The organism is Nonomuraea sp. NPDC003201 (genome assembly GCF_053590415.1).
The window spans coordinates 1-88,123 of the sequence record NZ_JBSFTC010000011.1; the positions used below are offsets into that span (position 1 = coordinate 1).

83 protein-coding genes and 2 pseudogenes are annotated in these 88,123 nt (G+C 71.3%); 41 read left to right on the top strand and 44 right to left on the bottom strand.

What is annotated here, in order from left to right; all coding sequences use genetic code 11:
- From ACWDX9_RS07290 to recO, 3 genes and pseudogenes are all read right to left on the bottom strand, one after another.
- Positions 1-561 (bottom strand): annotated as a pseudogene (locus ACWDX9_RS07290) (ABC transporter permease); the annotation flags it as partial.
- Between the two features lie 111 nt (positions 562-672).
- Positions 673-1,446 carry an isoprenyl transferase gene (locus ACWDX9_RS07295; protein WP_350725046.1) on the bottom strand — a complete coding sequence of 258 codons (774 nt, stop codon included), beginning with the start codon at positions 1,444-1,446 and terminating at the stop codon, positions 673-675.
- Positions 1,443-2,177 (bottom strand): DNA repair protein RecO, encoded by a 735-nt coding sequence (gene recO / locus ACWDX9_RS07300; RefSeq protein WP_364239917.1) that lies wholly within the window; start codon positions 2,175-2,177, stop codon positions 1,443-1,445. Before recO ends, ACWDX9_RS07295 begins: the two co-directional genes overlap by 4 nt.
- 140 nt (positions 2,178-2,317) lie before the next feature.
- Here recO and ACWDX9_RS07305 point away from each other — a divergent pair, with 140 nt between their 5' ends.
- Together ACWDX9_RS07305 and ACWDX9_RS07310 are read left to right on the top strand one after the other, a co-directional pair.
- A complete protein-coding gene (locus tag ACWDX9_RS07305) occupies positions 2,318-3,829 on the top strand; it encodes a CDP-alcohol phosphatidyltransferase family protein (protein ID WP_363967364.1) in 1,512 nt (503 codons plus the stop codon).
- Entirely contained in the window at positions 3,826-4,548 is a 723-nt protein-coding gene (locus ACWDX9_RS07310; protein ID WP_449950064.1) for a DUF5941 domain-containing protein, read from the top strand. The genes ACWDX9_RS07305 and ACWDX9_RS07310 overlap by 4 nt, the downstream gene beginning before the upstream one ends.
- A 500-nt stretch (positions 4,549-5,048) precedes the next feature.
- Here the strand turns inward: ACWDX9_RS07310 and ACWDX9_RS07315 are convergent, their stop codons facing one another.
- Positions 5,049-6,212: a methyltransferase domain-containing protein gene (locus ACWDX9_RS07315; RefSeq protein WP_449950067.1), complete on the bottom strand. Its 1,164-nt coding sequence runs from the start codon at positions 6,210-6,212 to the stop codon at positions 5,049-5,051.
- Between the two features lie 338 nt (positions 6,213-6,550).
- Between ACWDX9_RS07315 and ACWDX9_RS07320 the strand changes: the two genes are divergently transcribed.
- From ACWDX9_RS07320 to ACWDX9_RS07330, 3 genes are all read left to right on the top strand, one after another.
- Entirely contained in the window at positions 6,551-7,387 is an 837-nt protein-coding gene (locus ACWDX9_RS07320) for a hypothetical protein (protein ID WP_449950069.1), read from the top strand.
- Positions 7,384-8,244, top strand: a complete 861-nt coding sequence (locus ACWDX9_RS07325; protein WP_449950071.1) for a vWA domain-containing protein — start codon at positions 7,384-7,386, stop codon at positions 8,242-8,244. Before ACWDX9_RS07320 ends, ACWDX9_RS07325 begins: the two co-directional genes overlap by 4 nt.
- A gap of 110 nt (positions 8,245-8,354) precedes the next feature.
- The gene (locus tag ACWDX9_RS07330; protein WP_449950074.1) at positions 8,355-9,740 is read left to right on the top strand and encodes a glycoside hydrolase family 16 protein; all 1,386 of its coding nucleotides are present in this window, start codon (positions 8,355-8,357) and stop codon (positions 9,738-9,740) included.
- 5 nt (positions 9,741-9,745) lie between these two features.
- On the opposite strand, the gene ACWDX9_RS07335 is transcribed toward ACWDX9_RS07330, so the two are convergent.
- Positions 9,746-10,747 (bottom strand): isopenicillin N synthase family dioxygenase, encoded by a 1,002-nt coding sequence (locus tag ACWDX9_RS07335; protein WP_449950077.1) that lies wholly within the window; start codon positions 10,745-10,747, stop codon positions 9,746-9,748.
- A 78-nt stretch (positions 10,748-10,825) separates the two neighbouring features.
- Here ACWDX9_RS07335 and ACWDX9_RS07340 point away from each other — a divergent pair, with 78 nt between their 5' ends.
- Entirely contained in the window at positions 10,826-11,998 is a 1,173-nt protein-coding gene (locus tag ACWDX9_RS07340; RefSeq protein ID WP_449950079.1) for a hypothetical protein, read from the top strand.
- Between the two features lie 21 nt (positions 11,999-12,019).
- On the opposite strand, the gene ACWDX9_RS07345 is transcribed toward ACWDX9_RS07340, so the two are convergent.
- Positions 12,020-14,365, bottom strand: coding sequence for a GH1 family beta-glucosidase (locus ACWDX9_RS07345; protein ID WP_449950082.1), 2,346 nt, complete (start codon positions 14,363-14,365; stop codon positions 12,020-12,022).
- Between the two features lie 91 nt (positions 14,366-14,456).
- Here ACWDX9_RS07345 and ACWDX9_RS07350 point away from each other — a divergent pair, with 91 nt between their 5' ends.
- The 3 genes from ACWDX9_RS07350 to rocD all read left to right on the top strand — a co-directional run bounded on the left by ACWDX9_RS07350 (position 14,457) and on the right by rocD (position 17,080).
- Positions 14,457-14,942, top strand: a complete 486-nt coding sequence (locus ACWDX9_RS07350; RefSeq protein WP_355201945.1) for an Lrp/AsnC family transcriptional regulator — start codon at positions 14,457-14,459, stop codon at positions 14,940-14,942.
- 123 nt (positions 14,943-15,065) lie between these two features.
- The gene (ddaH, locus tag ACWDX9_RS07355; protein ID WP_449950086.1) at positions 15,066-15,863 is read left to right on the top strand and encodes a dimethylargininase; all 798 of its coding nucleotides are present in this window, start codon (positions 15,066-15,068) and stop codon (positions 15,861-15,863) included.
- Between the two features lie 2 nt (positions 15,864-15,865).
- Positions 15,866-17,080, top strand: a complete 1,215-nt coding sequence (gene rocD, locus ACWDX9_RS07360; protein WP_449950088.1) for an ornithine--oxo-acid transaminase — start codon at positions 15,866-15,868, stop codon at positions 17,078-17,080.
- Between the two features lie 188 nt (positions 17,081-17,268).
- On the opposite strand, the gene ACWDX9_RS07365 is transcribed toward rocD, so the two are convergent.
- The 4 genes from ACWDX9_RS07365 to ACWDX9_RS07380 all read right to left on the bottom strand — a co-directional run bounded on the left by ACWDX9_RS07365 (position 17,269) and on the right by ACWDX9_RS07380 (position 21,472).
- The gene (locus ACWDX9_RS07365; protein ID WP_449950091.1) at positions 17,269-18,543 is read right to left on the bottom strand and encodes a CU044_5270 family protein; all 1,275 of its coding nucleotides are present in this window, start codon (positions 18,541-18,543) and stop codon (positions 17,269-17,271) included.
- The gene (locus ACWDX9_RS07370) at positions 18,536-19,114 is read right to left on the bottom strand and encodes an RNA polymerase sigma factor (RefSeq protein WP_449950094.1); all 579 of its coding nucleotides are present in this window, start codon (positions 19,112-19,114) and stop codon (positions 18,536-18,538) included. Before ACWDX9_RS07370 ends, ACWDX9_RS07365 begins: the two co-directional genes overlap by 8 nt.
- Before the next feature lie 91 nt (positions 19,115-19,205).
- Positions 19,206-19,919, bottom strand: coding sequence for a class I SAM-dependent methyltransferase (locus ACWDX9_RS07375; protein ID WP_449950097.1), 714 nt, complete (start codon positions 19,917-19,919; stop codon positions 19,206-19,208).
- 5 nt (positions 19,920-19,924) lie between these two features.
- The gene (locus tag ACWDX9_RS07380) at positions 19,925-21,472 is read right to left on the bottom strand and encodes an alkaline phosphatase D family protein (RefSeq protein ID WP_449950100.1); all 1,548 of its coding nucleotides are present in this window, start codon (positions 21,470-21,472) and stop codon (positions 19,925-19,927) included.
- Between the two features lie 206 nt (positions 21,473-21,678).
- Here ACWDX9_RS07380 and ACWDX9_RS07385 point away from each other — a divergent pair, with 206 nt between their 5' ends.
- Positions 21,679-22,956, top strand: coding sequence for a Glu/Leu/Phe/Val family dehydrogenase (locus ACWDX9_RS07385; protein WP_449950103.1), 1,278 nt, complete (start codon positions 21,679-21,681; stop codon positions 22,954-22,956).
- A 119-nt stretch (positions 22,957-23,075) separates the two neighbouring features.
- Here the strand turns inward: ACWDX9_RS07385 and ACWDX9_RS07390 are convergent, their stop codons facing one another.
- Entirely contained in the window at positions 23,076-24,071 is a 996-nt protein-coding gene (locus ACWDX9_RS07390; protein ID WP_449950106.1) for an MBL fold metallo-hydrolase, read from the bottom strand.
- 75 nt (positions 24,072-24,146) lie between these two features.
- On the opposite strand from ACWDX9_RS07390, the gene ACWDX9_RS07395 reads away from it, so the two are divergent.
- Positions 24,147-24,773, top strand: a complete 627-nt coding sequence (locus tag ACWDX9_RS07395) for a TetR/AcrR family transcriptional regulator (protein ID WP_449950109.1) — start codon at positions 24,147-24,149, stop codon at positions 24,771-24,773.
- Positions 24,774-24,944: 171 nt separating this feature from the next.
- Here the strand turns inward: ACWDX9_RS07395 and ACWDX9_RS07400 are convergent, their stop codons facing one another.
- Complete coding sequence (locus ACWDX9_RS07400) at positions 24,945-25,391, bottom strand: MarR family winged helix-turn-helix transcriptional regulator (RefSeq protein WP_350725011.1); 447 nt, start codon at positions 25,389-25,391, stop codon at positions 24,945-24,947.
- Positions 25,392-25,440: 49 nt separating this feature from the next.
- Between ACWDX9_RS07400 and ACWDX9_RS07405 the strand changes: the two genes are divergently transcribed.
- Both ACWDX9_RS07405 and ACWDX9_RS07410 read left to right on the top strand, forming a co-directional pair.
- Positions 25,441-26,520, top strand: a complete 1,080-nt coding sequence (locus ACWDX9_RS07405; RefSeq protein WP_449950112.1) for a substrate-binding domain-containing protein — start codon at positions 25,441-25,443, stop codon at positions 26,518-26,520.
- Between the two features lie 52 nt (positions 26,521-26,572).
- Positions 26,573-27,940, top strand: a complete 1,368-nt coding sequence (locus ACWDX9_RS07410) for an APC family permease (RefSeq protein WP_449950114.1) — start codon at positions 26,573-26,575, stop codon at positions 27,938-27,940.
- Positions 27,941-27,982: 42 nt separating this feature from the next.
- Here ACWDX9_RS07410 and ACWDX9_RS07415 read toward each other — a convergent pair.
- Positions 27,983-28,138 (bottom strand): annotated as a pseudogene (locus tag ACWDX9_RS07415) (helix-turn-helix domain-containing protein); the annotation flags it as partial.
- Between the two features lie 68 nt (positions 28,139-28,206).
- On the opposite strand from ACWDX9_RS07415, the gene ACWDX9_RS07420 reads away from it, so the two are divergent.
- A complete protein-coding gene (locus ACWDX9_RS07420; protein ID WP_364239961.1) occupies positions 28,207-29,211 on the top strand; it encodes an acetamidase/formamidase family protein in 1,005 nt (334 codons plus the stop codon).
- Positions 29,212-29,268: 57 nt separating this feature from the next.
- Entirely contained in the window at positions 29,269-30,090 is an 822-nt protein-coding gene (locus ACWDX9_RS07425; protein ID WP_449950117.1) for a trypsin-like serine peptidase, read from the top strand.
- Here the strand turns inward: ACWDX9_RS07425 and ACWDX9_RS07430 are convergent.
- The 3 genes from ACWDX9_RS07430 to ACWDX9_RS07440 are packed head-to-tail and all read right to left on the bottom strand — an operon-like array spanning position 30,074 to position 32,225.
- Positions 30,074-30,961 (bottom strand): Gfo/Idh/MocA family protein, encoded by an 888-nt coding sequence (locus ACWDX9_RS07430; RefSeq protein WP_449950120.1) that lies wholly within the window; start codon positions 30,959-30,961, stop codon positions 30,074-30,076. The genes ACWDX9_RS07425 and ACWDX9_RS07430 overlap by 17 nt on opposite strands.
- The gene (locus tag ACWDX9_RS07435; RefSeq protein ID WP_449950123.1) at positions 30,958-31,869 is read right to left on the bottom strand and encodes an NAD-dependent epimerase/dehydratase family protein; all 912 of its coding nucleotides are present in this window, start codon (positions 31,867-31,869) and stop codon (positions 30,958-30,960) included. The genes ACWDX9_RS07430 and ACWDX9_RS07435 overlap by 4 nt, the downstream gene beginning before the upstream one ends.
- A gap of 2 nt (positions 31,870-31,871) precedes the next feature.
- Positions 31,872-32,225, bottom strand: a complete 354-nt coding sequence (locus ACWDX9_RS07440; protein WP_449950126.1) for a YrdB family protein — start codon at positions 32,223-32,225, stop codon at positions 31,872-31,874.
- Positions 32,226-32,338: 113 nt separating this feature from the next.
- On the opposite strand from ACWDX9_RS07440, the gene ACWDX9_RS07445 reads away from it, so the two are divergent.
- From ACWDX9_RS07445 to ACWDX9_RS07455, 3 genes are read left to right on the top strand one after another with little or no spacing between them, the layout of a single operon-like run.
- Positions 32,339-33,031 (top strand): TetR/AcrR family transcriptional regulator, encoded by a 693-nt coding sequence (locus ACWDX9_RS07445; protein WP_449950129.1) that lies wholly within the window; start codon positions 32,339-32,341, stop codon positions 33,029-33,031.
- Positions 33,032-33,055: 24 nt separating this feature from the next.
- Positions 33,056-33,385 carry a PadR family transcriptional regulator gene (locus ACWDX9_RS07450; RefSeq protein ID WP_397367058.1) on the top strand — a complete coding sequence of 110 codons (330 nt, stop codon included), beginning with the start codon at positions 33,056-33,058 and terminating at the stop codon, positions 33,383-33,385.
- A gap of 8 nt (positions 33,386-33,393) precedes the next feature.
- On the top strand, positions 33,394-34,263 hold the full coding sequence (locus tag ACWDX9_RS07455; protein WP_449950132.1) for a hypothetical protein: 870 nt from the start codon (positions 33,394-33,396) through the stop codon (positions 34,261-34,263).
- On the opposite strand, the gene ACWDX9_RS07460 is transcribed toward ACWDX9_RS07455, so the two are convergent.
- The 5 genes from ACWDX9_RS07460 to ACWDX9_RS07480 form a co-directional block, all read right to left on the bottom strand.
- Positions 34,250-34,840 (bottom strand): TetR/AcrR family transcriptional regulator, encoded by a 591-nt coding sequence (locus tag ACWDX9_RS07460; protein WP_449950135.1) that lies wholly within the window; start codon positions 34,838-34,840, stop codon positions 34,250-34,252. The two genes, ACWDX9_RS07455 and ACWDX9_RS07460, sit on opposite strands and share 14 nt — an antisense overlap.
- Before the next feature lie 6 nt (positions 34,841-34,846).
- Complete coding sequence (locus ACWDX9_RS07465) at positions 34,847-37,201, bottom strand: PEP/pyruvate-binding domain-containing protein (RefSeq protein ID WP_449950138.1); 2,355 nt, start codon at positions 37,199-37,201, stop codon at positions 34,847-34,849.
- Positions 37,198-38,583 (bottom strand): MDR family MFS transporter, encoded by a 1,386-nt coding sequence (locus ACWDX9_RS07470; RefSeq protein WP_449950141.1) that lies wholly within the window; start codon positions 38,581-38,583, stop codon positions 37,198-37,200. Before ACWDX9_RS07470 ends, ACWDX9_RS07465 begins: the two co-directional genes overlap by 4 nt.
- 82 nt (positions 38,584-38,665) lie before the next feature.
- Positions 38,666-39,952 (bottom strand): MFS transporter, encoded by a 1,287-nt coding sequence (locus ACWDX9_RS07475; protein WP_449950143.1) that lies wholly within the window; start codon positions 39,950-39,952, stop codon positions 38,666-38,668.
- Positions 39,953-39,983: 31 nt separating this feature from the next.
- Positions 39,984-41,390, bottom strand: coding sequence for a M20 family metallopeptidase (locus tag ACWDX9_RS07480; protein WP_449950146.1), 1,407 nt, complete (start codon positions 41,388-41,390; stop codon positions 39,984-39,986).
- 143 nt (positions 41,391-41,533) lie between these two features.
- Between ACWDX9_RS07480 and ACWDX9_RS07485 the strand changes: the two genes are divergently transcribed.
- Positions 41,534-42,442, top strand: a complete 909-nt coding sequence (locus ACWDX9_RS07485) for a LysR family transcriptional regulator (protein WP_449950149.1) — start codon at positions 41,534-41,536, stop codon at positions 42,440-42,442.
- 47 nt (positions 42,443-42,489) lie between these two features.
- Here the strand turns inward: ACWDX9_RS07485 and leuA are convergent, their stop codons facing one another.
- Together leuA and ddaH (ACWDX9_RS07495) are read right to left on the bottom strand one after the other, a co-directional pair.
- Entirely contained in the window at positions 42,490-44,196 is a 1,707-nt protein-coding gene (gene leuA, locus ACWDX9_RS07490) for a 2-isopropylmalate synthase (protein ID WP_364239987.1), read from the bottom strand.
- Between the two features lie 191 nt (positions 44,197-44,387).
- A complete protein-coding gene (gene ddaH / locus ACWDX9_RS07495; RefSeq protein ID WP_449950152.1) occupies positions 44,388-45,134 on the bottom strand; it encodes a dimethylargininase in 747 nt (248 codons plus the stop codon).
- A gap of 218 nt (positions 45,135-45,352) precedes the next feature.
- Between ddaH (ACWDX9_RS07495) and ACWDX9_RS07500 the strand changes: the two genes are divergently transcribed.
- A complete protein-coding gene (locus ACWDX9_RS07500) occupies positions 45,353-45,598 on the top strand; it encodes a DUF2630 family protein (RefSeq protein WP_357733942.1) in 246 nt (81 codons plus the stop codon).
- 38 nt (positions 45,599-45,636) lie between these two features.
- Here ACWDX9_RS07500 and ACWDX9_RS07505 read toward each other — a convergent pair whose 3' ends face one another.
- Both ACWDX9_RS07505 and ACWDX9_RS07510 read right to left on the bottom strand, forming a co-directional pair.
- The gene (locus ACWDX9_RS07505; protein ID WP_449950155.1) at positions 45,637-46,401 is read right to left on the bottom strand and encodes an RNA-guided endonuclease InsQ/TnpB family protein; all 765 of its coding nucleotides are present in this window, start codon (positions 46,399-46,401) and stop codon (positions 45,637-45,639) included.
- Positions 46,402-46,538: 137 nt separating this feature from the next.
- Positions 46,539-46,889 (bottom strand): helix-turn-helix domain-containing protein, encoded by a 351-nt coding sequence (locus ACWDX9_RS07510; protein WP_449950158.1) that lies wholly within the window; start codon positions 46,887-46,889, stop codon positions 46,539-46,541.
- Between ACWDX9_RS07510 and ACWDX9_RS07515 the strand changes: the two genes are divergently transcribed.
- The 5 genes from ACWDX9_RS07515 (at position 46,873) to ACWDX9_RS07535 (ending at position 53,496) form a co-directional block, all read left to right on the top strand.
- Positions 46,873-47,847 carry a GNAT family N-acetyltransferase gene (locus tag ACWDX9_RS07515; protein WP_449950161.1) on the top strand — a complete coding sequence of 325 codons (975 nt, stop codon included), beginning with the start codon at positions 46,873-46,875 and terminating at the stop codon, positions 47,845-47,847. The two genes, ACWDX9_RS07510 and ACWDX9_RS07515, sit on opposite strands and share 17 nt — an antisense overlap.
- 33 nt (positions 47,848-47,880) lie before the next feature.
- The gene (locus ACWDX9_RS07520) at positions 47,881-50,055 is read left to right on the top strand and encodes a glycoside hydrolase family 6 protein (protein ID WP_449950163.1); all 2,175 of its coding nucleotides are present in this window, start codon (positions 47,881-47,883) and stop codon (positions 50,053-50,055) included.
- A gap of 127 nt (positions 50,056-50,182) precedes the next feature.
- Positions 50,183-51,496, top strand: a complete 1,314-nt coding sequence (locus ACWDX9_RS07525) for an MFS transporter (RefSeq protein WP_363967429.1) — start codon at positions 50,183-50,185, stop codon at positions 51,494-51,496.
- A 9-nt stretch (positions 51,497-51,505) separates the two neighbouring features.
- Positions 51,506-52,171, top strand: coding sequence for a response regulator transcription factor (locus tag ACWDX9_RS07530; protein ID WP_449950166.1), 666 nt, complete (start codon positions 51,506-51,508; stop codon positions 52,169-52,171).
- A complete protein-coding gene (locus ACWDX9_RS07535) occupies positions 52,168-53,496 on the top strand; it encodes an ATP-binding protein (RefSeq protein ID WP_449950169.1) in 1,329 nt (442 codons plus the stop codon). The genes ACWDX9_RS07530 and ACWDX9_RS07535 overlap by 4 nt, the downstream gene beginning before the upstream one ends.
- On the opposite strand, the gene ACWDX9_RS07540 is transcribed toward ACWDX9_RS07535, so the two are convergent.
- The gene (locus ACWDX9_RS07540; protein ID WP_449950171.1) at positions 53,487-54,392 is read right to left on the bottom strand and encodes a TAXI family TRAP transporter solute-binding subunit; all 906 of its coding nucleotides are present in this window, start codon (positions 54,390-54,392) and stop codon (positions 53,487-53,489) included. The two genes, ACWDX9_RS07535 and ACWDX9_RS07540, sit on opposite strands and share 10 nt — an antisense overlap.
- Between ACWDX9_RS07540 and ACWDX9_RS07545 the strand changes: the two genes are divergently transcribed.
- Positions 54,391-55,143: a Mut7-C RNAse domain-containing protein gene (locus ACWDX9_RS07545; RefSeq protein WP_435054226.1), complete on the top strand. Its 753-nt coding sequence runs from the start codon at positions 54,391-54,393 to the stop codon at positions 55,141-55,143. The two genes, ACWDX9_RS07540 and ACWDX9_RS07545, sit on opposite strands and share 2 nt — an antisense overlap.
- Here the strand turns inward: ACWDX9_RS07545 and ACWDX9_RS07550 are convergent.
- Positions 55,140-58,580, bottom strand: coding sequence for a serine/threonine-protein kinase (locus tag ACWDX9_RS07550; RefSeq protein WP_449950174.1), 3,441 nt, complete (start codon positions 58,578-58,580; stop codon positions 55,140-55,142). The two genes, ACWDX9_RS07545 and ACWDX9_RS07550, sit on opposite strands and share 4 nt — an antisense overlap.
- A gap of 46 nt (positions 58,581-58,626) precedes the next feature.
- Between ACWDX9_RS07550 and ACWDX9_RS07555 the strand changes: the two genes are divergently transcribed.
- On the top strand, positions 58,627-61,197 hold the full coding sequence (locus ACWDX9_RS07555; RefSeq protein WP_449950177.1) for a BTAD domain-containing putative transcriptional regulator: 2,571 nt from the start codon (positions 58,627-58,629) through the stop codon (positions 61,195-61,197).
- Here the strand turns inward: ACWDX9_RS07555 and urtE are convergent.
- From urtE to urtA, 5 genes are read right to left on the bottom strand one after another with little or no spacing between them, the layout of a single operon-like run.
- Positions 61,194-61,883, bottom strand: coding sequence for an urea ABC transporter ATP-binding subunit UrtE (gene urtE / locus ACWDX9_RS07560; protein WP_449950180.1), 690 nt, complete (start codon positions 61,881-61,883; stop codon positions 61,194-61,196). The two genes, ACWDX9_RS07555 and urtE, sit on opposite strands and share 4 nt — an antisense overlap.
- A complete protein-coding gene (urtD, locus tag ACWDX9_RS07565) occupies positions 61,861-62,610 on the bottom strand; it encodes an urea ABC transporter ATP-binding protein UrtD (protein WP_449950182.1) in 750 nt (249 codons plus the stop codon). Before urtD ends, urtE begins: the two co-directional genes overlap by 23 nt.
- Positions 62,594-63,613, bottom strand: coding sequence for an urea ABC transporter permease subunit UrtC (gene urtC, locus ACWDX9_RS07570; RefSeq protein WP_449950184.1), 1,020 nt, complete (start codon positions 63,611-63,613; stop codon positions 62,594-62,596). Before urtC ends, urtD begins: the two co-directional genes overlap by 17 nt.
- Positions 63,610-64,458 carry an urea ABC transporter permease subunit UrtB gene (gene urtB / locus ACWDX9_RS07575; protein WP_364240017.1) on the bottom strand — a complete coding sequence of 283 codons (849 nt, stop codon included), beginning with the start codon at positions 64,456-64,458 and terminating at the stop codon, positions 63,610-63,612. The genes urtC and urtB overlap by 4 nt, the downstream gene beginning before the upstream one ends.
- A complete protein-coding gene (urtA, locus tag ACWDX9_RS07580) occupies positions 64,458-65,663 on the bottom strand; it encodes an urea ABC transporter substrate-binding protein (protein ID WP_449950188.1) in 1,206 nt (401 codons plus the stop codon). The genes urtB and urtA overlap by 1 nt, the downstream gene beginning before the upstream one ends.
- A gap of 199 nt (positions 65,664-65,862) precedes the next feature.
- Here urtA and ACWDX9_RS07585 point away from each other — a divergent pair, with 199 nt between their 5' ends.
- From ACWDX9_RS07585 to ACWDX9_RS07615, 7 genes are all read left to right on the top strand, one after another.
- Positions 65,863-66,165 (top strand): urease subunit gamma, encoded by a 303-nt coding sequence (locus ACWDX9_RS07585; protein WP_080041930.1) that lies wholly within the window; start codon positions 65,863-65,865, stop codon positions 66,163-66,165.
- The gene (locus ACWDX9_RS07590; RefSeq protein ID WP_357733976.1) at positions 66,162-66,473 is read left to right on the top strand and encodes an urease subunit beta; all 312 of its coding nucleotides are present in this window, start codon (positions 66,162-66,164) and stop codon (positions 66,471-66,473) included. The genes ACWDX9_RS07585 and ACWDX9_RS07590 overlap by 4 nt, the downstream gene beginning before the upstream one ends.
- Positions 66,466-68,172 carry an urease subunit alpha gene (locus tag ACWDX9_RS07595; protein ID WP_449950193.1) on the top strand — a complete coding sequence of 569 codons (1,707 nt, stop codon included), beginning with the start codon at positions 66,466-66,468 and terminating at the stop codon, positions 68,170-68,172. Before ACWDX9_RS07590 ends, ACWDX9_RS07595 begins: the two co-directional genes overlap by 8 nt.
- A 4-nt stretch (positions 68,173-68,176) precedes the next feature.
- Positions 68,177-69,034, top strand: coding sequence for an urease accessory protein UreF (locus tag ACWDX9_RS07600; protein ID WP_449950196.1), 858 nt, complete (start codon positions 68,177-68,179; stop codon positions 69,032-69,034).
- Positions 69,035-69,050: 16 nt separating this feature from the next.
- Positions 69,051-69,725: an urease accessory protein UreG gene (gene ureG, locus ACWDX9_RS07605; protein ID WP_449950198.1), complete on the top strand. Its 675-nt coding sequence runs from the start codon at positions 69,051-69,053 to the stop codon at positions 69,723-69,725.
- A complete protein-coding gene (locus tag ACWDX9_RS07610) occupies positions 69,725-70,471 on the top strand; it encodes an urease accessory protein UreD (protein ID WP_449950201.1) in 747 nt (248 codons plus the stop codon). The genes ureG and ACWDX9_RS07610 overlap by 1 nt, the downstream gene beginning before the upstream one ends.
- Positions 70,472-70,706: 235 nt before the next feature.
- Positions 70,707-71,177, top strand: coding sequence for a hypothetical protein (locus tag ACWDX9_RS07615; RefSeq protein WP_449950204.1), 471 nt, complete (start codon positions 70,707-70,709; stop codon positions 71,175-71,177).
- 87 nt (positions 71,178-71,264) lie between these two features.
- On the opposite strand, the gene era is transcribed toward ACWDX9_RS07615, so the two are convergent.
- From era to ACWDX9_RS07655, 8 genes are all read right to left on the bottom strand, one after another.
- Positions 71,265-72,173: a GTPase Era gene (gene era / locus ACWDX9_RS07620; protein WP_397367033.1), complete on the bottom strand. Its 909-nt coding sequence runs from the start codon at positions 72,171-72,173 to the stop codon at positions 71,265-71,267.
- Positions 72,174-72,191: 18 nt separating this feature from the next.
- Positions 72,192-72,617 carry an NUDIX domain-containing protein gene (locus tag ACWDX9_RS07625; protein WP_449950207.1) on the bottom strand — a complete coding sequence of 142 codons (426 nt, stop codon included), beginning with the start codon at positions 72,615-72,617 and terminating at the stop codon, positions 72,192-72,194.
- A 59-nt stretch (positions 72,618-72,676) separates the two neighbouring features.
- On the bottom strand, positions 72,677-72,994 hold the full coding sequence (locus ACWDX9_RS07630; protein WP_357734000.1) for a cytidine/deoxycytidylate deaminase family protein: 318 nt from the start codon (positions 72,992-72,994) through the stop codon (positions 72,677-72,679).
- Positions 72,995-73,069: 75 nt separating this feature from the next.
- On the bottom strand, positions 73,070-73,699 hold the full coding sequence (locus ACWDX9_RS07635; RefSeq protein WP_449950210.1) for a hypothetical protein: 630 nt from the start codon (positions 73,697-73,699) through the stop codon (positions 73,070-73,072).
- Between the two features lie 336 nt (positions 73,700-74,035).
- A complete protein-coding gene (locus tag ACWDX9_RS07640; RefSeq protein WP_449950213.1) occupies positions 74,036-75,328 on the bottom strand; it encodes a hemolysin family protein in 1,293 nt (430 codons plus the stop codon).
- A complete protein-coding gene (gene ybeY / locus ACWDX9_RS07645; RefSeq protein ID WP_397367031.1) occupies positions 75,325-75,801 on the bottom strand; it encodes an rRNA maturation RNase YbeY in 477 nt (158 codons plus the stop codon). Before ybeY ends, ACWDX9_RS07640 begins: the two co-directional genes overlap by 4 nt.
- Entirely contained in the window at positions 75,798-76,838 is a 1,041-nt protein-coding gene (locus ACWDX9_RS07650) for a PhoH family protein (protein ID WP_185071921.1), read from the bottom strand. Before ACWDX9_RS07650 ends, ybeY begins: the two co-directional genes overlap by 4 nt.
- 91 nt (positions 76,839-76,929) lie before the next feature.
- The gene (locus tag ACWDX9_RS07655) at positions 76,930-77,274 is read right to left on the bottom strand and encodes a histidine triad nucleotide-binding protein (protein ID WP_350724934.1); all 345 of its coding nucleotides are present in this window, start codon (positions 77,272-77,274) and stop codon (positions 76,930-76,932) included.
- A 280-nt stretch (positions 77,275-77,554) separates the two neighbouring features.
- Between ACWDX9_RS07655 and ACWDX9_RS07660 the strand changes: the two genes are divergently transcribed.
- Both ACWDX9_RS07660 and ACWDX9_RS07665 read left to right on the top strand, forming a co-directional pair.
- Positions 77,555-78,067, top strand: a complete 513-nt coding sequence (locus ACWDX9_RS07660; RefSeq protein WP_080047132.1) for a SigE family RNA polymerase sigma factor — start codon at positions 77,555-77,557, stop codon at positions 78,065-78,067.
- Positions 78,064-78,714 carry a hypothetical protein gene (locus ACWDX9_RS07665; RefSeq protein ID WP_449950219.1) on the top strand — a complete coding sequence of 217 codons (651 nt, stop codon included), beginning with the start codon at positions 78,064-78,066 and terminating at the stop codon, positions 78,712-78,714. The genes ACWDX9_RS07660 and ACWDX9_RS07665 overlap by 4 nt, the downstream gene beginning before the upstream one ends.
- A 6-nt stretch (positions 78,715-78,720) precedes the next feature.
- On the opposite strand, the gene ACWDX9_RS07670 is transcribed toward ACWDX9_RS07665, so the two are convergent.
- From ACWDX9_RS07670 to hrcA, 3 genes are read right to left on the bottom strand one after another with little or no spacing between them, the layout of a single operon-like run.
- A complete protein-coding gene (locus ACWDX9_RS07670; protein ID WP_355201842.1) occupies positions 78,721-79,446 on the bottom strand; it encodes a 16S rRNA (uracil(1498)-N(3))-methyltransferase in 726 nt (241 codons plus the stop codon).
- Between the two features lies 1 nt (position 79,447).
- Complete coding sequence (gene dnaJ, locus ACWDX9_RS07675) at positions 79,448-80,593, bottom strand: molecular chaperone DnaJ (RefSeq protein WP_449950221.1); 1,146 nt, start codon at positions 80,591-80,593, stop codon at positions 79,448-79,450.
- An 11-nt stretch (positions 80,594-80,604) separates the two neighbouring features.
- Positions 80,605-81,618 carry a heat-inducible transcriptional repressor HrcA gene (gene hrcA / locus ACWDX9_RS07680; protein WP_350724927.1) on the bottom strand — a complete coding sequence of 338 codons (1,014 nt, stop codon included), beginning with the start codon at positions 81,616-81,618 and terminating at the stop codon, positions 80,605-80,607.
- A 158-nt stretch (positions 81,619-81,776) separates the two neighbouring features.
- On the opposite strand from hrcA, the gene ACWDX9_RS07685 reads away from it, so the two are divergent.
- The 3 genes from ACWDX9_RS07685 to ACWDX9_RS07695 are packed head-to-tail and all read left to right on the top strand — an operon-like array spanning position 81,777 to position 84,165.
- On the top strand, positions 81,777-82,607 hold the full coding sequence (locus ACWDX9_RS07685; RefSeq protein WP_449950224.1) for a hypothetical protein: 831 nt from the start codon (positions 81,777-81,779) through the stop codon (positions 82,605-82,607).
- A gap of 17 nt (positions 82,608-82,624) precedes the next feature.
- On the top strand, positions 82,625-83,431 hold the full coding sequence (locus ACWDX9_RS07690) for a DUF3097 domain-containing protein (RefSeq protein ID WP_364240040.1): 807 nt from the start codon (positions 82,625-82,627) through the stop codon (positions 83,429-83,431).
- A complete protein-coding gene (locus tag ACWDX9_RS07695) occupies positions 83,428-84,165 on the top strand; it encodes a DUF4870 domain-containing protein (protein ID WP_449950228.1) in 738 nt (245 codons plus the stop codon). Before ACWDX9_RS07690 ends, ACWDX9_RS07695 begins: the two co-directional genes overlap by 4 nt.
- Here the strand turns inward: ACWDX9_RS07695 and hemW are convergent.
- The gene (gene hemW, locus ACWDX9_RS07700; protein WP_449950231.1) at positions 84,162-85,382 is read right to left on the bottom strand and encodes a radical SAM family heme chaperone HemW; all 1,221 of its coding nucleotides are present in this window, start codon (positions 85,380-85,382) and stop codon (positions 84,162-84,164) included. The two genes, ACWDX9_RS07695 and hemW, sit on opposite strands and share 4 nt — an antisense overlap.
- A gap of 67 nt (positions 85,383-85,449) precedes the next feature.
- On the opposite strand from hemW, the gene ACWDX9_RS07705 reads away from it, so the two are divergent.
- Together ACWDX9_RS07705 and ACWDX9_RS07710 are read left to right on the top strand one after the other, a co-directional pair.
- The gene (locus ACWDX9_RS07705) at positions 85,450-86,667 is read left to right on the top strand and encodes a styrene monooxygenase/indole monooxygenase family protein (protein WP_449950233.1); all 1,218 of its coding nucleotides are present in this window, start codon (positions 85,450-85,452) and stop codon (positions 86,665-86,667) included.
- A gap of 38 nt (positions 86,668-86,705) precedes the next feature.
- A complete protein-coding gene (locus ACWDX9_RS07710) occupies positions 86,706-87,953 on the top strand; it encodes a glycoside hydrolase family 18 protein (protein ID WP_449950236.1) in 1,248 nt (415 codons plus the stop codon).
- Positions 87,954-88,123 lie beyond the last annotated feature (170 nt).

The window sequence follows — 88,123 nt, forward strand, 5'->3', positions numbered from 1 at the left end:
GGCCACCGCGGCGACGGCGCCGAACACCCAGCCCGCGACCGTGATCGCGGCCCCGTAGGCGACGGTCCCGACGGGCTCGAACCCGAGCCCGGCGAGCACGGCTCCGGTCAGCACCCCGCCGGCCAGGCTGATCCCGCCGGCGACCAGCAGGGCGGCGGTCAGCGGCGCGTGGCGGCTCACCATGCCGGAGCGGACCAGCTCGGCCCTCCCCTCGTCCTCCTCCCTGCGCGTGTGGCGGACGACCGACATGAGGGCCGCGAGCGCGCTCGCCACGTACAGGAACCCGCCGCTGCGCCACGTCGCGATCACCTCCAGCCGGGGCTCGATGAGGCCGCCGCCGAGGGCCCGCAGGAAGACGTTCCTGGTGGCGAGTTCGACATAGGTGAGCTTCAGCTCGTACGTGCCCATGGCCCGGTTGACGTAGGACACCAGCGCCAGGGCCAGGGCCACGATCAGGAGGATCCACCAGGGCGCGATGCCCCGCTCGCGGCGCAGCGCCAGGCGGACGAGGTGGCCGGTGCCTGCCAGGGCGCCGGCCCGGCCTTGTCGTGCGTCAGCCATTCGGCATCAGCTCCTACTCACGAGTACAGCAAACTGTTCCGATGAACAGCAGGCTATACCCGCGTATAGGCGACAGCCAGTCCTGGGCCCCGATCCAGAGGTTGGGGCCGGTCAGACCGGGTTGGGGAGCGCCCCGCCGTAGCGCCTGTCGCGCTTGGCGAAGACCTCGCAGGCCTCCCACAGATCCCTGCGGTCGAAGTCGGGCCACAGCCGGTCGAGGAAGACCATCTCGGCGTAGGCCGACTGCCACAGCAGGAAGTTCGAGAAGCGCTGCTCCCCCGACGACCGCACGAACAGATCCACCGCGGGGATCTCCGGCTCGTCCAGGTAACGCGCGAACACCTTCTCGTTGACCTTGGACGGCTTGACCCGCCCGGCCGCGATGTCCTCGGCCAGCCTGACCGCCGCCTCGACGATCTCGGCCTGCCCGCCGTAGTTGACGCAGAACTGCAACGTCAGCTTGCTGTTGCCGACCGTCATCTCCTCGGCCGCCTGCAGCTCCGAGATGACGCTCTTCCACAGCCGCCCCGGCTTGCCCGCCCACCGGACGCGCACGCCCATCGCGTTGAGCTCGTCGCGCCGCCGCCGGATCACGTCACGGTTGAACCCCATGAGGAAGCGGACCTCGTCGGGCGAGCGCCGCCAGTTCTCCGTGGAGAACGCGAACGCGCTCAGATAGGGGATGCCCAGCTCGAGCGCCCCCTCGATGACGTCGAACAGCGAGGACTCCCCCGCTTTGTGCCCCTCGATGCGGGGCAGGCCACGAGACTTGGCCCAGCGGCCGTTGCCGTCCATGATGATCGCGACGTGCTTGGGCACCAGGTCGCGCGGGATCGGCGGGGGCGTCGCGCCCGACGGATGCGGGGTCGGAGGTCGTACGTTCACACAGGCTCCCTTTCGACGTGTCGGAGAGAGCGTATTCCGTGTTCGAGGTGCCATTGCAGATATGCGGCAACGAGCCCGCTGCACTCACTCCGGTGGCGCGACTCCGAGGCGTCGGCGGTGGCCCAGTCGCCACGCAGCAGCGCCGTCATGAGCCCGATCGTCTCCCCGGCGGGCACGGCCGAGCCCGCCGGCCGGCACGCCCCGCACACCACGCCCCCCGCGACGATGGCGAACGCCCTGATCGCCGGTGCCTGGCACTTGGCGCACGCGTCGAGCGCGGGAGCGTAGCCGGCCACGGCCAGCGAGCGCAGGAAGTACGCGTCCAGGACCAGCCGGGCCTCGTGGGCGCGTTCGGCCAGCGTGCGCAGCCCGCCCACCAGCAGCAGGAACTGCCGCAGCGCCGGCTCCTTCTCCCCGTGCGTCAGCCGGTCGGCGGTCTCCAGCATCGCGCTGCCCGCGGTGTAGCGGGGGTAGTCGGCCGCCAGCGCCTCGCCGTAGGGTCTGATCGTCTCCGCCTGCGTGACGACGTCGAGCGTACGGCCGACGTGGAGCTGCAGGTCGACATGCGTGAACGGCTCCAGCCTGGCGCCGAAGCGGGACTTCGTGCGGCGCACGCCCCTCGCCACGGCCCTGATCTTGCCGGTGCGCTTCGCCAGGATGGTGACGATGCGGTCGGCCTCACCGAGCTTCTGTGTGCGTAGAACTACGCCTTCGTCACGGTAGAGACTCACTCGGACATCTTACGGCCGCGCCGAAGCGACGTTACGGGCATGCTCTGGTGACGCGACTTTACGTCACCCTCACTAGACTTTGACGTCTGTCCCCGGATTACCCGTTGTTCAACCCCCCGCTACCGCCTCGAAAGGGAGTCATGACCCGCGTGGTCCTGCTGGGCGCTTCGCCCGGCCCCGACACCTCTCCGACCGGCCTGAGGCTGGCCGCGCTGCCCGGCACGCCCACCGTGGCCGAGCGCCTGCGCAGCCAGCTCACTTCCCTGGATCCGCGGCTCGCCACGATCGAGTCAGGCGACGTGGCCGCCGCCCTGCGCGCGCTGGCCGACGTCGCGGAGACCGCGACGGAGAACCTCTTCATCATCCCGGAAAACTCTGTCATCCACGACGAGCTGATCTACCAGATCACCAAGGCCAAGCGCGGCGCGCTGGCGCTCGTCGCCAAAGAGCCCCGGCCGGAGGTGACAGAGGAGGAGCCGCAGGAGGACATCGTCCCGATCGACGAGGCAGAGCCCGAGATCGGCCTCGGCCGCCTCGAAGGGCTGCCCATCCGCTCGCGCGTCGGCAAGTCGCGCGTGGTCTCGGTGGGCACCGCGCGCCACGCCGTGACCAGGCCCAACGCCATCCTGCTCGGCCCGCTGCACCTGAGCGCGCGCAACGCGCCCATGCTGGCGCAGACCTGCCGCGAGCTGGCCGCGATGGCCGACACGTTCGGCGAGGACGACGACCTGCTGCAGCTGATCGTGTTCGGCCTGGTGCGCAACGGCGTGTCGGTCGGCATCAGGGGCCGGCGCGACCTGTTCTACCGCCGGGTCACGACCCAGGAAGAGGTCAACGAGGCCGGCACCGAGATGGCCGGCATGAACGAGGACCGGGCCAGGCTCAACAACGCGGTCAAGGGCGCCGACGGCTTCTTCACCACGTACTTCGTCTCCACCTACTCCCGCTTCATCGCCCGCTGGGCGGCCCGGCGGGGGCTGACGCCCAACCAGGTGACGCTGATCTCGATCACGCTCGGCGTGGCCGCCGCAGCCTGCTTCGCCACCGGCGACCGGCCGTGGATGGTGCTGGGCGGTGTGCTGATCTACTTCGCGTTCGTGTTCGACTGCGTGGACGGGCAGGTCGCCCGCTACGCGCGTAAGTTCGGCGTGCTGGGGGCCTGGCTGGACGCCACGTTCGACCGGTTCAAGGAGTACGTGGTCTTCGCCGGGCTCGCCGTCGGCTGGGTCGTCTCGGGCAACAGTGACGACATCTGGATCCTGGCGCTGGCCGCGATCGGCCTGCAGTCCGTACGCCACCTGCTCGACTTCTCCTTCGGCGTCTCCAACCGCCGCAAAGCCCCGTCCCCGCTGCCCACGCTGGCACTGGACGCGCCCGACGACCGCGACCTGCGTCAGGCCCTCACGCGCCGCAAGGTCGAGCGCAGCCAGGGTCTGCGAGGCGTGCTCAAGATGTGGACCAAGGCCGGCAAGTTCCGCGCCGTCCACTGGGCCCGCAAGATGATCGTCTTCCCCATCGGCGAGCGGTTCGCGGCCATCGCGATCACCGCCGCCCTCTTCGACGCCCGGATCACCTTCATCACCCTGGTGATCTGGGGCTCCGTCGCCGCCGCCTACACGCTCACCGGACGCCTCATGAGGTCGCTCGTATGATCACCCAACCGCAGGCCATGGCCACCCCCACGCCGGACCCCGACGAGGAACGCCGTCGCATCCAGACCGCCCGCCTGCTCGCCTACCGTGACGACGGCCCGCTCGCCCACGTCCTCGCCGGCAAGCTCGGCAAGGGCCTGCCGCCCGTGCCCGCCACGCTCGTGGCCCTCCTGGCCGTGCTGGCCTTCCTGGTCACCGGCCTGCTCGACCGGGGCGGCCCGATCCTGCTCCTGCCCGTCGCGACGACGCTGCTGCTCGTGCTGCCGACCACGCCGCGCGACCACCTGGGCCGCTTCGACTGGCTCACCCCGCCGCTGCTGCGCGGCGCCGAGTTCCTCGCCGTGATCTCGATCGGCCTGGCCGCCGAAGCGCCCAAGTGGCTACTGTTCGTGCTCGTCTACGTCGTGGGTTACCACACGTACGACACCGTCTACCGGACCCGGCAGAGCATCTGGCCGCCCGCCTGGGTGTTCCACGCGGGGCTGGGCTGGGAGCTGCGCCTGCTGGTCATCGGCCTGGGCGCCGCGCTCGGCATCCTGACGCCGGTGCTGGCGGTGCTGACGGCGTACCTCTTCGTGCTGTTCGCGGTGGAGAGCGTGACGAGCTGGGTCCGCCTCGACAAGGCCTCCGCCCAGGCGGGCGCCGACGCCGAGCAGGACCTCGAGGCCTCCCCCGAGGACCAGCTCGAACAGGCCACCGGCGAGGCCGACAAGGGCTGACCCCACACGCGGCCCGGCTTGCCGACGCCCGCCCCGAGCACAAAGGGCCTCCCGAGGGAGCGCTTCGCGCTCGGGGCTCAGGCGTTCTTATGGAGGCGCCTTCCGGCGCAACCCCCGCGCCTACGGCGCCATCGCGCAGCCCACCCCTTGACCGACGAGGCGGTGGGCCGACTGACGCCCACCCAGACCAACCCGCCTCCGGCCAGGACGCAACACCGCTGAACGGCAACCCGACGACCTGCCGTAGGCTGCCGCCGCCCCATGCCGCGATCGGTCCAGAACTGCTGGTCGGATCCGGGACGCTTTGACGAGACCCACCTGTTCCTCGCGCTGCCCACGACGACGAAAGACCGCTGACGGTCGATCTGCTGGATCACGCCTTTGGCATCTCGATGATCTGGACGACCGACAGCGGCTGGGCCGGCGACCAGGTCAACGTCGCGCTTGGCAGGGCGAGCACGACGGATTGGATCTCAACCTCAGCGCCCGATTCGGGCAACCTAGCTTCCGTGTGGCAACGGGCGCTGAATCGCGCGTTCTGGGGCGTCGAGCCAGATCCGCTGCCCACCGGGGGTGACGGTCATGCCGAATCTGTCACGACCTGGCTCTCCCCAGCTCACCCAACGGAAGTAGGCGTCTGTGACCTCCTCCCACAGAGGACGGTCACCGAGCTGGTACACCTCATAGTCCTGATGACCGGGTGCGTAGGTGATCAGCGTCCACACGCCAGGATCGCTCTGGTCCATCACCCATAGAAAGAGCTGGTCGCCATCTTCTTTGAAGGTGACCTGCAAGCCCGTGACGGCGGCCATCACCAGCAACGCGCCTGCGGGAGCGTAAGCGATCGTGCGCGGGTCGATCCGCGTGATGAGGTCCTGGCCGCTGCCGTCGTCCGGGATGGCATCGGGCGGGCGCTGGGAGCGCATCATCATATACGCCGCGAAACCAGGGAATCGGCCATGGGCGATGCCGTCCGGCATCACGGTGAGCCGCAGCCCGTGTCCGTTTCCCAGCCCTGGACAGTACGGCAGCACGATCACGCCGCCCGGCCTGGTCTGCTCGACCCAGGCATGGGGCACGGTGCGGACGCCACATGTGACGTGAACTCGGTCGAACGGCGCACGGTCTGAGCAGCCCTTCGCGCCGTCACCAATGATCATGTGTGGCTGGGCACCGGCTGCGGCCACGTTCTTGGCCGCCTGCTCGGCGACCGCCTCGTCCACCTCGATCGACGTCACTGACCCGTGCTCACCGACGAGGTGCGACAGCAAGGTGGCGGTCCAGCCGGTGCCTGTGCCGATCTCCAGCACTCGCTGCCCTGGCACCGGATCCAGCCACCCCAGCAGGTCCGCGACCGTGCTGGGCGCGGATGACGAGGAGGTGGGGTCGTTCGAGCCTGGCATGATCTCGCCTGCCCCGTCGCCGACCTGGGTGACGATGACGGAGTCGCTGTAGACGGCGTTCCACCATGCTTCCGGGTCGGCGTCACGGTCGATGATCTGCTCGACCTCTGCGGCGCCGAGAAGGGCTTGCGCATACACGGGAATGAAGGGGTGGCGGGGCACAGCCCGCATCGCATCGAAGATGCGTTCAGTACGTTGAGCGGCCGGCGGAATTTCCGCGATCATCTGCTCGATCCGCTGCCCAACGTTCAGCGGTGTCACTTCTTATTACCGCCGTGCTGGCCGCCACTTGGGTTTTTGTCGCCTTGCTGGGGCTTGACCGGCTCCGGCTTGAAGGGCTTGTCCTTCTTCTTGTCACCTTCGTGCTTGCCCACGCCGGGCCTCCCACTCGCCGAGATGGCTGCTCACCGTGAGCGTAAGACTACGTATCGGCATGGACAAGTGTCTGTTCCGACGATGCTCACTAACTGATTGGCCGCCTGTCCACGCTCGCCGCGGGCCATGAGGCGATGCGCGGACGGTGACATTGCCGCCATTCCGGAAAGTGGCCGTTTAGTCTGGGGGCAGGACACGGATCCGGCCGGAGCCTGGAGACGCGGATGGCGTTCTTGTCGCGGCTGTTCAAGCGGGGCGATCCGCCGGCCGAGCGGGAGGAAGCGCGTCGGCGGGGGATGCGGGACGCACGGGAGCATCCTTTGGGCGAGTTCACCGATCCGGAGTTCCAGCCCGCCTACGTCACCGAGGTCCGGGCCCTGGCCCGTGAGCAGGTCACCGAGGTCGATCGGCGGCTGGCGGCCACCCGTACCGCGATCCTGGAGCGGGCGCTGGGGGCGCGCGAGGTGATTCTGCAGGAGCTGGCCAGGAGTGACACGCGTCCGGAGCCGGCCCCCGCCAACGGTCACGTCCCTGATGAGGTCGACGAGCAGCCGGACGCGTTCATCTCGATCGCGGAGGCGAGAGCGCGGCGGACGGAGGCGCGGCGGCGGGCCGTGGTGGCGGAGGCGAACGTCGGCATGCAGCGGGCCAGGGCCCGCATCGAGCACCTCACCCAGGAGTGGGAGAGCGCGCTGATCGAGCGCGACCACGAGGTGGAGGCGGTGTACGCCAGGGCCGAGCAGCTCATCGCCGCGTACAAGGGCGGGGTGTTGCGGGCCCATCCGCGCAGGGAGGAGATCCCGTCCTTATGGAAGGGCGAGGTCATCGCGATGGGCGCCACGGGTGAGACCGCCACGGCGGTCTCCGGGCGGGAGGAGATCGCGCGGATCCTGCGGGAGGTCGAGGACCGCATCGAGGTGTGGCACGCCGAGGTGATGCCCCGCGAGCTGCCGGGAGGGGCGCGCCGCCAGCTCTCCCCGCCGCCGCCCGCCGATCCCGCCGATCCCGCCGATCTCGGTGTCCCGGAGGACCGCGATGTGACCGGCCAGGAGGGCGTGTGAGGGCTGAGGAGCGTGACGGCGACGACGGGACCCGGGCGCGTGGGTCGCACCCCGGCAGTACCGGCAGCAGTACCAGCAGCACCGATCGCATCGACCGCACCGGCAGCACCGGCAGCGGTGGCGCGCAGGCTACGCCCGGGCCGGTCTTCCGTCGGGCCGGCGGGGCGGTGCTGGCGGTGCTTGTCCTGGTCGCCGCCACCGTGGCGGCGTGCGGGACGGAGGCCAAGGCGGTCTGCGGCGTGATCGTGGACTCGACCAGCTACGCCGACCCCGCCACCTCCAGGAACGACGTCACCTCCAAGCTGCCCGCCTTCGCCCAGGGCTGCGACTGGATCGGGTTCGCGGCCGTCACGGGCAGCTCGGAGAGCAGCACCTGCCGCCAGGACCCGGTCTCCATCGCCGCCACCCAGGCCGAGAACCCCAACGACAACCCCGTGGTCGAGGACCGCGTCAGGGCGCACCGGATCACGGAGGTGGTGCCAAGGGCGGTGAAGTTGTTCGGCTGCCCGGCGGAGGGCGAGGGCTCCGACGTGCTGGGAGCCCTTCGGTACGTGGCCAAGCAGCTCGGCGCGCAGCGGCAGCCGGACAGGCCGCACCGGCTCATCGTGTTCAGCGACCTGATCAACAACCGGGGGGACCTGAACATCAACAAGCTGGACCTGAGCGAGAGCGCGCGCAAGCAGAAGATCAAGGAACTGCGGGACGCGCGGCTGCTGCCCGACCTGACCGGGTACTCGGTGGTCGTGCACGGCTTCCTGCGGGAGAAGACGTCGAGCCCTGACCGGTTCCCGCTGCTCGAAGGCTTCTGGAGGGAGGCCTTCGAGGCGTCCGGCGCGAGCACGGTGGATCTGCTCTAGGAGAGCGCGCTCCCTCCGGGTACGCAACGTTGACAGCAGGTAAATGCTGTGTTGACATCGGCCAAGAGAGCGCTCTCTCTCACAAGGCCCCCACCCCCCATGGAGCAACGATGACAACAGCCCTCCGGCACCGGCGCCGACTGGCGGCGGTGGCCGTGGCGATCGCGGCGCTCAGCGGCCTGCTCGTCAACGTGGCCGTCAGCGCCTCGGCCGCCGTCCCGCCCACCCCGTCCGGCTGGTCGCTCGTCTGGTCGGACGACTTCGACGGCGCCGCCAACACGCTGCCCTCGTCTACCAACTGGATCGTCGACACGGGACACGCCTACCCCGGCGGCCCGGCCAACTGGGGCACCGGAGAGATCCAGAACTACACGTCCAGCGCCTCCAACCTCAGCCTCGACGGCGGGGGCAACCTCCGCATCACGCCGCAGCGCAGCAGCTCGGGCGAGTGGACCTCGGCGCGCATCGAGACCAGGCGGGCCGACTTCAAGCCCGCCGACGGCCGGATCCTGCGCATCGAGGGCCGCATCCAGATGCCGAACGTGACCGGCGACGCCGCGCTGGGCTACTGGCCGGCGTTCTGGGCGCTCGGGGCGCCGTACCGGGGCAATTACTGGAACTGGCCGGGCATCGGCGAGTTCGACATCATGGAGAACGTCAACGGCATCAACGCCGTCTGGGGCGTGCTCCACTGCGGCGTCAACCCGGGCGGGCCGTGCCAGGAGACGACCGGCCTCGGCGCCAACCGCGCCTGCCCCGGCTCGACGTGCCAGGCGGCCTTCCACAGCTACCGCTTCGAGTGGGACCGCAGCGTGAGCCCCAACCAGCTGCGGTGGTACGTGGACGGGCAGCAGTTCCACAGCGTGAGCCAGTCGCAGTTCGACGCGGCGACCTGGTCCAACATGACGGGGCACGCGGGCTACTTCCTGCTGCTCAACGTGGCCATGGGCGGGGCGTTCCCCAACGCGCTCGGCGGCCAGACGCCCACGGCGGCGACCGTGCCGGGACGGCCGATGCTGGTCGACTACGTGGCGGTGTGGCAGAGCGGCAGCGGCACCCCGCCGACGAACCCGCCCGGGGGCGTGGACGCCCGTTCGACGATCCAGGCCGAGCAGTACCAGGCGCAGTCGGGCACCATCGTCGAGACCACCACGGACACCGGCGGCGGCCAGAACGTCGGAGCGATCGCCAACGGCGACTGGCTCCGCTTCGACGGCGTGAACTTCGGGACGGAGGCCGCCCGCCAGTTCAGGGCCAGGGTGGCGTCCGGGGCCGCGGCCGGGGTGAGCGGGCTGGTGCAGGTCCGGCTGGACAGCCCCACCGCCGCTCCCATCGGGGACTTCGCCCTCGCCAACACGGGCGGATGGCAGAGCTGGCGTACGGTGCCGGCCAACATCTCGGGCGTGACCGGCACGCACACCGTCTACCTGACCTTCAGCAGCGGTCAGCCCGCGGACTTCGTCAACGTCAACTGGTTCACGTTCTCGACCAGCTGAGGCCCTCAGAGCTTCTCGAAGAGGCGCGGGAAGACCTTGGAGACCTTGGACAGCAGGTACTCGCCGTAGGTGCCGGTGAAGTCGACCTGGCCGTCCCAGCGATGGCCGGGGGCGTACGGCAGCGGCGGTACCTCGCTGTCCCAGCCTGGGTCGAAGAAGAACGGGAAGCTCAGGCGCTCGTTCCCGCTGCGGTTGCGCACCCGGTGCGGGGTCGAGCGGTAGTGGCCGGCGGTGAGCTTGTCGAGCATGTCGCCGATGTTGCAGACGAAGGTGTTCTCCAGGGGCGGGGCCTCGATCCAGCCGCGCCGGGTGCGTACCTGGAGGCCGCCGTTGGCGTCCTGGAGGAGGAGGGTCAGCAGGCCGTAATCGGTGTGCTCGCCGACGCCCCAGGTGTCGGGGTCATCCGGTGGGGCGGGCGGATAATGAAATATCCGGAAAAGCACGGTCGGCTGGGCGGTGTAGCCGGAACGGAAGTAGTCCTCGTCCAGGCCGAGGCTCAGGGCGATCCCCGACATGACGGCCTGGGCGAGCGCGGTCATCGAGCCGAGATGGTCGAGCACGGCGTCGCGGAGCTCGGGCACCTGGGCGGGGAACAGGTTCGGGCCGTGCAGCGGCAGCGGGCCCGGCGGCTCCTCGGCGCCGAAGTAGATGCCCTCCTTCAGGTCGGGCCGCCCCGAGGTCAGCTCGCCGCCGACCGGGAAGAAGCCGCGCCAGGCCTTGCCTCCCCGTTCCATGGAGATCTCGGCCTTCACCTCTTCGGGCAGGGCGAAGAAGCGCCTGCTCGCGGCGTCGAGCCGGCGCGGGAGGTCCGGCGGCACGCCGTGGCCGGAGACGTAGAAGAAGCCGCTGTCCCGGCACGCCTCGCCGATCGCCTCCGCCACCGCACGCTTGGCGGGGCCAGCGGCGACGGCATCGGCAGGATCAGCGGCGGCGGGGCCGGTGGAGTCGGCGGCGGCGGGGTCGGTGGCGAGCAGGGGCGAGACGTCGATCACCGGCAATTCGCTCACACCGTCATTTTGACATCCGCCCGCTTCCGGGACCCGGTGGCGCACAATCGAAAGCAGGACCCCGCGGTAGGAGGCCTGATGCGCTTCATTCGCCGGAAACAGGACGACGACGTCGAGCCTGGCCAGGTCACCCGCATCACGCCCGCCGTGGCGTACGACGGCGACCTCTACCACCTGCCCGACTGGGCGCGGCGCCGCCATGAGGAGCGCGAGCTCGGCCGCGGGCACGCGGGCGACGGGCAGATCGACACGCTCACGCTCCAGACCGGCAGCGTGCCGCGCTTCCACGAGCTGGAGGACGAGCGGCTGGCCGAGCTGGCCGAGATCGAGGACCGTACCGAGCAGGAGATCCAGCGGGCCCGCGCCGAGTTCGAGTCGCAGAAGATCGGTCTCGCCGAGTCGCAGCGGGCGTTCGGGGAGGCGCGCAAGGCGCTGGACGACAGTCAGCGCCAGGTCACCGAGCTGGAGCAGCCGAGCCGGCGGCCGGGCGACGGGCGGCCCAGCTCCATCGCGATCTCGGGCAGCCGCTGGCCGGTCGTCCGCCGCTGGCTGCCCGCCGCGCTCCTCCTGCTGCTCCTGCTGATCGTCGAGGTGCCCATCCTCTACCAGGTCATCCTCAACTGGGGCGACAGCGTGGCGATGACCGCGCTGCTCGCCGCCGGCGCCGCTCTGATCATGCTGGTGGCGCCGCACATGTACGGTCGCGCGTTCCGGTCGTGGCAGGAGCACGGCAGCCCGGCGAAGGGGCGGTGGCTGCTGGCCGGGGTGGCGCTCGTCTGGCTCGGCCTCATCGTCGCCGTGGCCGTCCTGCGCCGGGACGCCCTGGTCAAGCCGCTGGTCGTGGACGGCCAGGACATCGGGCCGACCTCGGAGGGGGTCAGCCGGTTGCCCACCATGATCCTGCTCCTGGCCCTCCTGATCGCCACCGCCCTGATCGCCGCCGACCTGGGGCGGCGCATGCACAACCCCAACGACCAGCGGTTACGGGAGCTGCGGGCCAAGCGTGACGCCGAGGCCCGCGCCTGCGCCGCCGCCCAGGCCGCCTACCAGCGGGACGCCGGGTACGCCGAGAGCATCGCCCAATACCTTCAGGCGGTGGACCGGCGCAGGGCCGGCCGGCTGCGCCAGCTGGACAGCGGCTTCGACAGCCTGGCCACGGCGTACCTGGGAGGCGTGGTGGAAGGCCTCAAGGACCCGGAGGCGGCCAGCTGGGCCGAACGCATCGTCCTCCACCGCCGCACCCGCTCCTGACTCCCGTACCGGTACGAGGGCTCAGCTCGACTCCCTGACCACGAGCCGGGTCGGCAGCACGACGGAGGTGGTGTGGCGGCCCTCCAGCCGCGACAGCAGCAGCCGCGCGACGGCCAGCGCCTGCTCCGCCAGCGGAACCCGCACGGTGGTCAGCCCCGGTGTGGTGGCCGAGGCGGCGTCGATGTCGTCGAAGCCCACGATCGCCAGGTCCTCGGGCACCCGGCGGCCCAGCTCCCGCGCGGCCTGCAGCGCCCCGATGGCGAGCTGGTCGGTGGCGGCGAACACGGCGTCCAGCGCCGGCTCGTCGCCGAGGAGCTGCCGGGCCGCCGCCGCGCCCGAGGCGCGGGTGAGGTCGGCGAGGGCCAGTAACGGCTGCGCGCCCGCCCGCTGCAGCGCCGCCCGGTGCCCGGCCAGGCGGTCCTGGACGGCGACCAGGTCCATCGGGCCGCAGATCATGCCGATGCGGCGGCGCCCGCTCACGAGGAGGTGCTCGGTGGCGGCGGCCGCGCCGCCGGCGTTGTCCACGTCCACGTACGGCACCAGCGAGGCGACGGCCGGCTTGCCGAGGAGCACGATCGGCACGTCCGTACGCGAGAGCCGCTCGGCCAGCGTGTCGCCCCGGTCGGGCGGCAGCAGCACGACGCCGTCCACCAACCGGGCCTCCGCCTGCTGGACGATGCGCCGGTGGCTCTCGGCCGTGTCGGCCAGCATGAGCGTGATCTGCTTGCCGGCGCCCTCCAGCATGCTGGTGACGTACTGCACGACGGCGGCCGTCAGCGCGTCCCCCTGCCTGGGGACGGACAGGACGAGGGCGATGGCGTTGGTCCGCCGGGTGACCAGGCTGCGGGCGGCGGCATTGGGCACGTAGCCGAGCTCCTTGACGGCCCGCATCACCGCCGTACGGACCTCGGGGCTCACCGACGCCTCGCCGTTGACCACGCGCGAGACGGTGGCGCGGGAGACGCCGGAGCGGGCGGCCACGGTCTCCAGGGTGGGCCGCTTGGGCCGGGTCTCGGTGAGGCCGTTGCGCCGGACGACGTCGCGGTACCACAGCGCGCTGTCCTTCGGCCGCCGTTTCTGGGTGGCGAAATCGACGTGCACGAGGCCGAACTTCCGCTGGTAGCCCTCGGTCCATTCGAAGTTGTCGAGCAGGGTCCAGACGAGATATCCGCGAACGCGGGCGCCGTCCTCGACGGCCGACAGCAGGGCCCGCAGATGCTCCTCGACGAAACTGATGCGTTCGACGTCGTGAATGCCGTCGCCGGTCACCACGTCGACGAAGTCGGCGCCGTTCTCGGTGACCATCAGGTCGAGCTCCGGATATTCCGCGGAAAGGCGCCGCAGCACCAGCGAAAGGCAATTGGGCACGATCGGCCAGCCCATCGCGGTGACCGCCGTCGGAATGGTGCAGAACAGCACGCCCTCGCTTCCCGGATAGGCGGAGGCGGCGGGCTCGCTGGGCTGGGCCTGCACCACGGAAGGCGAGTAGTAATTGATGCCGAGCAGGTCGAGGGGCTGGGCGATGGTGTCGAGGTCGCCGTCGCGAATGTGGTCGAGGCCGCCGTTGCGCTCGATGATGGGCAGGATCTCGGCGGGGTACGAGCCGCGCAGCATCGGCTCCAGGAACTGCCGGTTGGCCAGGGCGTCGATCCTGGCCACGGCCTCGGCGTCCTCCTCCGACAGCTGCCTGCCGAAGTCGCTGACCTGGGCGGGCGTCAGGACGGGCGAGAGGTTGAGCACCGTCCCGACCCGGGCTGCCCCGCCGGAGCGCAGGGCCTGCGCGGCCAGCCCGTGCGCGAGCATCATGTGGTGGGCGCTCCTGAACGCCTCGGCGGCCGATTTCCGGCCCGGCGCGTGGCTTCCGTCGCCGTATCCCAGGAAGGCCGCCACCCACGGCTCGTTCAGCGTGAACCAGGTGTCGACCCGGTCACCGAGCCGGCCGTGCACGGCGGCGGCGTAATCCGCGAAACGGCGGGCGGTGTCGCGGGACGGCCAGCCGCCGAGCTCCTCCACCGCCTGCGGCAGATCCCAGTGATAAAGGGTCGCATAAGGCGTGATGCCGGCCGCGAGAAGCGCGTCGAGCAGCCGGTCGTAAAAGTCGAGGCCGGCCTCGTTCACCTTGCCCGAGGCGTCGGGGAAAACCCGCGGCCAGCTCACCGAGAACCGGTAGGCGGCCATTCCCAGGTCTTTCATCAACCGCACGTCTTCGGGATAACGGTGGTAATGGTCGCAGGCCTCGGCGCGGTCGGCGGAAAAGATGTCCCAGATGGACGGCCCCCGGCCGCCGGCGGACGTCGCGCCCTCGATTTGAAAGGCCGAGGTAGAGACTCCCCACACGAAACCCTCGGGGAAGCTTGCGGTGCTCATTTTGGCGGAACCCTCCGATGACTGTTTGCCCGCTCAGTCTCCCGCGTGCCGCTCGTCGCGCGCCAGCCTGGCCAGGCGGTATACAGAGCGCGTGGAACTGGATCGGCTCGATCGTGACATCATCGCGGCGCTCGTCGAGGACGCCCGTGCGACCTTCGCGGACATCGGACACCAGGTGGGGTTGAGCGCGTCGGCGGTCAAGCGCCGGGTGGACCGGCTGCGCGAGACCGGGGCGATCACCGGGTTCAGCGCGAGGGTGGCGCCGCAGGCGCTCGGCTGGACGACCGAGGCGTACGTGGAGCTGTTCTGCCAGGGCAAGACCAAGCCGTCGGACATCGCGCTGGCCGTGGCGAAGTTCCCCGAGGTGGTGGGGGCGGCCACGATCACGGGCGAGGCGGACGCGCTGCTGCACATCAGGGCCACGGACGTGCGCCACGTGGAGCGGGTGATCGAGCGCATCGCGGCGCAGTCGTTCGTGGTGCGGACCAAGAGCTCCATCGTGCTCTCGCGGCTCGTGGACGCACCTCCCGGCACCTCCGTTCCGGAGCCGCGCAACGGATCGCCTGCTCAGCTCTGAAAGACGCAACAGACCCGCGCGAACACGCAATGCCAAACACTTGGCCTGCATAAACATGCATTCTTAGGCTGTCTCCGTCCCTTCGAAAAGGACATCCACCCATAAACCTCGACGGAGACCTGCATGCCCAAACACTTCCTGATGTGCCGTCCGGACTACTTCACGGTCGAGTACGCGATCAACCCGTGGATGGACCCCGAGGCCGGTGCGGACCGCGACCTGGCGGTCCGGCAGTGGGAGGGCCTGAAGGCGGCGTACGAGGAGCTCGGACACCGGGTCAGCCTGATCGACCCGATCGACGGGCTGCCCGACATGGTCTTCGCCGCCAACGGCGCGCTGGTCGTGGACGGCCTCGTCTACGGCGCCCGGTTCGCCCACGCCGAGCGCGGCCCCGAGGGCCCCGCCTACCTGCGGTGGTTCACCGAGCGCGGCTACCCGGCGCGCGAGCCGCTGCACGTCAACGAGGGCGAGGGCGACTTCCTCACGCTCGACGACGTCATCCTGGCCGGCACCGGCTTCCGCACGGACGTGGTGGCGCACCAGGAGGCGCAGGAGTTCCTGGGCCGCCCGGTGATCTCCCTGACGCTGGTGGACCCGCGCTTCTACCACCTGGACACGGCGCTGTTCCCGCTCGACGGGCGCAATGTCGCGTACTACCCGGAGGCGTTCTCCGAGGGCAGCAGGAAGGTGCTGCGCAAGCTGTTCCCGGACGCGGTGATCGCGACCGCCGAGGACGCCGAGGTGCTCGGTTTGAACGCCGTCAGCGACGGCAGGAACGTCGTCATCAACGCCGAGGCGTCGAACCTGCAGCTGGAGCTCAAGCGACGCGGCTACGAGGTCATCCCCGTCGACCTGTCGGAGCTGCGTAAAGCAGGTGGCGGACCCAAGTGCTGCACACTGGAGATCAGGGGGGAGAACTGACCATGACCACCAGCGCAGAGCTCATCGAGATGAGCGAGCGCCGTAGCGCGCACAACTATCATCCGCTTCCCGTCGTGATCCACGAGGCGCACGGCGCCTGGGTCACCGACGTGGAGGGCAAACGATATCTGGACTGCCTGTCCGGCTATTCCTCGCTCAACTTCGGCCACGGCCACCCGAAGATCATCGAGGCCGCCCGCGACCAGCTCGACAACCTGACCCTGACCAGCCGCGCGTTCTATCACGACCAGTTCGCGCAGTTCTGCGCCGGGCTCGGCGACCTCACGGGCAAGGACCTGATCCTGCCCATGAACACCGGCGCCGAGGCCGTCGAGACCGCCATCAAGGTGGCCCGCAAATGGGGCTACGAGGTCAAGGGCGTCGAGCCCGACCAGGCGAACATCATCGTGATGGAAGGCAACTTCCACGGCCGCACCACCACGATCGTGAGCTTCTCCACCGATCCGGAGGCACACGACAACTTCGGGCCCTACACGCCGGGCTTCCGGCTCGTGCCGTACGGCTCCACCGAGGCGATCAGGCAGGCCGTCGACCCGAACACGGTCGCGGTGCTGGTCGAGCCGATCCAGGGCGAGGCCGGGGTGCTCGTGCCGCCGGACGGGTACCTGAGCGAGATCCGGGAGCTCTGCACCGCGCAGGGGATCCTGATGATCGCCGACGAGGTGCAGTCGGGGCTGGGGCGCACCGGGCAGACGTTCGCGTGCGACTACGAAGGGGTCGTGCCCGACGTCTACGTCCTGGGCAAGGCGCTCGGCGGCGGCGTCGTACCGGTCTCGGCCATCGCCGCGAACCGCGACGTGCTCGGGGTCATCCAGCCCGGCCAGCACGGGTCCACGTTCGGCGGCAACCCGCTGGCCTGCGCCGTGGGCATCGCGGTCATCGAGCTGCTGAACACCGGCGAGTTCCAGGCCAGGGCCGCCAAGCTCGGCGAGGTGCTGCACGCCCGGCTGCGCGAGCTGATCGGCAAGGGGGTCGTGGAGGTGCGCGGGCGCGGGCTGTGGGCCGGCGTGGACATCGACCCGGAGCTCGCGACCGGGCGCGAGGTGTCGAAGGCGCTGATGGCGCGGAGCGTCCTCGCCAAGGACACCCACGGCTCCACGATCCGCCTCGCCCCGCCCATCGTGGTCTCCGAGGAGGACCTGATCTGGGCCGTCAACCAGCTCGCCGACGCGCTCTACGAGCTCAACACCGCCTGACCCGGTTTCAGAAAGCCGACCCGGTTTCAGAAAGCCGACCCGCCGTTCGGGGCTGAGCTTCGCAGGGTCTTTACGGCGGAGCACGGGAGGGCCCAGCCACCGCACGTGGCCGGGCCCTGTCCAGGGAGACGCTTCTCCGGTTCACGGGGCCGGGCGCCGTAACGGCGCCCGGTTGCCTGTCTGGGTGGTCATTTGCCGGCCGGGGACGCCTTCGCGGTCGGCTGTGTCGGCGACGCGTCGTCCGACGGCCCCACTGTGATCGTCGGCTCGTCTGACGGCTCCACTGTGATCGTCGGCACCGGCGCGGACGGATCCTCCGTCGCCTTCAGCGTGACCGTCATGGTCGGCACCGGCTCCGTGACGGCCTCGTCGCTGGGCAACGCCGACGGTGCGGCCGAGCTCGTCTCGGCCGGGGCGGGCTCGGCGCTGGACGGGGCGCAGACCGCCGCCTGCCCCTTGTCCGACGGCGTCGCCTGCGGCAGCACGTCCACCACCGACGTCTTGAGCTGGGCGGTCAGCGCCAGCACGCTCCCCTTGGGAGCCCGGGCGAGCCGGTCGTCCACGACCGTCTCCCGCTCCCCCATGAACACGTGCGTGGCCGGGTCGAAGATGGCCTGCCTGAGGATCCCCTGGGGGTCGACCCGCCCGAGCGCCACCCCCTTGCGGCCCGACGAGTCCTCCACCCCCTCGGCCACCTGCACGCCGGGGATCGACTTGGCCGCCTCGAAGAGCGCGTCGCGCTGCGCCTTCGGCAGGTACGTCTCCCTGACCAGGTCCGTCAGGTGGTCGAAGGCGGCCCGGTCGTTCTCGTCGCCCTTGGCCTCGACCGCCGCGGCGGGCATCTTGTAGAGGCGCGCCCGCATCCCGGCGACGTCCGTCGGCAGCGTGCTCAGGTAGGTGTAGTCGGTGCGGTTCTCGCCCAGCTGGGAGGGGCAGGCCGGCAGCACGTGCCAGTCGGAGCCCTGCCAGTCCTTGGCGTCCGCCGGCAGCTGCTCGCCCGGCCACGGCCGGGGCTCGCGGCCCTCGATCAGCAGCAGGCCGTTCGCGCTCCCGTCCACCGACTGCCAAATCTTCCTGTGGGTCCGGTAGAGGTGGCGGGTGGTCTCGCCGCTCTGTCCGGCCGACATCGACCTGTACATGGTGTCGGACTCGATCAGGATGAACTGGCCGGGGCGGGGAGCCAGTTCGTCGGACGACGACACGGCGGCCGACTGGGTCACCGCCGTGGCGGGGCCGGTGCTCCCGTGGCCCTGGTTCGTCAGGGCCACGGCCACCCCGCCGACCAGCGCGACCGTGACCCCGAACGCGGCCGCGGCCTGCCAGCCGAATCCGGGCAGGCGAAAGCGGCCCCCGCCACGCGCCTCCGCCAGCAGCCGTTCCCGCGCCGTGGCCCTCGCCTCGTTGCCGTACGGCGGCACGGCGGGCCGGCCGTCGGCGAACATGCGGATCTCGTCCTCATCCATGCTGGGGCTCCTCTGCTGCGAAGGGATCGGTGCCGCCGAGAGCCCTGCGCACCTTGACGCGGAGCCTGTGGAGCCTGGACCTGACGGTGCCGACGGGCACGCCGAGCGCGAGCGCCGCGTCCTCGTACGTCAGGTCCGCCCACGCCACGAGCAGCAGCAGGTCGCGCTCGCCCGCGCTGAGCCGGGTGAGCGCCCTGGCCAGTTTGGGCTGGAGCTGCTCGGCGGTCACCCGATCCGCGCTGCGGTCGTCGAAGGTGCTGGGGCGCTCCACGTTCACCTTGGCCATGGCGGCGGTGCGCCGCCGTTCGGCCCTGCGGTGCTGGGCGACGACATTGGTCGCGATGCCGTATAACCATGGCCTGGCATCGGGCCACGAGCGGTCGTAACGCGCCCGCCGGCGGAACGCGACGAGGAACACCTCCCCCGTCACGTCGTCGGCCAGCTCGGTCCCGAGGCGCCGGGCCGCGTACCTGTGGATCTCGTCGGCGTGCCGGTCGAACAGCGCCGCGAAACTCTCCGGGTCGGCCAGCGAATGCCCGATCAGCGTCGAGTCATCCAGCGTCTCAGGCACATCCTGAACACCCACCACTCTGCCGGTCCTCTCTCATGCGGTCACCCTGTTGTTGGCCGCACGCCGGAGGGCGGTTCCACTTTTCTTGCGGCTACGGGAGGCGCCACACCTCCATCCCCTCCGGAGCCGGCTCCGGGGTGAAGCCCGCGCTCTCCAGCTCCGCGACCAGCCGCTCCCGAGCGGGCCAGTGGTTCGTGAGGACCACCTCGTCCTCGCTGATGGCCACGCCGTGCTGCCTGATCCGGTAGACGAAGCGCGTGGTGACGCTCTCCCCCTCGGCCTTCAGCACCTGCCCGGCCACCTCGTACGCGTGCCTGCCGACCTGGTACGACCCCATGACCTCCAGATCGCCCGGCACCGGCGCGGACCGCTCCCGCCAGTTGAACACCAGCCGCCCGCCCGGCTCCAGCTGCCTGGCCAGCACCTGCCACAGGGTGGCCCGCTCCTCCGCGTCGAAGCTCTGCAGGACGGAGATCATCACGACCGCCTCGACCGGTTCGTCCACCTCCACGTCGAGCGCCCCGTACGGCAGCACGGTCACCCGCCGCAGCGTCGCGGGGTCGGACGCCAGGCGGGAGACCAGGACCGAGCGCATGCCCAGCGACGGCTCCAGCGCGTAGATCTCGGCCGTCGTCTCCCTGGCGATCAGCTCGGTGATCAGGCCGGTGCCCGCGCCGATCTCGAGCACGCTCCGCCGCACCCCCTTCAGCAGCAGGGGAAGCAGCTCCCGCACCATCGGGACATGCCCGTCCTCGTGCCAGAGGTCGTAGAACGGCATGGCGGCGGCGTAATCATCCTTGTGCATGCGCTTCAGCGTAGGCGGACGGAGTCGATCGGCCTGACCGCATCGCCGACGGACTCGTACCAGGTGACCTCGTCGGGCAGGGTCAGCGTGGCCACCGCGTTCTGGAACCAGGGCCCCTTCGTCACCCGCCATCTGAACGGCGGTTTCGGGATGCCCGCCAGCCGCGCCAGCAGGCCGCCGACCAGCGTGGCGATCGAGAACTGGGTGAACACGTTGGCCCAGCGGAGCAGGCGGCTGAGCGGGTTGCGGATCGGCGAGCAGACGATCTGGTAGATCTGCCCGGCACCGGCCTTGGCCAGGTAGGAGTAGTGGACGTCGCCCGAGAGGATCAGCACGGGCCTGCCGGCCTTCACCAGCAGCCTCGACAGGTCCTCGAACGAGCGCCGGAACGCCGCCCAGTGCTCCAGGTCGATGGCCTGCCGGAACTTCTCCGACCACCGCCGCGCCAGAGGGCCCCACTTGCCGTCGCACAGGGCCTCGTTCCAGTTCTGCACGCCGTGGACGCCCTCGGGGAGGAGGAACGGGATCGACGAGCCGATGATCAGCCGCTCGGCCGGGGCGGCGACCTGCTCCTCCAGCCAGGCCCACTCCCCCGGGTCGAGCATGCGGCGGTCGCCGGGCGTGAGCTGCCTGGCGCATCTGGTGTCCACCATGATCAGGCGGGCGTTGCCCAGGTCGCGGGCGTAGCTCCAGCGGTTGCTGCTCGGCTCGGCGTCGGCCTTCTCCGCGAACTCGTCCAGGGCCGCGCCGCCGTCGCCGTCCATCAGCTTGCGCAGCAGCGGGTCCTCCGCGCGCTCGGCCGGCGAGAGGTTGCCCAGGTGCTGATAGATCCAGTACGCTCCCAGCCCCGCGACGACGCGGCGCTGCCACCACGGCACGGCGGCCATCTGCTCGCGCCAGGGCTGGGAGGTGTTCCAGTCGTCACGCAGGTCGTGGTCGTCGAAGATCATCGCGGACGGGACGGTGGACAGCAGCCAGCGGATCTCCTCGTCGGTCCAGGCCAGGCGGTAGAGCTCGGCGTACTCCTCGAAGTCGGCGATCTCCCCCTGCGGCTCCGTGCTCCTGCGGCCGCGAATGTATTCGAGCATCGCGGGCGAGGGGTTGTCGGCGTAGACCTGGTCGCCGAGGAGCACCAGCAGGTCGGGCCACTCCTCGTCGTCCGCGGTGGGGAGGTGCTCGCCATAGGCGCGCAGGACGTCGTCGCCGTGGGTGAGGACGTACATGGCGTCATGCGGGACGCTGGTGCGGCACGAGCCGAACGCGAGCTTGCGCACCCCATCGGCGGGCAGCAGCCGGATCCGGCTCGGCGGGCGACCCGCCAGAGGCCATACCTGCTCCCCGTCGAGCCTCACCGAATACGACCCGATATCCTGGCAGAGTTCAACGAGATCCACGATCGCGTAGTGGTGACCGTGCACGGTGAAGGTAGGCGACCGGTAAGACCTGCCGTCCGCCTCGATGGCGACCGTGCAGGGCTCGGCGGTCTCCACCCAGATCGAGGCGCTGACGGAGTCCACGTATCGCAGCATCGGCCCCATCACGAGTGCGGGCATCTCACTCCCCGAGATATTCACGATTCAGCACACTGACCGGACGCAAGCCTGCCAGAGTGGCACGGTCCACAGCACCTCGGGATTTCATCGACCGCTAGGCAAGGTCAAACCCTCCGCCTTAGGATGATCGAGACAAGCACGCCCAAAGCGGGAGGCAAAGGCGCTTCCCTCTTAAAAAGGGCGTCATAGCAGGAGGATTCTCTTCCATGAGCATCATGGTGCCGTCAAAGACGCCGGCCCTGATCACCCCGGGCCGTCAGGCCCTCGACTCCGCACTCCACCAACTCGACCAGGCCGCCGAGCAGCTCGGACTCGACGACGGGCTCCGCACGATGCTGGCCACGCCCCGGCGGTCGCTGACCGTCTCGGTCCCGGTCCGGCGCGAGAACGGCCGCCTGGACGTCGTGCAGGGCTTCCGCGTCCAGCACAACGTCTCGCGAGGACCCGCCAAGGGCGGGCTCCGTTTTCATCCGGACACCGACATCCACGAGGTCACCGCGCTCGCGATGTGGATGACGTGGAAGTGCGCGCTGGTCGGCATCCCGTACGGCGGCGCCAAGGGCGGCGTGGCCGTGGATCCGTCCACACTCACCGAGCGCGAGCGGGAGCGCATGACCCGCCGCTACGTCAACGAGGTCATGCCGCTGATCGGCCCTGAGCAGGACATCCCGGCTCCGGACGTCGGCACCGACGCGCAGACCATGGCCTGGATCATGGACACCTACAGCGTCCACACCGGCTTCCCGGTGCCCGGCGTCGTCACCGGCAAGCCGAAGACGCTGGGCGGCTCGCACGGACGCAGGTCCGCCACCTCGCGCGGCGTGCAGATCGCGGCGCTGGCCGCGCTCGGCCGCTCACCCGCCGGCAGCACCGTCGCCGTGCAGGGCTTCGGCAAGGTGGGCGGGCCGGCCGCGCAGTTCCTGGCCGACGCGGGTTGCAAGGTGGTGGCCGTCTCCGACGCCACGGGAGCCGTGTACGCACGCGGCGGCCTCGACATCCCCGCCCTGGTCGCGTACGCGGCCGAGGCCGGGGGCGTGCGCGGCTTCCGCGAGGCCGACGCGCTGACCCATGACGAGCTGCTGGAGCTGGACGTGGACATCCTCGTCCCGGCGGCCCTCGAAGGCGCGATCACCGAGGCCAACGCGCCCCGGATCCGCGCCCGGCTGATCGTGGAGGGCGCCAACGGCCCCACCACGCCCGAGGCCGACGAGATCCTGACGGCCAACGGCACCACGGTGGTGCCCGACATCCTCGCCAACGCGGGCGGGGTGATCGTGTCCTACCTCGAGTGGGTGCAGAACCTGCAGGCCTACTCGTGGAGCGCCGAGGAGGTCGAGCGCAAGCTGCGCGAGCTCATGCTGGAGGCCTTCGCCGAGGTGAAGTCGGTGGCGGCCGAACGCGACCTGACGCTCCGGCAGGCGGCACACGTCATCGGCGTGGGCCGCGTCGTCGAGGCCCACCAGCTCCGCGGCCTCTACCCGTAACCACACCTCAGTCCCACCGACTGAACCGAGGGTGGGCGCGCCACCACCGCGCGCCCACCCCTCCCCGAAGAACCCCGGCCCCCCTGCGACGGTGGCGCGGACGTAGCCGCGGCACCCGCCTACTGGTGCTCGTAGAGGCGGTAGGTGGCCAGGACGTTGAGCCGGTGGAGGTCCCGGCAGAGCGCGAGCATCCCCTGCTCGGCCAGTTCCCGCGGCACCGGATAACGAGCCAGGGCCGCCGCCAGGCCGGGATCGAGCGCCTCCGCCCACGGGTCAGTGCAGGCCGCGTACGTCTCCTCCAGGCTGCGCCCCGCCCGCACACTGGCCAGCACCTCATCGTGCAGCCGCTCCAGATAGCCGATGAGCGCGTCCACCGCCGCCGGCCCGTCGCCCATCGGCCCGTGGCCCGGGACGATCGTCTCCAGCTCGGGCAGGGCCTCGCGCATCCTGCGCAACGACCCCAGGTACGGCTCAGGACCACCCTGGAGCAGCATGTGGGCCGTACCCGCGTGACAGACGAAGTTGCCGGTCCACGCGGTGCGGGTGTCGGGCACGTACACGACGGTGTCGCCCGGGCCGTTGCCGGGGCCGAAGTGGTGCAGCTGGACCACGCGCCCGCCGAGGTCGATCTCCGCGTACGCGTCGAACACGAGGTCGGGCCGGCGCCACGTGGTGACCGCGTCGAGCAGGGCGTCGTCACCGTACATGTTCGCCAACCTGGTCCGCTTCTCGTACGCGAGGTCGGACATGTTGTCGCGGTTCGTCCGGGACGAGACGACGACGACCTCGTCGGGGAACGCGGCGTTGCCGAAGCTGTGATCGCCGTGGTACGTGGTGTTGACCAGGTAGTGGAGGGGCCGGTCGGTCAGGTCGGCGGCGATCGCCTGGATTTTTGCCGAAATTTCGGGTGTGATCCCGGCGTCGACGACCAGCGCCGCGTCCCGCCCGGCCACCACCCCGTTGTTGTCCTTCGGCGGGAGGCTCGCCATCAACGCGTACACACCCTCGGTGAACGCGTGCGGCACCAGCTCCAGGCCCACCGGCGACAGGTTCGGCCCGCCGTAACCGGCCGGCCGCTCGGCGATCTCACGCTCGGGAATCCGCGAAGTGAACATTTCCGCTCCCATCTCTCTCCGTGTCTCTAAATTAATCGAACGAGCGATTATTTTTCAAGGTGATTGGATGTCCTCGTGAGCAGCATCACCAGCGGCCGCCGTCCGGGCCGTCCTTCCAAGGCCGAGGCAGGCGACACCAAGGCCGCACTCCTGGACGCCGCACTACGCCTGTTCGCGCAGAAGGGGTACGCGGGGACCTCGATCAGGGCCATCGCCAGAGAGGTGGGGTTGAGCGAGAGCGTCCTTTACGCGCACTTCGCCAGCAAGCAGGCGATCTACGACGCGGCCATGTCCCTGGCCGGCCCGCAGGCGGCCGACGTGGCGCTCGACCAGGCCCCGGACGAGCCGGCGGCCTTCGTCGAGTCGTTCGCGGCCCGGGTGCTGGCCGCGTGGGACACCCCGCAGTCCAGGCAGGTCATGAGCCTGGTCTCACGTGACGGCCTGATCCACGACGACACCCTCTCCGTGGGCATCGAGAACGTACTGGGCCATCTCGCCGAGGTGTTCGCGCGGTGGCAGTCGGAGGGGCGGATCCGTACGGACCTGGGCACTCCCGACGACCTCGCCTACGCCCTGCTGGCCCCGATCGCCCACGCCCGGCTGCTGTGGCTGCACGGGAACGCCACGGAGGCCCAGCGCGAGCGCGCCCGCGACCGCATCAAGGCCCACGCCGCCCTGTTCGCGAAAACGCTCACTCCCTGAACCCACCACGACAACGGCGGCAGCGACCCACCGCGCCCGCCCTCTCCAAGGGCCCCAGCCCCCGTCGGCGGCGCGCCCAGCGACCCCGCCGACCGTGGTGAGGTCCCTTTGGGGAAGGAGTGCAGGAAACGCCCGACCTTCGCCCCTCAAGAACCCCGGTGGGACCGGGCGTCAGACGCGGAGCTCCGCGTAGTCGAGGGCCTCCATCAGCCTCTCCAGGTCGCGCATGAGCTGCTCCGTGCGCTCCCGCCCGAACGCCCCCGCGATCAGCCCGTGATGCTCGGCCACCGCCCCGTCCACCCGCGCGAGCAGCTCCGCCCCCCGGTCCGAGACGAACACCGCCACCCGCCGCCGGTCGCCCTTGGACGGTCCGCGATAGACCAGCGCCCGGTCGATCAGCCGGTCGATCGCCTTGGTCAGCGTCGGGTGCGGCATCAGCACCGCCTCCGCCAGCTCGCCCATCGAGTCGCCGTGCCCGTCGGCCAGCGCCCGCATGATGCGCCACTGCTCGACCGTGACGTCCTCGCCGGCCAGCACCGCGGCCAGCCCGCGGTTGACGCTGCGCTCCGCACGGCTCAGCAGGTAGGCGAGTGAGGACCCGAGCCCAGAGGTGGTCATGGAGAAAGGTCCTTTCATCGGAGAGCTAGAACGGAGGATACTCGTCGGCGTGGCGGCGACCGTCGATCCGTTGGAAGCGCGGCTCATACCGTCGGAGTCGATCAGGATCGGCCTGGTCGTGCCCGTGTCAGGGGTGCTCGGCCTGATGGGCCCGTGCGCGATCAACTGCGCGGTGCTGGCCGCCGAGGAGGTCAACGCCGGCGGCGGCGTGCTGGGCAGGCCGGTCGAGCTGGTGCTCATCGACGGCGGCCGGCCCGCGCGCCAGGTGGCGGCCGAGGTGGCCGGGCTGGTCGGCTCGGAGACGGTGCAGGCCGTCGCGGGCGCCCACGCGAGCGACGTGCGGGTGGAGGTCGTGGCCGCGATCGCCGGGCGGGTGCCGTTCGTGTACGCGCCGCCGTACGAGGGCGGCGGCCACGCGCCGGGCGTCTACTTCCTCGGCGAGACACCCGGCAGGCAGCTCGCGCCGGGCATCGAGTGGCTGGCCGGCGCGCGCAAGGCGCGCCGCTGGTACCTGCTGGGCAACGACTACGTCTGGCCGCGCCTGGTGCACGCCAGCGCCCGCGGGCGGCTGCGCGCCCGGGGCGCGAGCGTGGTGGGCGAGAGCTTCGTCCCGTACGGCGAGGCCGTCAGCCGGCTCGACCGGGTGGCGGACGCGCGGCCCGACGCCATCCTGCTGACGCTGATCGGCAGCGACCTCATGGCGTTCAACCGGGCGTACGCGGCCGCCGGGCTCGGCGCGGCCCGGCTGTGCGGGGCGCTGGAGGAGCACGGCCTGCTGGGCGTCGGCGGGGACGTCACCGGCGAGCTGTACGCGTCCATGGGCTACTTCCGCGACCTGTCCACCGACGCCGGTCTCGACTTCGCCGAGCGGTACGCGGCCAGATTCGGCGAGGACGCCCCCATGCTCAACGCCCACGGCCACGGCTGCTACGAGGCCGTGGCGATGCTGGCCGCGCTGGCGGCACGGGCGGGGTCGCTGGCCGTGCCCGCGCTCGACGCGGTCGCCGACGGCACCGAGATCACCAGCGCCCGTGGCACGCTCACGCTGCTCGACCGCCAGGTACGCCATCCCGTGCACCTGGGCAGGGCGGACGGCCTGGGATTCTTTCTAGAGAAACCTTTTCAGTAGAAAGCTTTGGCTCTAGGGTGCGAATCGCCCCCCACGCAGCTAGGAGCCGTACATGAGCACAGTCGAGCAGTTCGGCTACCGCCAGGAACTTCAGCGTTCCTTAGGCTTCGCCGACCTGATGATCTATGGCTTGATCTTCATGGTGCCGATCGCCCCGTTCGGCATCTTCGGCCACGTCTTCGCCGTCTCCCACGGGATGGTGGCGCTCGCCTATGTCATCGGCCTGGTCGCGATGGCGTTCACGGCGCTGTCGTACGCGCAGATGGCCCGCGCCTTCCCCATGGCCGGCTCGGTCTACACGTACGCGGGCCGGGGAATCGCCGCCCCCGTCGGGTTCATCGCCGGGTGGGCGATCCTGCTCGACTACGTGCTCGTGCCCTCGCTGCTCTACCTGGTGGCCGGCGTGGCCATGAACTCGTTCGTGCCCGTGGTGCCCGTCTGGCTGTGGCTGGCGGCGTTCATCGTGCTCAACACGGTCGTGAACTACCTCGGCATCCAGATGACCGCCAGGATCACCCGGATCATGCTGGTGGCCGAGCTCGCGGTGCTGGCGATCTTCCTGGTGGTCGGGGGTATCGCGCTGGCCCAGGGCAAGGCGCAGACCGGCGCGCTCACCCCGTTCTTCGACTCCGCCGGATTCAGCTGGAGCGTGGTCCTGGCCGCCGCGTCGGTGGCCGTGCTGTCGTTCCTCGGCTTCGACGGCATCTCCACGCTGGCGGAGGAGAACCGCGAGGACGCCCGCCGGCTCGGCCGCTCCATGGTGGCCGCGCTGGGGCTGGCCGCGGTGCTGTTCGTGGCGCAGACCTGGGTCGCCGCGCTGCTCACCCCCGGCCGCGACGCTCTGATCGCGAACGACGACCCGGCGGGCAGCGCGTTCTACACCACCGCGGAGTTCGCCGGCGGGCACTGGCTGTCGGTGCTGACGGCCGTGGCCACCGCCGTCGCGTGGGGGTTCGCCAACTCGCTGGTCGCGCAGGCGGCCACCTCGCGCCTGCTGTTCGCGATGGGCCGCGACCGCCAGCTCCCCTCGTTCCTCGCGAAGGTGGACCCCAAGCACAAGGTGCCGGTCAACGCGACCCTGGTGGTGGCCGCGCTCTCGCTGATCATCGGTGTCTACATGAGCACGCGGCCGACCGGCATCGGCGAGCTGAGCTCGCTGGTCAACTTCGGCGCCATGGCCGCGTTCCTGCTGCTGCACGTCTCCGTCGTCGTCCACTACGTCATCAGGCAGCGCAGCCGCAACTGGCTCGCGCACCTGGTGGTGCCCGTGGTCGGCATCGTCGTCCTGGTGGCCGTCGTCTTCAACCAGAGCGTCTACGCACAGTGGGCCGGCGGCATCTGGCTGGCCGTCGGCCTCGTCGTCCTCGGCATCTCGTACGCCCGCGGTCGCCGGCCCGTACTCCCCTCGGAGGTCCATTGACTTCCTCCCCACAGCCGAAGCCGGAGGATTCCCACCCTCGCAGACGCGGCGACCTTCGAGAGCGTAAGCGCGGGTCCGTTCTTCCAGAGCCTCGTTGTAGACGAGGCGCACGCAGCCGAACGTCCGGGCGAGCTCGGCGGCCTGCTCGGGGGTCGGGGAGAAGCGGTATTTGCAGGCCCGCTTCACAGGCTGCGCCACACCTCACACTCTACCGAAGGATCAGATAGGACTCGCATGCATGTTCGATATGCGGCAATGGAGGTAAAATGAATGTCGTCTCCTACCGTCCCTCCCCGGAGGACCTGAGCTACACCTTCGGGGGCCGCTCGGCCGTCGGCAAGGTACGGCCGGGCACGATCCTGGAGCTGTACACCGAGGACTGCTTCGGCGGCCGCGTGCGGACCGTGGACGACCTGCCGTCGCGGGTGTGCGAGTTCCCCTACCTGAACCCGGTGACGGGCCCCTTCCACGTCGAGGGCGCCGAGCCCGGCGACACGCTGGCCCTGCACTTCGTGAAGATCACACCGGCCAGGGACTGGGCGGTGTCGACGACGTTCCCCCACTTCGGCGCGCTGACCGGCACCCACACCACGGCCATGCTGCAGCCGCCGCTGGAGGAGCGGGTCTGGCGGTACGACATCGACCTCGACCGGGGCGTGGCCGTCTACCACGCCCGCAACAGCGATTTCAGCGTGGCGCTGCCGCTCGACCCCATGCACGGCACGGTCGGCGTGGCCCCCGCCGCGAACGAGGCGCGCATGACGATCACCCCGGACGCGCACGGCGGCAACATGGACACCCCGGAGCTGCGCGCGGGCGTCACCGTCTACCTGGGCGTCAACGTCGAGGGCGGGATGTTCTCGATCGGCGACGGCCACGGGTTGCAGGGGCACGGTGAGGTCTGCGGCACCGCCGTGGAGTCGGCCATGAACACCGTGGTCGCGGTCGAGTTGGTCAAGGGGGTGGCGACGCCGTGGCCGCGGCTGGAGGACGACCTGCACCTGATGTCCACGGGTTCGGCCAGGCCGCTGGAGGACGCGTACCGGATCAGCCAGCACGATCTGGTCACCTGGACGTCGGAGCTGACCGGGCTGGACACGCTGGACGCCTACCAGCTCGTCAGCCAGGCCGGGCAGGCGCCGGTCGGGAACGTGTGCGACACCAACTACACGATGGTCGCGAAACTGCCCAAGGAGTATCTGGGCCGCCCGGCCGCCTACGAATCGGCGCACGCCCGGCTGCGCGCGCTGGGCTCTCAGTACACAAGTTGAGGTAAAGATTGATGTTGCAGGTCAGAGCACTGATCATCGTCACCTTAAGGTGGGAGTGTGCTCAGGTTGGTGCTGTCTCTGGTCCTGCTCGACCCCACCGCCGTCGCCGAGGTGTCGCAACGTAGCGTCCCCGTACCCCGCGTCCTGACCCCTGACGGCGACCGCCTGGGCTATGCGCCGGTCCCGCGCCCCTACACGGGGGCGCGGCGCCTCACGGGGGTCCTGCTCGGCCGCGACCCCGTGACGCGGACGAACGTGCTGTGCGGGGGCACGGTGATCGGCTCGCGCAGCCGCAGCCTGGTGGTCACCGCCGCGCACTGCCTCTACCAGAACGGCCGCTCGCTCCAGCAGGTGACCTTCCTGCCCGGCTACGACCTGGGGCAGCCGAAGCTGGGGGTCTGGCAGGCCGTGCGCGTGTGGGTGCCCGACAGGTGGCGCACCGAGCCGTACTCGGCGAGTCTGCTGCCGTACGACGTCGGCCTGGTCGGTGTGGCGCGCCGCGAGCGCCCGCTGGAGGCCGTCACCGGCAAGGGCCTGCGGCCGATGCCGACCACCAGGGGCACGAAGCTGCGCGGGCTCGAACTGCTCGGCTATCCGGCGGGCAAGGGCTATCCGGGCACGAAGATGTACCGGTGCGTGGGCGACGCGAGCGAGGGCCTCTCCGAGGGGCCCGGGCTGATGATCACGCGCAACTGCCACGCCGCCGCCGGCGGGAGCGGCGGTCCCGCCCTGTACGGCGACGCGCTGGCCGGCGTCGTTTCGTCGTCCAGCCCGATGAGCGACACCCAGGGGTACACCGTGCTGACCAGGCTGGGCGAGTCCGTGTTCGGGCGGATGCTCGCCAAGGCCGACAAGGAGATGCTCAAGCTGCCCGGCTGACGATCTCCTCGCAGAGCGCGTGGGTGGCGAGGGCGTCGTCGGCGGTGATCCGGCGGCCCTCGCGCACGGCGGCGAGGAAGTCGAGGCAGATCTGCTCGATGCCGCGCTGCCTGGCCACCGGCACCCAGTCGGGGCGGCGGGCGAGCGTCTCCCCGCCCCGGTAGTCGACGACGTCGCCGAGGTTGGCCACGCGGCGCTTGGCGCCGTCGCCCATGGCCTCGCAGGTCTCCTCGCTCGCCCCGCTCGTCCGGTTCATGACGCCGATGGCGGTGAAGCCGTCGCCGGTCAGCTCCAGGACGACGTGCTCGAGGAGGCCGTCCTTGACGCGGGTCCGGCTCCTGGTGCCGGTCACCGGGCCGGGGGCGAGGAACCTGAGGGTGTCCACCACGTGGATGAAGTCGTCGAAGATCACCCGGCGCGGCTCGTCGGGCTGGTTGTCGCGGTTCTTCTCCATGAGGACGAGGTGCCGGGGATGGTCGGCGAGCCCGGCGTATCCGGGCGCGTACCGGCGGTTGAAGCCGACCATCAGTGACCTCCCCTCGGTCTCCGCGAGCCGTACGAGCCGCTCGGAGTCCTGGAGCGTGTAGGCGATCGGCTTGTCGACGTAGACGTGGATCCCCGCTTTGAGCAGGGGCTCCACGATCTGCGGGTGCGCCTCGGTGGCCGCGTGCACGAACGCCGCGTCGGCCCCCGCCTTGATCACCTCGTCCACGCTCGTGGACCGCCCGGCGATCCGGTAGGTGTCGCCGAGCCGGTCCAGGCGGGCCTGGTTGCGCGTGCAGAGGTGCAGGTCGAGGGAGGGCTGGGCGGCGAGCACGGGGAGGTATGCCTTCTCCGCGATGTCACCCAGGCCGATCACGGCTATCTTCACGCCTCGAGCGTAGCCTTGAGGCTCACTTCGATCGGCGTAGGCGCAACACCGAACGTGGTCTGGAAGGCCGAGGAGTCGAGCACGAACGGCTGCGTGAACTGGTACCTGACGTGGCCGAGCTCCCCGATCATGGGCGAGAACAGGCCGGCCACCCTGACCAGCGGCCACGGGAGCTGCGCGAACTTCGGCGCGGGCCGCCCGAGCAGCGCGGCCATCCGCTCCCCCATCTGGCGGAAGCTCAGCGGGTCGCCGGTGGGCACGTGCCACGGCCGGCCCCAGGCCCGCTCGTCGCCGCCGGCCACGATCAGCGCGTCCGCCACGTCGGGCAGGTAGGTCCAGCTGTGCGGCATGTCCGGGGGGTAGACCAGCTGGATGGTCTTGCCCTCCCTGAGCGGCACGAGGAACCGGCCGCCCAGGTAGGACTGGTCGCTGGCGCCCGGGCCGAAGAAGTCGGAGCCGCGCACCTCGGTCGTCCTGATCCGGCCCGCCTCGTGCGCGGCCAGCGCGTCCCGCCACATCTTCGCCCGCACCCGGAACTTGGGGTTGTCGGAGGCGAGGGGCAGGTCCTCGGTCATGGGGCCGTCGACGGGCCCGTACGGGTAGAGGTTGCCGAGCATCACGTACACGGCGCCGCTCGCCTCGGCGGCGGCCAGGAACGACTCGGCCATCGGCGGCCAGTCGGTGAGCCAGCGGTGGTACTTGGGGTTGACGCAGTTGTAGAGGACGTCGGCCCCCTTGGTCGCCTCGATCAGCCCGGCCTTGTCGGAGATGTCGGCGGCCACCTTGACGGCCCCCTCGGGACCGCTGCCCGAGCGGGTCACGACGGCGACCTCGTGTCCCTGAGCGAGCAGCTTGTTCGCCACATGCGTGCCGACCTGGCCGGAACCCACGACGACGTGCTTACCCATGATCAGACCTGCTTCCAGATGATGCGGAGAACCGCGTTGACGACGAACACAGCGAAGAAGACGACGGCGGGGGTCACCAGGCCGGAGGCGTAGAGCGCGACGGCGCCGCCGCCGAACCAGAGGATCTCCAGCGCGGCGCGGGCCAGGCCAGTGAGAGGGAACGTGGCGTTGGCGCCCCCTCCGGCCCCGAACAGCGCCCACGCGGCGATGAACAGCGCCGGCGCGCCCACCCCGGCCAGCAGCTTGATCCACCAGGCGGCGCTCAGGGTGAAGCCCCAGTATCCCACGGAGGCCAGCACGCCGAGCTCCAGGAAGAACATCAGGACGGCGTTGGCGCCTTTGACTATGCCGAGCATTTCGGTCCTCCGTGAACTGCCATTCGCTTACGAGAGCAATGCTCTCTCAAAAGAGCAGGGATCGTCAAGAGCAGTGCTCTCGTTTTTTGGCACCGCTCTGATAGCCTGCTCTCATGACAGCCAGCCGCACCGCCAGAGAACGCGTCAGGGCCGAGCTCACCAGGGAGATCACCGACATCGCGCGTCGCCAGCTCGCCACCGAGGGCGCCGGCGGCCTGTCGCTGCGGGCGGTCGCCCGGGAGATGGGCATGGTCTCCTCGGCCATCTACCGCTATTTCCCGAGCCGCGACGACCTGCTGACCGCGTTGATCATCGACGGCTACAACGCGCTCGGCGAGAGCGTGGAGCGCGCCGACGCCGAGTGCCGCCAGGACGACTACCCGCGCCGGTGGATGACGGCCTGCCACACCGTACGCGACTGGGCGCTGGCGCACCCGCACGAGTACGCGCTGCTCTACGGCTCCCCCGTGCCCGGCTACCAGGCGCCGCAGGACACGATCCCGGCCCGGATCCGCGACGTCACCGTGCTGGGCCGGATCGTCTCCGACGCCTGGGCCGCGGGCGCGGTCCAGACCCTTCCCGGCGAGGCCCCGCGCGAGCTGGCGCCGGAGGCGGAGGCGATCCGCGGGCTCATGCCCGGCGTGCCCGACGAGGTGCTCTGGCGCGGCCTGTCCGCGTGGACCACGCTGTACGGATGGGTCAACTTCGAGGTGTTCGGCCAGTTCAACAACACGATCGAGAACAGGCGCGCGGCGTTCGAGCACTCGATGCGGCTGGCGGGTTCGGCGATCGGGCTTGCTCAGTAAGACTTACTAAGTTTTACTGAATACATGGCACGGAGAACGAAGGAGCTCGGCCGCTTCACGGACGTGGCGCTGCTGGTGCTCATCAGCCTGGCCGAGGGGCAGAAACACGGCTATCGCATGATCAACGACATCGAGGAGTTCTCGGGGACCTCGCTGGAGCCCGGCACGCTCTACGGGGCGCTGATGCGGCTGGAGGAGCGCGGCTGGATCGAGCCGGTCGAGTCGGCCGAGCGGCGCAAGCCGTACCGGATCACCGAGAGCGGGCGCTCGGCGCTCGGCGAGCAGCTCGCCACCCTGCGCCGCATCGAGCAGGCCGGCGCCAGGCGCACGGGAGCGGCTTGGGGGCTCGCATGATGCGCGCGGTGGCAATGGCGATGCTCAGCCTCTACCCGAAGGCGTGGCGGGAGCGCTACGGCGAGGAGGTCGCCGACCTGATCGCGTCGCGACCGGCACGCGTGCGCACGGTGCTCGACCTGGCCTCGGGCGCCGCCGACGCGTGGCTCCACCATCGGCGCGTCCCGGGGGCCCGGACCTTGACCGTTCCGCTCGCGGCGGTCCTGACCTGCATGGGGACGGCGCTCCTGCTCATGTGGAACCCGGGCCTGCGCGACGCGGCCGACGTGGCCGGCCTGCGCGGCGTGTGGGCCGAAGCCGGGCCGGCCGCGAGGAACATACAGGGCATGGCGCAGAGTCTGTTCGCCATGGCGGGCGTCATATCCGTGCTCTCGGTGGCGCCGCTGCTCAACACCTGTCTCGCCGCGATGCGCCGTTCCGTGCACGGGCCGCTCACGCGGATGACCGCGCGACGGGTGGTCATGACGGCCTGGTTGCTCGTGATCCCCGTCGGGCTGGTCGGTCTGACCTTCGTGAGCCTCGCCTTCCTGCACGCCGGCTATCCCGTCGGGCCGCTGGGTGAAGCGATGGTGGGGGGCTTCCACGTGCCGCTCATCATGGCGCTGGTCCTGCCGCTGCCCATGACGGCGGCGGGCGCGCCGTCGCTGGGTTCCGACGTGCGCGGCACCGGCCAGATCCTCGCATCGGCGGCCCTCGGCAACGCGCTCGCCTGGGGCGCCGTCGCGATCCTGCTGGTGCTGGGCCTGGAGAAGGCGTCCTGGTCGTTCCTGGCGATGGTCGCGACGAGCGCGCTGGTGAGCGTGTGGATGACCATCGTTGTGACGAGGAGCGCGATCAGGCGTGGCAGGACTTTGATGGGCCAGCTCAGCCCCGCGTGAACAGCGGCACCAGCACCTCGTCCACGATCGCGACGACGAGCTCGTCGGGGACGGGCGAGCCCTCGAAGAGGAAGTGGTGGCGCAGCAGCGCGTGACCGGCGTCGAGGCGGCGGGGGGTGACGGCCTCGGGGGCGACCTCGCCGCGCTCGACGGCCCGGCCGACGACCTCCGTCATCAGCCTCCTGGAGGTGCTCTGGGAGTCCTTGCGCAGGGTGCGCAGCGGGGACCCGCTGCTCAGCGCCTCGCCGAGCAGCCCGCGCATGGCCTCGCCCGCCGGGCCCGCCAGGGCCTTCGACGTCATCATGAGCATGGCCACCAGGTCGTCGCGCAGATTGCCGGTGTCGGGCGCGGCCCCGGGGGTGGGCAGCGAGTTGTAGACCGCGTCCATCACCAGCTCGATGCGGGTGGGCCAGCGCCGGTAGAGCGACGCCTTGCTGGCCTTGGCCCGCTCGGCGACGCGCTCCATGGTCAGCCCGGCGTAGCCGGCCTCGGCCAGCTCGTCGAGCGTCGCCTGGAAGATCGCGGCGTTCAGCGCCTCGCCCCGGCGTCGCGGCAGCTTGCGGTGGTCGGTCACCATGGCATCTTAGAGAGCTCGGGTGACGCGACCGGTGTCGCCGTTCACGGTCACCGGCTGGCCGTCCGCCAGCACGGAGGTGGCCCTGCCGGTGCCCATGACGGCCGGGATCCCGTACTCCCTGGCCACGATGGCGGCGTGCGAGGCCGCGCCGCCGGCGTCCACGACCACGGCCGACGCCAGCTGGAACAGGGGCGTCCACGACGGGTTCGTGTAGGGGCAGACGAGCACGTCGCCGCTCTCCAGCCTGGCGAACTCGCTCGGCTCCCTGATCACCTTCACCGGCCCGGTCGTCACGCCGCCGCTGGCCGGGGAGCCGGTGACCAGCGCGTCCCCCGTCTCGCGGACCGGGAAGACGGCCGCGGGGTCGATCAGCCGCACGCCCGACAGCTCCTCCCGCTTGGCCGCCCGCGCCCGGACCGCCTCGCGCAGCCGTTCCCGGTCCGCGCCGGCCATGGCGGTCACGTCGCGGATGGCCTCCAGCTCCGGCAGCCGCAGGTGGAAGACGTCCTCCGGCCGGTCGAGCACGCCCTGCCCGCGCAGGCGGCGGCCGATCTCCATGAGCGATCTGCGCAGGATGGGCTGCGGCATCATGAAGAAGAAGTGGCTGTCCTCGCGGAACGCGACGCCCGCGCGGGCGGCCTCCACCCGCCGCCGCATCCGGGCTCGGCCGCCGGCCGTCAGCCACGGGTGGCGGAGCAGGCGGCCGAGAGCGTCGTCGCCGTCCCTGCGCGCGGGCGGCGCGGCGGCCAGCACCTTGATCAGGTCGATGACGGTCTCGGGGGCGTCGGACCAGGTGGGCGTGGTGACGAGGATCGGGCTCGAGGTCTCGCGGTGGCCGTACTCGGCCAGGAACGCCCGCAGCTCTTCCTCGAACTCGGCCGGCCTCGGGCCCCCGTCGAGCGCGCCCGTCCGCCTGGCCAGCTCGGCCAGCCGTTCCAGCGCCTGGTTGGCGTCGGTGGTACGGGTACGCGCCCCGTGGAGCAGGCCGCCGAAGAGCCGGCCGCGCCCGAGCAGCTTGACCGCCACCAGCAGCCGCAGCAGCGCCAGCCCGGTGCCGGGCAGGTAGTCCGCGCGCAGGCCGGCCACCGGGTCCACCAGGTCCAGGGCCTGCCGGGGCACGCGGACGAGCTCCGCCCACGGCAGCTCCGCCAGGTCGCGGGCGGCCAGCTCCCTGACCGCGGCCAGGTAGGCTCGCAAGCGCGGGTCCTCGGTCCAGCGTGCGGGGTCGAACCTCCTGGCCCTGGCCAGCAGGCTGAACGGGACACCCGGCAGCTTCCGGGTGGGGCGCGGGCTCTGCGGAACGAGCTGGTAGACGACGCCGTCCTCCTCCCGCAGGAATCCCTCGAACACGCCGGCTATGCCGAAGCCGGCCGCCACCCTGGCCATCAGCCCGACGGGGCCGTACGGGATCCAGGTCGTCATGTCGATCGGATAGGGCCGTTCCGGGAGGTACTCCATCAGAATGGTGGCGATGCGGCGCTGGGCCGGGTTGAGCCTCCCGACCGGGGGCGGCGGCAGCGCGGTCATGGGCCGGGCCTGCAGCAGGTGGACGCGACCGCCCGCGTACGCCCACTCGATGTCCTGGGGCCGCCCGAAGTGCGCGGCGACCTCCTTCCCCAGCCTGACCAGCTCCCCGAGCGCCGCGTCGGGCAGTCGGTCCTGAGTGGCCGAGCCCGTCTCGCGCGTCACTCCCCCGCCCGCCGCGCCCCTGATGACGACCTCGCGACGCCCCGGCGTGAAGGCCGTGCCGGCGTCGGAGATCACGTAGTGGTCGGGCGTGACCAGGCCGGACACGACGGCCTCCCCCAGCCCGCTGCTGCTGTCGACGACGAGCTCGGCGCGGTCGCCGGTGACCGGGTTCGCGGTGAACATGACGCCCGCCAGGTCCGCCTCGACCATGCTCTGCACCACGACCGCGATCCGCACCTCGGCGTCGTCGATGCCGAGCCGGGCGCGGTAGGCGACGGCGCGGTCGGTCCAGAGCGAGCCCCAGCAGCGGCGTACGGCGTCGAGCACGGCCCGCTCGCCCACGACGTTCAGGTACGTGTCCTGCTGGCCGGCGAACGCGGCCCCCGGCAGGTCCTCGGCGGTGGCGCTGGAGCGCACGGCCACGGGCCCGCCGCCGAGCGCGGCGTACGCGCCGGCGACGGCCTCCCGCAGCTCGTCGGGCAGCTCGACCTGCTCGAAGTACGCCCGCGTGCCGTGCCCCTGGGCGATCACGTCGTAGGCGTGGGTGGTGACGACGAAGCCGCCCGGGACGGGGAAGCCGTTCCTGACGAGCTCACCCAGGTTGGCGCCCTTGCCCCCGGCCATGGCCAGGTCGTCCCGGCCGAAGGCGGCCAGCGGTGCGACGAGTTTCACGATCTCTCCTCGGCGTAGGCGGTGGTGCGGAGCGGACGCGCCGGCAGCGCCAGCGCGAGGAAGAACGCCACGGCCAGCAGCGGCGCCATGGCGGCGAAAACCGGCGGCACGGCCGCGGCGAAGGCGTCCCGCATGCTGTCGGGGACGTCGGACGGGTTCGTGGCGGAGATCCCGGACCTCAGCGTGATCAGCGCGCCCACCAGGGCGACCCCGGCGGACGCGCCGACCTGGCGCAGGAAGGTCACCGACGAGGTGGCGGTGCCCAGGTCGGCGTACTCCACGGCGTTCTGGGCGGCCAGCACCATGGTCTGCATGACGAGCCCGACCCCCAGCCCGGTCACCAGCATCGCGCCGGCCAGCGCGAGCGGGTCGCGGCCCGCCAGGCCGATCAGCCCGAGCCCGGCGGCGGCCACGGCCGTGCCCACGATCGGGTACGGCCGGTACCTCCCGGTCCGCGTGATCAGCCGCCCGGACACGACGGTCGTGGCGAGCACGCCCGCCATCAGCGCCGTCACCAGCAGCCCCGCCCCCGTCGCGCTGGAGCGCAGCGCGATCTGCAGGTAGGCCGGCATGTACGTGATCGTCCCGAACAACGCGAACCCGATGAGCAGGCTGATCGACACCGGCACCGCGAACGCCCGATCGCGGAACAGCCGCAGCGGCAGGATCGGGTCCCTGGCGAACCGCGTGCTGACCAGCCACGCCAGCGCCCCGGCGATCGCCACGCCGAGATAGGCGGGGTTCCCGGTCTGCCCCAGCAGGACCACCCCGACCACGGCGACGGCCAGCGTGACGGCGCCGGCGACGTCGAGCGGCGCCCGGCCCGCCTGCCCGCGCGGCCTCGGCAGCCGCAGGGTGGCGCTCAGCACGACCAGCGCCAGCACCCCGAGCGGCGGGTAGATCGCGAAGATCCACCGCCAGCTCAGCCGGTCGACGAAGAACCCCCCGATCAGCGGCCCGCCCACGGCGGCCACCACGTACATGGCCCCGATGAGCCCGAGGTAGCGGCCCCGCTCGCGCGGGCTCACCACCTCGCCGATGATCGCCTGCGCTCCGATCATCAGCCCGCCGCCGCCCAGGCCCTGCACGGCCCGGAAGGCGATGAACTGCGGCATCGACGTGGCCACCGCGCACAGCACGGCCCCGGTCACGAACACGACGATGGCGACCTGCATGGTGGGCTTGCGGCCGTACCGGTCGCCGAGCTTGCCGTAGACGGGCATGACCACGGTGGCGGCGGCGAGGTAGGCGCTGACGACGGCGGGCATCTGGTCCAGCCCGCCCAGGCTGCCCGCCACGGCCGGCAGCGCGGGCGCCATGATCGTCTGATCGAGCGCACCCAGCAACATCGCCAGCATCAACCCGGACAGCACGACACCCATGACGCCTCTCCTTAGAGAACGACTCGTTCTCTAAGGAGCATAGGATTCAACTCGAAGAAACGCAACGTTCACTAATAGGGCCTCAGCGGATGCCGCGGGTCCGGAGCGCGGCGGCCAGGGCGGCGATGCTCAGGAAGGAGACGGCCAGCAGGTAGTACGCCGGCGACACCTGCGAGCCGGTCCCCGAGACGAGCGCCGCGGCGATGGCGGGGGTGAACCCGCCGAAGACCGCGACCGCCGCGTTGTAGCTGAACGACAGGCCGGTCGCGCGCGCCTGCACCGGGAACGCGTCGGCCATCACCGACGGCAGCGCGCCGAAGTAGGCGGCCTTCAGCAGGCCGAGGATCGCCATGCAGAGCGTCAGGGTCAGGAACGACGGCGACGCGGTGAGCCAGAGGAACAGCGGGACGACGCTCCCGCCGATCAGCACCGCGGCCGGGATCATGATCTTCAGCCGGCCGAACCGGTCGGCCATCAGGCCGACGAAAGGCGTCGCGACGGTCAGGGTGACCCCGGTGATGAGCAGCGCGACGAACGACAGCGAATCGTCCAGGCCCAGCTCCTCGATCCCGAAGGTCGGCATGTACTGCAGGATGAAGTTGAGCGCGGTCGAGATGACCAGCGCGCCACCGGCGATCAGCAGGCCGCCCCAGTGGTCGCGGAAGACCGACCGGATCGGCGAGGGACGCTCGCCCGTCGCCTCCGGGGTGATCGCCGGCGACTCCAGGACGTACCGGCGGATGTAGAGGCCGACCGGAAGGACCAGCAGCCCGAACACGAACGGCACCCGCCAGCCCCAGGCCGCCATCTGCTCCTTGGACAGCACGGCGGTCAGGCCCGCGGCGAACCCGGAGGACATCAGGGTCGCGAGCCCCTGGCTGGCGAACTGGAAGCTGCCGAGGAAACCCTTGCGGCTGTCATCCTGCTCGACCAGGAACGAGGTGGCGGCGCCGAACTCGCCGCCGGCCGCGAATCCCTGGATCAGCCGCGCGACCACGATCCCCAGCGGCGCGAGGAGTCCGAGCGTGGCGTAGCCGGGCATGACCACGATCAGCAGGGTGCCGAGGGCCATCAGCCAGATCGTCAGCACCAGGGCCTTCTTACGCCCGTGCCGGTCGGCGTACGCGCCGATGACCAGCCCGCCGAGCGGACGGATCAGGTACGTCACGCCGAACACGGCATATGCCTGCACCAGCTGGACGCCGGGCGCCTCGGCGGGGAAGAACGCCTGTCCGATGTAGGCCGCCATCAGCGCGTACACGGCGAGGTCGAACCACTCGAGCGCGTTGCCGATGGTCGCCGCCGCGATCGCGCGGCCGGCGGAGCCGCGCGTCGCGGGCTGGGTCGAGTCTGGGGAGGCGACGGCCATCGAAGGTCCTTCCGGTGGGGGCTGACGTGCGTCAGACCGGGCGAGGGGCGGGGAGAGGGTGGTCGGCCGAAGGGTTGCCGAGAGCGTGGAACAGCGCGGCGGCCAGCACGACGCCCTCGCGGGCGATCCCGGCGAGCAGGTGCTCGTCGGGCGCGTGCTGGAGGCAGCCCGGGTACGAGTGCGGCAGCCACAGGGTCGGCAGGCCGAGGACGTCGGTGAAGACGAAGTTGGGCAGGGAGCCGCCGATGTTCGGCAGCAGGGCGACGGGCCCGCCGGTCACCTGCTCCAGCGATCCCCTGGCCCACCGCACCCACGGGTCGTCGAGCGCCGTACGGCTGGCCGGGAAGTGGCCCAGGACGCTGACGCCGACCATCGGGTAGCCGTGGGCGGCGAGGTGCTCGGCGACGGCCCGCTCCACGCCGCTCACGTCGGTCCCGGCCACGTACCGCAGCTGCAGGATCGCGCGGGCCCGGCCGGGGATCGCGTTGACGGGGTTGTCGATGTCGGCCGACCCCATCGCCAGGACCTCCAGCGTGTTCCAGCCGTACAGCCGCTCGGCGGCGGTCAGGCCGGTGTCGCCCCAGCCCTCGTCCGGGGCCGGGTCACCGGGGCTGTTCGCGACGGTGACGCCGGCCAGCACCTCGCGGACCGCGTCCGGGAGCTCCGGCGGCAGCAGGGCGGGCACCCAGATACGCCCGTGCCCGTCGACGCAGGTCGCGATGGCGCCGGCGAGGGTGGTGGCGGGGTTGCGCAGGACGCCGCCCCAGTTGCCGGAGTGGTAGGTGTTGGGGCGCAGATCGACGTCGAGCGCGATGTCGACGCCGCCGCGCGACCCCAGGAACAGCGTGGGCGTCGCCGCGTCCAGGCGCGGGCCGTCCGAGGCGATCAGGACGTCCGCCCGCAGCTCCTCGCGGTGCGCCGCGGCGAACTCGGCCAGCCCCGGCGAGCCGATCTCCTCACCGGACTCGAACAGGAAGATCAGGTTGAACCCGAGCCTCCCCTGCCGGGCGAGCAGCAGGCGCAGCGCGGCGAGGTTGATCAGGTGCTGACCCTTGTTGTCGGCCGAGCCGCGGCCGTACCAGCGGTCGCCGTCGGCGGTCAGCGTCCACGGGTCCCGGCCGTCGCTCCACCGGCCCGCGTGGCCGTCCACCACGTCGGCGTGGCCGTAACACAGGAGCGTCGGCAGCGAGGGTGACTCGATCCGGGTGCCGACCAGGAACGGGCCCCCGGCGGGGTCGGGGTTGGCGTGCTCGGTCACGGAGCACCCCAGGCCGGTCAGCGCGGGCGCCAGAACCTCGTCGAGGTATGCCTTGACGGCAACGCGGGCTCCCGGCTTGGTGCTCTCGGTGGGGTAGGAGACCATCGCGGCGAGGTCGGTGAAGAACGCGCCGGAATCGACGTACCCCTCCGCCTGTTCGATGAGGTCTGCTGGGATCACGAGAGGTTCCTCCGGGGGATCGCGGGGCTGTGCTGGTCAGCAGCGTAGGACGGTTCACGGGCCCGGGACCATTGCCGTTTGCCGCAACGAGCGTTCTACTATTGGCAAACCCGTGTGCCCGAAGCATTTACCAGGAGGTCCCGATGCAACTCCTGCCGGTGGGCCTCTCGTACTTCCTCGAGGTGGCCCGGACGGGGTCGGTGACCGAGGCGGCCCGTACGCTGACGGTCGCGCCTTCGGCGATCAGCAGGCAGATCGCCAAGCTGGAGTCCGGCTGCGGGGTGCCCCTGTTCGTCCGGCATCCGCGCGGGATGGCGCTGACCGAGGCCGGGTCCCGGCTCCTCGCCCACGTCCGCCGCAGCGAGGCCGAGGCGTCCGCCCTGGTGAACGAGTTGCGGACCGGGAGCGGAGCCGATGTCCGCAACGTCACGGTGGCGTGTTCTGAGGGGTTCGGACGGCGGATCGTCCCGCGGGCGATGGCGGCCTTCCGGCGCGACCACCCCGACGTGACGTTCCAGCTCGACGTCGTCCCCCGGCAGGAGGCCACCCGCCGGGTGATCGAGGGGATCGCCGACGTCGCCGTCACCTATGCGATGGGCCCGCAGCACGATGTGCGGGTGGAGTGCGCCGTCGTGATCCCGGTGGTCGCGATCGTCCCGCTCGGGCACGAGCTGGCCGGACGTGATCAGGTCGGGCTGGCGGAGCTGTGCGAGCACCCGCTGGCCCTCGCCTCCACCGGGACCAGCCAGCGCGAGCTCTTCGACATCGGCACGCAGATCGAGGGGCTGACGGTCCGCCCGGTGCTGGTCTGCGACGGGCTCGGCCCGCTGCACGAGTTCGTCCGCTGCGGGGGTGGCATCGCGCTCGTCGGAGATCTCGGCGACCTGCACCGGGAGGGCTCGGGCGAAGGGGTCGCCTACGTACGGCTGGACCATCCGGTGTTCCGCCAGCGGGAGGCCCAGGTGCAGACCGCCCTGGGCCGCCGGCTGCCCTGGTCGGTGACGGAGTTCACCGGGCTGCTGGTCTCACTGCTCGGCCCGCCGCCCAAGTGACGGACAGCCCCTTGGACGGCGTACCGAGTGGATGGGGTGCGGTGCGGTCAGCGCGAGGCGCGGTTGACCGCGGAGATGATGGCCTTGAGCGAGGCCGTCGTGGTGTTGGCGTCGACGCCGACGCCCCACAGCACCTGGCCGTCGACCTCGCACTCCAGGTAGGAGGCGGCCTTGGCGTCGGAGCCGGCGCTCATCGCGTGCTCCACGTAGTCGAGCACGCGCACCTGGATGCCGACCCCCGCCAGGGCGTCGATGAAGGCCGAGATCGGGCCGTTGCCCGCACCCGCGATCTCGCGGATCTCCCCGTCGACCCGGACGTCGGCGCCGATGCGGTCCTTGTCGTCCACCGTGGACTCGTGGCGGTGGGCCATCAGGCTGAGACGGCCCCAGCGGTTGGCCGGGTTGGGCAGGTATTCGTCGCGGAAGATCTCGTACATCGCGGTGGGGCTGATCTCGCCGCCCTCGCTGTCGGTGCGGGCCTGCACCACCTTCGAGAACTCGATCTGCAGCCGGCGCGGCAGGTCGAGCTGGTGGTCGGCCTTCATGATGAACGCGACGCCGCCCTTGCCCGACTGGCTGTTGACGCGGATGACGGCCTCGTAGGTGCGGCCGATGTCCTTCGGGTCGATCGGCAGGTACGGCACCGCCCAGGTGAACGCGTCGACCGGCACGCCCGCCGCGGCCGCGTCGCGCTCGAGGTGCTCGAAGCCCTTCTTGATGGCGTCCTGGTGGGAGCCGGAGAAGGCGGTGTAGACCAGCTCGCCGCCCCACGGGTGGCGCGGGTGCACGGGCAGCTGGTTGCAGTATTCGGTGACGCGGCGGATCTCGTCGATGTCACTGAAGTCGATCTCGGGGTCGACGCCCTGGGAGAACAGGTTCATGCCCAGGGTGACCAGGCAGACGTTGCCGGTGCGCTCGCCGTTGCCGAACAGGCAGCCCTCGATGCGGTCGGCGCCCGCCATGTAGCCCAGCTCGGCGGCGGCCACGGCGCTGCCGCGGTCGTTGTGCGGGTGCAGCGACAGGACGATCGAGTCGCGGTGCTTGAGGTTGCGGTGCATCCACTCGATCTGGTCGGCGTAGATGTTGGGGGTGGCCATCTCGACCGTGGCCGGCAGGTTGATGATGACCTTGCGGTCGGGGGTGGGCTGCCACACGTCGTTGACCGCGTCGCACACCTCGACGGCGTATTCGAGCTCGGTGCCGGTGAACGACTCGGGAGAGTACTGGAAGTAGACGTCGACGTCGCTCGCGTCGGCGAGCTTCTTGACCAGCTTGGCGCCCTCGACGGCGATGGCGGTGATGCCGTCCTTGTCCAGGCCGAACACGACGCGGCGCTGGAGGGTGGAGGTCGAGTTGTACAGGTGGACGATGGCCTGCTTGGCGCCCTCGATGGACTCGAAGGTGCGCTCGATCAGCTCCGGCCTGGCCTGGGTCAGCACCTGGATGACCACGTCGTCGGGGACGCGGCCCTCTTCGATGATCTGGCGGATGAAGTCGAAGTCGGTCTGCGAGGCGGCCGGGAAGCCGACCTCGATCTCCTTGTAGCCCATGCGTACCAGCAGCTCGAACATCTGCAGCTTGCGATGGGAGTCCATCGGGTCGATCAGGGCCTGGTTGCCGTCCCGCAGGTCCACCGCGCACCAGCGGGGCGCCTTGGTGATGACCTTGTCGGGCCAGGTGCGGTCGGTCAGGCGGATGGGCTCGAACGCCTGATAGCGATGGGTCGGCATGGGGCTGGGCTGCTGAGTGGTCATGTCTGCTGGCTCCTCGTCGGTCGAAAGAAATCGGCCGACGCGCATGACTGGCTCCGCGGCGAGGGAGCCGGCCTCAGTGGCCCCCGCCGCGGCAGCTAAGAAGCAGCCCACGCAGCATGCCATGCACGTTACCAGACGTCTCGCGATGCGCTGCCCCGGATCTCAGATCCTGAGAAGGCGGCGCGTCGCCGTCAGTCCGGGACCAGGACGCTGAGGCAGGTCACGCATCCTTCCAGCCGCTCGAACTCCGAAATATCTACCTTCGTCACGATAAATCCGCGTTTTTCGAGCATTGCGGCGGTTTGGGGCGCCGAGGCGGCCATCAGCACGCGCTCCCCGCCCAGCAGCACCACGTGCGCGCCCGACTCCTCCGGCGGCGCGAGCAGCCCCGGCAGGTCCACGTGGCGCGGATCTCCGATGAGCGTCCCGTCGGGCAGCGCGGTCACCGCCGACTTCAGGTGCAGCACGCCGGTCAGGTCCACGGGCACGACGTCGCGCTCCGGCAGCAGGCCCGCGAGCTGCGCGATCCCCTCGCCGTTGGTGCGCGCCGACCTCCCGACGTACACGGTGGGCCCGACCTGCAGCACGTCGCCCCCGTCGAGCGTGCCGGGCGGCACGATCCTGACCGCCTTGAGCCCCAGCTCCCGCACGGCTGCGGCCACGGACCCCACCTCGGGCCGCCGCTCCGGCGCCCCCGGCCTGGTCAGTACGGCGAGCCGCCCCGACACCACCACCGCGTCCTCCACGAACGGCGCGTCGGGCAGCTCATCGGCATCGGGCACGTACGTGACCCGCCACCCTGCGGCGGCCAGCGCGCCCACGTAGGCGTCGTGCTGGTGGCGCGCCCGCTCCGGGTCCACCGGCTCGCGCTGGATGTGGGTGACGATGCCCTCGGCGATCCGGGGGCCGGGTTTCCTGACGAGCGCAAGGCCGGGCATGGCCGTTTTCTATCACGCATCACCCCAAATTCCCCCCAAAACCCCACCCTCCTCGTCACCGGCCCCTCGCCATCGGACCTCCCCGCCGCCGCACCCCACCAAGGGACCCCACCACCGGAGGCGCGGCTTTCCCCTCCCCTTGGGACCTCAGCCGAAGTGCCGTGGGAAACCGGCCCCGGGGCGGGAGGCCGGCCCGGACCGGTGACTAGAGTTCAGGCATGCGGGACGACGAAATTCTCACCAAGATCAGTGCCCTGGTCGACGAGGAGCACGAGCTGCGCAACCGGCTGTCCACGGGCGAGGTGACCACGGACGAGGAGCACGAGCGCATCAAGCAGCTGGAGACGGCGCTCGACCAGTGCTGGGACCTGCTCCGGCAGCGCCGGGCCAGGCGGAGCGCGGGCGAGGACCCCGACAACGCCGCCGCCCGCCCCGCCAACGAGGTCGAGAACTACAGCCAGTGACTTGCTCCCCGGCCTGAATCCGGGGATTCCCGTGCCGCTCAGGCGGCAGTTCGCGGCGCGTCACCCGCGCCGCGAACTGTGGTACAGGGTGCTTGACGCTTCACCGACCCGGGAGGGTCTCCACGCCCTGACACGACCAGCCCGGCCGCGTGCCCGGTCTCCAACCCGTACCAGCCCTTATCCAAGATCGACTTATTCAGCCCGGCCTTGGCTGCGCGTCTGTTGGAAAGATACGCGCCCGGCATGCCGGGGTCGGGTTTCGGTGCGACCGACGCGGTCATCGCCCGGATGTTCAGCCTCTCCAGGGTCACGATCGCATAGTCGCGGGTGAGCCGATACGCGACCTGGGCGTTGAAGTCCGCGCGCCGCCACCGCGCCCGCCGCATGAGATCACCCATCGCCCGTACCACCCCCCGGCGCCGGTTCGAGCCCTTCTTCGACCGGGCGAGCCGACGTTGCAGCCTGATGTACCGCCTGGCCTCACCCGCCGTCAGGAACCCCGTATCACCCGCGCCCTCACCGACCCCAACCGGCGGCGGCGCCATCGACGACACGCCGCTTTCACCGGCGTGACGGCGGTCGAAAAACTCCCCCTCACTGGTGACCGCAGCCGTCACCACACCCCGATCCACCCCCACATGCCGACCGGGGCGAGCGTGTTCGCTCACCTCGGCAAGGCCATCATCGATGAGGAAGCTGATGAACCAGTGCTTGCCGTCGCGGGTCACAGTCGCCGACTTCACCCTCCCGCCCAACGGGCGAGCCATACGGAACTTCACCCAGCCGAACTTCGGCAGGAACACCCGCCCCCACGTGCGGTTGATCCGCTCGAATGGGATCTGTCCGGCGGTCGGGAACCGAAACGACGGCCTCCACCTCGCCCGGGCCTTCCATCGCACCTTCCAGGTGCCATGCCTGCGGCACGCCTCGTCCAGGTCCTTCAGCGTCTGCTGGATGACCTGCGCGGGAGCCTCGGCCAGCCAGGCACAGTCCGGGGCCTCTTGGCCTCGGCGAGCTGGCGGCATTGCTCGGCATAGCCGATGAACGCGCCCCGGCGCCGATAGGCGCGGCGCTGCTCCAAGCCGGTGTTCCAGACGCTGCGGCAGATCCCGCCCAGCCGCTCGGCGAACCGTCCTTGATCAGGGAGCGGAATACCGACGTGGCAGACACGCGGTCTCCGCGTCCACCTTCTCGTCCACTGAAGGCCGAGACTTACCTCGGACCTTCGATAAATTCGCTCGCCCCGGCCGTCGTCCGTGCGATTTGCTGGGCACATGTGGATCCAGCCCATCGATCTCGACCGGCCGGGCGACCTGGTCACGGGCCCGCATGAGGCGTACACGGCGGCCTGCTCCGACGACCCTGGCCCGCTGATGTCGCTCGCCGACTTCCGCCACGGCATCGCCAGGCACTCGCCGGGCGACCGGGCCGAGCTGTGGGCCGTCGTCGAGGGCGGCGAGGTCGTCGGCGGCTACGCCCTGTCGCTCTCCCAGCTCGACAACACGCACATGGGCTGGCTCTTCCCCCTCGTCGTGCGCCCCGAGCGGCGGGGCCGTGGGCTCGGCTCGGCGCTGTTCGAGCATGCGCGGGAGAGGTTGCGCCATCACGGCAGAAGCCTGGTCCTCACGGAGACGCCGGCCACCGGCGTGGGCGCCCGCTTCGCGCTCGCCCACGGCATGACGGTCGCGGTCGCCGAGGCCCGCCGCGTACTGGATCTCCGCAAGACCGACTGGGACGCCCTGGAACGCATGCTCCCCACCGTCGAGGGCTACCGTCTCGAACGCTGGACCGGCCCGGCGGACCCCGGCCTGATCCCCGACCTCTCGACCCTGATGAACGGCATGAACGACGCCCCGCGCGACGCCGGCATCGAGGACTTCGACTTCAGCTCCGAGCGCATCCGCGACCGCGAGGAGGGCATCAAGGAGCGCGGTTTCACCTGCTATTCGATGATCGCCCGCCGCGACTCCGACGGAGCCCCCGCCGGATACACGCGTGTCTACCTCACCGCCGACCGCTCGGACGGCTGGGGACACCAGGCGGACACGACCGTGCTGGCCGGGCACCGGGGCCACCGCCTCGGGCTGCTGCTCAAGCTCGCCAACCTGTTCTGGCTCCGTGAGCACGAGCCCCACCTGGAGCGGATCATCACCTGGAACGCCACCTCCAACGCCCACATGCTGGCCATCAACGAGGCCATGGGCTTCGAGCTCTTCGACGAATGGAACGAATGGCGGCTGGAGCTGTAAGCCGTTCGGAGGCGGGGGCTATCGTGATCCTTTATGACCTTGGAGGCGTTGAGGGACGGGGATCCGCGCCGGGTGGGGCCGTACACGCTCCTGGTTCGGCTGGGCGAGGGCGGCATGGGCGTCGTCTACCTGGGCCAGGCGCCGGACGGCACGCGGGTGGCGGTCAAGCTCATCCACGCCAGGATGGACGCGCAAGCGGACTTCAGGCGGCGCTTCGCCCGTGAGGTGGCCGCCGCCAAGCGGGTCGCCCGCTTCTGCACCGCTCCCGTCCTGGACGCCGACGTCGAGGGGGACGTGGCGTACCTGGTCACCGAGTACGTCGAGGGGCCCAGCCTGGGGGACGCCGTCCGCGAGTCGGGGCCGCTGAAGGGCTCGGCGCTGGACGGCCTGGCCGCCGCGATGGCCATGGCCCTGCGCGCCATCCACGGGGCGGGGGTCGTGCACCGCGATCTCAAGCCGTCGAACGTGCTGCTCTCCCAAGTGGGGCCCAAGGTCATCGACTTCGGCATCGCACAGCTCATGGACGCGGAGATGAGCAGCGCGATCGTGGGGACACCGTCGTACATGTCGCCCGAGCAGGTGTCGGGCGCCACTATCGGCCCGGCCTCGGACATCTTCTCGTGGGGCTGCACGGTCGCCTACGCGGCGAGCGGCCAACCGCCGTTCGGCTCGGGCTCGGTCCCCACGATCCTCCTGCGCATCGTCAACGAAGCCCCGGAGCTGCACGGCCTCTCGGGCCCGCTGCGCGACCTGGTGCTCGCCTCGCTGACGAAGAACCCGCGCGAGCGCCCCACGGCCCAGGACCTGATGGACCATCTCAGCGTGGCGGACCCCGGCGGCGCTCCACTCCCCAGCGCGGAGACGGACGCAAGCGCTACTCCGGCATCCACTGGTAGCACTGGCACGAGCGCGACCGGTCACCCGGCGCACGCCGACGTGTCGACGGCGCCGCCTGACGGCCCGCGACCGCCCGGCGCGGCGACGGCGCCGCCCGACAGCCCCTTGATTCCCAGTCCCGGGATGGCGGGGAACCGGAGGAGGGTGCTCGCCGCGGCGGCGGCCGTCGCCGTGGCCGTGGCAGGCGCGTCCGTGGCGGTCGCCTGGCGCACCCTGGGCAACTCGTCGAGCGCCCGCACCCCCACCCAGACGACCACCACCGCCCGAGCCGCCCACTCCGACAAGCAGGCCAAGCCCCAGAACCCCCTCACAGCCCCAGGCAAGATCACGTTCTACTCCCCGCCGGAGCCGGCCGCCACCCGCCAGGCCGAGCAGTGGAAGAAGGACCGCCCTGAGGACGCCGAGCTCATGAGCAGGCTGGCCGCCGTCCCCCATGCCATCCGCCTCAACCAGCCCGAGGCCAGGCCGGAGGTCGACGCCACCGTCACCGCGGCCCGGCAGGCGGGCGGCGTCCCGGTGTTCCTGATCAACTCCCTGCCCGGCGGCGAGTGCCGCCCGGCCGCCGCCGCCGAACTGGCGACGTACCAGGAGTGGATCAAGGGCATTGCGGGGACGATTGGCCAGGCCGAGGCGGCGGTGATCCTCGAGCCGGGCGCCACGGTCAAGATCCCCGGCGTCAAGGACTGCGACCCGCAGGGCTCGGTGGACCAGCGGTACGACGCCCTCCGCCAGGCCGTCCAGACCCTCAAGGCCAACCCGAACACGGCCGTCTACCTCGACGGCAGCCAGGACTACTACCCGGGCACCGCGATCATGGCCGAGAGGCTGATCAGGGCGGGCATCGACCGGGCGGACGGCTTCTTCCTCAACACGGCGGCCTACCAGCCCACGGAGAAGAGCGTCGCGTACGGCAAGGCGCTGTCGGCCTGCGTCAGCGTCCAGCGGGCCACGGGCGCCAAGGACTGCCCGTCGGGCGGGACGGTGGACCCGGCGACGATGCCCCATTTCGTGGTCGACACCGCCAGGAACGGCCAGGGATCGTGGGCCCCGCCGCCGAAGAAGTACCCCGACCCGCAGACGTGGTGCAACCCGCCGGGCCGGGGCGTCGGCGACCGGCCCACGACCGACACGGGTGAGGAGCTGGTGGACGCCTACCTGTGGATCGCGCGGGCGGGCTCGTCCAGCGGCCGGTGCAGGCGCGGGGAGGGCGGGGAGAAGGACCCCGAGCGCGGCGTCGTGTCCCCGGAGGCCGGCGAGTGGTGGCCGGATCTGGCGCTGGAGAGGGCCGAGAAGGCCAACCCGCCATTGTGACGGGGCGGGGCAAGCCCGAGGTTGCGCCCATGTTAAGCGGACGTTAGATCTCGGCCACCTGCCCTTGTCCGAACATCCTTCTGCGGAGAGGCTCTGACCTGCACCTACTCCCCCCAGGAGGTTACCCGTGAGCAAGGCACGCGTGCCGTGGAAGGCAGTGATCGGCGGCTCCGTCGGCAATCTGGTCGAGTGGTACGACTGGTTCGTCTACACCAGCTTCGCCGTCTATTTCGCCGCGTCCTTCTTCCCTGAGGGCGACAACACGGCGAAGCTGCTCAACACCGCGGCCATCTTCGCCGTCGGCTTCTTCATGCGCCCGCTCGGCGGCTGGCTGCTCGGCCGTTACGCCGACAGGAAGGGCCGCAAGGCGGCGCTCACGCTCACCGTCACCCTCATGTCGGCCAGCGCCCTGCTGATCGCCATCGCCCCGACGTACGAGACGGTCGGCTACTTCGGCGCCGTGGTGCTGGTGGTGGCCCGCCTGCTGCAGGGGCTGTCGGTCGGCGGCGAGTACGCGGCCAGCGCCACGTACCTCACCGAGGCCACCCCGCGCGGCCGGCGTGGCTTCGCCTCGAGCTTCCAGTACGTCTCCATGACCGCCGGCCAGCTCGTCGGCCTCGGCCTGCAGATCATCCTGCAGAACACGATGTCCACGGAGGCCCTCAACTCCTACGGCTGGCGCATCCCGTTCGTGATCGGCGCGCTGGGCGCCGCGGTCGTGTTCTACCTGCGCCGCAACCTCCTGGAGACGGAGGCGTACGACGAGGAGGAGCGCGAGGTCGAGCACCAGGGCCGCGGCACGATCAAGCAGCTGCTCGCCCACAAGAAGGAGGCGCTGCTGGTCATCGCCCTGACCATGGGCGGCACGGTCGCGTACTACACCTACACCACGTACCTCACCAAATACCTCGCCATCACCGCCGGCCTGCCCAAGGAGACGGCCACGCTGGTGAGCTTCTGCGCGCTGTTCATCTTCATGTGCCTGCAGCCGCTGGCCGGTGGGCTGTCGGACCGGATCGGGCGGCGGCCGCTGCTGATCACGTTCGGGATCGGGTCGATGCTGGGCACGGTGCCGCTGATGACGGCGCTCGGTGGGGTCACGGGGTTCGCCGGCGGGCTCACGCTCTCGCTGATCGGCCTGATCATCGTCACCGGCTACACCTCGATCAACGCGGTGGTGAAGGCCGAGCTGTTCCCGACGAACGTGCGCGCGCTCGGCGTCGCCCTCCCCTACGCCATCGCGAACGCCCTGTTCGGCGGCACCGCCGAGTACGTGGCGCTGTGGTTCAAGAACAACAAGATCGAGTCCGGCTACTTCTGGTACGTCTCCGCCTGCGCCGCCGTGTCCCTCGTGGTCTACCTCACCATGCGCGAGACCAGGGACGCCGCCCTCTCCCGCGCCGAACAGGCTTCGGAGGATGTGGTCGCGGCCCGCGTCTAACCTGGGCACATGCGAGTTCTCCTGGTCGAGGACGACGATCGGCTCGCGTCCGCGCTCACCACGGCCCTCGTCCGGCACGGCCATCAGGTCACCCGTGCCGGGCTGGCCGTCGACGCCCTCCGCCTGGCGGGGGGCGTCGATTTCGTCCTGCTCGACCTGGGCCTGCCCGACATGGACGGGCTCGACGTGCTACGCCGCCTGCGCCGGGTGTCGGCGGTGCCGCTCATCGTGGTCACGGCCCGCACGGAGGAACGCGAGGTGCTGCGCGGGCTGCGGTCCGGGGCCGACGACTACCTGGTCAAGCCGTTCCGCACGGTGGAGCTGATGGCCCGCATGGAGGCGGTGGTGCGGCGCGGCACCAGGCCGATGCCGGCCCGCGACGACGTGGTGAGCGTCGGCGACGTCCGCATCGACCTGGAGTCCAGGCAGGTCACGGTGGCCGGCGAGCCGGTGACGCTGACGCGGCGGGAGTTCGACGTGCTGGCATTGCTGGCGCGCGAGCCGGGCGTGGTGCGCGGCCGGGAGGAGATCCTCGACGAGGTCTGGGGCGACCCGCTGCTGTCGGCGTCCCGCTCGCTCGACGTGCACGTGGCCAACCTGCGGTCCAAGACCGGCCGTCCGGGGCTGGTGGAGACGCTGCGCGGCACCGGCTACCGGCTGGGCTCGACGGCGTGAACTCCCGCCTGGTGGTCACGTTCACCACGCTGATCGTCTTCCTGATCGCGGCGCTGGCCGTGCCGCTGGGCCTCGCCTACGCCTCCCACCGCACGAACCGCCTGCTCCTCGACCGCCGCGCCGACGCCACCCGCTTCGCGGAGCTGGCCGACCAGGCGGCCAGGGAGGACGACCGCTCGGGGCTGATCGCCGAGATCGACCGCTACGCCGAGCTCTACGGGGCGGCGGTACGCGTACGCGACCGCGACGGCTCCGTCCTGGCCACCGCGGGCCGCTTCGAGGCCGACGACCGGGAGGCCACCCGCCTGGCGCTGTCCGGCCGCACGACCGAGGACCTGCCCACGATCAGCCCGTTCGGACCGGCCACGGTGCTGCTGGCCGAGCCCGCGGGCCGGGACGCGCAGCTGTCCGGCGTGGTGCTGCTGGAGGCCCCCACCGACCGGGCCAGGCAGGACGTGTCGCTGGTGTGGGGCGCGCTGCTGGTCGGCGCGCTGGTGGCGCTGGGCTACTCGGCGCTGGTGGCCAGGCGGCTGGCCCGCTGGATCCTGCGGCCCGTCACCGAGCTCGACCGGACCACGCGGGCCATCGCGCAGGGCAGGCTCGACGCGCGGGCGCACCCCGGCGCCGGGCCCTCCGAGCTGCGGCGGCTGGAGGAGCGCTTCAACGCCATGGCGGACGCGGTCTCCAACGCGATGGAGCGGCAGCGGGCGTTCGTGGCGGACGCCTCCCACGAGCTGCGCACCCCGCTCACGGTGCTGGGGCTGCGGCTGGAGAACCTGGAGCCGCATCTGCGGGGTGAGGGCACGGCCGAGTTCGAGGAGGCGATGGCGGAGCTGGACCGGCTGGCGCTGCTGGTGGAGGACCTGCTGGCGCTGGCGAAGGTGGAGGCGGGCGCGGGCGTCGAGGGCAAGGAGATCCCGCTGGCGCCCCGGCTGGGGACGTGGCGGGAGGTGTACGCGGCCAAGGGCATCCACCTCATAACCGAAATTTCGGAAATGGCGGTGGTTCCCGAGGCGGCGGCCAGGGTCGCGGACATCGCGCTCGACAACGCCCAGAAGTTCGTGCCCGAGGGCGGCACCGTCACGGTCACCCTGGAGGACGGGGTGCTGCGGATCGCGGACGACGGGCCCGGGCTCGGCGAGGAGGAGCGGGCGGAGGCGCTGGGACGGTTCTGGCGGTCCGGGGCCCACGCGAACGTGGTGGGCAGCGGCCTGGGCCTGGCCATCGCCGCCGAGCTGGCCAGGGCGTGCGGGGCCACGCTGGCGCTGCTGCCCGCCGTACCGCACGGTCTGGTCGTGGAGCTGCGCCTGAGTGCTCAGCCGTAGGCCGAGCGGTAATAGCGGGCGGCGCCCGGGTGGAGCGGGACGACGCCGGTGCCGATGGCGTAGCGCACGTCGAGCCGCCCGCCCGGCGCCGACGGGGCCTGGAGGCGGTCGCGGGCGCCGAAGAGGGTCTCGGTGATCGAGTACGCGAGATCGTCCGGGAGCGTGGCCCGGCACATCAGGTAGCTGGGGGTGCCGATGGTCGGCACCGGCCGGCCGACGCCGTACACGCCGGCGGGCACCAGCCCGTGCTCGTAGAGCGGGCCGAACCGGCGGCGCAGGACCGTCACCAGCGGCTCCAGCGGCACGAGCTCGATGTCCTTCAGCGCGGTCAGGACCGGCGTGGGCACCCCGCCCGACCAGAAGAACGCCTCGATCGCGCCGTCGCGCAACGCCTGGACCGACTCGTCCAGGCCCAGCCTGCTGACCTCGGCGGGCTCGGCCAGGTCGGCCACGGCCAGCACGCGGGTGGCGGTCACCGCGGTGCCCGAGCCCTCCAGCCCGATGGAGACCGCCCGCCCCGCCAGGTCCTTGACCGCCACGATGCCGGAGCCCCGCCGCACCACCAGGTGGACGTAGTTCATGTACACCCTGGCCAGCGCGGAGACCGGCTGGTGGCGCACCCTGACGGCGTCGTCGGCGCTGTCGGCCAGCGCGAACGCCACGTCGGCCCGCCCGTCGGTCATCATCGTCAGGTTCTGCACACTGGCCGCGGTCTTCATCACCCGCACCGTGAGCCCGTCCTGCCGCAGCTCCCGTGCGAGCCCGTCACCCAGCTGCTCGTAGATCCCACCCGTCACGCCCGTCGCCAGCCGCAACTCGGCCCGCCTGCCGTCGTCGGCCGAGCACCCGGCCGCCAGCGCGGCGAGCCCCAGGAAGGCACGGCGAGATATCGGCATGAAATTACGTTATCCGGTCCACCAGAATGGACATGTGAGCGAACGGGACGCACGCCTACTCATCGCCTCAGAGCTGACGATGTTCCTGCCGGTGAGCCGGCGCCAGGAATGGCAGCGGGTGACGCCGGACGGCACCTCGACGCTGGGTCACCACGTCGAGTCGCTCGGCATCCCGCTGACCGAGGTGGGGCCGATGGTCGCCGACGGCCGCGGGGTGCCGCCGTCGTACCAGCTCGTGGCCGGTGACGTGGTGGAGGTCCAGCCGGTGCCGCGCCCGCAGCCGCTGCCGGAGGAGCCGCGGTTCCTGCTGGACGTGCACCTGGGCACGCTGGCGCGGCGGCTGCGGCTGCTCGGCATCGACACGGCCTACCACAACGACATGGACGACCCCTCGCTGGTGGTGCAGGCCAACGAGGAGCACCGGGTGCTGCTCACGCAGGACCGCGGCCTGCTGCGCCGCCGCGCGCTGTGGCTGGGCGCGTACGTACGCGGCTCCCGCCCCGCCGACCAGCTCCGCGACCTGCTCGAACGCTTCACCCCGCCGCTGCGCCCGTGGACGCGGTGCACGGCGTGCAACGGCGAGCTGCGGCCGGTCGCCAAGCAGGAGATCGCGCCGCTGCTGGAGGCGGGCACGGAGCGCAACTACGACGCGTACGGGCGGTGCGGCGAGTGCGGCCAGGTCTACTGGCGCGGCGCGCACAGCGACCACCTGGAGGAGATCATCAGGTCGGCCCGCGCCTGGACCGCCTAGCGGCAGAGGGTGAAGGGCTCGACGCCGGGCAGGTGGCGGGTCCACTCCTGGGCGGTGAGGGTACGTCCGGCGCGCCGGCAGACGGCGCCGGCCACCCGCTCCCCGTCGAGCTCGTGGGTGCGCAGCGTGCCGTCCGGCGTGACGCTGTAGACCCTTTTGCCGTCCGGTGAGAACGCCAGCCGGCCGCTCCCGACCGCCTGGAACGACTGGAGGCCGTCGAAGATCATGCCCAGCGGGTGGTTGTGCGGCACGTCCCACAGGTGGACGCGGTCGCCCCCCTCGTACGCGGCCAGCGTGCGCCCGTCGGGCGACCAGGCGAGCTGCGCGACGTCGCTGTCCGGCACGGCGGGGAAGCTCGCCAGCCGGGTGGTGACGTCCCCGTCCCAGACGGTGATCCGGTCGGGTCCGGAGAACGCCACCCGCCTGCCGTCGGGGCTGAAGGCGAAGACGCCCTCGAGCTGCCCGGCGCCGGGGCCGGGCGACCGTCCGGCGGCCGTCCGGGGGTCGATGAGCCGCGGTGTCATGCCCGCCAGCAGCAAGCGCCCGTCCGGCCGGAAGGCCAACTGCCCCGCTCCCGGGACCGTCGCCGTCCTGGAGGTCCCGCGTTCGAGGTCGTGCAGCTCCACCGGCAGGCCGCCGCCGGTGCCCCAGGGTGAGAGCGCGAGCGTGCGGCCGTCCGGGCTGAAGGCGACCGCGTCGACCCCGTTCGCACCCTTGGTCGCGATCCGGAACTCCTGGGCCGCGGCCCCCGGCCGCACCTGGATGACGTGCACGGTGTCGTCCTCGACGAAGGCCAGGCGGCGGCCGTCGCGGCTGAACGCCATGGCCGCGCCCGTGCCCCGCCACCTGATCGGGGCCGCCAGCCGGCGTCCCGTCTCCGCGTCCCACAGGGTGAGGGCGGCGTGCTCCTTGGCCGCCAGGATCCGGGACGACGGGTCGAGCAGGACCTGGCCCTGGTCGTCGCCGCCGCCGATCGACCGGTCGAACAGCATGGAGACGTCCATCGTGAAGACGGCCCCGCCGTCACTCAGCAGCCGCAGCGCCTGCCGGTCGCCGTCGAAGCGCAGGTCGAGGATGGGAGCGGGCGGCTGCCGCCGCAGCACGACGTCCCCGCCGGGCCATCGGCGGATCACCAGTTCCTGGCCCCATCCCCAGGTGGCGACGAACCTGTCACCGAACGCGAACTCGACCGCGTCCCCCGATTCGTCGCTCAGCCGCACCTCGCCCCCGGGGAGGCCGTAGACCGTGATGCCGGACTCGCCGGGCGCCCGGTTCGCGGTGACCGCCAGCGCCCGGCCGTCCGCGCTGAACTCCGCCTCCAGGAGATCGGCCCGGAGCGGCAGCCGCGGGGCGGCCAGGCGCCTGCCGGCGCGCAGGTCCCAGAGCTGGGCGCGGCCGGTGACGCTGCTGGCGACGACGCCGAGGCGGCCGTCCGGGCTCACCGCGTCCAGCCCCGCTCCCCCGGGTGTGGTGAGGGGCCTGCGGGTGCCGATGTCCCACCAGCGCTCGACGGCGGCCGGTCCCACGGGCACGGACAGCAGCCGCCCCGTCGCGTCGAACTCCAGCTCGCCCAGCTCGCCCGCGGGCACCCCGAACCGGTCGCCGAGCGGGTGACCCGTGGCGACGTCCCAGAGCCGTACTCCCCGGTCGTCCTGGAGGGCGAGGGTGCGCCCGCCGGGGTCGATCGCCGCCTTGCGCACGCCGGTGCCCACCCCGGCGATCTCCCGGAGCAGCCGGTGCGCCGGCACGTCCCAGATCCTGGCCAGACCGGCCTGTACGGCGACGAGCGCACGCCCGTCCTGGCCGAGCCCGTACACGGAGCCGGAGCCGCGGTACGGATCGGTGAAGACGTCGGTCACGGGCTGGGAGAGCGAGTCGTAGAGCGCCCCGCGCGTCTCGGGCAGCGATGGATTCAGCCGCCAGGCCGCCACGGTGAGCAGCCGCGCCAGCGGCGGCTCCGACTGCCGCAGGTCGGCGGCCCGCAGGGCGAGCTCCCTGGCCAGGGCGTCGTCGCGCTGGCGTACGGTCTGCCTGCGCAGATATTCGGCCAGCCCGAGCCCGCCGAGCGCGACCGCCAGAAGCACGGCCAAGGCCGCCGCCAGCAGGCCCCGCCTCCTGGACTGCCGCCTGGTCTGCCTGGCCGCCGCGTCGAGGAACTCGCTCTCCCGCCTGGCCAGCGTGAGGTCCCTGCGCTCGGAGGCCGCCCACCGCAGCGCCCTGTCGAGGTTGGAGCCGTGCAGCAGGTCGGCGGGCTTCCTGCCGTGGCCGTCCCACTGGGCGGCCGCGTCGGCGAGGCGGCGGTGCACGGGCAGGCCCTCGCGGTTGGCGGCCACCCAGTCGCGCAGCCGGGGCCAGGCCTGGATGAGCCCCGGCCGGGCCAGCTCGAACGTGGTGCCGCTCCGCGTGAGGAGGCCCGCGGCGGCGAAGACGTCGAGCAGGGCGTCCACGGCCCCGGTGTCCGGGAGCTCGTCGCGGCCGACCGGCCGGAGTTCGTCGCCGTCGATCATCCGCAGCAGGACCTCGGGAACGCTCGCCCGCTCGGCCTCCGTCAGCTCGGCGTAGAGCTCCTCGGCGACGGCCCCGAGATCGGGCTCCGCGACGGCGCTCCTGAGCTCCCCCGCCAGCGCCCCGCCCGCGACCAGCGCGTCCCCGTCCGGCTCGCCCAGCAACTGCAGGAGCACCGTCTTCGCCGGCGGCCGGTCGGCGGGCGCCTGGGAGAGGGCCGCCGAAACGAGTGACCCGAGCGGTTCGGGCAGCCCGCCGGCGTCCGGACCGAAGCTCAGCACCCGCGTGACGACCGCCACCGGATCGCCCGCCTCCACGGCGTCACTCCCCCTGGCCGCGAACAGCACCACCATCCCCCACGCCCACAGGTCCGCCGCCGCCGTCGCCGCGCGCCCCTGGAACACCTCGGGCGGCATGTACTGCGGCGTCCCCATGATGGGCCCGGAGGTGGTCGGCCCGACCTCGCGGGCCACCCCGAAGTCGATCACGCGTGGTCCGTCGGGGCCGAGGATGATGTTGTCCGGCTTCAGGTCCCGGTGAACGATCCCGGCCTGGTGGATGGCCGTCAGCGCGGTCGCCACCCCGACGGCCAGCCGGCGCAGCCGGTCGCCCTCGTACGGCCCCGACTCCGCGACCACCTGCCGCAGGCTGGGCCCGGGGACGAACTCGCTCACGATGTACGGGGCGGGCACGTCCACCTGCGCCTCGATCACCCTGGCCGTGCAGAACGAGGCCACCCGCCGGGCCGCCGCCGCCTCCTTGGCCAGCCTGGCCCTGGCCTCGGCGCTGTCGAACCTGGGCACCTTGACCGCGACCCGCTCGCCGCCCTGCCCGTACGCCTCGTACACCACGCCCTGGCCGCCGGCGCCGAGCCGCCCGGCCAGCCAGTAGCGGCCCAGCCGGTCGGGGTCGGTGGGAGTGAGAGCAGCCATCAGTTGTGCCATTCTGATCGACATCTCCTCCTCAAAGGAAGGTCGCGTGGAATTTCGCATCATGGGGCCGCTCGAGGTGCTCGACGGCGACGGCCAGGACCGCACCCCCACCGTGCCGAAGCACCGCGACCTGCTGGCGATGTTCCTGCTGAACGCCGGGCGCCCGCTCAAGGTCGAGCGGCTGCGCAGGCTGCTGTGGCCACGCGAGGGCGGCGACCGCTCCGACTCGCTGGTGCGCGGCTACGTCGGCCAGCTCCGCCAGCTCGTCGGGAAAGACGTGATCACGACCGTGGCGGGCTCGTACGTGCTGGCGCTGGGCGACGGGCAGCTCGACGTCGACCGGTTCCGGCTGCTGGTGGACAAGGGGGCCTACGAGGAGGCGCTGAGCCTGTGGCGGGGCGAGGTCCTGGAGGACGTCGACCCCGAGGGCGAGCGGTGGGTCGAGACGCGCCGGCTGCGCGAGGAGCTGGAGGAGCTGCGATTACTGGCGCTGGAGCGCCGGGTGCAGGCCGACCTGGACGCCGGCAGGCACCGCGAGCTGCTCGCCGAGCTGCGCCGGCTGACCAGGCAGCATCCGATGTGGCAGCGCTTCCGCGGCCAGTACATGCTGGCCCTCTACCGCAGCGGCCGCCGGGTGGACGCGCTGGCCGCGTACGCGGTGCTGCGTGACCAGCTCGACGGCGGGCTCGCGATCGAGCCCGACTCCGAGCTGCAGCTGCTCTACCACCGCATGCTGCACGACGACGTGTCGCTGCACGTCTCGGCCGGCCCGCCGGTGCTGCTGCCGCCCGACGTGACCGGCTTCACCGGCCGGGGCGAGCTGCTCGACGAGGTGGTGGGCGGCCACGTCGTGGTGCACGGGCAGGCGGGCGCGGGCAAGTCGGCGCTGGCCGTGCACGCGGCCTGGCGGGAGCGGGAGAGCTTCCCCGACGGCATCCTGTACGCCGACCTGCGCGAGACGACGGCCCCGTCGGCCGTGCTGGAGGACTTCCTACGCTGGCTGGGCTGCCCGGCCCAGGCGATCCCGGCCTCGCCGGAGCAGCGGGAGCGCTTGTTCCGCACCTACACGGCCAACCGCAGGCTGCTGGTGCTGCTCGACAACGCCTCGGGCGAGGCGCAGGTGCGGCCGCTGCTGACCTCGTGCCCGACGATCGTGACCAGCCGGTCCTCGCTCGGCGGCCTGACGGGCGCGCGGCGGCTGTCGGTGGGCGTGCTCGGCGCCGGCGAGGCCATCGACCTGCTGGTGAACAGCTCGGGCCGGCCGGCCGACGACGCCATGACCCGGCTGGCCCGCTTCTGCGGCGGCCTGCCGATCGCGCTGCGCATCGCCGGCTCCCGGCTGGCGGCCCGGCCGGAGTGGACCGTCGACTACCTGGTGAGCCTGCTGGAGGACGAGCACGAGCGGCTCGACCGGCTGCACGCGGGTGACCAGGCGGTGCGCAGTGTGTTCGCGATCGGCTTCGACGGGCTGCCCGAGTCCGCCCGGCTGACGCTGCGGGGGCTCGGCGCGCTGTCGGCCCCCGACTTCGCCGACTGGGTGACCGAGCAGCTCGGCGGGCAGGCCGAGGCGCTGGTGGACGCGGGCCTGCTGGAGACGCACGGCGTGGACGTGGCGGGCCAGGTCCGCTATCGGCTGCACGACCTGACCAGGCTCTTCGCCCGCGAGCAGCCCGTGCCGGGCGTGCTGGGGCGGCTGTCGGAGATGGTGCTGGCCAGGGTGCGGGCCTCGCGGTTCTCGCTGGTGTCGGGCGATCCGGCCACGGCCGTGGCCACCAGGGACATCAGGGAGTCGGTCGAGTGGCTGGCGGCCGAGCGGGCGTTCCTGGTGAGCCTGGTCGCCGATCTGCACGCGGCGGGGCTCGACGAGGGGTGCTGGCGGCTGGCGCATCTGCTGGCTCCCTACCTGGAGCGCCACCGGTTCCTGGACGACTGGCGGGCGGTGGCCGCGCGGGCGCTGGAGGCGGCGCGGCGCTCGGGCGACGACCGGGGCGAGGCGCTGGTCCTGCTGGACCAGGGCGACCTGCACCTGGCCGAGCGGGAGTGGGAGCTCGCGCACGGGCGGCTGCGGCTGGCGCTGGGCATGTTCCTGCGGCAGGGCCGGACCCGCGAGGTGAACCACACCAGGCGCCGGCTCGGCCGCGTCCACCTGGAGCAGGGGCGGCTGGAGGACGCCGAGCGGGCCCTGCGCACCTGCCTGGAGGGCGCGGACAACCAGCGGGACGCCGCCGACGCCGAGCGAGTGCTCGGGGCCGTGCTGCGCCGCGCGGGGCGGCTCGACGAGGCCGCCGAACGCCTGCGGGCCGCCGTCAAGCACCTGGACGAGCTGGGCGACCGGCACCGGCAGGCCGACACGCTGCTCGACCTGTCCGCGACACACCTGGCGCAGGCCGCCAAATCGGACGCCAGGGCCGCCGCCGAGCAGGCGAGGAGCATCGCCGTACGCCTCGGCGACCGGCTGCTGGACGCGCACGCCCTGCTGGCCCTGGCCAGGGTGAACCGGGCCGAGGGCGCGGCGGGGCGGGCGCGGGAGCTGGCCGGGGCGGCGCTGGAGGTGTTCGAGCGGACCGGCGACCGCCAGGGCGCCGCCAACGCCCGCGCTCTCCTGGCCCAGGGTTAGACCGCGAGCAGGCGGCGCACGTCCTCCCGGTGCAGCTCCTCGGCGGCCCCGGTGCGCACGACGTGCCCGCCGTCGAGGATGACGAACGTGTCGGCCAGCCGCAGCGCGATGTCCAGGTACTGCTCCACGAGCAGCACGGCCAGCCCGGCGGCGTGCAGCCGCTCGATCGCCGCCTCGATCTCCAGGATGATCGACGGCTGGATGCCCTCGGTCGGCTCGTCGAGTATGAGCATCCTGGGCCTGGTGACCAGGGCCCGGGCCATGGCGAGCTGCTGCTGCTGGCCGCCCGACAGGTGGCCGGCGCTCCGTTTGAGCAGCGGCTTGAGCGCGGGGAACACGTCCAGGGCCTCGTCGATGGCCTCCCTGGTCACCCTGGCGGCCTCCATGGTGACCAGCAGGTTGCCCAGGACCGAGAGCTGGGGGAAGCACTGGTGGCCCTGGGGGACGTACCCCATGCCGAGCCTGACCCGCTCGTGCGGTTTCAGCCGGGTGACGTCGCGGCCGTCGAACATGACCGTGCCGGCCGTCGCCGGGATCACGCCCATGACGGTGTTGAGCAGCGTGGTCTTGCCGACGCCGTTGCGTCCCATGACGCACACGAGCTGTCCGGGCCCGACCTCCATGGAGACCCCGAACAGTACGCGTGCCCTCCCGTACCCCGACTCAAGGCCGGTCACCGACAGCATCGCTGGCCCTCCTCCCCAGGTAGACCTCCTGGACGCGGGGGTCGGCGCTGACCTCGTCGACCGACCCCTCCACGAGCACCCTGCCCTCGTGCAGCACGGTCACCGTCGAGGCGTGCCGCCGAAGGAACTCCATGTCGTGCTCCACCACGATCACCGTGTGGTCGGCGGCGATCTGGGTGAGCAGCTCCCCCGTGCGCTCCCGTTCGTCGCTGGACATGCCCGCCACCGGCTCGTCCAGGAGCAGCAGCCGGGGGCGCTGCGCCAGCAGCATGCCGATCTCCAGCCACTGGCGCTGGCCGTGCGAGAGAACACCGGCCGAACGTTCGGCGAGATCTTCGAGTCCGGTCCTGGCCAGCGCCTCCTCGACGGCCTCCGACACGCCCTTGCGCCGCCTGGCCAGCGACCAGAGCGGCTTGCGGAAGCTGGCCGCGAGATCGAGGTTCTCGACCACGGTCAGCTCCTCGAACACGACCGACGTCTGGAACGTGCGGCCGACGCCCAGGCGGACGATCTGGTGCTCCCTCCTGCCGACCAGGTCGTGCTCGCCGAACCGCACGCTGCCCGCCGCCGGCCTGGTGAGGCCGGTGATCACGTCGATCAGCGTGGTCTTGCCCGCGCCGTTGGGCCCGATCAGGAAGCGCAGCTCGCCTTCGGGCACGGTCAGGTCCACGCCGTCGAGAGCCCGGAACCCGTCGAACACGACCTGGACGTCACGCAGTTCGAGCACGCCGCCACCTCCCCACCAGGCCCACGATCCCCTTCGGGGCGAGCGTCATGACCAGGATGAACAGCGCGCCCTGCAGGTAGAGCCAGCCGTCGGCGAACTGCTCGCTGAACGCCGTCTTGGCGTAGCCCATGACGACCGCGCCGAGCACCGCGCCGGCCAGCGCGTGCCGCCCGCCGACGGCCACCGCGACGACCAGCTCCAGCGAGGGCACGACGCCGAGCAGCGCGGGCGAGATGATGCCGACCACCGGCACGAACAGCGCCCCCGCCAGCCCCGCCATGCCCGCCGAGGCGGCGAAGGTGACGGTCTTGACCAGGGCCGGGTCGTAGCCGAGGAAGCGCACCCGGTCCTCGCCGTCCCTGACGGCGACGAGGAGCCGGCCGTAGCGGCTGTTCACGAGCTGGCGGGTGGCGAGGTAGAGGGCCCCGAGGACGACGGCCACCACGAGGTAGAGCGTCCGCTGCGTGGAGTCCTCGGCCAGGTCCTGGCCGAACAGCTCGAAGAAGTTCGTCATGCCGTTGGTGCCGCCGGTCAGGCCCTGCTGGCCGACGAGCAGGATGACCAGGGCGGCGGCCAGCGCCTGGGTGAGGATCGCGAAGTACGCGCCCCGTACCCGCTGCCGGAACACCAGCGCGCCCAGCAGCAGCGCGATCGCCACGGGTCCGAGCACGGCCATGGCGAGGGCGAATATGGGGTTGGCGAACGGCGCCCACAGCGCGGGCAGCCGCTCCACCCCGCTCCACACCATGAAGTCGGGCAGCCCGCCGCCGGCCTCGTTGAGCTTGAGGTACATCGCCATGGCGTAGCCGCCGAGCCCGAAGAAGACGCCCTGGCCGAGGGTGAGCATGCCGCCCTGCCCCCAGGCCAGCCCGATCCCGAGCGCGACGATCGCGTAGCAGAGGTATTTCGCCAGCAGCCCCAGCCGGAACGGCTCCAGCAGCAGCGGGGCCGCCACCAGGGCGATCACGGCCACGGTCGCGAAAGGCAGATTTCTCTTGATCATGTGAGCACCCTCGACCGCAGCACGAACATGCCCTGCGGGCGCACCTGCAGGAACGCGATGATCACGGCGAACACGATGACCTTCGCCAGGGAGGCGTCCGACCAGAACTCGGCGTAGGAGTTCAGCAGCCCCAGCCCGATCGCGGCCAGCACGGCGCCGCGCAGCTGCCCGAGCCCGCCCGCCACGACGACGAGGAACGCGTCCACGATGTAGTACGTGCCGAGCGCCGGCCCGACGGGCCCGATCAGCGTCAGCGCCACCCCGGCCACGCCCGCCAGCCCGGACCCGATGAAGAACGTCAGCATGTCCACCCGGCCGGTGTCGATGCCGCTGGTCGCGGCGAGCTGCCGGTTCTGCACGACGGCCTGGGTCCGGCGGCCGAGCCCGGTGCGGTTGAGGTACACCCAGACCGCCACCACGCCGGCGATCGCGAGCCCCATGATGAACAGCCGGTTGTAGGGCAGGATGCCCACCCCGCCCGCGAGCCAGGAGGGGGCGGGCACCTGCACGTTCGGCGCGCCGAACAGGTCGCGGGCGAGCTGCTGCAGCACCAGGCTGACACCCCAGGTGAGCAGCAGCGTGTCCAGCGGGCGGCCGTAGAAGTGCCTGATGGCGGCCCGCTCCAGGATCAGCCCCATGAGCCCCGCCACCAGGAACGCCGCCGGCAGCGCGAGCACCAGGTCCTGCAGCAGGAACGCGGTGTACGCGCCCGCCATGATGAACTCGCCGTGCGCCATGTTGATCACGCCCATCTGCCCGAACGTGAACGTCAGCCCGAGCGCGATGAGCAGCAGCACCGCCCCGATGGACAGGCCGATGGGGAGCTGGTTGAGGAAGGCCGGCATCACTGCCCCGCCGCCAGGCCTGAGGCCCAGGAGTAGCCCTTGAGGTACGGGTCCGGCTTGATCGGCTTGCCGGAGTCCCACACCTGCTTGATCAGGCCGTCGGGCTGGATGATGCCGATGCGGGCGGTCTTGTACATGTGCTGGTTCTCGCCGTCGATGGTGACCAGGCCCTCGGGGCGTTCGAGCGAGATGCCGGGCGCGGCCTTCTTGACCGCCTCGACCTCGGTGCTGCCCGCCTTCTTGACCGCCTCGGCCCACAGGTAGACCGCGTTGTAGCCGGCTTCCATGGGGTCGGAGGTGACCTTGTTCTGCCCGTACTTGGCCTTGTACGCCTTGACGAACGCGTCGTTGGCCGGGGTGTCGGTGGTCTGGTAGTAGTTCCAGGCGACCGGCTGGCCCACGATGTTGTCCACGCCGATGCCGGTGACCTCCTCCTCGGCGATGCTCACCGACAGCACCGGCATGCTGTCGGCGGACGAGCCCGCGCTCTTGAGCTGCTTGAAGAAGGCCACGTTGCTGTCGCCGTTCAGGGTGTTGAAGACGGCGTCCGGCTTGGCCTGCATGACCTTGTTGACCAGCGTGGAGTATTCGGTGTGGCCGAGCGGCGTGTACTCCTCGCCGAGGATCTCCATCCCGTTCGCCGCCGCGTACGCCTTGATGATCTTGTTCGCGGTCCGCGGGAAGACGTAGTCGCTGCCCACCAGGAACAGCTTCTTCTTGCCCTGCTCCTTCAGGTAGTCGAGGCCGGGGATGATCTGCTGGTTGGTGGTGGCGCCCGTGTAGAAGATGTACGGCGAGCTCTCCAGCCCCTCGTACTGCACCGGATACCAGAGCAGGGCCTTGTGGCGCTCGAAGACCGGCAGCATGGCCTTCCTGCTGGCCGAGGTCCAGCCGCCGAAGACGGTGGCGACCTTGTCCTGCCTGATCAGCTTGGTGGCCTTCTCCGCGAACGTGGGCCAGTCGGAGGCGCCGTCCTCCACCACGGGGACGAGCTGCTTGCCGAGCACGCCGCCGGCCTTGTTGATCTCTTCGATGGCCAGGAGTTCGGCGTCGCGGACGGTGACCTCGCTGATCGCCATCGTGCCGCTGAGCGAGTGGAGGAGGCCCACCTTGATCTCCTTGGAGTCGGCGGGCTCGGCGTTCGATCCACAGGCCGCGAGGGCCAACACCAAGGTGGCGGAGACAATCGGACGGGAGATGCGCACAGCCGTTCCTTCCTGCCAACCGTTACTGGGAGAAAGGTGACTCCGCGAGATTTCCCGAGTAGATCGCGGTTGTTAAGACGCGTTTGCCGAGTGTTCACAAATGCACTTAATCCGAAATATGGGGGTTGAGTCGCAGTGCGAAACCAACACGACATGCCCCGGCAACAGCCACGAAACCGCCGGTTCCTATGGTCCGGCCATGCGGCTTACCTCACACGAGCAGGAACGGCTGCTCATCCACGTCGCCGCCGGGGTGGCGCGCGAGCGGCAGGCCAGGGGCCTGCGTCTGAACCACCCCGAGGCTACCGCCATCATCGCGTCGTTCCTCATGGAGGGGGCCAGGGACGGGCGCTCCGTGGCCGACCTGATGGAGGCCGGACGGTCGGTGCTCGGCCGGGCCGACGTCATGGAAGGCGTGCCGGAGATGCTGGAGAGCGTGCAGATCGAGGCGACGTTCCCCGACGGGACGAAGCTGGTCACCGTACACAGGCCGATCCCGTGATCCCGGGCGAGTACGTGCACCCCGAGGGCGCTCACACCCTCAACCCCGGGCGCGAGCGCCGCACGCTGCGGGTGGTGAACACGGCGGACCGGCCGGTGCAGGTGGGCTCGCACTACCACTTCGCGGCCGCCAACCCGGGGCTGGAGTTCGACAGGAAGGCGGCCTGGGGCATGCGGCTGGACGTGCCGGCGGGGACGGCGATCAGGTTCGAGCCGGGCGTCGAGCGCGACGTGACGCTCGTGCCGCTGGCGGGCAACCGGGTCGTGCCCGGGCTGCGGCCGGAGTGGGCGGGGCCGCTCGATGGCTGACATCTCGCGCGCCCGGTACGCGGCGCTCTACGGCCCCACGGTCGGCGACCAGATCCGGCTGGCTGACACCGATCTGTTCATCGAGGTCACCGAGGACCTGTCGATCGGGCCCGCCGGGCCGGGCGACGAGGCGGTGTTCGGCGGCGGCAAGGTCATCCGCGAGTCCATGGGACAGGCGCGGACCACCCGGGCGCAGGGCGCGGCCGACCTGGTCATCACCGGCGCGGTGATCCTCGATCACTGGGGCGTGGTCAAGGCCGACGTCGGCATCCGCGACGGCCGTGTCTACGCCATCGGCAAGGCCGGCAACCCCGACACGATGGACGGCGTCGACCTGGTCATCGGGCCGTCCACGGAGGTGCTCGCGGGCAACGGCAAGATCCTCACCGCCGGGGGCGTCGACTCGCACGTCCACCTGATCTGCCCGCAGGTCCTCGACGAGGCGATCGCGTCCGGCGTCACCACGATCGTCGGCGGCGGCACCGGGCCCGTCGAGGGCACCAAGGCGACGACCGTCACCGGAGCCTGGTACCTGGGCCGGATGCTGGAGTCGCTGGACGCGTACCCGCTGAACTTCGCGCTGCTCGGCAAGGGCAACACGGTCTCCACGGACGGCCTGACGGAGCAGCTCGAGGCCGGGGCCTCCGGCTTCAAGCTGCACGAGGACTGGGGCTCGACGCCGGCCGCCATCGACGCCTGCCTGAGCGTGGCGGACGCGTCGGGGGTGCAGGTGACGCTGCACACGGACACGCTGAACGAGGCGGGGTTCGTGGAGTCGACGTTGAAGGCCATCGGGGATCGGATGATCCACGCGTACCACACCGAAGGGGCCGGCGGCGGGCACGCTCCCGACATCATCCGCGTCGCCTCCTACCCCAACGTCCTGCCCTCCTCCACCAACCCCACCCGGCCGCACACCGTCAACACGCTGGACGAGCACCTCGACATGCTCATGGTGTGCCACCACCTCAACCCGTCGATCCCGGAGGACCTGGCCTTCGCCGAGTCGCGCATCAGGCCGGCGACGATGGCCGCCGAGGACGTGCTGCACGATCTGGGGGCGATCTCGATGATCGGCTCGGACTCGCAGGCGATGGGGCGGATCGGGGAGACGATCATCCGTACGTGGCAGACGGCGCACGTCATGAAGGGCCGCCGGGGGTCGCTGGGTGGGCCCGCGGACAACCTGCGAGCCCGCCGCTACATCGCGAAATACACGATTTGTCCGGCTATCGCCCACGGCTTGGACGGCGAGGTCGGCTCCGTCGAACGCGGCAAGCTCGCCGACCTCGTCCTCTGGGACCCGGCGTTCTTCGGGGTCAAGCCCGACCTCGTGCTCAAAGGCGGGGTGGTGGCCTGGGCCCAGATGGGCGACGCCAACGCCTCCATCCCGACGCCGCAGCCGGTGCTGCCCCGTCCCATGTTCGGCGCCTCACCGGTGACCGCCGCCGCCACCTCGCTCCACTTCGTCGCGCCGGTGGCCCTGGAGTCCGGCCTCGCGGACCGGCTGTCCGTACGCCGCCGCCTGGCTCCGGTGGCGGACGTACGACGGCGCGGCAAGTCCTCGATGCCGCTCAACGACGCCATGCCCCGGATCGAGGTGGCGCCCGACACGTTCGAGGTCCGCATCGACGGCGACCTCGTCGAACCGGCCCCCGCCACCCGCCTGCCCATGGCCCAGCGCTACTTCCTCTTCTGACGCCATGAACCCAGCGCTGCTCCTCCTCGCCGACTCCCGCCTCCCGGCCGGCGGCCACGCCCACTCGGGCGGCACCGAACAGGCCATCACGTCGGGAGCGGTCTCCGACGTGCCCTCGCTGGCACGTTTCCTCCGCGGCCGCCTCCACACCACCGGCGCCCTCGCCGCCACCCTCACAGCCGCCGCCCACACCCAGGCCACCACCCCAGCACCGACCACCCCGCCGCCTCAGCCGCTCTCCAGCGCGAGCACCACCACCGGGCCGGGGGCCGACCCCGAAGTCGGTCAGGCCGCGGCCGGGTCGCCGTGGGTGCTGCTCGACGCCGAGGTCGATGCCAGGACCGCCGCCCCCGCCCAGCGGGACGCGTCCAGGACCCAGGGCAGGCTCCTCCTCAGGGTCGCCCGCCGCGTGTGGCCGTCACCGGTGCTCGATGAGCTGGCACGAGCCGTACCGAGCCCCCATCACCCGATCGCCCTCGGAGCGGTGGCGTACGCGGCGGGCGCCACGGCCGAGGAGGCGGCCATGGCGGCGGCGTACCATGCGATCAGCGGCCCCGCCACGGCGGCGGTGCGGCTCCTGGGCCTCGACCCGGTGGCCGTGCACGGACTCCTGGCCGACCTCACCCCCGACCTCACGGCCATCGCCACCGAAGCCCACCTCGCCGTGACGAACGCCCGCTCCACCGCCCACCAGGACGTGACGGACGCCGACTCAACCGCCCACCCCCGCCCCACGAGGCAGCCCCCGGACCCCGCGGACCCGCTCCCGTGGTCGGCGGCGCTGCCCGCGTACTCGTCCCCAGCCCTTGACCTCCTGGCCGAGCAGCACGCGCGCGCCGAGGTCAGGTTGTTCGTCTCCTAAGGAAGGATCCCCAGACATGGGTGCCAATCACGACGACCACCACCACGCCCCCGACGGCCGCGGCCGGGCGCTGCGGCTCGGGGTGGGCGGCCCGGTAGGGAGCGGCAAGACGGCCCTGGTGGCCGCGCTGTGCAGGACGCTGGGCCCGTCGCTGTCCCTCGGGGTGGTGACGAACGACATCTACACCACCGAGGACGCCGACTTCCTGCGGCGGGCCGGCGTGCTCGACCCCGAGCGCATCCTCGCCGTCGAGACCGGTTGCTGCCCTCACACCGCCATCCGCGACGACATCGCCGCGAACCTCGACGCCGTGGAGACCCTGGAGCACCGCTTCGGCCCGCTGGACCTGGTGATCGTGGAGAGCGGCGGCGACAACCTGACGGCCACGTTCAGCCGGGGGCTGGCGGACAGGCAGATCTTCGTGCTGGACGTGTCGGGCGGCGACAAGGTGCCGCGCAAGGGCGGTCCGGGGGTGACGACGGCGGACCTGCTGATCGTCAACAAGACGGACCTGGCCCCGATGGTGGGCGCCGACCTGGGCGTGATGGATCGGGACGCGGCGGCCGTACGCGGTGACAGGCCGGTGCTGTTCACCTCGATCAGGCAGGAGCCCACCGCCGCCACGGTCGCTTCCTGGGTGTCCGAGCAGGTGACGGCCTGGTCCCACGCTCACGCGGCCCCCGTCTCCTGATGCCCGCCAGCGTCCGGCCCGGCCGCCGCGGGATGAGGGCGAGCGCCGCCGTCGCGACGGCCTCGTCCCCGGACGGCCGGACCCTCATCCGCCGGCTGGCCTCGGCGCCCCCGCTGACGCTGCGCCAGACGGGGCCGTACACCGTGCATCTCATCTCCACGGCGGCGGGCCCGCTCGGCGGCGACCGGCTCTCCCTGGACCTGGACGTCGCCCCGCGCACCATCCTGGAGCTGGGCTCGGTCGCCAGCACCCTGGTCCTGCCCGGGGCCGGCACGTCCGAGATGCTGGTCACGGCCCGGGTGGGGGCGGGCGCCACACTCCGCTTCACCCCGGAGCCCACGGTGCTCGCCGCCGGATGCGAGCACCGGCTCCTGGTACGCCTCGAGCTGGCGGCGGACGCCGAGGTGCTGTGGCGAGAGGAGATCGTCTTCGGCCGCCACGGCGAGGTCTCGGGGCGTTGCCACGCCCGCTTCGACGCGACGTGCGACGGCCGCCCGGTGCTGCGGCAGGAGTTCACCGTGGGCGATCCGGCCGTGGACACCTCCCCGGCCGTCTACGGCTCTGCCCGCTGCGTCGGCACCACATTCCTCACGACGTCCGCCAAGGAGCCGGTGGTGGCCGATGGCGTCGCCGTCCTGCCCCTGGCCGGTCGGGGCACGCTCGTGTCCGCCCTGGCCGCGGACGCCGTCCAGCTCCGCTCCCGCCTCGAATGGGGCGAACGCACCACCCTCACCCCGGAGCCCTGACCTGGCGAACCCGTTAAGGCGAGGGAGGGGTGGCAGAGGGAAGCGGCACGACCACCCCGTATCGCCCAGCCCCAGCGGCTCGATAACGCCACCCGGTACCGGCCGCCGGCGGGCAGCGACAGGCAGCGACAGGCAGCGGCCAGCGGCAGGTGGCGACGAGTGGCGGTTGGCGGTGATGGTGACGACCCCGTTGCGTTCGGTGGTGGTAGGCGGGTGTCCGGCTTACAGTGATCGTGTGGCCGATTACCTCCAGCCCGCCCCCGCCAAACCGGCGGCCCGCCGCGGCTATGCCCTGGCCGTCGTGGTGGCCGGAGCGCTGCTGGTGTTCTGTGCCGTCCTGCCGTGGTCCGGGCTCGAGGTGCGCAGCGAGCTGATCGGCGGCGGGCTGGCCAACGACATCCGCGGCATCGACGACACGTTCGGCGTCTACACGCTGGTGGCGGGCCTGGCGGCGCTGGGCTGCGGCATCGCCGGGCTGCTCACCCGCCCCAGGGTCGCCGCCCTGGCCGCCGTCCCGGGGGCGGCGGCGGTGGCGGTGCTGGTGCTCTTCATGACCGACGGGAGCGGCGTCCGCGACCGGCTCTCCTTCGACCTGGGCCAGGTGCTGTCGGTCGGGCCGGTGATCAAGTCCGGCTGGTTCGCGGCCATGGGCTGCGCGGTGGCGGTCGTCGTGCTGGCCGTCCTGGCACTGGTCCGCCGCCCCTGAGCCGATCAGCCGGCCGTCCTGGCGCTGATCTGCCGCCCCGAGCCGATCAGCCGGCCGTCCTGGCGCTGGTCCGCCGCCCCGAGCCGATCAGTCGTAGAAGCCCAGGCGCCGCAGCTGCTTGGGGTCGCGCTGCCAGTCCTTGGCCACGCTGATCCGCAGGTCCAGGTAGACGCGGGTGCCGAGCAGGGCCTCGATCTGCTTGCGCGCCTTGGTGCCCACCTCGCGCAGCCGCTCGCCCTTGTGTCCGATGACGATCGCCTTCTGCGAGGGCCGCTCCACGAACAGGTGCGCGTAGATGTCCAGCAGGTCGTCCCGCCCCTCCCGGGGCATCATCTCGTCGACGACCACGGCGATCGAGTGGGGCAGCTCGTCGCGTACGCCCTCCAGCGCCGCCTCCCTGATCAGCTCGCCCACCAGCACCTGCTCGGGCTCGTCGGTGAGCTGGCCGTCCTCGTAGAGCGGCGGCGACTCGGGCATGTGCTCGATCAGCACGTCGGCCAGCACGTCGAGCTGCTCGCCCGACTGCGCCGACACCGGCACGATCGCGGCGAACTCCCCCACCTGCGACACCGCCAGCAACTGCTCCGCGATCTGCTCCTTGGACGCCAGGTCGCACTTGGTCACGACCGCCACGACCGGCGTCTTCTTCACCGCCGCGAGCTTGTCGGCGATGAACCGGTCGCCCTTGCCGATCGGCTCGTTGGCGGGCACGCAGAAGCCGATCGCGTCGACCTCGGTCAGCGTGGACAGCACCAGGCTGTCGAGCCGCTCACCGAGCAGCGTGCGCGGCCGGTGCAGGCCCGGCGTGTCGACGATCACGAGCTGGGCGTCGGGCCGGTGCACGATGCCCCTGATGGTGCGCCTGGTCGTCTGCGGCTTGGACGAGGTGATCGCCACCTTGCTGCCGACCAGGGCGTTCATGAGCGTGGACTTGCCGACGTTCGGCCTCCCCACGAAACAGGCGAATCCGGCGCGATGGTTGTCTGGCGAAGTCACATTCTGCATTGTGGCCTATCAATGGGCATGCGCACGCCACCAGGCGAACGCCTGGGGCGCCGCGATCGGGGTCCAGGGCGTCGTCGGCAGCTCCGAGAACTCCTGCTCGGTCACCCATCGGTAGTCGGTGATCTCGACGCCGTCCGGCTCCGGCCCGGCGGAGCCCGGGGCGATCACGCAGGCGTAGGCGGCGATGACGTAGCCGACCTGATGGCCGTTCGGGTAGACGGTGCGGAACTCGGGGCCGCCGAACACGCCGACCAGGCCGCGTACCTCGATGTCGATGCCGAGCTCCTCGTGCAACTCCCTGACGATGGCGTCCTCAGGCCGCTCGTCAGGGTCGATGCCGCCGCCCGGCGCGGCCCAGAGGCCGACGTCGCCGTGGCGGGCCACCAGGAGCCTGCCCGCGTCGTCGAACACGAAGCCCGCCGCCGATGGCAGCATGAGCAGATCGGTGCCAACCTTTTCCCGCAATTTCGCCAAAAATGGCGACATCGGCATGATCAGCCCCGCAGCTTTCCGTCGGGACCGGCCACGAGCAGCGCCTTGACGCCCAGCTCCGCGGCCACGGCCTCGTCGGCGGCGCTCGGCGCGCCCTCGCTCACCAGCGCCACGGCCTCCAGGGACCGCGCGCCGCTGGAGACCGCCATGGCCACGGCCACCTGCACCGCCGACAGCGCGAGCGCGTCCAGCGCCACGTTGGTCGCCGAGTACGTACGGCCGGTCTCGTCGCGTACGGCGGCCCCTTCCGCGGACTCGTTACGCGCTCGGGCCGCCCGGGCCAGAGTGATGATCTTGCTGTCTTCAGGATCGAGTGTCACGGGAACAAGGCTACGAGAAATCCGCCAAGCGGATGGCCCCCGCGGCCTCGACCAGGCCTGACAGCAGGCTTCCGGTCAGTGGGTCCCGGTCATGGAGATGACCGCGTCGACCACCTCGCTGGTACGGGCCGCGTCCACGTCGTTCATGCCCGTGTGCACGACCGAGACCAGCGTGTCGCCCACCCGCGACAGCACGACGTCCATCGCGTACGGGTAGCCGTTCAGGCGCCCGCTCAGCCGCGCGCCCACGGTCTCGTCGGCCGCGTTCTCGACCGGGAGCTCCTGCGAGCGCAGGTCGGTGCCGGAGGACGTACGTACCTCCCGGCACGACTCCAGGGCCTCGGCCAGCGCGTCGAGGTGCTCCTCGGCCTCCCCGTCCGCGTACCGGGCCAGCCCCACCCCGGCCTGCTCCCCCAGCCCGTCACCGCGGTAGCTGACCGCCGCCTCGGCCGTCAGCGCCTGCCGCGGCGCCAGCCCCCCGACGGGCTCGAGCACGGCCTTGCAGTTGCTGTCGGCCTGCGCGAACGGCATCCGCCACGCCTGCTCGGGCCGGGCCGTGAAGCCGTCGGGCAACGGCGGCTCCTTGCTGAGCACCTCGCGCAGGTGCGCGGTGGCCTGCGCGTCGAGAGCGCTCTCCGTCCCCCCGCTGACGCAACCCCCCAGAACGCCGGCCAGCAGGGCACAGGCGATGATCTCGCGTTTCATGATTCCCCCTGGATCGCAGCCTCCCCAACCGACGAATGCGGCAATCCACCGGAGCTTCCACCAATGCGCAAAAAGGGTGCCCCCACCCGGTTTTCCGGACGAGAACACCCTTTACGCCGACCTGCGTCCCAGCCGGCTGGGCAGCCGGCCGGGACACCGTCGTTCCCCCCAGGGACATCCTCTCGCCGCGAACCCCACCCGGCGTTCGGATGCTTTCCCCTCTGACACCCACCGCACTGGATGTCGTGGTTAGAGAGTGCCCGGACCGGCTTGCAGAAGACTTGTAGAACGCTTGCGACCTTCGTCGCCTTCGTCCGGACCCGCCCCTGAGACAGGTCAGTCCTCGGCGCCGACCGGTTCGGTGTCGTCCTCCGGGGGCTTGACGCGGCGGACCACCACCGTGCTGATGCGGTTGCGGCGGCCCGCCAGGCTCTCGGCGGTGAGCATGAGCCCGGCCACCTCGGCCTGCGACCCGGCGATGGGCACCCGGCCCAGAGCGTGGGCGAGCAGCCCGCCCACGGTCTCCACGTCGTCGACCTCGATCTCCGTGTCGAACAGCTCGCCCAGCTCGTCGACCGGCATCCGGGCCGTCACCCGCATCCCGCCGTCGGACATGGGCTCGACGCGGGGCGCCTCCTGGTCGTACTCGTCGGTGATCTCGCCGACGATCTCCTCCAGCACGTCCTCGATCGTGACCAACCCGGCGGTGCCGCCGTACTCGTCGATGACGATGGCGATGTGGATCTGGCGCGCCTGCATCTCCCGCATGAGCTGGTCGATGGGCTTGCTCTCGGGCACGTACGCGGCCGTCCGCATGATCGACTCGACCGTGTCCTCACCCCCGCCCTCGCCGGACTCGTGGATCTTGCGGGCGATGTCCTTGAGGTAGGCGATGCCGATGACGTCGTCCTCGTTCTCGCCCACGACGGGGATGCGGGAGAACCCGCTGCGCAGCGCCAGCGACAGGGCCTGGCTGATCGACTTGCCGCGTTCGATGTGGACCATGTCGGTGCGCGGCACCATGACCTCGCGCACCAGCGTGTCACCCAGCTCGAAGACCGAGTGGATCATCTCGCGCTCGTCCGGCTCGATCACCCGGCGCTCCTCGGCCAGGTCGACCAGCTCGCGCAGCTCGGCCTCCGAGGTGAACGGCCCGTCGCGGAACCCCTTGCCGGGGGTCAGGGCGTTGCCGAGCAGGATGAGCAGCTTGGGCAGCGGGCCGAAGATGCGGGTCAGGCCGTAGACGATGGGGGCGCTGGCCAGCGCGACCGGTTCGGCGTGCTGGCGGCCCAGCGTACGCGGCATGACACCGACCACGACGTAGCTGACCACGATCATCACGACCGCGGCCCAGACGTACGCCCAGCCCTGGTCGTGCATGAGGTCGATGAACAGCAGGGTCGCGATGACCGTGGCCACCAGCTCGCAGCTCAGCCTGAGCAGCAGGAGCAGATTGAGGTAGCGGGGCGGGTCGTTGACGATGGCCTGCAGGCGCATCGCGCCCCGCCGGCCCTCGCGCACGTATTCCTCTGTGCGCACCCTTGAGATGCGCGTCAGTGCCGTCTCCGCGCTGGCGATCAGGCCACCGATGATCACGAGCGCGATGGCCGACAGCAACCAGGCGTTCACCGCGGGTTGCGCACCTCCTGCCACGACTCCAGGAGCCGGGCCTGCAGGCCGAACATCTCCTTGTGCTCCTCAGGCTCGGCGTGGTCGTAGCCGAGCAGGTGGAGGATGCCGTGGGTGCACAGCAGCTCCAGCTCGTCGGCCGCGCTGTGGCCCGCCTCCTTGGCCTGCCGGGCTGCCACGTGCGGGCAGAGCACGACGTCGCCGAGGAGCGCCGGGTCGGCCGGGCTCTCGGAGTCGCCGCGCGCTCCGCCGCCGGGGCGCAGCTCGTCCATCGGGAACGCCAGCACGTCGGTCGGGCCCGGCTCGCCCATCCACTTCTCGTGGAGCTCGGCCATGGCGTCCTCGTCGACCACCACGATGGACAGCTCGGCGAGCGGGTTGATGCCCATCTCGCCGAGCACGTGAGCGGCCAGGGCGGAGAGCTTCTCCTCGTCGACCTCTACGCCGGACTCGTTGTTGATCTCGATGCTCATGGTCGCCGCTTCCCCCGGTGCTGGATGCTCTTGGGCTCCTGCGCGGCCTGCGTGGCGTCGTAACGCCCGTACGCGTCCACGATCTCGCTCACCAGCTTGTGACGGACCACGTCGGCGCTGGACAGGCGCGCGAAGTGGATGTCGGGGATGCCGTCGAGGATCTCCTGGACGACCCGCAGCCCGCTCACCGTGCCGGCGGGCAGGTCGACCTGCGTCACGTCACCGGTCACCACGATCTTGGAGTTGAACCCGAGCCGGGTGAGGAACATCTTCATCTGCTCGGCCGAGGAGTTTTGCGCCTCGTCGAGGATGATGAACGCGTCGTTGAGCGTGCGACCGCGCATGTACGCCAGCGGCGCGACCTCGATCGTGCCCGCGGCCATCAGCTTGGGGATCGAATCGGGGTCGACCATGTCGTGCAGGGCGTCGTAGAGCGGCCGCAGGTAGGGGTCGATCTTCTCGTACAGGGTGCCGGGCAGGAAGCCCAGCCGCTCGCCGGCCTCGACGGCCGGGCGGGTCAGGATGATCCGGTTGACCCGCTTCTCCTGCAGCGCCCGCACGGCCTTGGCCATCGCCAGATAGGTCTTGCCGGTGCCGGCGGGGCCGATGCCGAACACGACCGTGTGCTTGTCGATCGCGTCGACGTAGCGCTTCTGGTTGACCGTCTTCGGCCTGATGGTGCGCCCGCGCGAGGAGAGGATGTCGAGCGACAGCACCTCGGCGGGACGGTCGGAGGTCATGCGGAGCATGGCGATGCTCCGCTCGACCGCGTCGGGGGTGAGCTCGCCGCCGCTGCGCAGGACCTCGACCAGCTCTTCGAAGAGCCGCACCACGGTGCCGCTCTCGTCGGGGCTGCCGGTGACGGTGATCTCGTTACCCCGTACGTGGATGTCGGCCCTGAAGGCACCCTCGATGACGCGTAGCAGCTCGTCGCGGGAGCCCAGGAGGCTGACCATCGGGTATTCGTCCGGAATCAGCACCTTGGCTTGAGTGCGCGAGGGAGGTGCCGTACGTCGGGATTCGTGTAGTTCGGACATGGGCAGGCCAGCGGCCTGATGCCTCCAGGTCTCTTGCGTTGTTCGTCTGAGCCCATGGTATCCGGGACCAGGCCGATTGCTCTCCCCAATATCAGCCGGGGGGCCAGGTGAGGCCGCGCCCGCCCAGGACGTGGGCGTGCACGTGGAAAACCGTCTGCCCGGCGCCGGGCCCGGTGTTGAACACCACGCGGTAGCCGCCGTCGGCCACGCCCTCCTGCACGGCCACGGCGTGGGCGGTCTTGAGCACGTCGTCGGCCAGCCCGTCGTCGGCCTTGGCGAGCTCCGCGGCGTCGCGGTGGTGTTGCTTCGGGATGACCAGCACGTGGGTCGGGGCCTGCGGGTTGACGTCGCGGAACGCCAGCGTCCTGCCGGTTTCGTAAACGATCTCGGCGGGAATCTCCTTGGCGACGATTTGACAGAAGAGGCAATCGCTCACCCGGCCACCCTATCGAGACCCCCGACGTACGGAACCCGTTGCGAATCGGTAATCAGCTGTGTCGTGCGCAGGAAGATCCACACGGTTAGGGTAAGTGTGCGACACTTCAGCAAAAAAAGAGACGATTCAGGGTCGGGCGAGCGCCACCTGGCGAGGACACGACTGGGTAATGCACCCTAAGGAACCGGGGAAACCTCAAGAACCGGAAGAGCGTAAACCCTCTGGGAAGGCCGCGCGTCCCACTGATGTGACCACCGAAACCCTTCTGGCCGACAGGTCGATGGGGGCGGTGCCGGTCGGGTGGGATGCCGACATGGCCGTGACCGCGCTCTATAGCGCGCATTTTCGGTCGTTGGTGCGTCTTGCCGTGTTGCTGGTGCGAGACATAGCAACAGCCGAGGAAGTCGTGCAGGATGCGTTCGTCGCCATTCATGGCGCCTGGCGCAGGCTGCGCGACCCCGACAAGGCACTGGCCTACCTCCGTCAATCCGTCGTCAACCGGTCCCGTTCCGTGCTGCGTCACCGCGCGGTCGTCGAGAAGTACGCTCCCAAGGGTCTGCCGGACGCCCCGAGCGCCGAGAACGGCGCGATCGGCGAGCTGGAACGCTCCGCCGTCATCGAGGCGTTACGGGCCCTGCCGACCCGACAGAGAGAAGCACTGGTTCTGCGGTACTACGGTGATCTGTCCGAAGCTGAGATAGCCCACGCGATGGGCATCAGCAAGGGCGCGGTCAAGAGCCACACCGCACGTGGCATGGCCGCCTTGCGATCCGTTCTGGAGAAAATGTCATGACCCAGCCCCCCGACGAGCACGGAGATCTCCTGCGCCGTGCGCTCCGCGCGGAGGCGGACGCGGTCGTGCCCTCGCCGGACGGACTGGAGATCATCCGCACCCGCATCGAGCGGCGCGGCGTCCGCAATCTGTTCTGGTGGCGAGCGGGCGCGGCCGCCGCCAGCGCCCTCCTGGTGGCGGGGACGATCGTGATGGCCGTTCCCAGCCTGCGCTCGCAGATCATCGACCAGCCCGCCAAGTGGGTGGACAGCGAGACGACCTCCAAGGTGCCGTCCAACTCCTCCACCACCCGCTCCCAGGAGCCGCCGTCCAGGCAGCCGACCAGCCACGACCAGCACCCGGTGGGGATCCCCGAGATCCCCTCCAAGAGCCCGACGCCCCGGCCCACGAAGAGGGCCGAATCGACCACCAGGCCCTCGCCGACCCCCACTCCCACGACGACCGAGTGCCCGTCGCCCCTGGCCGAGCAGGCCGAGCCGCCGTCCGACTGCCCCACGGTCTCGCCGACCCCGACGCCGTCGTCATCGGTGGAGGAGACCCTGCAGCCCACGACGTGCCCGGCCGACGAGTGCCCGCCCGACGACATCACCGACAGTCCGACCAGCGTGACCAGCCCGTTGGTGGACGCCTCTCACACGACGCCCTGAAAGGCTCTACCAGCGTCCGGTACGCGTGAGCAGCACCGAGGCCGCCGCCACCCCTGCCGTGGACGTACGCAGCACCGTGGGCCCCAGCAGCACGGACACCGCCCCTGCCGCCCGGAACCCGGCCAGTTCGTCGTCCGAGACGCCCCCTTCTGGCCCCACGACCACCACGATGTCGCCCGACGCGGGCAGCGCCACGCCGGACAGCGGCTCGGCCGCCTCCTCGTGCAGCACCAGCCCCAGCGCCGCGCCGGCCAGCAGTTTGTCGACCTGCGCGGTGGTGGCGGGCTCCGTCACCTCGGGAAGGTGGAACCTGCGGGCCTGCTTGCCCGCCTCACGAGCCGTCGAGCGCCACTTGTGCAGCCCCTTGGCGACCTTGTCGCCCTTCCACTGGGTGATGCTGCGCGAGGCGGCCCAGGGCACGATGACGTCCACGCCCGCCTCGGTCATCATCTCGACGGCCAGCTCGCCCCGGTCGCCCTTGGGCAGCCCCTGGACGACGACCAGCCGCGGCCGCGGCGGCTCGACCTCGTAGCGGCGCAGCACGTCGAGCCTCAGCGCGTCCTTGAGGACCTCGCGTACGACGCACTCGGCGACCGCGCCGGCGCCGTCCGTCAGATCGATCCGCTCACCGGCCCGCAGGCGCCGCACGGAGGCCGCGTGGCGCCCCTCCGGGCCGCCGAGCGTCAGCTCGGGGCCGTCCAGCTCCTGCGACAGGAACACCGGGACGGTCACGTCACCTGCCGTTGAAGGCGTCGCGCAGCCGCGAGAAGAAGCCCTGCTGGCCGGGGGCGAACTTGCCCGGCGGCCGCTCCTCGCCCCGCTGCTTGGCCAGCTCGCGCAGCAGCTCCTCCTGCGCGGGCTCGAGGCGGGTCGGGGTCTCGACGTTGACGTGGATCAGCAGGTCGCCGCGGCCGGTCTCGTTGAGCCGCTGCACGCCCCGCCCGAACATGGTGATGACCTGGCCCGACTGCGTGCCGGGGCGGACATCGACCTCCTCCGAGCCGTCGAGCGTCTCGACCGCCAGCACGGTGCCGAGCGCGGCGGCCGTCATCGGGATCTGCACGGTGCAGTGGAGGTCGTCGCCACGCCGCTCGAAGATCTCGTGGGCACGCTCGACGATCTCGAGGAACAGGTCTCCGGGCGGGCCGCCGCCGGGGCCGACCTCACCCTCTCCGGCGAGCTGGATGTGGGTGCCGTCCTCGACGCCCGCGGGGATGCGGACCTTGATCGTACGGCGAGTGCGCACCCGCCCGTCGCCGGAGCACTCCTGGCAGGGGTGGCGGATGATGGTGCCGAAACCGCCGCACTGCGGGCACGGCCGTGAGGTCATGACCTGGCCCAGGAACGAGCGGGTGACCTGGGAGATCTCGCCGCGCCCGTTGCACATGTCGCAGGTGTCGGGGTGGGTGCCGGGCGCCGTGCCGGCCCCGTGGCAGACCTCGCAGAGCACGGCCGTGTCGACGACCAGCTCACGCGTGGTGCCGAACGCCGTCTCGCGCAGGTCGAGCTCGACCCGGATGGTGGCGTTGCGTCCCCTGCGGGCACGCGAGCGCGGCCCCCTGGCGCCGGCCGCGGTGCCGAAGAACGCGTCCATGATGTCGCTGAAGGGGAAGCCCGCTCCGAAGCCACCGGCGCCCGCGCCCGCGCCTGCTCCGGCGCCGCCGAAGGGGTCGCCACCCAGGTCGTACATCTGGCGCTTGTTCGGGTCGGAGAGCACCTCGTAGGCCTGCGTGATCTCCTTGAACCGCTCCTGGGTCTCAGGATCGGGGTTCACGTCGGGATGCAGCTCGCGGGCAAGTCGGCGGTAAGCCTTCTTGATCTCGTCCTGACTGGCGTCACGGCGCACCCCGAGGGTGGCGTAATAGTCGCTGTTTGCCACTTATCGACCTCTTATGATGCAGCCAGGATCTGGCTGACGTAGCGTGCCACCGCGCGCACGGCTCCCATCGTCACTGGGTAGTCCATCCTCGTGGGCCCCAACACCCCGAGCCGGGCCAGTTGGTTGTCGCCTGAACCGTATCCGGTCGCGACTATGGATGTCCCCCGCAGATAGGGGTTTTCGGAGCCGATGCGCACGGTGAGCGCGGACGGTGTGTCTGCGGATGTCTCGCCGAGCAGCCTCATGAGCACGACCTGCTCCTCCAGCGCCTCGAGCACGTCGCGCAGGCCGATCGAGAAGTCGGCGCCCGCGAGGTTGGCCGCGCCGGCGAACACGATCTTCTCGTCGTGCCGCTCGACCAGCGTCTCCAGCAGCACCGACAGGATCGTCGCCACCACCGGGCGGTCTTCGAGAGGGAGCCGCTCGGGCAGGTCGGCGACCAGCTCGGGCACGTTGCTCAGGCCGCAGCCGTCGAGGCAGGCGTTGAGGACGGCGCGCAGGTGGGCGATGCGGGTGTCCTCCACCACCTCGGGCAGCTCGATGACGCGCTGCTCGACGCGGCCGGTGTTGGTGATCAGCACGAGCATGACCCGCCGGTCGTTCAGCGGCACCAGCTCGACGTGCCTGACCGTCGAACGCGTCAGCGTCGGGTATTGCACCACCGCCACCTGCCTGGTCAGCTGCGCGAGCAGCCGGACCGTGCGGGTGACCACGTCGTCGAGGTCGACCGCACCGGCCAGGAACGTCTCGATGGCCCTGCGCTCGGCCCCGGACAGGGGCTTGACCTGCGAGAGCCGGTCGACGAACAGCCGATAGCCCTTGTCGGTCGGCACGCGGCCGGCGCTGGTGTGGGGTTGGGTGATGTAGCCCTCCTCCTCCAGCGCGGCCATGTCGTTCCTGACCGTCGCCGGGGAGACTTTCAGGTTGTGGCGCTCGGCGAGCGCCTTGGAGCCCACCGGTTCGTTGGTGGACACGTAGTCTTCGACAATGGCGCGGAGCACCGCCAGCTTCCGATCGTCGAGCACGTGCTCACCTCCTGCCTCTGACATCCAGGGAACGCAACCATCTAGCACTCTGCGTTCCTGAGTGCCAAGTGTACGGCTCTCATCCACAAGGTGCGATAACACAAGGTCGCAACCAGGCTCCTAGCTTCTTACAAGGGGCAAGTACCACACTTGCCGACATGAGCGACAACTCCCCGCCTCCGCCGTACGGGCCCCAGCCCGGCTCCCAGCCGGGTTACGGGCCCCAGCCCGGGCCCCAGCCCGGCTATGGCCCTCAGCCCGGGTCCCAGCCCGGCTACGGCCCTCAGCCCGGGTCGCAGCCCGGCTACGGCCAGCCACCGCCCCAGTACGGGCCGCCGCCGCAGTACGGGCCTCCGCCGCAGTACGGCCCGCCGCCCCAATACGGCCCACCTCCTCAGTACGGACAGTACGGCCAGCAACCCCAATTCCCCGCACGAATCGACTCGAAAGCCATCAAACCGCGACTTTGGTGGATCGGGCTCGTCTGGGGCATCGCCGTGGTCTGCACCATCGCAGGCGCCGTCCTGTTCACCACGGGCATCGTCAGCAGCGTCAGCAACATAGCCCCCACCAGGACGTTCGCGTCCGGCGAAACCGTGACGGTGCCGATCGACCCGGCCAACAAACCCGCCATCTACCTCTCCAGCGACACCGCCGTCCACTACGAGTGCCAGATCACCAACGGAGCCAGGCTCGCCAAGACCACGGGCACGCAGACGGTCACGGCCGGGTCCGTCAAGTGGGAGCAGATCCTCGTGATCAACGCGCCCACCAGGGGCGACTACCAGCTGTCCTGCACCACCCAGGAGCAGGCCGACGTGCGGTACGGCGTGGGCCGCGAGCTGACCGCGGCCGCGGGCGGCATCGCCGGCGGGGTGATGGCGCTCATCCTGATCCCCGGAGCCGGACTGCTCATCGCCATCGCCGGCACCATCATCGTGCTGGTCCGCCGCAGCGGCGCGCGCAAGCGCCTTGCGGTCGACGGGTGATTTGCTACGGTCCCCGTGTGTACGAGGGCGATGTGCTGGCGGGGAATTGGCGGCGGCCGGGCAAGGGCAAGATCCCGAAAGTGGCGGCCGAGCTGGACCTCGTCGTGGAGGACGCCGACAGCGGCTTCTGCGGCGCGGTGGTGGCCTGTGACAAGGAGGCCGTCACGCTCGAAGACCGGTTCGGCAAGCGCCGGCTGTTCCCGCTCGCGCCCGCCGCGTTCCTGCTGGAGGGCAAGCCCGTGACGCTGGTACGCCCGTCGGCGGCCCCGGCGGGGCCCAGGCGCAGCGCGTCGGGCTCGATCGCCGTGGAGGGGCTGCGGGCGAGGGTCGCCCGGGAGAGTCGCATCTACGTGGAGGGCGTGCACGACGCCGCCCTGGTGGAGAAGATCTGGGGCCATGACCTGCGGGTCGAGGGGGTCGTGGTCGAATACCTGGAGGGCGTGGACCATCTGCCGGCCATCGTGGCGGAGTTCGGCCCGGAGCCGGAGCGCCGGCTGGGGGTGCTGGTGGACCACCTCGTGCCCGGCTCCAAGGAGAGCAGGATCGCCGCCGAGATCACCTCGCCGGACGTGCTCGTCGTGGGGCATCCGTACATCGACATCTGGCAGGCGGTCAAGCCGTCCGTGCTGCGCATTCCCGCCTGGCCCGCGGTGCCGCGCGGGGTGCCGTGGAAAGAGGGCGTCATCGCCGCCCTGGGCTGGCGCATGGAGCCCGCGGAGGCGTGGCGGCGGATCCTCGGGGCCGTCTCCACGTACACAGACCTGGAGCCGGAACTGCTCGGCCGGGTCGAGGAACTGATCGACTTCGTTACGGAGGCATCATGAGCCAGGACCCGCCGCAACCGCCGCCGCCGGACGACGACGCCACCCGCTTCGTCCCCCCGTCGAGCATCCCGCCCGGTCAGGGCTCCGGCCCCCAGCAGCCCGGGTCACAGCCCGGCGTTTACGGACAGCAGCCCGGCTCCGAGCCCCATTACGGCCAGCCGGGGTACGGCCGGCAGCCAGGATCCCAGGCCGGCTACGGCCAACCGGCGTACGGGCAACCCGGCTACGGCCAGCCCGGTCACGGCCAGCCCGGCTATGGACAACCGGGCTACGGCCAGCCCGGCCATGGCCAGCAGTCCCAGGGTTACGGTCCTCCCCCGCCCGGCTACGGCTCCGCGCCGCAGCCGCCCGGCTACGGCTATGGGTATGGCGCGCCCGGCGAGCCGTACGTCCCCGGCAGGTTCGGCCCCCGCCCGGGCACCGACGACACCACCATGGCGATGCTCTCGCACCTGCTCGGCCTGCTGGTCTCCTGGGTCGGCCCGCTGATCATCTACCTGATGAAGAAGGACGAGTCCCCCTACGTCAGGGACCAGGCGGCGGAGGCGCTCAACTTCCAGATCACGATGTTCATCGGCTACGTCATCTCGGGCATCCTGACGATCATCTTCATCGGCCTGCTCCTGCTGCCGGTCGTCTGGATCCTGTCCCTGATCTTCCACATCCAGGCCGCCATGGCCACCAACAAGGGCGAGCCGTACCGCTACCCGTTCGCCGTCCGCCTGATCACCTAGACCAGCAGATCCCTGATCAGCGCGTCGGCCAGCAGCCGCCCCTGGAGCGTGAGCACCATGAGGCCCGACCTGAACGGCCCGGGCTCCAGCAGGCCGCGCGCCAGCGCGCTCGCCACGGCCGGGCGCGCGCCCGGGGACACCTCGGCCAGCGGGTAGCCGGACGAAAGCCGCAGCTCCAGCATCAGCCGCTCGGCCGCCCGGTCGTCGTCGCCGAGCACCTCGCGCGCGTGGGCGGGCGACGTGCCCGCGGCCAGCCGCTGGGCGTAGGCGGCCGGGTGCTTGACGTTCCACCAGCGGGTGCCGCCGACGTGGCTGTGGGCGCCGGGCCCGGCGGCCCACCAGTCGCCGCCGGTCCAGTAGAGCAGGTTGTGGCGGCAGCGGGCCCGGTCGGACGTGGCCCAGTTGGACACCTCGTACCAGTCGAACCCGGCCTGGGACAGCAGCTCGTCGGCGATCAGGTAGCGGTCGGCGGCCACGTCGTCATCGGGCATGGGCAGCTCGCCGCGCCGGATCCTGGCCGCCAGCCTGGTGCCCTCCTCGACGATCAGCGAGTACGCCGACACGTGGTCGGGCCCGGCCTCGATCGCGGCGGCCAGCGAGGCCCGCCAGTCGTCGTCGGACTCGCCGGGCGTGCTGTAGATCAGGTCGAGGTTGACGTGCTCGAACCCGGCCTGCCTGGCCTCCTTGACGGCCGCCGCCGCCCTGCCGGGAGTGTGCCGGCGGTCGAGCACCTGGAGCACGTGCTCGGCCGCGCTCTGCATGCCGAAGCTGATCCGGTTGAAGCCGCCCTGGCGGAGCTTGTCGAGGTAGGCCGGGTCGACGGACTCGGGGTTGGCCTCCGTGGTCACCTCGGCCCCCGCGCTCAGCCCGAACTCCGAGTCGATCGCGGCCAGGATCCTGGCCAGGTCTTCCGGGGGGAGCAGCGTGGGCGTACCACCGCCGAAGAACACCGTCTCCACCGGCAGCTCGGCCGGGCCCAGGACGCGGCGGGCGAGGCGGATCTCCTCGACGACCGTGTCCGCGTAGTCCCGGTGCGAGGCGCCGGGGCCCAGCTCGGCGGCGGTGTAGGTGTTGAAGTCGCAGTAGCCGCAGCGGGTCACGCAGAACGGCACGTGCACGTAGAAGCCGAACGGACGCTCGCCGAGGCCCGTCAGGGCACTGTCGGGCAGCTCGCCCGAGGTGGGCGCGGGATCGCCGTCAGGCAGGGTGGATGGCACCCCTTCAGTTTGCCCGTTGTTCGAGGGTGCTATCGAACTGCAACCCCCGAGAGGTTCGCTGCTGCACATGGCGGGCATCGGCATCGTGGGCGCGGGAATCTCGGGGCTGACCCTCGCTCTGCGCCTGCAGCAGCTCGGCGTCGAGGCCACGCTCTACAGCGAGCAGGACGCCGGTTCCCTGCGCTCGGGGCGGCTGCCCAACACGGTGGGCAGGATGGGGCACACCCTGGCCCGGGAGCGGGAGCTGGGCAGCGAGCACTACCGGGATCCCGCGTGCCTGATGGGATCCGCCAGGCTCTCGATCAAGGGGGATCCGCCGCTGGAGTTCCTGGCCAGGATCTCCGAGCCGTTCCACGCGGCCGACTTCCGGCTGCTGCTGCCCGCGTACCTGGACGACTTCACCGGCCGGGGCGGCGAGGTCGTCGTCACCGGCGCGCCGCCGGACGCGGCGCGGGTGGACCGCTGGTCCCGGGAGCACGAGCTGATGGTGGTGACGGCCGGGCGGCGCTCGGTGGCGGAGCTGTTCCCGCGCGACCCGGCGCGCTCGCCGTTCGACCGGCCGCAGCGCGTCCTGACGGCCGGGTTGTACGGCGGTCTCGACCTCGGCCCCATGTTCAGCTACAACGTCTCGCCCGGGTGCGGGGAGATCCTCCGCATGCCGATGATGACCAGGCACGGCGTGGTCTCCAGCGTGCTGGTCGAGGCGGTTCCCGGCGGGCCGCTGGAGCCGCTCTCGCACCTGCCCGCGGCCGAGGTCGCCGGGGAGCTGGCCGGGCTGCTCGCCGAGCACGCGCCGCGACTGGCCGAGCGGGTGGACGGGGGCTTCGAGCTGCTGGGTGAGGACGACCTGCTGCAGGGGGCGATCACGCCGGTCGTTCGCGAGGCGGTGGCCGAGCTGCCCGGCGGGCGGATCGCGCTGGCCGTCGGCGACGCCTGGATCACCAACGACCCGCTGACCGGCCAGGGCGCGAACCTGGGTTCGGCCTGCGCCTGGATCGCGGCCGACGCCATCGCGGCGGGCGGCCCGTACGACGCCGCCTTCGGCCGCGCCACGGCGGAGCGGATGTGGGAGGCGGCGGCGCCGGTCACCGACTGGACCAACGCCTTCCTGCGGCCGCCGGCCGCGCACGTCGTGACCCTGCTGCTGGCGGCCACGAGCAGGCAGGACGTCGCGGACCTGGTCCTCGGCCTGTTCGCGAACCCGGCGTACGCGTGGGCGGTGATCTCGAGCCCCGAGGAGGTGGCGCGGATCGTTGACGGCGGCGGGCCGTCGCCCTACTTTTAGGAAAGTTTCCTATAAGTGCACCCCCCGGGAGTCGCCCCGTGAAGAAGACGATCCTCCTCGCACTCTCCCTCTTACTCGGCTGTACGGCGATCTCCGCGCCGGCCGAGGCCCGCACCGGTTTCAAACGGGTCGCGTACTTCATCCAGTGGGGCGTCTACGGGCGCAACTACCACGTCAAGGACGTGGACACCACGGGCGCCGCGGCCAAGCTCACGCACCTGAACTACGCGTTCGGGTTCGTGAACGCCGAAGGCGCCTGCTACTCGGCCGACCCGTGGGCGGACTGGCAGCGGCCCGTGCCCGCGGAGCAGAGCGTGGACGGCGTGGCCGACGCGCCCGGCCAGGCCCTGAACGGCAACCTCAACCAGCTCCGCAAGCTCAAGGCCAAGCACCCGGGGCTCAAGGTGATGATCTCGCTGGGCGGCTGGACCGGTTCCAAGTACTTCTCCGACGCGGTCCTCACCGCCGAGTCCCGCGCCGCGCTGGCCCGCTCGTGCATCGACCTGTGGCTGCGCGGCAACCTGCCGGACCTCCCCGCGGGCACCGGGGCCGGGGTGTTCGACGGGATCGACCTGGACTGGGAGTGGCCGGGCTCCTCCGGCGCCGAGGGGAACGTCGTGCGGCCGGAGGACAGGCGGAACTTCACGCTGTTCGCGGAGGAACTGCGGGCGCAGCTCACCGCCTTCTCCTCAGGCGCGCAGCTCACGGCCTTCCTGCCGGCCGCGGCCGCCAAGATCGACGCCGGGTTCGAGGTGCGGCGGGTGTTCAGGGCGCTCGACTTCGCCACCGTCCAGGGGTATGACCTGCACGGGACGTGGGAGGCGCAGACCGGGCACAACGGCAACCTCCTCACCGATCGGCGGGATCCGAACCCGGTGCGGTACAGCGTGGACCAGACCGTACGCGACTACCTGTCCCGCGGGGCGCCGGGCCGCAAGATCGTGGTCGGCGTACCCGCGTACGGCCAGGGCTGGACGGGGGTCACCGGCGGCGGCGACGGCCTCTACAAGCCGGCCACCGGCCCCGCCGCCGGGAAGTGGGGGCCCGGGACCGAGGACTACAAGGACCTGGTCACCAAGCCCGGCAAGCGTTACCGGGACCTGCGGACCGGGACGCTGTGGCTGTATGACGGGAACGAGTTCTGGTCGTACGACGATCCGGCGGTGCTGCTGCAGAAGGCGGCGTACATCCGCCTCAAAGGGCTGGGCGGCTCGATGATGTGGTCCATCGACCAAGACGACGCTCACGCCTCCCTCACCTCAGCCCTGTACTCAATCCTCCACTGACCCCACCCCAACGGGCGGATGGGCAGCCTCGGACGGCTGCCCATCCGAGTGGGCCGTCCGAGTGGGCCGAACGAGTGGCCCGGTGGAGCGGCCCGGACGAGCGGGCCGGACGGGCCGGACGAGCGGGACGGGCGGGCCGGACGAGCGGGACGGGCGGGCCGGACGAGCGG

Excerpts from the sequence above, each read along its gene's own strand:
- ACWDX9_RS07305 (WP_363967364.1), top strand. The coding sequence starts at position 2,318 with ATGACCCGCGTGGTCCTGCTGGGCGCTTCGCCCGGCCCCGACACCTCT.
- ACWDX9_RS07310 (WP_449950064.1), top strand. The coding sequence starts at position 3,826 with ATGATCACCCAACCGCAGGCCATGGCCACCCCCACGCCGGACCCCGAC.
- ACWDX9_RS07320 (WP_449950069.1), top strand. The coding sequence starts at position 6,551 with ATGGCGTTCTTGTCGCGGCTGTTCAAGCGGGGCGATCCGCCGGCCGAG.
- ACWDX9_RS07330 (WP_449950074.1), top strand. The coding sequence starts at position 8,355 with ATGACAACAGCCCTCCGGCACCGGCGCCGACTGGCGGCGGTGGCCGTG.
- ACWDX9_RS07340 (WP_449950079.1), top strand. The coding sequence starts at position 10,826 with ATGCGCTTCATTCGCCGGAAACAGGACGACGACGTCGAGCCTGGCCAG.
- ACWDX9_RS07345 (WP_449950082.1), bottom strand. The coding sequence starts at position 14,365 with ATGAGCACCGCAAGCTTCCCCGAGGGTTTCGTGTGGGGAGTCTCTACC.
- ddaH (WP_449950086.1), top strand. The coding sequence starts at position 15,066 with ATGCCCAAACACTTCCTGATGTGCCGTCCGGACTACTTCACGGTCGAG.
- rocD (WP_449950088.1), top strand. The coding sequence starts at position 15,866 with ATGACCACCAGCGCAGAGCTCATCGAGATGAGCGAGCGCCGTAGCGCG.
- ACWDX9_RS07365 (WP_449950091.1), bottom strand. The coding sequence starts at position 18,543 with ATGGATGAGGACGAGATCCGCATGTTCGCCGACGGCCGGCCCGCCGTG.
- ACWDX9_RS07375 (WP_449950097.1), bottom strand. The coding sequence starts at position 19,919 with ATGCACAAGGATGATTACGCCGCCGCCATGCCGTTCTACGACCTCTGG.
- ACWDX9_RS07380 (WP_449950100.1), bottom strand. The coding sequence starts at position 21,472 with ATGCCCGCACTCGTGATGGGGCCGATGCTGCGATACGTGGACTCCGTC.
- ACWDX9_RS07385 (WP_449950103.1), top strand. The coding sequence starts at position 21,679 with ATGAGCATCATGGTGCCGTCAAAGACGCCGGCCCTGATCACCCCGGGC.
- ACWDX9_RS07390 (WP_449950106.1), bottom strand. The coding sequence starts at position 24,071 with ATGTTCACTTCGCGGATTCCCGAGCGTGAGATCGCCGAGCGGCCGGCC.
- ACWDX9_RS07400 (WP_350725011.1), bottom strand. The coding sequence starts at position 25,391 with ATGACCACCTCTGGGCTCGGGTCCTCACTCGCCTACCTGCTGAGCCGT.
- ACWDX9_RS07410 (WP_449950114.1), top strand. The coding sequence starts at position 26,573 with ATGAGCACAGTCGAGCAGTTCGGCTACCGCCAGGAACTTCAGCGTTCC.
- ACWDX9_RS07420 (WP_364239961.1), top strand. The coding sequence starts at position 28,207 with ATGAATGTCGTCTCCTACCGTCCCTCCCCGGAGGACCTGAGCTACACC.
- ACWDX9_RS07435 (WP_449950123.1), bottom strand. The coding sequence starts at position 31,869 with ATGGGTAAGCACGTCGTCGTGGGTTCCGGCCAGGTCGGCACGCATGTG.
- ACWDX9_RS07440 (WP_449950126.1), bottom strand. The coding sequence starts at position 32,225 with ATGCTCGGCATAGTCAAAGGCGCCAACGCCGTCCTGATGTTCTTCCTG.
- ACWDX9_RS07445 (WP_449950129.1), top strand. The coding sequence starts at position 32,339 with ATGACAGCCAGCCGCACCGCCAGAGAACGCGTCAGGGCCGAGCTCACC.
- ACWDX9_RS07450 (WP_397367058.1), top strand. The coding sequence starts at position 33,056 with ATGGCACGGAGAACGAAGGAGCTCGGCCGCTTCACGGACGTGGCGCTG.
- ACWDX9_RS07460 (WP_449950135.1), bottom strand. The coding sequence starts at position 34,840 with ATGGTGACCGACCACCGCAAGCTGCCGCGACGCCGGGGCGAGGCGCTG.
- ACWDX9_RS07470 (WP_449950141.1), bottom strand. The coding sequence starts at position 38,583 with ATGGGTGTCGTGCTGTCCGGGTTGATGCTGGCGATGTTGCTGGGTGCG.
- ACWDX9_RS07475 (WP_449950143.1), bottom strand. The coding sequence starts at position 39,952 with ATGGCCGTCGCCTCCCCAGACTCGACCCAGCCCGCGACGCGCGGCTCC.
- ACWDX9_RS07485 (WP_449950149.1), top strand. The coding sequence starts at position 41,534 with ATGCAACTCCTGCCGGTGGGCCTCTCGTACTTCCTCGAGGTGGCCCGG.
- leuA (WP_364239987.1), bottom strand. The coding sequence starts at position 44,196 with ATGACCACTCAGCAGCCCAGCCCCATGCCGACCCATCGCTATCAGGCG.
- ddaH (WP_449950152.1), bottom strand. The coding sequence starts at position 45,134 with ATGCCCGGCCTTGCGCTCGTCAGGAAACCCGGCCCCCGGATCGCCGAG.
- ACWDX9_RS07500 (WP_357733942.1), top strand. The coding sequence starts at position 45,353 with ATGCGGGACGACGAAATTCTCACCAAGATCAGTGCCCTGGTCGACGAG.
- ACWDX9_RS07515 (WP_449950161.1), top strand. The coding sequence starts at position 46,873 with ATGTGGATCCAGCCCATCGATCTCGACCGGCCGGGCGACCTGGTCACG.
- ACWDX9_RS07510 (WP_449950158.1), bottom strand. The coding sequence starts at position 46,889 with ATGGGCTGGATCCACATGTGCCCAGCAAATCGCACGGACGACGGCCGG.
- ACWDX9_RS07520 (WP_449950163.1), top strand. The coding sequence starts at position 47,881 with ATGACCTTGGAGGCGTTGAGGGACGGGGATCCGCGCCGGGTGGGGCCG.
- ACWDX9_RS07530 (WP_449950166.1), top strand. The coding sequence starts at position 51,506 with ATGCGAGTTCTCCTGGTCGAGGACGACGATCGGCTCGCGTCCGCGCTC.
- ACWDX9_RS07545 (WP_435054226.1), top strand. The coding sequence starts at position 54,391 with ATGAAATTACGTTATCCGGTCCACCAGAATGGACATGTGAGCGAACGG.
- ACWDX9_RS07540 (WP_449950171.1), bottom strand. The coding sequence starts at position 54,392 with ATGCCGATATCTCGCCGTGCCTTCCTGGGGCTCGCCGCGCTGGCGGCC.
- ACWDX9_RS07550 (WP_449950174.1), bottom strand. The coding sequence starts at position 58,580 with ATGGCTGCTCTCACTCCCACCGACCCCGACCGGCTGGGCCGCTACTGG.
- urtE (WP_449950180.1), bottom strand. The coding sequence starts at position 61,883 with ATGCTGTCGGTGACCGGCCTTGAGTCGGGGTACGGGAGGGCACGCGTA.
- urtC (WP_449950184.1), bottom strand. The coding sequence starts at position 63,613 with ATGATCAAGAGAAATCTGCCTTTCGCGACCGTGGCCGTGATCGCCCTG.
- urtB (WP_364240017.1), bottom strand. The coding sequence starts at position 64,458 with ATGCCGGCCTTCCTCAACCAGCTCCCCATCGGCCTGTCCATCGGGGCG.
- ACWDX9_RS07585 (WP_080041930.1), top strand. The coding sequence starts at position 65,863 with ATGCGGCTTACCTCACACGAGCAGGAACGGCTGCTCATCCACGTCGCC.
- ACWDX9_RS07595 (WP_449950193.1), top strand. The coding sequence starts at position 66,466 with ATGGCTGACATCTCGCGCGCCCGGTACGCGGCGCTCTACGGCCCCACG.
- ACWDX9_RS07600 (WP_449950196.1), top strand. The coding sequence starts at position 68,177 with ATGAACCCAGCGCTGCTCCTCCTCGCCGACTCCCGCCTCCCGGCCGGC.
- ureG (WP_449950198.1), top strand. The coding sequence starts at position 69,051 with ATGGGTGCCAATCACGACGACCACCACCACGCCCCCGACGGCCGCGGC.
- ACWDX9_RS07610 (WP_449950201.1), top strand. The coding sequence starts at position 69,725 with ATGCCCGCCAGCGTCCGGCCCGGCCGCCGCGGGATGAGGGCGAGCGCC.
- ACWDX9_RS07625 (WP_449950207.1), bottom strand. The coding sequence starts at position 72,617 with ATGCTGCCATCGGCGGCGGGCTTCGTGTTCGACGACGCGGGCAGGCTC.
- ACWDX9_RS07635 (WP_449950210.1), bottom strand. The coding sequence starts at position 73,699 with ATGAAACGCGAGATCATCGCCTGTGCCCTGCTGGCCGGCGTTCTGGGG.
- ybeY (WP_397367031.1), bottom strand. The coding sequence starts at position 75,801 with ATGAGCATCGAGATCAACAACGAGTCCGGCGTAGAGGTCGACGAGGAG.
- ACWDX9_RS07650 (WP_185071921.1), bottom strand. The coding sequence starts at position 76,838 with ATGTCCGAACTACACGAATCCCGACGTACGGCACCTCCCTCGCGCACT.
- ACWDX9_RS07660 (WP_080047132.1), top strand. The coding sequence starts at position 77,555 with ATGGGGGCGGTGCCGGTCGGGTGGGATGCCGACATGGCCGTGACCGCG.
- ACWDX9_RS07665 (WP_449950219.1), top strand. The coding sequence starts at position 78,064 with ATGACCCAGCCCCCCGACGAGCACGGAGATCTCCTGCGCCGTGCGCTC.
- ACWDX9_RS07685 (WP_449950224.1), top strand. The coding sequence starts at position 81,777 with ATGAGCGACAACTCCCCGCCTCCGCCGTACGGGCCCCAGCCCGGCTCC.
- ACWDX9_RS07695 (WP_449950228.1), top strand. The coding sequence starts at position 83,428 with ATGAGCCAGGACCCGCCGCAACCGCCGCCGCCGGACGACGACGCCACC.
- ACWDX9_RS07705 (WP_449950233.1), top strand. The coding sequence starts at position 85,450 with ATGGCGGGCATCGGCATCGTGGGCGCGGGAATCTCGGGGCTGACCCTC.